We start from the raw sequence: 98,339 nt of genomic DNA on the forward strand, positions 1-98,339 counted from the left end.
CAACACCTGTGCATGATCTCGACCGGCGCGGTGCCGAGCATGGCTCGGCACTACCCGGCCGCGGGGAATGCACTTACCTGGCCTGGCCCGGTCATTTCCCCATCGACCACGTTTCATGCTGCGGCCGCATCGACGCATGGCCCTGTGATGCGGAGGCCCCCTACACAGGGCCATGCCCATCCTCGCCAGGCCATCGTCGGCGAGGACATCGCACCGGCGGTCCAGCATGATGCAACCCTGCTGCGCAGCCCGATAAATAAAAACGGCGCCCTCGCGGGCGCCGTTTGTCTTTCTGGCTGATGCGCCCGCCGCAACATCGGTGCATGGCGCGGGTCGCTGTCGAACGCTGGCTCAGACCTCCATGGCCTCCGCTTCACGCGCCAACGTCCTCGGTGGCTGCACGCGCTGCCCATGCCGGAACACCGCCACCGCTTCGGTCAACTCGGCCGCCTGCTCCTCGAGCAGGCGCGCGGCCGCGCTGGCTTCTTCCACCAAGGCGGCGTTCTGTTGGGTGGCGTCGTCCATCTGCGCAACGGTCTGGTTGACCTGGTCGATGCCGCTGGCCTGTTCCTGGGAGGCCGAGGAGATCTCGGCCATGATGCCGCTGACCCCGGCCACGCTGCCGACGATCTCGGCCATGGTCCTGCCGGCATCCTGCACCAGACGGGCGCCGTCGGCGACCTGCAGCACGGAGTCCTCGATCAGGCCCTTGATCTCCTTGGCGGCGTCGGCGGAGCGATGGGCCAGCGTACGTACTTCGCTGGCCACCACGGCGAAACCACGGCCCTGGTCGCCGGCACGCGCGGCTTCGACCGCCGCGTTCAGCGCGAGGATGTTGGTCTGGAAGGCGATGCCGTCGATTACCCCGGTGATGTCACCGATGCGTCTGGAGGCCACCTGGATGGCCTCCATGGTCGTGACCACGCGGCCCACCACTTGGCTGCCGCGGCCGGCGACATCCTGCGCGCCTTGGGCAAGCGCGCTGGCCTGGCGCGCGTGCTCGGCGTTCTGGCGCACGGTGGAGGTGAGCTCTTCCATCGACGCGGCCGTCTCCTCCAGATGTGCCGCCTGGCGCTCGGTGCGCTCGGAAAGATCGTTGTTGCCGGTGGCGATTTCGCTGGCCGCCAGCGAAATCGAGCCGGTGCACTGTTTGATGCGTTCGACCATGGCGGTCAGCTGCGCAGCGGTGGCGTTGGCGTCGCGCTGCATGGCGGCGAAGGCGCCGTCGAAGTCGCCCTGCATGCGTTGGTCCAGGTCGCCGCGGGCGAGTGCGGACAGCACCCGGCGGATCTCGCCCACGGTGCCGCCGACGCTTTCCAGCAACTGATTGATGCCGCCGGTCAGCCCATCGAGGAAGCTGGTGCCGGCATTACCGACGGGTAGCCGGCGATCAAGGTCGCCCTTGGCGGCGGCGGCGACGATGTCGGCCACGGCGTTCTCCAGCTGCAGTTCCTGGGTGCGGTCATGCCACTCCACCGCAAAGCCCAGGCGCTTGCCCTGTGCGTCGAATACGGGCGTCACCACCTGCGCGAAATGCACCGGGCCGATGCGGATACGGCCGTGGTGAACCTGCTGCAGCGTGTTGAGGATGGCGCGAATGCGATCCGGATTGACATGGAAGCGGTGGATGCTGCTGCCGACCAAGCCGTCGACATCGAAATCCGGGAACGCTTCGCGCAGGCTGTCCTGCTGGTTGCGCAGCAGGCGGATGACCGCGTGGTTGATGTAGCGGATCACGTGGTCGTTGTCGGCGATCATCATCGCGGTTCGCGAAACATCCAAGGCCTGGCGGATCTGCGCATCGTGCCGGTGCCCGGCGTCGTCGCGTTCACGGTCGCTGGCCAGCGCGAGCGCGGTGGCGTGGGACTGCTGTGTGTCGCGTTGGACGAGGTGCGCCTGCCGACGTACGCGCGCGGCCAGCACGAACAGCAACGTGGCGACCAGGGCCAGCGTGAGCAGCAGCCACCAGTGCCGCTGCCAGAGCGCGGTGCCCAGCGCGGCGGCGACAAGTACCGCGACCGACAGCAGGTAGAGGGTGTTGGTTCTGCCCGTCAGTGCGGACGGGTGGAGCGGATGAGTGCGGTCGGGCGGGCGGGACGGGGCGAGCGGATGGGCAGACATGGCAACTCCAGGATCAGAAGCAGGCGGGATGGCCCGACGCGCGCGGAGGCGGACAGGCGAAAGGCGCGCCGAACACCGTGGTTGCGGTGGGCGCTGCGAAAGAGGTGAGCGTCGGGGCGGACGGCAGGCGATGACAGGCAAGGCAACCGCGGCGACGGTGCGGGGCACCGCCGGCATGGCCCGGTCCTTGTGGGCGATGGCACAGCCAACACGGCATTGCGACGACGTTCCCTGAAGCCTTGGGGTGGTGCGCGGCTTCGCGACGGCGGAGCAAGCGACGGCGCAGGCCGAAGACATCGTCCTGCTTTATCGGTATCGGTCCAATTGCGTGGAAGTTGAGTGCGTCAGGTTGTCGCAGCCACCGGTGGGGCTGCGGTGCGCTGGCTGCGGCGGCGCTTGCCGCTGCACAGACGCGTCATCACCGGTCCGTGCGTCAATGAGATCGCAGTTGAGGTCGGTGCTCGTTCGGGAACCGACCCTACCCGGGCAGCATCACCGCATGCGTGCAGACGCCGTGCTGCATACGATTGTCCGACGCATGCGGAAACGGGGGCTGCATGCGATTGCCCTATCCATACGGACATAGGTGCTGATTGCGATTGCCCTACCCATGCGGATACAGGTGCCGCACGCGATTACCGGGTGTGCGCCTCAGCCGGCCAGGAACCGGCGGACCACGTCACCGACTACCTGCGGGTGTTCCATATGCAGGTGATGGGTGCCGGGGAACACCGCCAGGCATCCGTTGCGCAACAGCTTGATGCGCTCGCTGCGGAGGGGTTCGGGATAGTACGACTGCGCCGGCGTGGCGTAGATCACCTGGGTAGGGCATTCGATCGCGGCGAGCAGGTCGTCGATCTGCGCTTCGCTCAGACGCATCGCGGTGGGCAGCATCAGGCGTGGATCGCTGCACCAGCTGTAGCCACCGTCGACCGGTTTGACGCCGCGTTCGACCAGCAGGCGTGCGCACGGCTCGCTGAGCTGGTTGGTCATCATGCGTGCGCGGATCGGGGCGGACAGGTCGGGGAATACGCGCAGGTTTTTCCCGGGCAGCGCACGTGCGGCGCGTACGTGGTCGCGCAGGCGCTGGGCGGTTTCATCCTCGGGGCCGCGCAGGCCGCCGAGGGCTTCGATCGCCACCAGCCGCTCCACGCGCTCGGGTGCGGCCGCTGCGGTCAGGCTGGCGATGCCGGCGCCCATCGAATGGCCGATCAGGGTGAAGCGATCCCAACCCAGTGCATCGGCGACATCGAGTACGTGGCAGATCGCGCCGGGCGTGTTGTATTGGGTGCCGGCCGGCAGGTGCGCGCTGTGGCCATGCCCGGGCAGGTCGAGGCAGACCATGTCCAGGTCGGGCAGCTGCGCGGCCAGTGGGACGAAACTGGCCGCGTTGTCGAGCCAGCCGTGCAGCGCCAGTACGCGCTGACCACCCGGCTGCGCCGCGCGCAGACCGGCGGCGATGAAGCCGCCGACGGCCAGGGAAAATGGCTGCAGGCTCATCCCAGGGCCGCGATGCTCAGCCGCGACAACGCCAGCGCGTGTTCGGGGGCATCGTTGAGGCAGGGGATATAGCACATCCGCGCGCCGCGCTCGGCCACGGTCTCGGTGAAGCCCAGGGCGACTTCTTCCAGGGTTTCCAGGCAGTCGGTGGCAAAGCCCGGGCAGACCACGTCGATGGTGCGGACGCCGCCTTCGGCCATCGCCCACAGGGTCGGTTCGGCGTAGGGCTGCAGCCATTTCTCGCGACCGAAGCGCGACTGGTAGGTGAGCCGCCAGGCGTCATCGGGAAGATCCAGCGCCTGCGCGATCGCCTTGGCACTGGCCTCGCAGCGCTGCGGATACGGATCGCCGGCATCGGCCAGGCGCTGCGGGATGCCATGGAAGGAAAACACCAGCTGCTCGCCGCGACCGTGCTCGGCCCACCACTGGCGGATGCGGGTGGCCACCGCCTCGACCCAGTCCGGATCGACCGCGTAATCGCGCACCAGGGTGACGGTGACGCCGGGATGCCGTGGCTGCCAGTCGCGCACCTGGTCCTCGATGGAGGCGGTGGTGGTGGTCGAATACTGCGGATACAGCGGCAGCACCACGATCCGGCGCATGCCCTCGGCCGCCAGCCGGTCCAGCTCGGCGGTCAGTGCCGGGGCGCCGTAGCGCATGGCGTGGCGCACCCGCACGTTGGGCATCAACGCCTGCATGGCCTCGGCCAGTCGCCGTGTGTAGACCATCAGCGGCGAGCCGTCCGGCAGCCACACCTGGGCATACTTTGCGGCCGAGCGGCCACTGCGCAGCGGCAGGATAAGCCCGTACAGCAAGGGTTTCCACAGCAGTGGCGGGATCGCGACCACGCGTGGATCGGTGAGGAATTCAGCCAGATAACGACGCACCGCCGGGGCAGTGGGCGTCTCGGGGGTGCCTAGATTGACCGCCAGCACGGCGGTGTCGGGTGCGTCGAGCATAGGGGGCATTCTCGCAGGTCTTCGCGATTGCGGGATGGAATCGATGAATCACGATGCGGGATGCGGCATATCAATAGACGGCATCACTCATTGCGGATTCATCGCCAGCCTTCTAAGTTCAGGATCTTGCTTTATCTTCGTCTGCATCGACTTCTGGAGCCCACCATGCGCCGCCTCAGCCTTGTACTGCTGATCTCCGCCAGCCTGCTGTTGTCCACCCAGGCGATGGCCGGGCCACAGGAAGACCAGCGCGCCCGCAATGCGGTGCGTGTATTGAACGAGATCCAGGAAATGCCCGAGCAGGGCATTCCGGACAAGTTGCTGGATGAAGGCCGCGCGATCGTGGTCATTCCTGACACGATCAAGGCGGGTCTGGTGATTGGCGGGCGGCGTGGCCACGGCCTGATGTCGGTCAAGAATGCCGACGGCAGCTGGTCCAACCCGGTCTTCGTCAAGCTGACCGGCGGCAGCATCGGCTTCCAGGCCGGCGTGCAGTCCTCGGACGTGGTGCTGGTGTTCCGCAATGACCGCAGCCTGGACAACCTGGTCAACGGCAAGTTCACGCTGGGCGCCGATGCAGGCGTGGCCGCCGGTCCGGTCGGGCGCAATGCCGCCGCCGCCACCGATGGCCAGCTGAAGGCCGAAATCTGGTCGTGGTCGCGTGCCCGTGGCCTGTTTGCCGGTGTCGCCCTGGACGGTGCCGTGCTGCAGATCGACGATGCCGCCAACCTGGACGCCTACGGCAGCAACACCACGCCGCGCATGGTGTTCGAGGGCCGCATGGGCGAGCCACCGTCGATCGACGTGGTGGCCTTCCGCGATCGCCTGGAAGAAGCCACCTATTCCGCTCGTGAGAAGCGCGGCACCGCCGGCAGCGCGCCGGCCCCGACCGCACGCCCGACCGCGCCGGTTGCCGCGCCATCGGCGGCGCCGGTAACTGAACAGGCACCGGCGGCAGGCGCGACCACCGCGCCACTGCAGCCCACCCCGGCCCAGCCGGCGCCCCAGCAGGGTTTCCAGTCCGTCGGTGAAGGGGAAGTCCGAACTGAATCGCTGGACGGCAACTGACTTTCGTCACGCGCGCCGGCCTGTGGCCGGTGCGCTATGCTCAACTGTCTGATCACTACGTAACGAGCAGCTCATGGGCAGTTTCAGCATCTGGCATTGGTTGGTCGTGCTGGTCATCGTTCTGCTGGTGTTCGGCACCAAGAAACTGACCAGCGGCGCCAAGGACCTTGGCAGCGCCGTCAAGGAATTCAAGAAGGGCATGCACGACGAGGACAAGCCGAACGCGCAGCTCAGCGACAACTCGCGTCCGCAGGACTCGACGACGACGTCGCAGACCGAGCACGACCGCGACCCGCGCTGATCGGGACGTTCGAGCGTGTTCGATATCGGTTTCAGTGAACTGCTGGTCATCGCGGTGGTGGCCCTGGTCGTGCTCGGTCCCGAGCGCCTGCCCAAGGCCGCCCGCTTTGCCGGGCTGTGGGTGCGCCGCGCGCGCAACCAGTGGGACTCGGTGAAGCAGGAGCTTGAGCGCGAGCTGCATGCCGACGAGATCAAGCGCCAGTTCCGCGATGTGCAGTCCTCGGTGCAGGACACCGAAGCGCAGCTGCGTGCCAGCGGTGAAGCCGTCCGCCGCGAAGCGGAGATGATGCGCCAGGACGTGGCACGCCATGGCGATGCGGTAGCGGCCGCGGCCGGCGATGAGCCGGTCATGACCGGTCCGGCACCGGGTTCGCCGGCCAGCGTCGCCCAGCACGTGGTGGCGCCGGATGCGGTTTCGGTCGAGGCGCCGCGCGATGCGATGGCCCCGCCGGGTATCGATGGCACCTCGCCGCGCGCGATGGCCACGGCCACGGCCCCGTCACCGGTAGCCCCAGACCCTGCCCCGCTGCCGCACGTCGAGGGCGCACCAGGCACGGCCCCACTGCCGGGCAACGAGGCGCCGCGATGAGCGAACACGAGTATCCGGAAAGCTCGCTGGTGGAGCATCTGATCGAGCTGCGCGCGCGTCTGGTGCGCGCGATCATCGGCCTGCTCGCGGTGCTGCTGCTGTTGCTGCCTTTCTCGCGCACGATCTACACCTGGCTGGCCGAGCCGCTGATTTCGCAGCTGCCCAACGGGCAGACGATGATTGCGACCAATCCGGCTGGCGCGTTTTTCGCACCGCTCAAGCTGACCTTCTTCGTGGCCGTGTTCGTGGCGGTGCCCTGGCTGCTGTACCAGCTGTGGGCGTTCGTGGCGCCGGGGCTGTACGCGCGCGAAAAGCGCCTGGCCGTGCCGCTGCTGGCCTCGTCGGTGTTGCTGTTTTATCTGGGCTGCGCGTTTGCCTACTTCCTGGTGCTGCCGGCGGTATTCCACTTCCTGACCACCTTCCGCCCGGAAGTGATTGCGATCACTCCCGACGCGAATGCCTACCTGGACTTCGTGCTGGCGATCTTCTTCGCCTTCGGCACCAGTTTCGAGTTGCCGGTGGCGATGGTGATCCTGGTGCTGCTGGGCTGGGTGTCGCCGCAGCAGTTCAAGGAAAGCCGCGGCTATGCGGTGGTGGGCATTTTCATCGTGGCCGCGGTGCTGACCCCGCCGGACGTGGTGTCGCAGCTGCTGCTGGCCATTCCCATGTGCGTGCTTTACGAGCTGGGGATACATGCGGCCAAGTGGCTGGTGCCCTCGTCGGTGGTGAAGCCGGCCGGGTGATGGGTAATGGGGCGTCGGGTTACGGCAGCTGATCGTCGCTGTGGCCGATTGAAGGCAGTCGATCAAAGGCAGCCGACCAACGGTCGGCTCTACGGCGAGGGCGCAAATAAAAACCCCGGCATCTGCCGGGGTTTTTGTTTGTCGATCAGGCCGCGAACACGTTGCTTGGGCCGGGAACCGGCGGCGGCGGGGTACGGCCACGGTGGGCGAACATCTGCTTCCAGGCCGCATACACCGCGCCGACATACAGCGGCATGATCACCGTGCTCATCGACAACTGCACCACGAATGCCGCCGCGCCCATGCCGCCGAACAACAGCGCCAGCTGCATCAGGATAAACACCAGGAAATAAATGCACAGCGCCGCGATCAGGCCGAGCACCATGAACACTGCCATCGCGCCGAAGTTCTCCAGGCAACCCTGCAGGCTCATGCGCAGCGCATGCATGCCGCTTTGGCGGTCGAACACCACCAGCGCCGGCTGGGTGAACATGGCCATGCTCAGCGCCACGAAGGTGGCGAAGGTGATCAGGATCCACAGCAGGATGCGCTTGACCGGCGCGTCGGCCATCAGCGCCAGGATCTGCTCGTTGCTGGGCTGGGTGCCGGACTGCTGCAGCTGCTGCATCTTGTGCAGCATGTCGCTGGAGGCGGTCAGGCCGTCGCTACCGATCAGGGCGAACAGCAGGGTGCCCAGTGCGATCACCGCGATGAGCTGGATGGCCAGCGGCACCAGCAGGTGGGTGACGCGACGGTCGCGGATGGGTTGCAGCAGGTGGGTGGGCAGCGCCCGGTGGCCCTGGTCGATCTCGCTGACCGCCCACAGCATGCCGCCGAACACCAGCGGGCCCACCGCCAGCGACAACAGCTGCACCAGCAGCCCGAGCCAGCCGGGCAACAGCTGCGCCAGCACCAGGATCAGCGAGCTGACGATCATGCCGATCACGCCCAGCACCGCCAGTTGCAGCGGCGCGCGGCCATACAGGGAGAAAGCGTCCAGCAGCCATTGGGCGCCCGCCGAGGCGGGCAGCTTGCGAATCTCGCTCATACCATTCCGGAACAGGGGAGGGGCATGCGCGCCCCGAATCCGATCGATTATCCCTGTTTTCCGTGCGCGTCACCTGAAGGCCGGACGCGTTGCCCGGGACACTGCATCGCGCGGCCCGGCGGGGCGCTCAGGCGTTGCGTGCCTGGCGTACGAAACGGCGCAGCAGCTGGCGTGCCAGCGGCGCGGCACTGACCCCGCGGGCGACGCTGCGCGCGCAGCCGCCATGGCTGCGGATGCACTCGGCGCGGGCGCGGACGTAGCCGCGCATGTGGTGGGTGGCGAACTCGGGATGGAACTGCACGCCCCAGGCCTGGCGGCCGAAGCGGAAGGCATGGCAGTTGTCCTGTGCCGAACGCGCCAGGATCGCCGCACCGTCGGGGGCGCGCAGCACCGTCTGCAGGTGCGTGGCGTGGGCCGGGAAGCGCTCGGGCAGCCCGGCGAACAACGGGTCTGTGCTGGCCGACGGATCCAGCGCCAGTTCGATGGTGCCCGACTCACGCCCGGCCGGGTTGTAGGCCACCTCGCCACCGAGGGCATGCGCCAGCAACTGGTGGCCGTAGCAGATGCCGAACACCGGCCGGTCGTCGTGGACGGCGCCGCGCAGCCACTGCGCGCTGCGTTCGCTCCAGTCGGCGCGGTCGGTAACGTAGGCGGCCGAGCCGGTGACGATCACCCCGGCGAAGTTGCGGTGGTCGGGCAGGGCCCCGCCGTGTTCGACATCGACCACAACCGTTTCGTCGGCATCCAGGCCGGCGGCGACGCGGATCCAATGCGGAAACCGCCCGTAGCGACGCAGCGAGGCGACGGGTTGGCCGGTTTCAAGAATCAGGAACGGGGCGGAATTCATCCGGGGGCGGTAGCACTGACAGGACTTCCTCGATTGTAGTCAGCCCTGCGGCCACCTTTTCAAGTCCCGCGCGGCGCAGGGTTCGCACCCCTTCAGCACGTGCGGCGCGGTTGAAGGCGGCCAGATCCATGTCCGCGCGGATCAGGGCGCGCAGCCGCGAACCCAATGGCAGCAGCTCATACAGCCCGACCCGGCCGAGGAAACCGGTGCGCCGGCAGTCGATGCAGCCGGCCGGCGCATATGGCGTGGGCGCCTGAGGTAATGCCTCTTCGCCATCAGCCAGCACCGCCCATTGGGCCGCACTGAGCGGGCGCGGCACCTTGCAGTTCGGGCACAGGGTGCGGACCAGGCGCTGGGCCAGGATGCCGTTGAGGGTGGAGGCCAGCAGGTAGTGCGGCACGCCCAGGTCGAGCAGGCGGGTGATCGCCGAGGGCGCGTCGTTGGTGTGCAGGGTGGACAACACCAGGTGCCCGGTGAGCGAGGCCTGCACCGCCATCTGCGCGGTTTCCAGGTCGCGGATTTCGCCGATCATGATGATGTCCGGGTCCTGCCGCAGCAGGGTGCGCACGCCGCTGGCGAAGTCCAGGTCGATGTTGGTCTGCACCTGCATCTGGTTGAATTCCGGGGCGATCATCTCGATCGGGTCTTCCACGGTGCAGACATTGACGTCCGGGGTGGCCAGCCGTTTCAGCGTGGAATACAGGGTGGTGGTCTTGCCCGAGCCGGTCGGGCCGGTGACCAGCACGATGCCGTGCGGACGTTCGACCAGGGCGGTCCAGCCGGCCGCTTCCTGCGGGCTGAAACCGAGCTGGTCGATGCTCTTGAAGGCCGCATCCGGGTCGAAGATGCGCATCACGCACTTCTCGCCGAACGCGGTGGGCATGGTCGACAGGCGCATTTCCACCTCACGCCCGCCCGGCGACCGGGTCTTGATGCGGCCGTCCTGCGGGCGCCGGCGCTCGGCCAAGTCCATGCGCCCGAGCACCTTGATGCGGCTGACCACGGCGGTCATCACCGCCGGCGGCACTTCGAACACCTTGTGCAGCACCCCATCAATGCGGAAGCGCATGCGGCCCATGTCGCGGCGCGGCTCCAGGTGGATGTCCGAGGCGCGCTGCTCGTAGGCGTACTGCAGCAGCCAGTCGACGATGTGCACGATGTGCTGGTCGTCGGCGTTGACGTCGCCGGCGCGGCCCAGTTCGACCAGCTGCTCGAAGCTGGGCAGGGTGGCGTTGGCCTCGCCGCGCACGTCGCCGCGCGCACCGCGCACCGAGCGGGTGACCCCGAAGAACTCCATGGTGTAGCGGTGCAGGTCCAGCGGGTTGACCATCGCCAGTTCGATCCGGCGCCGGGTCAGGTGCTGCAGGTCGCGCAGCCATTCCTGTACCAGTGGCTCGCTGGTGGCCACCAGCAGCCGTTCACCATCCACCGCCAGTGGCAGGAAGCGGTGGCGGCGCGCATAGGCGTGGGAGACCACGGCGGTGACCGAGGCCACGTCGACCCGGGTCGGGTCGATGCGCAGGTAGCGGGTGCCGGTGCGCGCGGCCAGCCATTCGGTCAGCCGTTCCAGACCGAGTTCGCCGCCACCGGTGGCGGCCAGCTTCAGGTTGGCCAGCAGCACCAGCGGATGCACTTCGCTGGCGTTGCGCGCGCCTTGGGCGGAGAAGCGGATGCGCTCCAGGTCGGAGGCGGCGACCTGGCCATCGGCGACCAGCGCGGCGACCACCTGTTCGAAGCCGAGCCGGCCCGGCGGCAACGGCACCGCCATCCCGGCACCGGGATCGGCGGGGGCGGCGAAAACTACGGGAGGGCGCTGTTCCATCCGCCAATTTCCTCGAAGCGCGCCAGGCGCGCGGTAATGGGGTGGGCCGTCCAGAAGGCGGCAACGCGGTCGCTCGCTATACTAGCGCACCCCTTCTGCAGGCAAGAATCCGCCGCATGTCCGTCACCAAGAGCGTTCCGATCACTTTCCAGGGCCTGATCCAGACCCTCAACCAGTATTGGGCGCAGCAGGGCTGCGTGCTGATCCAGCCGCTGGACCTGGAGGTGGGTGCCGGTACCTTCCACCCGGCCACGTTCCTGCGCTCGATCGGTCCGGAAAGCTGGAATGCCGCGTACGTGCAGCCTTCGCGCCGCCCCACCGATGGCCGCTACGGCGAAAACCCCAACCGCCTGCAGCGCTACTACCAGTACCAGGTGGCGATGAAGCCGAGCCCGGACAATATCCAGCAGCTGTACCTGGATTCGCTCAAGGCGCTGGGCATCGATCCGCTGGTGCACGACCTGCGCTTTGTCGAGGACAACTGGGAATCGCCGACCCTTGGTGCTTGGGGCCTGGGCTGGGAAGTGTGGTTGAACGGGATGGAAGTCACCCAGTTCACCTATTTCCAGCAGGCCGGCGGCCTGGAGTGCAAGCCGGTGCTCGGCGAGATCACCTATGGTCTGGAGCGCCTGTGCATGTACCTGCAGAACTGCGACAACGTCTATGACCTGGTCTGGACCTATGGTCCGGACGGCACCCCGGTCACCTATGGCGATGTGTACCTGCAGAACGAGATCGAGCAGAGCACCTACAACTTCGAATATGCCGACGTGGACGAGATGTTCCACCGCTTCGATGCCTGCGAAAAGGAAGCACAGAAGCTGGTCGATGTCGGCCTGCCGCTGCCGGCGTATGAGCAGGTCTGCAAGGCCAGCCATGCGTTCAACCTGCTGGATGCGCGCCGTGCGATCAGCGTGACCGAGCGCCAGCGCTACATCCTGCGCGTGCGCGCGCTGGCCCAGGCGGTGGCCAAGCTGTACGAGGCCAAGCGCCTCGAAGCCGTCGCCGCCAAGGAGGTGCAGGCATGAGCACGATGCTGCCGCTGCTGATCGAACTGGGCACCGAAGAATTGCCGGTGAAGGCGCTGCCGGGCCTTGCCCAGGCCTTCTTCGATGGCGTCGTGGATGGCCTGAGCAAGCGCGGCGTGACCATCGATCGTGGCCATGCCAAGCCGTTGTCGACCCCGCGCCGTCTGGCCGTGCTGCTGCCCGGCGTGGCCGTGGAACAGCCCGAACAGCACAGCGAAGTGCTCGGTCCGTACCTGAACATCGCACTGGATGCCGACGGCCAGCCGACCAAGGCGCTGCAGGGTTTCGCGGCCAAGGCCGGGATCGACTGGACCGCGCTGGAGCGCACCAGCGATGCCAAGGGCGAACGCTTCGTGCACCGCTCCACCACGCCGGGCGCGCGCACCGCGTCACTGCTGCCTGAGATCCTGCGCGAGGCGATCGCGGCGATGCCGATCCCCAAGCCGATGCGCTGGGGCAGCCACGCCTATGGCTTCGCCCGCCCGGTGCATTGGCTGGTGCTGCTGCACGGCACCGAGATCATCGAGGCCGAGCTGCTGGGCCTGAAAGCCGACCGCATGAGCCGCGGCCATCGCTTCATGCACGACAAGACCGTGTGGCTGTCTTCGCCGGAGGACTACGTCAGCTCGCTGCAGGCCGCCTTCGTGCTGGTGGATGCCGACGTGCGCCGCGCGCGCATCGTCGAGCAGGTCAATGCCGAGGCCGCCCGGGCCGGTGGCCAGGCGCGGATCACCGATGACAACCTGGAGCAGGTGGTCAACCTGGTGGAATGGCCGGCGCCAGTGCTGTGCAGTTTCGAACGCGAGTTCCTGGCCGTGCCGCAGGAAGCGCTGATCGAGACGATGGAGATCAACCAGAAGTTCTTCCCGGTGCTGGATGCCGGCGGCAAGCTGACCGAGAAGTTCATCGGCATTGCCAACATCGAATCCAAGGACGTGGCCGAGGTGGCCAAGGGCTACGAGCGGGTGATCCGTCCGCGTTTCTCCGATGCCAAGTTCTTCTTCGACGAAGACCTCAAGCAGGGTCTGGACGCGATGGGCGACGGCCTCAAGACCGTCACCTACCAGGCCAAGCTGGGCTCGGTGGCCGACAAGGTCGCCCGCGTGGTCGCGCTGGCCGAGGTGATCGCGCCGCAGGTGGGCGCCGATCCGGTGCTGGCCAGGCGCGCCGCGGTGCTGGCCAAGAACGACCTGCAGTCGCGCATGGTCAACGAGTTCCCGGAGCTGCAGGGCATCGCCGGCCGTCATTACGCGCTGACCGGTGGCGAATCGCCGGAGGTGGCGCTGGCCATCGACGAGGCTTACCAGCCGCGCTTCGGCGGCGATGACATCGCGCTCTCGCCGCTGGGCAAGGTACTGGCCATCGCCGAGCGCCTGGATACGCTGGTCGGTGGCTTTGCCGCCGGCCTCAAGCCGACCGGCAACAAGGACCCGTTCGCGCTGCGCCGCAATGCGTTGGGGCTGGCGCGCACGATCATCGAGAGCGGGTTCGACCTGGACCTGCGCGCGCTGATCGGCACGGCCATCGCCGGCCTGCCGGCGGGCGTGCAGCCCAGCGCCGAGCGCAAGACCGAGGCGTTGCCGCAGGAACTGTACGACTTCATCCTCGACCGCCTGCGTGGCTATTACGCCGACAAGGGCGTGCCCGCCACGCACTTCAACGCGGTGGCCGAGCTGAAGCCGGCCTCGTTGTATGACTTCGACCGCCGTGTCGATGCGATCGGCATCTTCGCCGCGCTGCCCGAAGCGGAGGCGCTGGCTGCGGCCAACAAGCGCATCCGCAACATCCTGCGCAAGGCCGAGGGCGACATCCCGGGCATGGTCGATCCGGCGCTGTTGGCCGAGCCGGCGGAAAGCGAGCTGGCCGAAGCGGTGGAAGCGGCCATCGACGATAGCAATGCCAGCCTGCACCAGAAGGATTACGTCAGCGTGCTGGCGCGTCTGGCGCGGCTGCGTCCGCAGGTGGATGCGTTCTTCGACGGGGTGATGGTCAACGCCGAGGATCCGGCGCTGCGCGGCAACCGCCTGGCCCTGCTCAAGCGCCTGGGCGACCGCCTGGGCAGCGTGGCGGCGATCGAGCACCTGTCCAACTGAGGTGGCGGGGGCCGCGTGGCCCCGCTGACAACACCGAAGGCGCGAACGGTCACTGCCGTCGCGCCTTCTGCATTTCCAGCCTCGCGTGGCGCGCGCGCTGTGATGTGCCGCGGCCGGGTTGCGGACGGTTCTGTCCGACAACCTGCTGCCATCGATGAGGCAGTTAACGTCAGAAGCCACCTGCTGCCCGATTTTAACGGGTCCTTCACTACCGTTCTGAAACAGCCACGCCGATTTCGCATGCTCGCGATGGCCCGTTATGCTGTGTCCATGCAGCCAAAGAATTACGCCCTTCCCCTGATGTTCCTGTCGCTGGTCACCGCTTCGGTGGCACACGCCCGCGGAACGATCGACAAGGTGGAAATCAAAGGACTGGACAAGGGCGACGACGCCGAGATGATCGAGAACATCGAGGTCTCGCTGTCGCTGTACGACACCATCGGCAAGCCGCAGGGCGAGTCGCGGCTGGAGTATCTGTTGTCCCAGGCCGAACGCCAGACCCGCGAGGCGCTGGAGCCGTTCGGTTACTACAATCCGGTGATCAAGGTCGAGAGCCCGCGCGAGGGCGAAAACCTGCGCGTGGTGATCCATGTCGACAAGGGCCCGCCGACGCTGGTGCGCCGCGAGCACATCGACATCACCGGGCCGGCGCAGCTGGACCAGTACCTGCAGGAAGACCTGGAGAAGTTCAAGCCGCGCAAGGGCCAGCGTTTCGAGCACACCACCTACGAAGCCAGCAAAATCACCGTGACCCGGCGGCTGGCCGAGCGCGGTTACTTCGATGCCGACTACACCCAGCGCCAGGTGCAGATCACCCGTGCCGAGAACGCCGCCGACATCGACCTGACCTGGGACAGCGGCCGCCGTTACAACATGGGCGACATCCGCTTCCACCAGGATTACTTCGTCGACACGCTGTTCGACCCGCTGGTGTACTGGGACAAGGGCAGCTACTTCCACGAAGGCAAGCTGGACCGCCTGCGTGAATCGCTGACCAAGCTGGACTACTTCAGCGTGATCGACATCCAGCCGCGTCCGGACCAGGCCGATGCGAACGGCGACGTGCCGGTGGACGTCAACCTGACCCGCGCCAAGCGCTCGATCTACACCGCCGGCCTGAGCTACGGCAGCGAGAGCGGCGCCGGTGTGCGCGGCGGGCTGGAGCGGCGGTTCCTCAACAGCCGCGGCCACAAGATGAACACCCAGCTGGACTACGCGCAGAAGCGCAAGAGTCTGGTCACCAGCTACCGCATCCCGGCCTTCGCCTGGCTCGATGGCTGGTATGCGTTCACCGCCAGCGCCTACGACGAGCAGACCGATTACATCGACCTGCGCAACTTCAAGCTGTCGGCCAGCCGCAGTGGCGAGATCAACGAACACTGGACCGCGATCGCCTCGATCAACGCGCTGCGTGAGCGCTGGCGCTACGCCTCGGGCACCGAGTTCACCGATGCGGTCTACAACACGTCCACGCTGGTGTACCCGCAGCTGGTGGCCGACTACGTCAATGTCGACGATGACCTGTTCCCGCGCAAAGGCATCAGCGGCAGCGCGACGCTGCGCGGCGGCGTGGAAGGGGTGGGCTCGGACACCAGCTTCGTGCAGGCCAACATGGTGTTGCGCTGGTACGTGCCCATCGGCGATACCGACCGCCTGATCCTGCGCGGTGAAGGCGGCACCACCTGGACCAGCGACCTGGTGGCGATGCCGCCAAGCCTGCGCTTCTTCGCCGGTGGCGATCGCAGCATCCGCGGTTATGCCTACCGTGAAGTGGGCCCACGCACACCGGCACCGGACAAGTACGCGCTGGGCGCGAAGAACCTGGTGATCGGCTCGGCCGAATACGAGCATTACTTCAAGGGCGGGCCGTGGGGCGCGGCGGTGTTCGTCGACACCGGCAGCGCGTTCGACAACACCATCGACCTGCATACCGGCGTGGGCTTCGGCGTGCGCTGGAAATCGCCGGTGGGTCCGGTCCGCGTGGATATCGCGCACGGCTTGAACGACCCCGATTCGCAGTTCCAGCTGTACCTGAACATCGGAGCGGACCTGTGAGCACGCCGACGCCAACGCCGCCTGCCGCCCCCCCGCCGCATCGCGTGCGCTTCTACCGCAAACGGCGCTTCTGGGCGTGGTCCGGGTTCACCGTGCTTGGCCTGGTGCTGCTGGCCCTGCTGTTGCTGTACTGGCTGCTGCAGACGGTGGCCGGTCGCGATGTGCTGCTGGCCCAGGTCGTGGCGCGGTTGCCGGTGGGCGCCACGTTGACCTGGAGCAAGGTCGAGGGCCCCGTCGCCGGTCCGCTGGTGCTGCACGACGTGGATTTCCGCTACGACGATATCCACTTCACCGCCGAGCGCGCCTACCTCGATCCGGACATCCGTCCGCTGCTCGGGCGCAAGCTGCAACTGGATGCGTTGCAGCTCAAGAACGCCACGTTGAACCTGGCCAAGAGCGATGAGCCGTTCGAGCTGCCGTCCTGGCCCGATTCGCTGCCGCAGATCGAGATGCCGCTGGCGATCCAGGCCGACACGATCACGATCGACGGGTTCCGCATTACCCAGGCGCAGCAGCCGCTGATCGACATCACCAAGGTGCGTGGTGGCGTGGAAATCGCCAACGGCGAATTCCGCGCGACCCAGCTGAAGATCGACAGTGACATGGGCGATTTCCGCGTGGACGGGCGTTACCTGCCGCGCAGCGATTACGACACCGACATCACCATCGGCGCGCTGCTGCCGGCCCCGCGCGGGCGCACCCCGGCGCGGTTGGGGCTGGTGGCGCGCGGCGACCTGGGGCATATGGAAGTCGCGCTGGCCGGCAATGCGCCGGCACCGCTGCAGGCCAGCCTGGTGTTCGATGGCCGCACCGATCCGGTGTGGAAGGCCAGTGCCCGCAGCAAGGAGCTGGACCTGGCGCTGCTGGTGCCGGGCATGGACGCGACCACCAGCACGCCAATGGCGCTGGACGTGCAGGCCGATGGCAAGGGCGGTCAGGCCAACCTGCAGGGCAGCTTCAAGCAGGGCGACATCGCGGTGGAACTGGCGCCCTCCAAGGTTGGCCTGGCCGACCAGGTGCTGACCGTGGCGCCGCTGCAGATCAAGGCCTTTGGTGGTCAGGCGCGGCTGCAGGGCAAGGCGGATTTCACCGACAAGGAAAACGCCAGCCTGCGCTTCTCCATCGTCGCCAACGACCTGACCTTCGTGCCTGCGGCCGACACCACCACCGCCGGTGCGGCCGCGCCGGTACCGGTGACGTTGAAGGAAGCACGGCTGGGCCTGGCCGGGACGCTGAAGAACTGGGCGGCCGTGGGCAATGCGTCGGTGGAGCGCGAGAAGCAGACCGCCGACCTGCAGTTCGATGTGCGCGGCAACGACCAGGCCGCCTCGATCAAACAGTTGCAGGCCAGTACCCCGGGCGGGTCGCTGGATGTGACCGGCCAGGTGGCCTGGGCGCCGCAGCTGGACTGGGACGTGGCGATCAAGCTGGCCGGATTCGATCCGGGCTATTTCGCCCCGGGTTGGGACGGCAAGCTGTCCGGCGCGCTGGCCTCCAAGGGCCGCCAGCTGCCGCCGCCGACGGGCAGCCCGGCCGGCACCGCCGGCAGCTATGAAGCCACCGTCGACGTGCCCGGGATCAAGGGCATGCTGCGCAAGCGCACGCTGGATGCGCAGGGCAAGTTCGCGCTGCGCGGCGAACAGGGCGAGGGCAACCTCAGCCTGGCACTGGGCAACAGCCGCCTGACCGCGAAGGGGTCGGTCGGCGACCGCCTGGATATCGACGCACAGCTGCAACCGGTGCAGCTGGACGACCTGCTGCCCGGCAGCAGCGGCAGCCTGCGTGGCCACGTGCTGGTGAAGGGACCGCGCAGCGCGCCGGACATCACCGCCGACCTGGTCGGCAGCGGGTTGCGCTGGGATGACTGGAGCGCCGAGGCGATCAGCATCAAGGGCCGCCTGCCATGGCAGGGTGACAGCGGCACGCTGGCGGTGCAGGGCAGCAAGGTGCAGGTCGGGATGCTGCTGGACACGCTCAACGTGGACGCGCGCGGCAGCGTGTCCAACCTGCGCCTGGATGCGCAGACCCGGAACGAACTGGGCGCGGTCGCGCTCAGCGGCAGCGTGCGCCAGCAGGGCCAGGCATGGCGTGGCGAGCTGGGCGCGCTGCGCATCGCACCGGTCAAGGGCGATGCGTGGAGCCTGCGCACGCCGGCCACCTTCAGCGTGCAGGGCAGCACCTTCACCCTCAGCGATGCCTGCCTGGGCGCGGCCACCGGCGGTGCGCTGTGCGCCAGTGCGAACTGGCCGCGCGACGGCGTGGTGGTGCGCGGCGATGCGTTGCCGCTGGCACTGGTGCAGCCGTGGCTGCCGCCGCAATCCGGTCGCCGCATGTACCTGCGTGGCGAGCTCACCCTGGATGGTCGCATCCGTCCGCGTGGCAACGCGTGGGAAGGCAGCGCCAAGATCGCCTCGGCCGAAGGCGGCATCCGCCTGGGCGACAACGCACGCGGCGAACTGGTGCGTTACGACCACTTCTCGGTGGACGTGGAAATGACCCAGGCGCAGATCAACGGCAAGCTCGGCGTCGGTTTCCAGGGCGATGGCTTCGTCGATGCCAAGGTGCAGACCGGTTGGGATGCCAGCGCGCCGCTCAATGGCGAGCTGTACATGAACATCGCGCGGCTGTACTGGCTGGAACTGTTCTCGCCGGACATCGTGCGCCCCACCGGGCTGATCGAAGGCCACGTGAGCCTGCGGGGCACGCGGGGCACGCCGTCGCTGGGCGGCGAGGCCACGTTGAGCAAGTTCAAGGGTGAGTTCCCGGCGCTGGGCCTGACCTTCGATGAAGGCAAGGGCAGCTTCACCGCACAGCCTGATGGCTCGGCCAAGATCAGCGCGCAGGCCAATTCGGGCAAGGGCACGCTGTATGTGGATGGCGGGCTGTCGTGGTTTGGCGATGCGCAGCCGCTCAAGCTGCACATCCATGGCGAAAACGTGCTGCTGGCCAACACCAGCGAACTGCGTGTGATCGCCAATCCGGACCTGGACTTCGGCCTGGCCGGCAAGACCATGGAGCTGCGCGGCACCGTGCACGTGCCCGAGGCCGACCTCGACCTGGAGCGCCTGGATCGCGGCACGTCGGTGTCCGAGGACGTGATGGTGCTCGATCCGGTCGATCCGGAAGAAACCCCGACCTCGCCGCTGGATATGGACCTGACCGTGAGCCTGGGCGACAAGGTCAAGATGAGCGGCTTCGGCCTGAAGGGTGCGCTCGGCGGCAAGATGCAGGTGTGGGCGCGGCCGGGCCGCGAGATGACCGCCAATGGCGGGCTGGAAGTCAGTGGCCGCTACAAGGCCTACGGGCAGGACCTGACCATCACCCGCGGCAACCTCAACTGGAACTACAACGCGGTCTCCGACCCGCGCATCAACATCCGCGCCGAGCGCAAGATCGGCGATGTCACCGCCGGTATCGACGTCACCGGCCGCGCGCAGTCGCCGCGCGTGGATGTGTGGTCGGACCCGGCGATGTCGCAGTCCGAAGCGCTGGCCTTCCTCGTGCTGGGACGCAGCCTGACCGGTGCCAGCAGCGACCAGGCCCAGCAGGTCAACGCCGCCTCGGCGGCGCTGTCGGCCGGCAGCGGCCTGCTGGCCGCGCAGCTGGGCGCCAAGCTTGGCCTGGACGATGCAGGGGTGAGCCAGTCGCGCGCGCTGGGCGGGTCGGTGATCGGCGTGGGCAAGTACATCTCGCCCAAGCTGTACGTCGGCTACGGCGTGTCGCTGGTGGGCAGCGGCTCGGTGCTGACGCTGAAGTACCTGCTGCGTCGCGGCTTCGATCTGGAAGTGGAATCGAGCACGGTGGAAAACCGTGGGTCGTTGAACTGGCGGCGGGAGAAGTAACGCGACCTGGGTGGTGGCCGATGGCCGCCCCCTGATGCCACGGTCGAGGCGCCGGCCGGCGGCCGGCGCTATCTGTGGTGCGTTTCCCGGTTGGACCAGCGCAGATAACCTTGATGCCGCTGCAGATCTTCTGCACATTGATCGGCGTGCTGTCGTCCAGGCCCAGCCACGTCACGCCCCAGCGCATGCGCCCTGAGTCATCGACGGACCGCCGCGTATCCGCCGCTACTGAACACTTGCGACGAGAACGCGGCTGGGCCGGTAGCATGACCCATCGTGTCCAGGTCAAACGCCATGGCCACCAGCGCCGCAACGGCCAGCACGGTCAGTGCGGACAGCAGACCGCGCAGCATTGCCAGATGAATCCGCGGCCGGTTCACGTGGCGGCGATCGGTCAATGCCCGCCACAGGGAAATCTGCGCCGGGTCAAGCGGCGGTAATCGACTGAGGGCTGAAGTGAGCTCAAGCATGTGCAGGGTGTCGCGCATGTCGGCTACGCGTCGGGGGAGCAGCGCATCCCACAGCGACCGCAATGGCCGCGAGGGGCCGGTCAGCCGCCTAATGCGCGCGCGCGCTTCAGGCAGCGTCACCGGCGCCTCCTGGCGATGCAGGAAATGGGTCAGTGCCACCTCGTTGTGGGGTTGCACCAGCCACAGCCTATGGAAATCTCGGCGATAGGCATCCCTGTCGTAGGCCTCGCGGATGTTGTCCATGTCGAACCAGGCGAAGTGGTCGGCAAGCAGCTCGAAGTTCTCTCCGCGGAACGGTGTATACGGTGTCATCAGGTGCGCCCATACCGCCACGCCGATCGTGCATGTGTCGTGCATCGAGCGCAGTTCCGGACATTGCTGCAGCCACCGCTCGAAGCAGTCCGGTTCAGCCCGGCTGCCTTCGTCGACGATCCATTGCGCGACGGCAGCGGAATCCTTCTGCATGTCCGACATCATCGACCCTCCCAGGGCCGGCCCTGGTTCAGCGCGCGCGCGGCGCCCGGACGCGCCGGCCCGGGGCGAGCTGCGCGGCGCCTCATCGATGCACGACCTTGGTCATCGCATCCACCGTCCAGGCCAGCAGTGCGCCGGCCACGGCGATCTCGCCGAACATCAGCGCCAGTCCACCCAGTTTCAGGAACGGCCAGATCCCGAGCAGCAGCCAGCCGTTGAACTGGAAGACGTAGCCGGCGCGATGCCACCAGCGCCGGATCGACAGGCCCAGCGTCAGCCACGCCAGCGCACTGCCGGCAACGCGGGCGTCGGCGACGTGGATCACCAGCAGCGCCGTAATCGCCAGCAGCGGGATCAGCCACAGCTTCAGGTGCGGCCAGCGCACGGCGGGGTCCTCGTCGGCAATCTGCCACTGCGCGATGGCGCGCAGCGCCGGCAACACCGCACCCAACGCCAGCACCGCGGCCGCGGCGACCAAGCCGATCTGCACGAACTCGGCCATGCCCAACGGCGGGATGAAGCCGCCGCTGCGACGGGTAGGGGTCAGGTTGACGAGCATGCCCAGCAGCGGCACGACGGCCATGACGATCACGGCCAACAGGGCACTGCGCAGGAGTGCGACCTGCATGCGGACCCACCCCAGCGTGCTGCGATCGGCAAGGGCCAGCCAGAAGGCGACCTGCTCGCGCCTTAGCGGCGGCGGCGCGTCGCTGGCATCGTGGATGTCCAGGCGGGCGAGGGTGTCACGCATTGCGCTCACCCGTTCCGGCCAGCAGGCGCTCCACAGCGACTGCCACCGCGCCCACGGACGCGTCAGGCGATCCAGGCGGATGCGGGCTTTTTCCGGGTCCAGCGGTACGCCATCGCGATGCAGGAACCGCCCCAGCGCAGCGTGGTTGCGCGGCTGCAATACCCACAGACGATGCAGGCGCAGCCGACACGCGTCTGCATCGTAGGGGTCCAGTCCGCTGCCCACCTCGTTCCAGCAGAAACACTGCGAGAGCAGCTCGAAATTGCCGATGTGGATCGGCACTTCCCTGGACAGCAGCGCGGCCAGCACGGCGTCGCCGATCAGCGGCTTGTCGCGCAGCGACCACAGTTCCGGACGCAGCTGCAGCCAGCGCTCGAACGCGGGTGGCTCGGACTGTTGGGCCTCGTTGATGATCCGCCGCGCGACGACGTCGGGATTAACCGGCGGGGCCGCTGGCTGTGGGAGCGGAACCGGTACCCGCTCCGGTGCGGAAGGATCCGCATGGGCGGCAGGAAGGTAGGTGGTGTCACCATCGTCCAGGGTGAGCACCGGGTCGTGTGCTCCCGGTGCGTCAGCCGCGGCCATGACTTCCTCGACCGGCGCCGGCGTGGTCTCGGGTTCGGCGGCGCTCGCCATCGCCTGGTCCCGCTGCAGCCCCTGCGCGATGTCGGCGACCGGCACCGGCGACAGGTCGTGCCCGCCTTCGTCGTCTTCCTGATCCTGCCACTGCGCACGGTACTGCGCCCAGCTCAGCGCGGCCTGGTAGGCCTCGTGCAACTGCTGGAAGCCCACCGGGTCGTCATCCGGCCGCGTGGTGCGCAGACGCTTGGCGTAGGCGCGTTTCACCGCGCGCTCGTCGGCGTCCTCGGCCAGGTCGAGGGCCGCGTGGCCCCAGCTCATGCGTCGCGTTCCAGTGCGTCCATGGCCGCAGACAGCTCACCGCGGTGCTGGTCGATGCGCTTGATGTCCTGGCTGTCCAGCGCATGCCGGAACTGCTCCAGCCACGACTGCAGCAGGTCGCGCTGGTCGAGGTATTCCTCGTACAGGCGCTCGGCGCGCGCCACGGTTGCCAGGTTCTGCTGCTGGTCGCGCGGATGGATCTTCAGGTCCTGCAGGGCCAGCAGGCGGTCACGGATGTCCTGCGCGGAGAGCAGACCCGGGTTCTGTTCCAGGATCAGCTCGTGGCGGGTGCCGGTCGCGTCCTGGGTGACTTCCACCTGCAGCAGGCCATTGACGTCGTAGGTGAAGCGGGTGGTGACGGCTTTTTCGGCGGCCGTGCCCAGCCGCGGCAACGGCACCCGCAACTCACCCAGTTTGATGTTCTTGTCCACCGTGGGGCTCTCGCCCTGGTAGATGTCGATCACCACTTCGCGCTGGTCGTCGCGGACCGGGAAGAAGCGGTCCTCGCGGCTGACCGGCACCACGCTGTTGCGCTGGATGATCGGGTGGAAATAGCCGCTGCGTTCGCTGCCATCGGGCCCACGTCGCGAGACCTGGGTGCCCAGCGTGTACGGGCACACATCGGTGAGCACGATCTCCTGCAGGCTCTGGTCGCGACTCTTGAGGCCGGCGGCCACCGTGGCGCCCAGCGCGATGGCCTGGTCGGGGTGGATGTGGCGCAACGGCAGGCGGCCGAACATGCGCGTGACCAGGCGGCTGATCATCGGCATGCGCACCGCGCCACCGACCAGCACGATGTCATCCAGCGCTTCAGGCTTGAGCCGGGCGTCGCGGATGGCGCGCTCGATCGGCGCACGCATGCGTTGCAGCAGCGGCTCGCACAGTTGGGCGTAGCGGGCTTCGTCGAGCTGCCAGGACAGCTGCCGGCTGCCCAGCGCGATCTCCAGGCGACCGTCGCCCTGCTGGCTCAGTTCGCGCTTGAACAGCTCCAGCCGGCGCAGCAGCTGCGCCTGCTCGGCGCTGGACAGGCTGGCCGGATCCAGACCGTTCTCGGCGTGGAAGGCCTGGGCCAGCACCTGCAGGAAATCCTCGCCGCCGAGGAAGTTGTCGCCGGCGCTGGCGTGGACCTCGATCACCCCGTCGAACAGCTCCAGGATCGATACGTCGAAGGTGCCGCCGCCCAGGTCCAACACCAGCACCCGGCCTTCCTCGTCACGCTGCTGCAGGCCGTAGGCCAGCGCTGCGGCAGTGGGCTCGTTGATCAGCCGTTCCACGCGGATGCCGGCCAGCTCGCCGGCCGCGCGCGTGGCCTTGCGCTGGGCATCGGAGAAGTAGGCCGGCACGCTGATCACCGCCTCTTCCACCGGGTGCCCGAGCGCGGCCTCGGCATCGGCCAGCAGCGAGCGCAGCACCAGCGCGGACAGTTCTTCGGGACGGAACGTGCGGCTGCCGAGGCGCACTTCGCGATCGCTGCCCATCCAGCGCTTGAAGTTGGCCACGCTGTGCTGCGGGTGGCTGACCAGGCGGTCGCGGGCCGGCTGCCCGACCAGCACCGCGTCGTCGGCCAGGCTGACCACCGAAGGGGTGAGCAGTTCGCCATGCGCGTTGGGGAACAGCCGGGGGCCTTCCGTGGAATGGACACCGATGAGGGAATGGGTGGTGCCCAGGTCGATACCGACGATCATCTGCGGACGTCCGTTGTGCAGAAAAACGCGATTGTAGGAGCGTCGCGCACCCCTGACCATCGGGCGTTGCCCCACAGCGTCCCCGAGGCTAAGGTTCCCGACTGTTCTGACGTACCGGATGTGCCCATGTCGCCACGTAAAGCCCTGCCCACCGCCCTGGCCCTCGGCCTCACCCTCGCCGCCGGCGCCCACGCCGATGAAGGCATGTGGATGCCGACCCAGCTGCCGGAACTGGCCAAACCGCTCAAGGCGGCCGGCTTCAAGGGCGACCCGGCCGACCTGGCCAACGTCACCGCGCCGCCGCTGAGCGCGGTGGTACGGGCTGGTGGCGGTACCGGCTCGTTCGTGTCCGGCGACGGGCTGCTGCTGACCAACCACCATGTCGCGATGGGTGTGATCCAGTACAACAGCTCGCCCGAGCACGACCTGATCAACGACGGCTTCATCGCCCAGGGCCGCAGCGATGAGCGCGCGGCCAACCCGGACTTCCGCGTGCTGGTCACCACCGGCTTTGACAAGGTCACCGATCAAGTGCTGGCCGGTGCGCGCGGCAAGACCGGCCGTGCCTATTTCGATGCGGTCGACCGCGCCAGCAAGCAGCTGGTGGCCGAGTGCGAGAAGGAGGGCAACGTGCGCTGCAGCGTGGCCGACATGTACTACGGCACCGATTTCTACCGCATCCGCCAGCTGGAACTGAGCGATGTGCGGCTGGTGTACGCGCCGCCGCGCGCGATCGGCAACTACGGCGATGAGATCGACAACTTCATGTGGCCGCGCCACACCGGCGATTTCACCCTGCTGCGCGCGTATGTCGGCAAGGACGGCAAGCCGGCGCCGTACAGCCCGGACAACGTGCCGTACCAGCCGCCGGCACACCTGAAGATGGCCATCGATGGGCCCAGGACCGGTGACTACGCGATGCTGGCCGGCTACCCCGGCATCACCTACCGCCATCGCACCGCCGCCGAATTCGCCGGGCAGATCGATGCGGTGCTGCCGCGGCGGGTGGCGGTGTTCCAGCAGATGATCGACACCATCGAGGCGGCCAGCGCCAAGGATGCACAGGCGCGCACGCGTTATGCCTCGCAACTGCAGTCACTGAAGAACAACCGCAAGCGTGCCGCCGGCGAGCTGGAGGGCCTGCTGCGCAGCGAAGCCAAGGCCCAGCGCGACAGCGACGAAGCGGCGATGCTCAAGGCCACCGATGCCAGGTACCAAGGCGACATCCAGGCCCTGCTGGGGTCGTTGTCGCAGGGCGCATCGGTGGGCGAACGCGACCTGCTGCTGGACCTGCTGTCGGCGCAGAGCCAGCTGCTGCGTTCGGCGCTCATGCTTGAGCGGCTGCGCATCGAGTCGGCCAAGCCCGACGCCGAGCGCGAGAGCGGCTACCAGCAGCGCGATCTGGCGCTGATTGAAGGCACCTTGAAGCAGGTCCAGCGCCGCTACGCGCCGGCAGTGGAGAAGGCGTTGCTGACCACCCTGCTGACCCGCTACCAGCAGCTGCCCGACGCGCAGCGCGTGCCCGAGTACGACGCCGCCTTTGGCCGTACCCCGGCCACGCTGGCCAAGGCGCTGGACAGCCTGTACGCCGGCACCCGCCTGGGCGATGAGTCCGAGCGTCTGTCGCGCCTGGCCGCGGCACGGGACGGCAAGCCGTTGGCCCGCGATCCGCTGATCGACCTGGCCGGGCCGCTGGTGGCCGCGCAGTTGCGCCTGGACGATGAGAGCAAGACCCGCGCCGGCGAGCAGCTGCGCCTGCGCCCGGCCTACATGCAGGCGCTGTTCGCGTGGCGGGCCAAGCAGGGCCGCGCGGTGTACCCCGATGCCAACCGCACCCTGCGCATCAGCTACGGCAAGGTCGAGGCGCTGTCGCCGCGCGATGCGGTGCATTTCGACCCGGTCACCACCGTGGCCGGGATCGTCGAGAAGAACACCAACGCCTACCCGTTCGATGCCCCCAAGCCGCTGCTGGCGGCTATCGCCAAGGGCGATTTCGGCTCCACCGCCGACCCGGTGCTGAAGACCCAGACGGTCAACTTCCTGACCAACCTGGACACCACCGGCGGCAACTCCGGCTCGCCGGTGCTCAATGCCAAGGGCGAGCTGATCGGGCTGAACTTCGACAGCAACTGGGAGTCGGTCAGCGCCAGCTGGTGGTTCGACCCGCGCTACAAGCGTGCCGTGCACGTGGACATGCGCTATCTGCGCTGGCTGCTGGCCAAGGTCTACCCGGCGCCCGACCTGCTGAAGGAAATGGGCGTTCCGGCCGAATGAGCCGCAGGTAGGCCACGACCGCTGGTCGTGGCCTACACTGGGTGCTGGCGCTGGGGAGCGGACACACACGTGGTGGCAATGCAGGACGAGGACGACGGCACGACGCCGGCGGCGACACGGGGAGATCTGCACGGGCTCCGGGTCTGGGTGGTCGAGGATGATCCGGAGCTGCTGGCGCTCAGCGTGGACGACCTGCGCTGGCGTGGCGCCGAGGTGACGGGACTGGACAGTGCCGAGGCGCTGTACCGGGCCTTGGCGGTGAGCCGCTGCGACATCGTGGTGCTCGACGTCGGCCTGCCCGGCGAAGACGGCTATGCGGTGGCCCGGCATCTGCGCCGGATCGCCGATATCGGCATCGTGATGCTCACCGGGCGTGGCAGCACCCATGAGATGGCGCACGGCCTCTCGCTCGGTGCCGATGTCTACCTGGTCAAACCGCTGGATGGCGACCTGCTGGCCGCCGCACTCACCAGCCTGCGTCGCCGCTTGCCCACGGCGGCACCGATCGCCCATGCCGCACCTGCCGCCGGTAGCTGGCGAATGCAGGCCGACGGCTGGGACCTGCGGGCGCCCAACGGCGCGGTATTGGCCATCACCCGGGCCGAGCGTGGCTTCCTGCGCGCACTGATGGCCGAGCCGGGTCGCCCGATCGAACGCGAAGCCCTGATCGCAGCGGTCACCGATGAGCCTTGGGACTTCGATCCACATCGGCTTGAGGTGCTGGTGCATCGACTGCGTGCGCGGGTGCGCGGCGGCATCGGCCTGACCCTGCCGGTGCGCGCGTTGCGCGGGGCCGGCTACCTGTGGACCGACGAGGTGTCCTGAGCCCGACGCATGGGTGCGTGTGAGCAAGTGAGAGCAACCGTGAGGTGCTGGCACTGCTTTTGCACGCCGTCCTCACCAGAATCCCTGCCGCCTCCGGCCAACCGGCCGAGGCCGCGCGTCCGTCGTCGACGGCGCGCCATGAATGCCAGGGAGGCCGGTCTGCAATCGCGGCTGCGGCCCTGGCTTTGTCGCCAGCAGGGGAACAGTCGTGCACAAGCAGCAGGTTCGGACGGATGCCGTCGCAGGCATCGCATCGTCGTGGGGTTCGTCGTGGCGCGTACGTGGCTGGCAGCTGCTGTGCGCATGCCTGCTGGGCGGACTGCTGGTACCGGCCGCGTGGGCGGCCAACCTCAGCGTGTCGCAGCTGTCGGACTCGACCAGCGGCTGGCTGCGCGGCGACGGTACCGCGTCGGGCACGGCGAGCAGCGATCCGGCCCCGGTCGGGGCGATCGTGGTGTACGACGTCACCCTGTCCAACAGCGATACCGCCGCCGCCAGCGGCGTGGCGGCGATCTTCGATCTGCCGGCCGATACCCGCGCCTACCAGTTGCCTGCCGCCTGTACTGCGCAGACCGATACCCGCATCGTCTGCCGCTACGCCAGTTTCCCCGGCCAGGCCGCCGGTGGCATCAGTTTCCAGCTCAAGGTCGATACCCAGAACGCGCAGCCGGGCACCACCAAGGTGGTGGCGGCGATCGGCAACGCGTCCGCCCTGCCGGCCCCGACCACGCCGGTCGCCAGCCTGACCAACGCCGATCCGTTCTTCGCCGGTGACAGCAACCCGGCCAACAACCGCCTCGAACAGAACACCACGCTGACCGCCGGCGCCGACCTGGCGCTGACCAAAAGCGGCAGCCCGGCTTCGGTGATCGCCGGTGGCGAGGTGACCTACACCCTCACCGTGCGCAACGCCGGCCCCAGCCCGTCCACCAACTTCCAGGTGATCGACACGCTGCCGGCCGGCTTCGCGGTGGTCCCGGGCAGCTTCAGCGGCACCGGCTGGACCTTCAATTACGGCACCACCACGGCCACCCACGCCGGCAGCCTCGCCAACGGGATGACCCGGACGTTCACCTTCCGCGCCAAGGCCAACGTGTCCAGCGGTGCGGTCACCAATTCCGCGCGCGTGGCCGCCATCGGCACCCCGGACCCGCGTCCGGACAACGACGTGGCCACTGCCAACACCGTGGTGACCACCGGTGCCGACGTGACCGTGGCAATGGTCGCCTCACCGGCTCCGGCCGCCACCGACGGGCCGGTGGTGTTCACCGTTACCGCAGAGAACCTTGGCCCGGAAGCCTCCAGCGGCGTGAGCGTGACGGGCCAGCTGCCGGCCGGCTTCAGCTTCACCGGCACCGGTTCACTGCCGTCCAACTGGACCTGCACCAGCCCGACCCCGACCACCTTCTCCTGTTCGCGCACGGGTGCGATGCCGGCCGGCAGCAAGGACATCCTGCAGATCCAGGCGACGGCCCCGGCCACGCCCGGCAATGTCACCGCCACCGTGCAGATCCAGTCGGCGCTCACTCCTGACCCGAACGATGCCACCCACGGCACCAATAACAACATCGCCACCACCGCGCTGACCGTGCTCGCCGATGGCGCCGACCTGCGCCTGGCCAAGAGCAAGCTGGGCAGCAACGAAAACGGCGAAGTGGTGCCGGTCGGTACCACCTCGGCCAGCAACATGACCTCCACCCTGCGCCTGTGGAACAACGGTCCGGCCCGTATCACCGCCGGTGCGCAGATCGTGGACGTGCTGGCCGATGGCGAGGAATTCATCGCCACCACCGGGCCGTTCACCTGTTCGGCGGTGCCGGCCGCGTACACCCCGGGCACGCGTCAGGTGGTGACCTGCGATTTCACCGGCCCCTATCCGGTGGCCGTCGCTACCGGTACCGGCAACGGCAATGCATTTGCCACGCTGGTGATGACCACCCGTGCGCGCGCGGCTGGTCTGTTGACCAACAATGCCTGCACCGGCGGTTCGGCACCCGGCGGTGGCCCGGCCGCGCTGGAGCCGACCACCGACAGCGGCGTCAACCTGGACAAGATCACCAGCAACGACTGCGCCGGCAGCGGCATCCGCGCCACCGACGATGCGGCCAACCTGTCGATCACCAAGGTCGCCAGCACCGAAGCCGGCGGCGACAAGGTGGTGGGCGTCACCGAAACCTGGGCCGAGTACCTGCTGACCGTGCGCAACAGCGGTGCCGATACCGCCGGCGTGGTGGTCAACGACCCGCTGCCGGGCTTCCTGGACAACAACCGCACCGTGGTGGACATCACCGCGCCGGCCGGTTGGCCGGCGGCCAACTGCCGCATCAACAACGGCAGCCTGATCTGCGAATCGGGCAACGCGGTGCTGGCACGCAACGCCACTGCGGTGATCCGCCTGCGTCTGCGCACGGCCGGCAACACCCCGGGCATCCTCTTCGACAGCGTGGGCAAGACCACCGCCAGCGGTGCCAACGCTGCCTGCGTGGCGGCCGGCACGGTGCCGGCGTCGGGCCACTTCCATTGCAATCGCGCCGGCGTCGGCGTGGATGGCCGCATCACCGGCTCGGTGGGCGAATCGGACTGGAGCGACAACGACGCCACCGACTGGCTGCGCGTGGAGCGCGTGGCCAACATGCAGACTGTCGAGAAGGTGATCACCAGCGGCGACAACAGCGGCCGCGCCGGCGTGGTCGCCGACTATCGCATCCAGTACCGCAACCAGGGCCCGTCGGCGATTCCGCGGGTCGCCTTCACCGATACCTTCACCCTGCCGGCCGGCGACAGCGGCTTCGTGCTGGTCAACGCGCGTCTTGCCTCCAACAACCAGGCCTGCACCATCACCGCGATGGAGACGGGCATTACCGCCAGCAACACCGCCGGCGGCATTTCCTACCGCAATACCGATACCGCGAGCCCGCGCACGCTGACCCTGACCTGCCCGGCCGTGGCGCTGGCCAATGGCGCAGTGGACACGGTCAATCTGGGCATCCGCCCGAACGTCAACGCCAGCAACACCGGGCGTGTGTTCGACAACGTCGCCGGTTTCAGCTTCCCCGATGGCGCCACCGGCAGCGATGCCAACGGCAGCTGGAACTACAACCTGGTCAGCACCGCGGCCGATGACACCAAGCAAGCGCGGCTGACGTTCGGCGAAGGCCGGGTCGACCTGCTGGTGCAGAAGAACGACCAGGGCTTTGCCGGTGGCATCGATCCGCTGGGCTTCGACCCCCAGGTGCCGGCCAACAACTACCTCACCTACCGGGTGACGGTGGGCAACCAGGGCCCGTCGCTGGCCAGCGATACCCGCATCCGCGACAGTCTGGTGCCGCCGGATGGCCGCACGGTGACCTTCATCGGTGCATCGACGACGGCCGGTGGCAGCTTCAACGTTGCCGGCTGCAGCGTGGTGGAAGGCAGCAACCCGTTCACCGGCAACGGCAGCAGCGCGATGGTGCTGGACTGCCTGATGCCGGGCGCCGGCTTTGCCGGCAGCAATGAAGAGGGCACCGTGGCCGCCGGCGCGGAGAGCGCGCTGTACCTGCGCTACCGCTACGACAGCGCCCCGGGCGGCGGCGGCGATACCTTGAGCAACACCGCGCTGACACACTCGGCTGAAACCCGACAGGGCGCCGACCTGACCGCCGGCGATGCCAACCGCGCCGACAACAGCACCACCGAAACCACCAGCGTGTTCATGCGCTCGGACATGACCGTGCGCAAGACCATGGTGACCGTATCGCCGGGGGCCGCCCCGAGCGTGGCACTGCCGGCCAGCGTGGCCGGCGTCACCGTGCGCCAGCCGTTCTGGTACGTCATCACCGGCGTCAACAATGGCCCAGGCCAGAGCCTCTCGCGTGACCGCAGCGCCACCGCGCAGCTGCGCGGCACCGGCACGGTGGTGACCGATACGCTGCCGGCCGGTGTGCAGGTGACCGGGCCGGTCACCTGGCAGAAGCAGGGTCCGGCCTACGCCGGGTCCACCCCCGATGGCAGCGGCACCTGCAGCGTGCTCGACCGGGTGGTGACCTGCGAAGTGGGCGACACCACCTTCGCCACCGGCAACCCCGGCCAGGTCCGCATCCTGGTGCCGGCCATGTGGCCGCAGCTGCCGGCCGGCAGCACCGCACCGCGTGGCAGTTCCAGCAACCATGCGCAGATCAGCACCGAGCAGGTCGACGAGAACCCGGCCAACGACAGCGTCGATGTGCCGCTGGACGTGGTCAACCTGTCGCTGGCCGGCAAGGTGTTCGTGGACAGCGACCAGGCCGCCGGCAACGGCGGCACCGTGCAACCCGGTGAAGCCGGCATCGCCGGTGTGTCGATCCGCCTGAGCGGCACCGATGCCTACGGCCAGGCGGTCAACCTGACCGTCACCACCGACGCCAATGGCCAGTACCGCTTCGACAACCTGGCCCCGTCCGACGCGGCCGGTTACACCGTGCTGGAAGTGCAGCCGACCGGCTATGCCAATGGCCGCATCGACCCGCCCACCAGTGGCGCGCAGGCGGCGACCTTCAACCCGGACAGCTACCAGGCCGGCAGCCCGGACAGCCGCTACGTGGTGCTGCTGGGCGCCGACGTGGCCGTGCCCGGTGGCACGATCGGCAGCGTCGGCGCGGTGGCGGTGCACTACAACTTCCCCGAAGTGCGTCGCCCGAGCCTGTCCGGCTACGTCTATGTGGACCTGGACTTCAACAACCAGCGCACGGTGGGCACCGACAGCGCCATCGTCGGTGCCAGCGTGGAGCTGCTGGACGCCAGCACCGGCGCGGTGCTGGCCACCGTGCAGACCGACGCCAATGGCCATTACCGTTTCGACGACCTGGACCCGCACGTGCTGTACAGCGCGCGCGAGCCGTTGCCCAACGGCCCCTACACCAACCGTCCCAGCGCCGTGAACGCCGGCACCATCGGTGGCGCGACCTGCGCCATGGGTACCTGCGTGGCGGGCACCGGCGTGGCCAGTCCGGGCGGACCGGACGCGGCCAACACCGACCGCATCGCCGGGATCGACCTGGGCCGCGGGGCCGATGGCGAGAATTTCAACTTCGGCGAGAACCCCAACGGCAGCTCGATCGCCGGGCGGGTCTGGCTGGACGTGGACAACGACGGCGTCATCGACCCGACCGAAACCGGCCTGGGGGGCGTGGAGATCGTGCTCACCGGCACCGACCGCAACGGCCAGCCGGTGCAGTTGACCACCACCACCGCCGCCGATGGCAGTTACGCCTTCGTCGGCCTGCTGCCCGGCACCTACGTGGTGACTGAACCGACCCAGCCGACCAACACCCTCAACGGCATCACCGTGCCCGGCGACAAGGGCGGCACCGCGACCTCGCCGGACACCGTGCCGTCGGCGATCAACGCGATCGCGCTGGGCAGCAACGAGGCGGCCGCGGCCTACAACTTCGGCGAGATTCCGATCGCCTCGATCGCCGGCCGCGTGTACTACGACAACAACGACAACGGCAGCATCGACGCCGACGAAACCGGCATCGCCGACGTGCGGATCGTGCTGACCGGCACCGATGACGCCGGGCAGCCGGTCAACCTCACCACCCGCACCGATGCGCAGGGCAATTACAGCTTCCCCAACCTGCGCCCGGGCAGCTACGTGCTGACCGAACCGGACCAGCCGGCCTACACCACCAACGGCATCACCAGCCCGGGCACCGTGCAGGGCAGCGTGGTCGGCGTGGCCACCGACCGCACGACGGTACCGTCGGCGATCAACCAGGTCGTGCTGGGCGCGGGCATGCAGTCGGTGCAGAACAACTTCGGCGAAGTGGCCGACACCCCGGACCTGGTGGTCAGCAAGCACGCCACCACGGCGGTGTTCACCGTCAACCATGCCGCCGAGTACCAGATCCAGGTGCGCAACATCGGCCCACGCCAGACCCTGGCCGGCTACGAAGTGCATGACCGCCTGCCGGTCGGCCTGACCCTGCTCGACACGCCGACCGGCAACGGCTGGCTGTGCGAGGGCGCGGTCGGTGCACAGCGCTTCGTGTGCCGCAGCAGCACGCTGATCGCTGCCGGTGCGACCCTGCCCGATGCGATCACGGTCAAGGTGAAGGTCGGCGCCGACGCGGCCAATGGCAGCACCGTGCACAACGCGGTGCTGGTCCAGGGCGGTGGCGAAGATGCACCGCATGGCCCCAGCCCGGCCGAGCGCGCCGCGTTCGAGGGCGATGTCACCGCGTTGCCCGAGTGCGATCCGGCGATCACCCAGAACGTCTGCCGCGTGCCCAACAAGGTGCAGCTCAGCGCCTCGGTGGGCGGCACGGTGTGGTACGACGTGGGCGGCGATGACCAGCTGCTCGATGGCGGCGACCAGCGCCTGCCGGCCTGGATCGTCGAACTGGTCGACCCGGCCACGGGGGAGGTGGTGGCCAGCCAGGTCACCGCGGCCGACGGCAGCTATCGGTTCAACGATGTGCTGCCGGGGGTGAAGTGGAACATCCGCTTCCGCGACCCGCGCTCGAACATCGTCTGGCCGCACCCGGTCACCCGCGAGACCGTGGCCGGCGTGCAGGCCACCTGCGACGCCGCCGGCGCCATCGCGCGTGCCGGTACCAGCGCCTGCCAGGTCAACGACAACGCCAGCAGCGTGCTCGAGGTGGTGTTGGCACCCGGCCAGTACCTGCCGCAGCAGAGCCTGCCGGTGGATCCGTCCGGCGTGGTCTACGACGCCGTGTCGCGTGATCCGGTCCCGGGTTCGATCGTGACCCTGTCGCCGGTCGGCCTGTGCAGCGGTTACGACCCGCGCACCGCCGTGCTCAACGCGGCCCAGGGTGGCTATCGCATCGAAGGCAACGCGATCTCGATGACCGTGGGCAGCGAGGGCTTCTACCAGTTCGCGTTCGGCCCCGCTGCGCCGGCACGCTGCGAGTTCCAGCTCAGCGTGACCCCGCCGGGCGGCTATGCGTTCGTATCCAGCCTGATCCCGCCGCAGGACGGCACGCTGTCGCCGCTGGGCGGCGGCGGCGCCAACCACGTGGTCCAGCCCAACACCGCAGCGCCTACCGGCGCGGTAGGCACGGCTACCCAGTACTACCTGGGCCTGTTCGGCGGCTCGGCCACCGCTGCGATCGTGCATAACCACCTGCCGCTGGACACGGCGGTGGCCACCGGGCTGGCGATCAGCAAGAGCGGCGACCGCCAGACCGCGGAGATCGGCGACACCGTGCAGTACACCATCACCGTGCGCCAGACCGCCGGCAGCGCGCTGCGCACCGTCAACGTGGTCGACCGGCTGCCGCGTGGCTTCACCTACATCGACGGCACGGCGCGTGCCGATGGCCGCGCCGTGGTCGACCCGAACGGCAAGCCAGGCCCGCTGCTGGGCTTCCGCCTGGGGCCGATCAGCGTCGGTGGCCAGATCGTGTTGACCTACCGCGTGCGGGTCGGCGTGGGTGCACAGCAGGGCGATGGCATCAACCGCGCGCAGGCATTCGGCTGCGCCTTCGACGGCGGCTGCATCAACACCGACAGCCTCACCCCGCTGCCGGGCGCGCTGCCCTCCAACCGCGCCGAATACCGCGTGCGGGTCACCGGCGGCGTGTTCACCGACCAGACCTGCGTGCTCGGCAAGGTGTTCGTGGACTGCAACAACAACCACGTGCAGGACCGCGAGGAACTGGGCATCCCGGGGGTGCGCCTGTACTTCTCCGACGGCACCTGGGTGATCAGCGATTCGGAAGGCAAGTACAGCTACTGCGGCCTGCCGCCGCAGAGCCACACCCTCAAAGTGGACGCTGCCACGCTGCCGCTGGGTGCGCGCCTGACCACCAGCAGCAACCGCAACCTGGGCGATGCCGACAGCCTGTTCCTGGACCTCAAGAACGGTGAGCTGCACCGCGCCGATTTCATCGAGGGCAGCTGCGCCAACCCGGTGCTCGAGCAGGTCAAGGCACGCCGCACCCAGGGCGAGGTGCGCGCGCCGGAAACCGAAACCGGGCAGCCGCCGCTGCGCTTCGACAGCAAACCCGCGCGGGCGCCGCAGCAGGCGACCGACTCGGCCAACCAGAGACCGATCGTGCATCCCAGAACCTCCCCGCCTGCCGCAGGCGCCGCCGCGGAGGCCACGCCATGAGCCGGCTGCATCCGCTGACCCGCCTGCCGCGGCTGAGCCTGCTGGCCTGTGCGCTGGCTGCCGTGCCGGCCATGGCGCAGAGCGTGGGCACGCCGGGCCGCTTCACCCCGGTGCTGGGCGAGGCCTCCAGCCTGTACCCGCGCAGTGCCACCAGCACCGACGCCGCGCCGCGCGCGCTGGACGTTGCCGCGGCGGGCACGTTGGACCGCATCGTGGTCGAGCTGGACCGCGACGGTGTGCCGGCCGACGGCCAGAGCGCCGTGCACGTGCGCGTGCAGCTGCTGGATGCACAGGGTCGCGCGCTGACCGGCAGCACCTACGCGACGATCGAAAACAGCGGCGGTCGCATCCGCCTGCCGGGCTCGCGCACCGATGAGCTGGGCCCCGGCGCGCTGGATGCCGACAGGATCACCCCCGGCGTGCAGCTGCAGGTGGTTGATGGCCTGGCCGAGTTCGACCTGCTGGCCCCGCATGACCCGCAGGACGTGCTGCTGCGGATCACCGCCGGTGCCGAGACCGCGCAGGGCAGCATCGCCTTCCTGCCGGAAATGCGCGAGATGCTGGCCACCGGCCTGATCGAGGGCGTGGTCAACTTCCGTCGCCGCAACACGGCCGGGCTGGTCGCGGCGGTGGACCATGACGACGCGTTCGACCGCGATATCCGCCGCTGGGAGCGCCAGTTCAACAACGGCAAGGCCAATGCCGCCGCGCGCACCGCGTTCTTCGTCAAAGGCCGGATCAAGGGCGAGTACCTGCTCACCGCCGCCTACGACTCGGACAAGGACACCCGCGGCCGGCTGCTGCGTGACATCCAGCCGGAGGAGTTCTATCCGGTCTACGGCGACGCATCGCTGCGCGGCTTCGATGCGCGCTCGGCCGAGCGCCTGTATGTGCGCGTGGACAACCGCCGCAGCTACCTGCTGTACGGCGATTTCCAGACCGGCGACGGGCTGGCCACGGCCACCGGCATCGGCGGCAGCGGGGTGCTGCCGCAGCGCAGCCTGGGCACCTATAACCGCACCGCCACCGGACTGGGTTGGCATTTCGAAAGCGAGCGCGTGCGCAGCAACGTATTTGCGATGCAGGACTCGCTGCGCCAGGTGATCGAGGAGTTCCGCAGCCAGGGCAGCGGCCCGTACGCGCTGCGCAACAACGCCGTGCTCGAAGGCAGCGAGCGGGTGGAAGTGATCGTGCGCGACCGCAACCAGCCCACCCGCATCGTCTCGGTGCGCGCGCTGGCGCGGCTGGTCGACTACAGCTTCGAGCCGTTCTCCGGGCGCATCCTGCTCAACCAGTTCCTGCCGGCGTTCGACAGCGACCTCAACACGGTTTCGCTACGCATCACCTACGAGCTGGACCAGGACACCGAGAAGTTCTGGGTGGTCGGCGCCGATGCCCAGGTGAAACTAAGCGAGCGCATGGAAGTGGGCGCGGCGGTGGTCGATGATCGCAACCCGTACGCCGAGTTCAGCATGGGCAGCGCCAATGCCAGCTACCGCTTCGGCGACAGCACGCTGCTGGTGGCCGAGTTCGCGCGGACCCGCAGCGAGGTCAACACCAACACCATCAACCAGGTCACCTCGCAGGGGCTCAAGGACGTCACCGGCGAGGTCGAGGGCGATGCGTGGCGGGTCGAGTTCGCGCATGACGGGGCGCGCTTCGACGCGCGTCTGTTCGCCGCCCGCACCGATCCGGCCTTCAACAATCCGGCGGCGCCGTTGTACGGCGGCCGTGGCGAATACAATGCAAGGCTCGGCTACCGGGTCGGTCCGCGGCTGGAACTCTACGCCGAAGGCCTGCGCAGCGAAGACCGCAATCCGGACGGCGGCAAGCGCGATGCCGGCGGTGCCGGCGTGCGCATCGGCGCCAGCGAGCGGCTTACCGTGGACCTGGGCGTGCGCAGCATCCGCGAGACCATCGGCGTGACCTCGCCGTGGTCGTCGGGCGTCCCCTTCGGCGACGCGGGCGGGCTCACCGGTGGGTTTGCCACCGGCAGCGGCGGCGGCGCACTCGGCTACGGCCAGCAGGCGCTCGATCCGCTCACCGGGCTGATGGTCATCAACGGCAACAGCAGCGGCAGCCCGATCACCAGTGATCTGCCAGTAGGCACCGAGCTGGAATCGGACAGTGCCCGCATTGGCCTGGGGTATCGCATCAGCGATCGCCTCAGCGCCGGCGCCGAGGTGGAGCAGAGCGTCAGCGGCGAAGACCGCAAGCGCCTGGCGGCTGGCCTGGATTACCAGGTATTCGAACGCAGCCGCGTCTACGGGCGATATGAAAAGCAGACCGGACTGACCAGCGCCTACGGCATCACCACCACCGACCGCGAGGCCGACGCGCTGGTGTTCGGCATCGACAGCAGCTACCTGCGCGATACCCAGACCTTCAGCGAGTACCGCTTGCGGGATTCGATCAGTGGCCGTGACGTCCAGGCCGCATCGGGCATCCGCAATACGTGGGATATCGCCGAAGGCCTGCGCCTGGGCAGCTCGGCCGAACACGTCAAGGTGATCGACGGAAGCGCGGGCGACACCACCGGCCTGGCGCTGGCGCTGGACTACAGCGCCAACCCGCTGTGGCGCGGTGCGATCCGCGCCGAGCACCGGATCTCCGAAGACGTGCCGGACACGGCGACCAACGAGGCGTTCAACACCACGCTGCTGCAGGCCATGCTGGCCCGCAAGCTCAGTCGCGACTGGACGCTGTTGGCCCGCAACTACCTGCTCAGCACCCGCTACGACGCCCGTGGTGACGTGCTGCAGGATCGCTTCCAGCTCGGCCTGGCCTACCGCGATACCGATCGCAACCGGATCAACGCGCTGGCCCGCTATGAGTACAAGCTCGAGCGCGACGAGAGCGGGCTGACCCTGTCCGATGGCGCGGCCGTGGATGGCAGCAGCCAGGACGTGCGCACGCGAGCACACATCGTCTCCACCCACGCCGACTGGCATCCGTCGCGGCCGTGGTGGCTGACCGGTCGCGTCGCCGGCAAGTGGCAGCAGGACCAGTTCGCCTACAGCGATGGCGTGCGCGTCGACAGCCGCTTCCACGCGGTGCTGCTGTCCGGGCGGGTGGTGTATGACATCACCGAGAACTGGGACGTCGGCGTGCTCGGCGCCACCTTCCGCGGCCAGACCGGTGCCAACCAGTACGCCTGGGGCATGGAAGTGGGGCGCCTGCTGCGCCAGAACCTGTGGCTGTCGGCCGGTTACAACTGGAGCGGTTTTACCGGCGACCGCGATCTCAACGGCTACGAGTACACCCAGCAGGGCGTGTTCGTGCGCCTTCGCTTCAAGTTCGATGAAGACCTTTTCCGGCCGGACCCTGTCCGCTACCGCGACCCGGCACGCTGAGGATGCCCCGATGACCACGCTTTCCCCGATTTCCCGAGTTGTCCCCGCGCTGCTGGTGGCGGCCATCGCCACCGCGCTGGCCGGTACCGCCGATGCCCAGCAGACCCGGCTGCTGCCTGAGCAGCAGCGCATCACCGACGCGGCCATCCATGCCGATCACCAGGCCTACGAGGCTACCCAGGGCCGCATCCAGGCGCTCAACGACGGCGGCCGCCCAATCCGCGACTACCACCTGTCCAAGGCGCAGTGCTGGTTGGACGTGTCCTTCCACGAGTACAGCCGCAATGACCGCAGCGATTTCCCGCAGCAGGCGCTGACCGAGTCGGAAAAGCTGATCGTGGGCATGGAGCAGGGCGCCGCGCCGTTGCCCACCGACACCCCGCTGGTCAATGGCGCCAAGTACCTGCGCGATGACCTGTGGCAGCGCCTGCGCGTGCTGCATGGCGCGCCGGGGTTCAGTTGCGCGCAGCAACAGGTGGCCTGTGGCGAGGTCGAGCTGGTGCATGCCGGCAACGAGTTCAACCAGCAGCAGTGGCGTCATTCCAAGCCGTACATCCAGATCGCCGAGGAGCTGGTCAACGATGCCGAAGCGGCGGCACGCCAATGCAACGCGGGCACGGCGCCTGCGTCGGCGCCGATTCCGCTGGTGGCCAACGTGCTGTTCGAGTTCGACCGCGACGGCTACCGCGACATCCGCACCTACTCGCTGGAAAGCGTGGACCGCGCGCTGGCCAGCATACGCAGTGAAGCGCTGCAGCTGCGCGGCATCGCGCTGGTCGGGCACGCTGACCGCATGCAGGGCCGTGGCTTCGATGCCAACCAGGCGTTGTCCGAGCGGCGGGCCCGCACCGTGCGCGATCTGCTGGTTGGCCGCGGCATCGATCCGGCGTTGATCCACTACGAGTACCGCGGCGATACCCAGCAGGTGCAGCAGTGCGATGGCGTGCGCCCGCGCGCGGCGCTACTGGAATGCCTGTTGCCCAATCGCCGGGTGGAAGTGCGTCTGGACGTGACGCGCTGACGCCACAGGGCCTCAGCCGCGCTGCCCGGTCGTCGCCTCGGTGGCGGCCGCGCTGGGCCGCACGGGCTCGGGTCGTGGCGGCATCCACGGCATCGGCCGGCTGCCTGCCAGCGTCACCCAGCCCAGCACCTGCGCTTCGGTCGGGTCGTGCAGCAGGTTGTGTAGATCGACCTCCATGCCGATGGCCGCGCCCCAGAGGCTGGCCCAAGCATTGTGGCCGCTGCGGTGCGCGGTCTGCAGGGCGCGGTCGGCCGCGCGCAGGCTGTCGTCCAGTTGCCCGGATTGATCGGCGAACAGCGGCAGCGGGGCCACGCCAAGGCTGGCGCTGAGGGTGATCGGCTGCCCGGGCCGGATCTCCACCAGCAGGCGCTCGATGCGGGTACGCAGGTGGTTGGCCAGCGCCTGCGCGGCGGCGTCGGAGGTATCGTGGCGTGCCACCAGGAACCGGGCGCCGCCCCAGCGGGCCACCAGGTCGCCGCGGTCCACGGCGCTGTGCAGGCAGCGCGCCACCGCACGCAGCAGGGCATCGCCACCGGCCTGGCCGTGGCGGTCGTTGAGTGCCTTGAAGTCGTCGATTTCCAGCAGCAGCAGCGCGCTGCGCCGCTGGCCCGACGCGCGGGCATCGCCCAGCAGGCGTTCGGCTTCGTGCCGGTTGGGCAGGTCGGTGACCGCATCGGTCCGGCTCAGCGCCGCCAGTTCGCGTCGCTGCCGGCGCAGGCGCAGGATCAGGAACGCGGCGATCGCCAGCACGGCCAGCAGCGCGGCGACCGCGCTGTTGCGGACCACCCGTACCCGGCCCAGGTCCTGTTCGGCATTGACCTCGGCCGGTGCGATCCGGCGCTCCGCGCTGGCCTGCAGCTTGGCCAGGCGGTTGAGGGTGTCGCCCTTGCTGCGCGCCTGATCCAGTTCGCGCGCCTGGCGGGCCACCTGCAATGCCTGCTGACGCTGGCCAAGCAGGGTATGGGCATCGCCGAGCACGTCCAGGCCATGGCGGATCTCATCCGTGAAGTTGCCGCTGTCGGCCAGCGTCTGCGCCTGTTCGGCGAGGGCCAGGCCCTTGGCTGCCTGGTCGCGGTCGAGCGCCAACCGGGCCAGGCGCTGCAGGGTGATGATCCGACCCTGTGCATCCTGCGTGGTCTGCCAGGCCAGGGCCTGGTCCAGGCCCTTCTGGGCTTGGTCCAGCTCACCGCGCACGCGCCGGATCTCGGCCCGGTGGCTGGTGATGCGGTGCATCAGCAGGTCCTGGCCACTGAGGCGCGCGCCGATCGCGGCAGCACGATCGAAGGCCGTCTGCGCCTCCTCGTAGCGCTGCATCGACAGCAGCGCATAGCCGACGTTGTAGTGGATCAGCATGTCGCCCGGGTTCGGCGGTCGGCGCAGGTGCTCGCTCAGCGCGGCGGCCTTCTGCAGGTAGGTCAACGCGCCCTGCGCATCGCCCATGGCATCGCCGCGGATCATGGCGATCTGCATCAGCGCACTGATCTGTCCGTGCACATCGCGGGTGCGCACTGACTCGTCAAGGAAGGTGCGGGTCAGCTCCAGCGCCTGGGCCTGGTCGCCGCGCCACAACAGCAGGTGCGCGGCCATCGAACGCGCACGCAGGGTGTCCTCGGCGGTGGCATCGCTGTGTTTTACGGCGGCCAGCAGGCGCTCGGGCAGGCCCGCAGTCTCCTCCAGGCGGCCCTGCGAACGCAGCCCCATCCCCAGGCACGCGATCGCGCCGATCTCCACCGAGGTGGGCAGTGTCGGTCGTGCCAGCAACGCCTTGGCGATCTGCAGCGATGTCTCCGGGGTGCTGGCCAGCAGCGCGTTGCACTGCTCCACCTGGGCGACCAACGGCATGCCAGCGCCGGCGCGCTGTGCCTGCGCAGGCGGGGTGGAAAGGGCAACGGCAACGCACAGCAGCGCAGGCAGACTGCGCCGGACAAGCGACAAGCAGTTCATGGTCCACAACATCCTGGCGGTGATCCGGCGGGGGCGGGCGTGGCTGCGAGGACGCTGCAGCGAATCGGGGTGCCGGATCGTAGAAGGCTAATATACCGGCGTTGTCGACAAAAATTGACGCCTTTGCCCCGTTCGGACCCGTCGTACATGCCGCTTCCCCCCGTATCTGACCGCCCCGTCATGGCTCCCGACGCCGTCGCCGCCGGCTTGGGCGCACGCACCGATGCCATGTTGCGCGGCCTGTGGCTGCTCGTGGCCGCCTTCCACCTGCTGATCGCCAGCTGGTTGCTGCTGCGCCTGGGCGACGGGGTGGACACGCTGGTGCTGGCCCTGGCCAGCGCACACCTGGTGGTATGCGTGGCCTGCCTGGTCGAGCAGCGGCGCGGGCATGGGGTACGTGCGGCGACGCTGTTCGTGGCGGGGCAGTTGCTGTTGCTGGCGGTCACCGAAGGGTATTGGGGCCTGGCCGCGTTGTCGCGGGTGCAACTGGTGCAACTGGTGCCCGTGCTGCTCGTAGCGGCGCTGCTGGGCGCAGCGGCGTTGCGCTGGGCCACGCTGTGGGCGTGCCTGGCGATGTTGCTGGGCGCCTGGATCGACCTGGCGGGCATCCTGTTCCGCGCCGACCGCGTCGCCCACGTGGTCACCGACCTGGGCGTCTGCGTGTTCGGCTGCGTGCTGGTGGCCTGGCTGCTGCACCACAGCGTCACCGGCCTGCGCGAAAGCCTGCAGGTGGCGCGGCAGCACGGCGTGGCGCTGGCGCGCAAGCGCGATGAGCTGCAGCTGGAAATGCAGGAGAAGGAACGCTCGCGCGACCAGCTGGTGCATGCCATGAAAATGGACAACGTGGGCCGACTGGCCAGCGGCATCGCCCACGACTTCAATCACCTGCTGGCGCTGGTGCACGGCTATGTAGGCAAGGCCCGCCGCGGGCAGGATCCGGCGGCGGTGGCCGAGGCATTGCAGGGTATCGACTCGGCCGCCCGACGCGCGAGCGCAGTCAGCCGGCGGCTGCTGGATTTCAGCCGGCTGGAGGCGAGCCGGCCACAGCTGCTCGATGTTGCTGCGACCCTGGAGGCGATGGCGCCGACGCTGCGGCAAGTCTTCGGCGCGGGCATCCACTGCGACGTCGATACCGGGCAGGGGCAATGCTGCATCCATTTCGATCCAGCGCAGCTGGAATCGATCCTGCTCAGCCTGGCGGTCAACGCCGGGCAGGCCATGCCCGACGGCGGTCGATTCGCGTTGGTGCTGGCGTGGGTGCCCAGCGCCGGCGAGGTGTCGATACAGGCAAGCGACACCGGCCTGGGCATGAGCGATGAGGTCCGTGCGCGTTGCCTGGAACCGTTCTTCACCACCAAGCCGGTCGGGCAGGGCACCGGGCTGGGGCTGGCCGTCAGTGCCAGCCTGGTGGCCGCCGCCGGTGGCCGCATCCACGTGCAAAGCCGCCTGGGCCACGGCACCTGCGTGGACATCCGCCTGCCGGCGCGCGCTGCCCCGACGGTGCAACGGTCGTGAGCAACCCGTGTAGCCGGCGGCACCTGCGCCACCGGCTACACTGGCCCCTGCCCTGACGGAATCACCCCGTGGTCTCCAGTTGGATCCTGCTGTTGGTATCGGTGGCCTATGCCGCGCTGTTGTTCGGCGTGGCGTGGTGGGGCGACCGTCGCCCGATGTACCCGGACCGGCCGTGGCTGCGCCCGGTGGTCTACAGCCTGGCACTGGCGGTGTACTGCTCGTCGTGGACGTTCTACGGGGCGGTCGGCACGGCGGTGCGCAACGGCATCGGCTACCTGCCGATCTACCTGGGCCCGCTGCTGCTGTGGTTGTTCGGCTGGCGCATCATCGAGCGGCTGGCGCTGATCGCCCGCAGCCAGAACGTGGTGTCCATCGCCGACTTCATCTCTTCCCGCTTCGGCCGGTCGCGGCGGCTGGCCGCGCTGGTGGCGGTGATCGCGCTGATCGGCATCGTGCCGTACCTGGCGCTGCAGTACAAAGCGGTGGCGATGAGCCTGCAGGTGCTGACCGGTAACGTCGGGCCGACCGGCTTCTTCACCGATCCGGCGCTGTACGTGGCGTTGCTGATGGCGCTGTTCGCCACCCTGTTCGGCACCCGCCAGGTGGATGCCACCGAACACCACCACGGCATGATGCTGGCCATCGCGCTGGAGTCGCTGATCAAGCTGATCGCGATGGTCGCACTGGGGCTGTTCGCCTATCTGTGGCTCAACGACCGCACCGATGCGGTACTGCAGTCGGCGCATACGCTGTTCGCCGGACTGCCGCCGGTCGGCTTCATCTCGCAGACGCTGCTCAGCTTCCTGGCGATCATCTGCCTGCCGCGCCAGTTCCACGTGGCGGTGGTCGAGTGCGGCGACGTGCGCGACATCCGCCGCGCGCGCTGGATGTTTGGCGCCTATTTGATCGTGATTTCGGCGATGGTGATCCCCATCGCCACGGCCGGGGTGACCCTGTTCGGCACCGGCGGCAGCGTTGCCGACGACAGCATGGTGCTGGCCCTGCCGCTGGCCGAAGGACGCAAGTTCCTGGCGCTGGTGGCCTATGTCGGCGGCTTCTCGGCCGCCACCGGCATGGTCATCGTGGCCTCGATCGCGCTGGCCACGATGGTCAGCAACGACCTGGTGATGCCGGTGCTGCTGCGTCGCAGCGGCGATCACCAGGAAGCGGCCGACGTCGCCTCGCGCGTGCTGTGGATCCGCCGCACCGCGATCCTGCTGCTGGCGCTGGTGGCCTACAGCTACTACCGCGGCAGCAGCAATGACAGCACGCTGGCCTCGTACGGGCTGATGGCGTTCGCGGCGGTGGCGCAGTTCGCGCCGGGCCTGATCGGCGGCCTGTACTGGCGCGGGGCCAGCCGTCGCGGCGTGGAAGTGGGCATGCTGCTGGGCTTTGGTACGTGGGTCTACACGCTGCTGCTGCCCGCGCTCACCCATGCCGGCTGGATGGAAGCGGCCTGGCTGGTGCGCGGTCCGTTCGGCCTGGGCTGGCTGCAGCCGCAGCATCTGTTCGGCATGAGCGGCTGGGACCCGCTGACCCACGGCACGTTCTGGTCGTTGCTGGTCAACGTGGCGGCGATGGTGCTGGTCTCGGTGCGCTGGCGCCCGGGCGTGGACGAGCGGCTGCGCGCGGCACCGTTCCTGGATCCGTATGCGCAACGGCCGTCGGTGGCCGGTGCGTGGCCCGGCAACGTGCATGTCGGCGATCTGCTCGCGCTGGCCTCGCGCGTGGTGGGTGACCGCCATGCGCGGCGCTCGTTCTTCGAGCAGGCCCAGTCGATGGGCCGGGAGCTGCAGGCCTCCGCACCGGCCGACCGCGCCTGGGTGCAGTTCACCGAACGCCTGCTGGCCGCCTCCATCGGCGCAGCGTCGGCGCGCCTGCTGCTGACCAGCCTGCTGCGGGGCTCGGGCATGGACCTGGGCGAAGTGGTGGCGGTGCTGGATGAGGCCGGGCAGGAGCTGCGCTTCAACCGCGAGATCCTGTCCACCACGCTGGAGAACATCAGCGCCGGGGTGAGTGTGGTCGACCCGGACATGCGCCTGACCGCCTGGAACCGTCGCTACCAGCAGATGTTCGGCTACCCCGACGGGATGCTGTACGTGGGACGCCCGGTGGCGGATCTGATCCGCTACAACGCCGAACGTGGCGAGCTGGGCGAGGGTGACATCGAGGTGCAGATCAACCGCCGCATCGGCTACATGCGCGCCGGCTCACCGCACATCTTCGAGCGCACCCGCAGCGACGGCAAAGTGATCGAAATGCGCGGCCAGGCCTTGCCCGGCGGCGGCTACGTGACCAGCTACAACGACATCACCGACTACAAGCACGCCGAACGCGCACTTCTGGAGGCCAACGAAACCCTGGAGCAGCGCGTGGCCGAGCGCTCGCACGAGGCCGAGGTGGCGCAGCAGTCCAAGACCCGCTTCCTGGCTGCGATCAGCCATGACGTGCTGCAGCCGTTGAACGCGGCGCGGCTGTTCGCCTCGGCGCTGCGCGAGAGCCACCACCACAACGAAGAGCAACGGCACCTGGCCGAGCGCGTGGATGCCTCGCTGCGTGCGGCCGAAGAGCTGCTGGACGGCCTGCTCGATGTATCGCGACTGGACGCCGGTGGGTTGCATCCGGTCATCGGCGATTTCGACGTGAGCGTGCTCATGCGCGAACTCGCCGCGCAGTACTCGCCGGTCGCGGCCGGACGCGGGCTGCGCATGGATCTGTTCGCGCGGCCGGCGTGGATCCGCAGCGACCGCCGGCTGCTGCGCCGGGTGCTGCAGAACTTCCTGGCCAACGCATTGCGCTATACCCGGCAAGGTCGCATCGTGCTGGCGGTACGCCATCGTGGCGATGAAGTGGAACTGCAGGTCTGGGATACCGGGCCGGGCATCCCCGAACACCACATGCAGCAGATCTTCGACGAGTTCCACCGCTACCAGCAGCCGTTCGACTGGGGCGAGCAGGGGCTGGGGCTTGGCCTGTCGATCTGCCAGCGCATCTCGCGCCTGCTCGACCACCGCCTCAACGCGCGCAGCCGGGTGGGCAGCGGCAGCATGTTTTCGATCATGCTGCCGCGGGTGGAGGCCCTGGTGCTGCCGTTCGCCGCCGCCAGCGCCCCCACGGCGCCGCCGGCCCGCACCGATTCGCTGGCGGGCATGCGCGTGCTGTGCGTGGACAACGACCAGGAAATCCTGGACGGCATGCGCGCGCTGCTGGGACGTTGGGGGGTGGAGGTGATCACCGCCAGCACCGTGGACCAGGCGCTGGAGAAGGTGGACCTGCAGCCGGACGTGATGCTGGTGGATTACCACCTGCACGATCGCCTGGATGGACTGGATACGCTGGTGGCGCTGCGCGACAAGGCCGGGCGGGCGATTCCCGGTGCGCTGTTGACTGCCGACGGGCGCGACGAGTTGAAGCGGATGGCGCGCGAGCGCGGCTACCGGTTGTTGACCAAGCCGATCAAGCCGGCGTCGTTGCGTGCGTTCCTGGCTGCGTTCCACGCACCGCGCAGCGATATGTAGCGGCGCGGTGCGTGGCGTCCTGCCTCAGGCCATGGCGCCGCTGAGGTGTTCGTACAGGATGGTGGCGCCGATGATGATCAGGATCACGCCACCGACGATTTCCGCGCGCTTGCCGACCAGGTTGCCCAGCACGCGGCCAAGCATGATGCCGGCGGTGACCATGGTCAGGGTGCACAGGCCGATGACCAGTGCCATGACGCCGATGTTGACGTCGATGAAGGCCAGGCCGATGCCGACGGCCATCGCATCGATGCTGGTGGCAAAGCCGGTGACGGCCAGCCGCCAGAAGCCGTGGTGCTTGCGGGTGTCCTCGTCGTCGCCCTCGCCACCCTCATCGGGGCGGATGCCGTTGATGATCATGTGCACGCCCAGCGCGCCCAGCAAGCCGAAGGCGATCCAGTGGTCGAAGGCTTCCACGTACTGCAGGGCCGCGCGGCCGAGCAGCCAGCCGATCACCGGGGTGATGCCTTCGATGACGCCGAAGATGAGGCCGGCGCGCAGCGCATCGGGGAAGCGGGGCTTGCGCATGGCCGCGCCTTTGCCGATCGCCGCAGCGAAGGCATCGGTGGACATGGCAAAGCCGATCAGCAGGATCGAAAGGGGCGACATTGAGGGTCACAGCAGGTTGGGCGATGTCAGGCAACGGACCGCGCTCGCGCCCAACCTGACGTTGCGCACGCGGACCGCTGGTCTCGCCAACCATCATGGTTGCCCGCACCACGGCGCACTGGCCGAGTATGTTGATACGGGCGTTTCCTCATCGCAGGAAACCGGCTACTCCCCAAGGGGACGCGAAGCTTAGCACCGGGCCTGCGGATTGGAGCGTTCACCGGCAATTGCGCAGGTAACGCTGGATTTCATAGCCCCGGCTATAAGCCGGGGCGGGTAGAGCCGAGCCATGCTCGGCTGCTCCAACGCCGCAGATGTCATGGCCGGGCCGGGGTAGAGCCGAGCCATGCTCGGCTGCTCCAACGCCGCAGATGTCATAGCCGGGCCGGGGTAGAGCCGAGCCATGCTCGGCTGCTCTTCGTTCCGGCACCACGCCCTCCACGCACGTCGTGGCTCTATTCCTCTTCCGGCGGCAACACGATCTGTTCTTCATCGATGGCCAGCTTGCCGGCCATCAGCACCGCCTGGGTGCGGTTGGTGACGCCGAGCTTGCGCAGGATCGCGGTGACATGCGCCTTGATCGTCGCCTCGGACACGTTGAGGTCGTAGGCGATCTGCTTGTTGAGGCGGCCGGCGCCGAGCATCTGCAGCACCCGGAACTGCTGCGGGGTGAGCTCGCGCAGGCGCTGGCCGATCTCGCGCTCCTCGCGCCCGGTCTGCGGCACGTTGTGCGCTTCCGGCGGGGCCCAGGTTTCCCCGTCCAGGATCGTGCCCAGCGCGTGGCCGATGGTGTCCGAGTCGGCGGATTTGGGGATGAACCCGAACGCGCCGTGGTCAAGCGCGCGGCGCATCACCGTCGGCTCTTCGCGTGCGGACACCACCACCACCGGCAGCTGCGGGTGCAGTGCCCGCATGTGCACCAGCGCGTTGAATCCCTGCGCACCGGGCATGTTGAGGTCCATCAGGACCAGGTCGGCGTCGGTGTGCTGGTCGGCCAGCTGGTACAGCGCTTCCACGCTGTCAGCCTCGAACAGCTGCACGCCAGGGATGACGCGTTGCACGGCACCGCGAAGGGCTTCGCGGAACAGCGGGTGGTCATCGGCAATCAGGAGCGTTGTCATGGTGGGGGCCATGTTGCGGAGGCGTGCAGCGACGCAACGAAAAGTGTATCGAGATGACAGCCCCCCTGAGTCAGGGGGCGGCCGCGAAGCGGCGGGGCGTGGGTGCTGGGGAGACCAGGCCCACGATCCGTTTGCGGATCGTGGGAGCGGCAGCGCACACGCGATGCCGCGGTCCCATCCTGCGCCTGGTGCCGCGGAACTACCTCACCTTGCGTTCTTCCACCAGCGAGGCCACGACCGACGGATCGGCCAGGGTCGAGGTGTCGCCAAGCTGGTCCGGTGCGTTCTCGGCGATCTTGCGCAGAATGCGGCGCATGATCTTGCCCGAACGCGTCTTGGGCAGGCCCGGCGCCCACTGCAGGTGGTCGGGCGCGGCGATGGGACCGATCTCCTTGCGTACCCAGGCGATCAGTTCCTTGTGCAGTTCATCGCTGGGCGTCTCGTCGGCGATCAGGGTCACATAGGCGTAGATGCCCTGGCCCTTGATGTCGTGCGGGAAGCCGACCACGGCCGCTTCGGCCACCTTCGGATGCGACACCAGCGCGCTTTCCACCTCGGCGGTGCCGATACGGTGGCCGGACACGTTGATCACATCATCCACGCGGCCGGTGATCCAGTAGTAGCCGTCCTCGTCGCGACGGCAGCCATCGCCGGTGAAATAGCTGCCCGGGTAGGTGCGGAAGTAGGTGTCGATGAAACGCTGGTGGTCGCCGTAGACGCTGCGCATCTGGCCCGGCCACGAATCACGGATGATCAAGTTGCCCTCGGTGGGGCCGTCCTGGATCTCGCCCTCGGCATTGACCAGCGCCGGCTGCACGCCGAAGAAGGGCAGCGTGGCCGAGCCCGGCTTGAGGTCGACCGCACCGGGCAGCGGCGAAATCAGGATGCCGCCGGTCTCGGTCTGCCACCAGGTATCCACGATCGGGCAGCGGCTGTCGCCGACGACCTCGTAGTACCAGCGCCAGGCCTCGGGATTGATCGGCTCACCGACGCTGCCGAGCAGGCGCAGCGAAGCGCGCGACGTACGCTTGACCGGTGCATCGCCCTCGCGCATCAACGCGCGGATGGCGGTCGGGGCGGTGTAGAAGATGCTCACCTTGTGCTTGTCGATCACCTCCCAGAACCGCGAGGTGGTCGGGAAGTTGGGCACGCCTTCGAACATCAGCGAGGTTGCGCCGTTGGCCAGCGGACCGTACACGATGTAGCTGTGGCCGGTGACCCAGCCGACGTCGGCGGTGCACCAGTAGATGTCATCCTCACGCAGGTCGAACACCGCTTCATGGGTGTAGGCGGCGTACAGCAGATAGCCGCCGGTGGTATGCAGCACGCCCTTGGGCTTGCCGGTGGAACCGGAGGTGTAGAGGATGAACAGCGGGTCCTCGGCGTTCATCCGTTCCGGCTCGCACTGCGCCGGCTGCGGATCGACCACGTCGTGGAACCAACGGTCGCGCGGGGCCTGCATGTCCACCGCGCCGCCGGTGTGGCGCACCACCAGCACGGTTTCCACGGTGGTGGTGCCCGGCAACTTCAGCGCGGCGTCGACGTTGGCCTTGAGCGGGATCCGACGGCCGCCACGCAGGCCTTCGTCGGCGGTGATGATCAGCTTGCTGGCGCAGTCGATCACCCGGTCGGCGATCGAGTTGGGCGCGAAGCCGCCGAACACCACCGAGTGCACCGCGCCGATGCGCGCGCAGGCGAGCATGGCCACGGCCGCATCGACGATCATCGGCAGGTAGATGGTGACCCGGTCGCCCTTCTTGACGCCCAGGTTGCGCAGCGCATTGCCGAGCCGGCACACGCGCTCATACAGTTCGCGATAGGTGACGCCCTGCGCAGGTGCATCGGGGCTGTCCGGTTCGAACAGCAGGGCGACCTTGTCGCCACGCTGATCGAGCTGGCGGTCCAGGCAGTTGACGCTGGCGTTGAGCTCGCCATCTTCGAACCACCGGATGCGGAAATCGTCGAGATCGTAGCTGACGTTCTTGATCGTGGTCGGTTTCTTGAACCACTGCAGGCGCTCGGCGGCCTTGCCCCAGAACGCATCGGGGTTTTCCAACGACTCCCGATAGAGCTGTTCGTAAGTGTTCTTGTCAATGCGCGCCTTGGCGGAAAAATCCGCCTTGACGGGGTAAAGATCAGCCATGGCACCCTCACTTGCAACAGGACTTGGGTTGTGCGGTCGCAACATAAGGTGCGACCTCTCCCCCTCAGTTTGCCGCATCCACCCTGCTTCGCGGTGGCTGGGTGGTTAGACCATGGTCGAACGCGGCAGGAACGCCGGGAACGGGTCAGGTTGGAGCGTGCGGTGTGGGCAGCAGGCGGCTGTCGGTGGGTGCCGGGTGCGTTTGGGCCCGTGGCAACGGGGCGTGGCGCTATCTGTGAGGAGTAGCGTACCGACCAACGGTCGGTACCTACCCAGGTGCCTGTGGCACCTGCCGTCCGCCGTTGGCGTCCGGGTCGTGCCCGCCCGGCGGGCGAGTACGACTAATGGCCAATAGCCGTTGCGGGCGGGGCGGCCCCACTGTCGGCTGGACCGTGCACAGCGCGGCGTTCGCATTGCCACCCGGGAGAGAGGGCAACATGAGCCACCGTTTATTGAAGACGACACGCCGGCCGTTGGCGGCCGCCCTGTTCGTCGCATTGATCGCACCAGGCGTCGCATTCGCCGATACCGCCAAAGAGAAGGCGCTGGAAGCACGCATCGCCGAACTGGAGCGCCAGGTGCAGATGCTGGTCAACACCAGCCAGCAGCAACAGAGCCAGATCAGCCAGACCCAGACCGAGGTCACCGCGGTGAAGACCGTGCAGGCCCAGCAGCCGCTGGCCGCGCAGGTGCCCGCCGGCAAGCAGCCGATCCAGGTCACCACCATCACCCCGGGCGCGGCGCCGGGCACCACGGTCAAGATCGGTGGCTTCATCAAGGCCGACTTCCTGGCCACCCAGACCAGCGACGGCCAGCTTGCCGACGATGCCACCGGGCGCGCGCTGTACCTGCCCGGTCAGACCCCGGTCGCCGGTGCCGGCGGCAGCGGCAAGCGCTCGGACGTGGACTACAACGCCCACGCCAAGTTCTCGCGCTTCAACCTGGGCATCGACAACGTCAGTGACGCCGGCAACAAGGCCGGTGCATTCTTCGAAATGGACTTCTTCGGCAATTCACTGGGCAACCAGACCGCCACCAACACCTATGGCGTCACCCTGCGGCATGCCTACATGTACTGGAACAACTGGCTGGCCGGCCAGACCTGGTCCAACTTCATGGATGCGGCCTCGCTGCCGGAAGCGGCCGATTTCGTCGGTCCCACCGATGGCGTGCTGTTCGTGCGCCAGGCGCAGATCCGCTACACCCAGGGCGGTTTCAGCGTCGCGCTGGAAAACCCGGAAACCACCGTGCTCACCGGCACCCGCAACCCGATTACCGGCGCGTGGACCAACGTGGCCAGCAACTCCGATCGCGGCGCCCTGCCGGATCTGACCCTGCGCTATGGCTGGAAGGGCGACTGGGGCACCTTTGGCGTGGGCGCGGTCGTGCGCCAGCTCAAGGTGGACAACCAGACCACCAATGCCGATGCGGACAAGATCGGCGGCGGCCTGACCCTGGGCGGCAAGTGGGTGATGGGCAGCACCGACACCCTGCATTACCAGATCAGTGGCGGCGAGGGCATCGCCCGTTACGTCGGCCTTGGCGTCACCGCCGATACCGCCTACGACATCGCCCGCGACGAACTCAACCCGACCGGCGTGCTGGCCGGCTACGTCGGCTGGCGCCACGCCTTCACCCCCAAACTGCGTACCAACCTGATCTACGCGCGCAGCGACTACGACAACGATGGCAGCCTTGGCCCGCTGGTCACCAAGAGCGTGCAGAGCATCCGCGGCAACATCTTCTACACGCCGATGCCCAAGGTCGATATCGGCGCGGAATACATGTACGGCGTGCGTGAGATCGAGGACGGTCGCAAGGGCGATATCAACCGCCTGCAGTTCACCACCAAATACAGTTTTTGAATGCGTGCCGGCCCACGGTCGGCACTCCAAAACTAGAAACCACCTGACCAACACTGCGATTGCCGACCTACGGTCGGCACTACCGAGGGGAAGCATCCCATGTCATCCACACCCGTACCCGCAAAACCGCAACTTACCCAGGGACACAAGAAGGTCATCTTCGCGTCCAGCCTGGGCACTGTCTTCGAGTGGTACGACTTCTTCCTGTACGGCTCGCTGGCGGCGATCATCGCCAAGCAGTTCTTCAGCGGCGTCAACGAAACCACGGGCATGATCTTCGCCCTGCTGGCCTTCGCCGCCGGCTTCTTCGTGCGTCCGTTCGGCGCGGCGTTCTTCGGCAGCCTCGGCGACCGCATCGGCCGCAAGTACACCTTCCTGGTCACCATCCTGATCATGGGCATCTCGACCTTCCTGGTCGGCGTGCTGCCCAACTATGCGTCGATCGGCTTCGCCGCCCCGGTGATCCTGATCATCCTGCGCCTGGCCCAGGGCCTGGCGATGGGCGGTGAGTATGGTGGCGCGGCCACGTATGTCGCCGAGCATGCGCCGGCCGACAAGCGTGGCCTGTACACCAGCTTCATCCAGTGCACCGCGACGCTGGGCCTGTTCATGTCGCTGCTGATCATCCTGGCCTGCCGCTACTTCCTCGGCAACGAGGCCTTCGAAGCCTGGGGCTGGCGCATCCCGTTCCTGGTCTCCATCGTGCTGCTGGGCGTGTCGGTGTGGATCCGCCTGCAGTTGAGCGAATCGCCGCTGTTCCAGCAGATGAAGGCCGAAGGCAAGGGCTCCAAGACCCCGTTCCGTGACAGCCTCAAGGACGGCAATCTCAAGCTGATGCTGCTGGTGCTGCTGGGTGCCGCCGCTGGCCAGGCCGTGGTCTGGTACGGCGGTCAGTTCTACGCGCTGTTCTTCCTGAGCAGCATGCTCAAGGTCGATGCCACCACCTCCTACCTGCTGATCGCCGGTGCGCTCGCGCTGGGCGTGCCGTTCTTCATCTTCTTCGGCTGGCTGTCCGATCGCATCGGCCGCAAGAAGATCATCCTGGCCGGCTGCCTGTTGGCCGCCATCACCTACATCCCGATCTTCAAGGGCCTGACCCACTTCGCCAACCCGGCCATCGAAGAAGCGCGCACCAATTCGCCGGCCCTGGTCGTGGCCGATCCGAACACCTGCTCGTTCCAGTTCGATCCGGTCGGCATGCGCAAGTTCACCAGCTCCTGCGACGTGGCCACCGCGGCACTGACCAAGGCCGGCGTGCCGTATGAGGTCAAGCCGGCCGCCGCCGGTACCCTGGCGATCGTCAACGTGGGCAGCGCCAGCGTCGCCTCCTACGAGTCGGCCGGGCTGACCAAGGAGGACGGCAAGGCCAAGGCCGATGCGTTCGGTGCCGAGTTGAAGACCGCGCTGGCCGCCGCCGGCTATCCGGCCAAGGCCGACAACGCGCGCATCAACATCCCCGGCACGATCTTCATGCTGTGGCTGCTGGTGCTGTACGTGACCATGGTCTACGGCCCGATCGCCGCCTATCTGGTCGAGCTGTTCCCGACCCGCATCCGCTACACCTCGATGTCGCTGCCGTACCACATCGGCAACGGCTGGTTCGGTGGCTTCCTGCCGGCGATCTCCTTCGCGCTGGTGGCCGGCACCGGCAACCTCTACTACGGCCTGTGGTACCCGATCATCATCGCGTTGATGACGGTCGTGGTCGGTGGCTTGTTCCTGAAGGAAACCCGCGGGGTGGACATCACCAAATAGCGGTGAGCCGCACAGAATGAAGACGGGGCCGCGATGCAGATCGCGGCCCCTTCTCGTTCCCGGTAGTGCCGGCCGCTGGCCGGCAACCACGCACACCCATCCGAAGGCGACCACCGCCGGCCGCTGGCCGGCAACCACGCATACCCTTCCGAAGGCGACGTACTGCCGGCCGCTGGCCGGCTCTCCATGCGCTTTCGGAGGCGCATGTGAGGCTGCCGGCCAGCGGCCGGCACTACCCTTGCGCTTTCGGAGGCGCATGTGAGGCTGCCGGCCAGCGGCCGGCACTACCCCGTGACACGCGCTCACGCAGCGTCTCGCTATAGTCGCCCCATGAGCGATGCCCACACCGATCCCACCGCACTGCCGGCGATCCTGCAGACCCTGCGTAGCGCCTGGCAGGCCAACCGCCCCTCGCTGGACCAGCGCCGCGACGACCTGCAGCGACTGCGCGCCGCGTTGAAGGCGCAGTTGCCGCAGATGGCCGAGGCCATCTCGGCCGACTTCGGCCACCGCTCCCCCCACGAATCGCTGATCGCCGACGGCATGACCGTGCTGGGCGAGATCGATCACCTGCTCAAGCACCTGCGGCGCTGGGCGCGCCCGCGTCGGGTCGCCGTGGGGGTACGGTTCTGGCCGGCGCGCGCGCAGACCCGCGCGGTGCCGTTGGGCGTGGTCGGGGTGATCTCGCCGTGGAACTACCCGGTCAACCTGGCCCTGATACCGCTGGCCACCGCGATCGCCGCGGGCAACCACGTCATCCTCAAGCCCTCCGAACATACCCCGCGCACCAGCGCGTTCCTGCAGGCCCTGCTGGCCGAGGTGTTCCCCGCCGACCGTGTGGCGGTGGTGCAGGGCGACGGCGCGCTGGCCGGTGCGCTGGCCGGCTCACGCCTGGACCATCTGGTATTCACCGGCTCCACCGCGATCGGGCGCAAGGTCATGGCCGCCGCCGCGCCGCACCTCACCCCGTTGACCCTGGAGCTGGGCGGCAAATCGCCGGCGATCGTCTGCAGCGACTATCCGCTGGACAAGGCCGCCGCGCGCCTGGCCACCGGCAAGTGGTTCAACGCGGGCCAGACCTGCATCGCACCGGATTACGTGCTGATCGATGGCGCCCGCCAACGCGAGCTGGTGCAGCAGCTGCAGACCCAGGTGCGCGCGCGGTACGGCGATTTCAGTGATGCGTCGGACTACACCCGGATCATCCATGAAGGCCAGTACCAGCGGCTGCGTGGCTACCTCGACCAGGCCCGCGAACGCGGCGTGCCGGTGATCGAACTGGCCACTGTCGATCCCGAACGCGCCGCGCGCGAACGCCTGATCGTGCCGACCATCGTGCTCGACCCGCCTGCCGACCTGGACCTGATGCAGGAGGAGATCTTCGGCCCGATCCTGCCGGTGTGCGCCTATCCGGACCTGGACGCGGCGCTGGCCGAGGTGCAGGGCCGCGACCGGCCGCTGGCGCTGTACGTCTTCAGCCACCAACGCGCCACCGTCGAGCGCGTGCTCGGCCAGGTGGTGGCCGGTGGCATCACCGTCAACGACACCCTGCTGCATTTCGCCATCAACGACCTGCCGTTCGGTGGCGTCGGCCCGAGCGGCATGGGCGCGTATCACGGCCGCGCCGGCTTCGACGGGCTCAGCAAGCAGCTGCCGATCCTGTGGCAGTCGCGCTGGGCCGCCAGCGACCTGCTCAAGCCGCCGTATTCGAAGATCGCCGGGATGTTGAAGGCGCTGGTGCGCTGAGGGCCGCCGATGATCGGTCGGCGGCCACGCGGCTGCGGTAGGTACCGACCGTTGGTCGGTACGCTGTAACACTGAGGCAACGAGAAATCCGTAGTCAGCCGTCGGCGGTGGCCACGCTCGCTGCCTGCTTGCCCATCGCACTTTCAATCAGCCGCAGCAGGGCCTGCTGGCGTTGATCCCAGAACGAATCGAAATCATCAGCACGCAGTGCAGCGACGGGAATCCGGTGACTCGCGAGCAGCGTATCCATTCCGGCGGTATCAAGCTGCACCTGCTTATGCGCCTGCAACGCCGACAGGTAGGCGGACGGGGCCGATCCGCCGATCATACGATTAGCCTTGTAGGAGATCGGTGTCTTGTTGATGATCGAATCATAGCGGCGGCGTGGGATGTCCTGCTTCTCGCACCAGTCCCGCGGGAAAATATGATGGATATCCAGTGCGATTTCGTCCGCTTCCAGATCGCGGATACGACCCTTCCAGTACAGGTCCTGGGCGCCTTCGCGCAGCACCAGGACGTTGATGCCTTTGTAGGCTGCGCTCAATCGTGAGGCAAGCGAACCCAGACGATCGATCTGGAACGCGGCGTCAGAGATGGTCCGAGGTTGCGTGCCGTCCTCGTCGATCCAGCCGAGCAATTCTTCCACGTCATTGGCCATGCGCGTCTCGACCGCACCGCCGTACAGCTCGCCGAGCACACCACACCAATACCATTGTGCCAGCTTCTGGTGGGTCTTCGGCTCGCGCCAACGTTCGTCGGCACCGATCAATGCCAGCACCGCGGCGAGCGGCGCCAACTGCGTGCGATAAGGCAGGTCGCGGGGCGAGGTGAAACACTCGTGTCGCAGAAACTTCGCTGCGCGGATGAAGCCCTGTTCCGCGCGGTCGGCCCAGTGCTGATACGCCTCCAGCGGCAGCTCCAGCACCGAGGCGCGCTTGGCGCTCACGGGTGCAACCTGCTTGCCGCTCTTTCCAGCATCTAGATCGGCGCGGCGCTTCTCGAGTGTGTGGAGCATGGTCACGGCCTGCAGGAAGTCCGTATTTTCCACGTTCTTCAGCAACGGCTCTTTCGCCAACCGCTTGTGGCGTGATACGACTTGGCGCTGTGGACTGCCGTACCAGTCATCGCGCAGGTTGTAACCGTCAGCTGCATAGGTGGCGGTGACCAGTTCGAACACGGACAGCGGCACGCCGCCAGTGTTTACTTTCTCGAATACCAGGCACACGGCCTCCTTGCTGGTCTCCTTCTTCAGCACGATCAGCGGGATCTGGTACTCGTTGTAAGCATCCAGCACCTGCTTCTTGAACTCGAAGAACTGCGGTACCGCAGCAGCGTTGTGCTGGTAGAGGTCCTGCAGCCATCCCATGCCTTCCAGGATCTCCGAGCACGGGAAGAATTCCTGCTGGCACTCCAGTTCACGCGTGGAGAGATCCAGTTCCAGCTTGCGACCAAAATCACTGCGCCGCTGACGGCTGCCATCGGTGGCGATGATCGCGTCGTCCAGCCGATCCGGACCGGCCAGCGCGGTGGGGATGTGGATGTAGTAATGGCGGTCGACCGGCTTGCCCTTGTCGGTGGTGGTCTTGACCGGGCCGGAGAGTTTGAGCACCTGGGTCAGCGTGGTCAGGCGTTGCTGCCCGTCGAGGATGAGCTTCTCGGGCGACGATAGACCTTCGAGCGGTACGTTCTCCACCGGTCGCACCTGGAAGCGCACCGCCCCGCCGGTCTCCAGCAGCATCACTGCTCCAACGGGGAACGAACGGCCCAAGCTGACCAGCAGGCTGCGGACGTGCTCATCATCCCAGACCCAGCCACGCTGGAAGTCCGGCAGCTGGATCTTGCCGTCGACGATGTCCTTGAGTAGGTCTTTGAGCGGCAGCTTGGTGCTGTCGAAGGTGGTCATCCGGTGCGTCCTTTCGGTGGTCGTTGATCAGTTGGATGCGGCCTTGCGGCCACGCTTGGGTTTGGGGACAGCGGCACGCTGGGCGCGGATGCGCTCCAGCAGCACGCTGGCCGGCTCGTCGCTTGGATCCTGCGGGACCAGCTCGCCGCGGAAGGCTTTGGCGAGCAGGCTTTGGGTCAGCGCATCGATGCGCTCTTTGGCGGTGGCCACCTTGGCTTCCAAATGGTCGGCGACCGCGAAGAGCTGTTCAACGCGGAGAACAACCTCATTTTGGACTTCGATTGGTGGAACCGTAAATATGAAATTTCTGCATTGGGAGAGCGATATGTTCACTTGACCGGCTGATCCCTTGGTCTGATGTGAGACGTCACGAATATTGGTCCCTTCGAGTAAGGAAAGATGGATCCAACCCGAGGTTATGAGTCGGCCAGGGCGAAAAAGAGTGATTGCTTGATTGATGTTCCATTCCGGGTGGTCGGAAGTGACAACGGCAATTTTTCCCAATGGCGGACCAACAATATTCATCAAGACGTCACCAGGCCGAGTGATCGACTTCCGGCAAGACCCGTGGTGAACGTCATCCGCGATATGTTGTGGCCTGTAGTCAAAATTAATAACTCCGTTAACGATGTTATAAACCTTGAGAAACGGAACTCCACTCTCGGTGAAACCTTCCTTGGGCGTACCGCCGCTTTGTACTTTGTCGCAAACATCTTCGGCACGGAGACGCAACCACGTTGACCCGTCTTGGACGTCCTGAGATGTGGTAATCAGTTTTCCTGCAAGCGCATCATGAACCAGTGCTCGGCGGAGCCGCTTGAGCAGTGCAGGTATAGCATCGATACGGGCCTTGAGGGTATCAATCTGCGCCAGCAGGGTATTCAGCTCGCGCGCGATGCGCTTCTGCTCCTGCTCCGGGGGTAACAGAACACGAAATCTCTCAACGAACGCGCGTGGCACGCGACGAAGGCCGACTGCCCCGGTCATGCTCTCTTCACCCCCTTGAAGAAAAGGGGCGCTCCTAATGACGGCGAGTAGATATTCTGCCGAGATGCCAGCGTCAAGTGGGCGAAGAACATAGAACTCTGAGCTCCCTGCACCTGCACCATTTGGCAAGCCGGAAACTAGCGCAGCCTTGCCGTTTTCAAAACATGGCGTCACCTTTGCAAAGATGACGTCACCATTCTCAAAGTGCGTATAGGCCTTCTTGACCACATGCCATGGCCGTATTTCGTAACGTACAGCGTTGCGGAAAGTCGTAGGTGCATGGGACATGGGTACGAAACCCACCTCAATGCTGTCCTCCCAGTCAGACTTTGGTCCCATTGCGCATATTTCGGAAAGCGTAGTTCCCGCCCACCCCGCAGGCAGCTTACTCACTACCGACCTCGTCGTTATCAATTTCCAGCCCCATTACCTCAGCCAGCAGTCGCTTTTGCTCCAAGGCTTCATCACCTGCTCCTAGCGCCATCATCAGAGCATTCAACTCACGCAGTGCTTCGCTAAGCTCAGCCATGGCCTCTGCAGCCAGTACCTCTGACGCGGGTAAGTTGCTGGGACCCTCACTTTCTGAGTCCTTCAGCCAGCTGATGTCCAGTGAATCGCCGCGCTCGGTGATCTGCTTACGGGTAAAGCAGCGGAGTCGCCCCTCTTCGCCTTCATCCACTCGCGGACTGCGCCCATTGACATCCGCTCCATAGGCATCTTCGAAAGGCTTGAGGTGCGCCGGTCCAAACGGCGTACGCTTACCAAAGCTGGGCATGTTGCTGCGCAGGTCATACACCCATGTCGCCTTGGTGCAACCTGTCTCCTGTCGCGGGTTCTCTGCCGTGCCCTTCTGGAAGAAAAGCACATTGGTTTTGACCCCCTGCGCGTAGAAGATGCCTGTGGGCAGACGCAGCAGCGTATGCAGATTGCACTTGTCCATCAGGTCGCGACGGATCTCGGTGCCTATGCCGGCTTCAAACAGCACGTTGTCCGGCAGTACCACTGCGGCACGACCACCAGGCTTGAGGCCGCGGTAGATATGTTGCAGGAATGCCAGTTGCTTGTTGCTGGTTCGATAGGTCAGATCATCACGCGTAGGCCCGCCACCGCCTTTGGCGGTGCCAAACGGCGGATTCGACAGGATGATGTCAACCTTCGGCAACGCTGCTCCAGGGTTGCCCAGGCTGTTGCCCAGCTGCACGACGCCTGCACCTTCGCCGTCGATGCCGTGCAGCAGGCAGTTCATCAGCGCCAGCCGGCGCGTGCCGGGGACGAGTTCCATGCCGACATAGGCCTTGCGGCGTTGGAAGCGGCGTGCCTTGTCATCCAACGTATACAGATCATCGGTATGTGCCTTGATGTAGGCATCGGCCGCGATGAGGAAGCCCGCCGTGCCTGCCGCCGGGTCCTGGATGGTCTCGCCCGGCTGCGGCTTCAGGCAGCGGATGATGGAATCGATCAGCGCACGCGGGGTGAAGTACTGGCCAGCCCCCGACTTGGTTTCGTTCGCGTTCTTCTGCAACAGGCCTTCATACAGATCGCCCAAGCCGTCCTCGCGGGCGCTGAACCAGTCCAGCCCGTCCAGCGCCTTCACCAGCGTTTCCAGATGGCGCGGCTCCTTCAGCCGGGTCTGTGCATCGGCGTAGATGGCTGCGATCATCGGATCGCTGCTCTTGCCCAGATCCAGCAGCATCTGCCGGTAGTGGTTGAGCAGGTTGAGTCCGGATTTACTGTTGATGTCCGGCCACCGGCAGCCCTTCGGCAGCTTGTGCTCGAAGGCCTCGTTGTTTTGTACCTGCTCGTACTCCATTTTGACGAACAGTAGCAACACCAGCTCGGTCACATAGTCGCTGTAGTTGATGCCGTCGTCGCGCAGGACGTCGCAGAGGTTCCAGAGTTTCTGGACGATATCGTTGTGGTTCATGAGGTGCTGTCTTCCATCGGTGTAGCGCGAACCGGCAGCGGGAGGTCACAGGCCGGCGTATTGATTGTGTAGCGGGTGCTGCGACCGCCGCCGGGGAGACGGCGCAGGCAACCTTTTTCAAGAAGATCGGCCAAGTGGCGGGTGGCTGTCGCCTTGGAGACCTTGGCGGTGGCCTGGTACTGGCCGGCGCTGATGCCCTGCGCGAAGCCGCGTTCACCGCCATCGAGCAGGCGATTGAGCACTTTGATTTGCTCGGCCGAAAGCGCGTGATCGCGGTGGACCTGCCAGAAGCGCGCCTTCGCCAGCACCCGGTCGATGCGGTGCAGGGCCTGCAACAGACTGTCGTGCAAGGTATGCAGGAACCACTGCAGCCAGGCGGTGACATCCAGGTCCCCGCGTTGGCTGGCCTCCAAGCTGCGGTAGTAGCCGGTGCGATCGGCCAGGATGCTGGCCGACAGCGCGTGGAAGCGGATTGCTTGCGGCTGTGCCTGGGCCAGTGCCAAATCTGTCAGGGCGCGTGTCAGGCGGCCATTGCCGTCGTCGAACGGATGCAGGGTGACAAACCAGAAGTGCGCCAGACCGGCGCGGAGCAAGGGGTCCAGCGCGGTGTCTTCGCGCGAGCTGGCAAACCAGGCAAGAAAGGCGTCAAGTTGGCTTTCCAGCCCTTCGCGCGGCGGTGCCTCGAAATGGACGGTGGGGCGGTCGATGCGGCCGGAAACGACCTGCATGGGCTCATCCCCGCGCAACGCGCCGATGCGGATGCGCGTAGGCAGCAGCGCGTCCTGGGCGGCGAACAGCCAGTGGTGCCACTGCAACAGGCGCGTCAGGTCCAGCACTGCATCCGCATGGCCACTGGCATCAAGCATCAACTCGGCCAGACCTTCGCTGCGCAGCGAAGGGTGGCGCGGATTCGCCTCGGCCAGACCCAGGTGCCGGGCCAGAGAGGAGCGCACCGAACCGACGTCCAGCCGCTCGCCCTCGATGGCCGAGGAGGTGACAATATTGGAGAGGAGGGTGTCCAGGGCTTCTTCGGCCTGGACATCACCAGCCACTGCGCCAACCATGCCAACCAGTTGGCCATAGGCCTGCTGGCAGTCGCGCAGCAGCGGGGCAAGCGCCTCACGCTGCCAGCGGAAGCTGGGCCAGTCGGGCTGTTGCCAAATCCAGACGGGGGCGGTCATAGGCTACCTGTGGGTGTTGAGCCGATTATTTGGATTATTCGGCTCACATATTGAGCCGATTATCCCCGTTATTCGGCTCATGCGCCAGTATCAGCTGGCTTGGCTCCACACCCGCTCGCCCAGATCGCCCAGAATCTGGTCCAGACGCCCGCCGAGCATGCGATCCAGTTGCGGCGCACCGCCGTCACCGCCGAAGACCCGTTGGACGGCATCGCGGTCCATGACGACTTCATGCACCAACTGTTGAGCAAGCCGTTTCAGCCAGCGCCGCTGCACCGGCGTCCACGCCTGCTGGGCGTAAATGGCCTGCATGGCGTTGTCCACGCGCCGATCAAACGGCACCAGTGCTTCGCCCAAGGCTGCGCGGCGGATGTGGCCGATGATGCTGGCGGCGATCTCCTGCTGGGTGCTTTCCCGCCAGGCGCCATGCAGGTTCGCCTCGCTGTAGCCATGTTGATCCAGCAGCAGGCGAACCTCGCGAAGGTGGGCGCGGGTGAGGTCACGGGGACGGTTGACCATGACGCTCAGTGCAGCGGATTGGTTGATCTGGTGTCGGATGAAGTCGTTGAAGCTGTCCAGGTAGTCGGCCGGCGCCTCATTGACGCCGTAGCTCTGTTCCCGCTTCAGGAATTCGTCCGAGTGCTCCGAGAGGATGGGATAACGATCCGATCCAAGCAGCTGGCCTACTTCCGCCAGCTGTTGTACCAGCAGCGGGTGTTGCTGGAGAAATTCGGCAGCGCCTCGCGCGCCGAGAGAATGCAGGTGGGTATGCAGTTTCGCCGGTGGCACGCCCCATGCCGATTCAAGTGCATCCAGTTTGCTGCGCACATCCCGCCGTTGCCCGGCCCTATGCTCAGCCTTGCGTAGAACACGCATGATGCGCTGGCCAAGCTGGTCAAGAGTGTCGTCGGCGTGGCTGCCACCGCTGCCCCCCGGCGCCTGGAAGCTGCGCTCCTGGCCGAGCTCTTCGATCAGTTGTTCCACACTGATGTTGGGATCCTTCACCAGTGGCTTCATGGTGTCGACCTCTTCGAGCGCAGCGTAAAGATCCACTGGGTCGAAAATATGGAACACCGTTTTGCCAATCTCGTCGCAGCGGCGTGTGGCACGGCCTTTCATCTGCTCGTAGAGGATGCGCGAGCGGACCCGCCGCATGAACACCAGGTTGCTGATGGGGGGAACGTCGATACCGGTGCTCAGCAGATCGACCGTGATCGCAATGTTGGGATGGCGCTCGTTCTTGTAGCGCCGGATCAGCTGGTCGACCTTGTCGGTGCGTCCGGTGATGATCGCCACACTCGTTTGATTGTACTGATTGCCATGAACGTCCTTGAACGCATCGTCCAGAAGGTTCTTGACACGCTCGGCATGGGTCTGGCTTACGCAGAAAATCAACGTCTTTGCCTCATCCTCGGGGTCCAGGTCGATGGCCAGCTGTTCGCAGATGACACGGTCGAACGCCGGTGTGATGACGCGGCGATTGAAGGACTCGATGTTGAAATCAAGCTCGTCCTCCAGTTCTGCGGTGTCGATCTCGCCGGTCTGCGCATTGACCACGCTGACCTGCTCGCCGCGATCAAAATGGATGCCGCTGCGACTGAGCAGCGTTTCGTAGCGGATGGGCGGCTCGTGGTCGATCAGCCAGTCGTCGGCGACTGCCTCGCGGTAGCTGTAGGTGTAAACCGGTTTGCCGAAGATCTCGGTGGTGTGTTTGGCCGGGGTGGCCGTCAGGCCGATGCGGCATGCATCGAAGTAGTCCAGTACGCGGCGGTACTGCGACAGGTACTGGGTATGGTCGCGTACGACCAGTTCCCCCTCGGTCATCTCCTGGTCCAGCGTGTAGCCCCGGTGGGCCTCGTCCACCACGATGCAGTCGAAGGCATCGATAGGCGGCGGCGAGTCGGATTGGAAAATGCGGCGGACCATGGCTTGCACCGTCGCCACCTGTACGCGGGTTTCGTCCGCGGTGCGGGTATCGTCCAGGCCGTCCAGGTTGTAGATCTGCGCCAAGGTCTGGTTCTGCTCCAGCGTCATCTCACCCATGGCTTCGCTGGCCTGGGTACCCAGCGCCGAGCGATCTACCAGAAACAGGATGCGACGGAAACGTTCGGTCTTCAGCAGCCGGTAGATCAGACCGATCATGGTGCGGGTCTTGCCGGTACCGGTGGCCATGGCCAACAGGCAGTTGCGGTGCCCCGCTGCCAGCGCATCCTCGACGGCGTGGATGGCGTGCTGCTGGTAGTCACGCAACCGCAGGTAGCTCATCCCTTCCTGCTCCAGCTCAGCCTCGGCCGCGGCCCGGTCACGGGTGAGCAGGTCACTGATGCCGTCAGGGGTATGGAACCGCTGGAGTGGCCGGCGCAGATTGGATGATGCGCGCAGATCCCGGAACCAGATCCCGGACTGTTCGGCGAGTTGCCTGACGAAAGGGCGGCCGTTGCAGGCAAAGGCCAGTGGAACGCGGAACGTGCCACCTTCACCATCTTCCCAGCCTGCGTGCCGACCGGCAGCTTCCCAAGCATCAACCACGCCTTCCGTCGTGTGCAGATCGCGCGCGTATCGCTCGGCCTGCGGGATACGGTCGGCAATATTGATGCGCTTGCGTTTGGCCTCCACGATCGCGACGGGTGTGAGTCCTATGAACAGCACGTAGTCCGCATTGGCGCGCGGTACTGAAGTGGGCCATTCGGCGATGGCGATGTTGCGGCCCTTTTCCGGGCGGATGCCCTTGGCGTAGGTCAAGTCGAGCGAGTCTGCGTCCCAGCCCGCGTCGCGCAGCTGCTGGTCGATCAGGATGCGGGTGAGGTCTTCACTGAGGTCGAATGCGGTGCTCGCCCGTTGCGTGGTCACTGCCACCTGTTGGGAGAGCTGATCACTGGCCTGCGCCGACTGCTGAAGCTGGGCAATGCGTCCCTCGAAGTCGCTGCGCAGGCGCTGCAGCTCGTGTTCGCGCTCCCCGACCAACGCGGCCTGCTCACGGGCTTCAACATCCATCGCCTCGGCAAGCTGTGCATTGAGCCGGGCTTCCTGCTCCTTGAGCGCCACGAGTGCCTGGCTCTGATCGTGCTGTTGCCGTGCGGAATCCAGTTCAGCCTTGAGCCGGTTGACCTCGGCCTGCACCTCACGCAGGGGCGTGGCAGGATCCTTGGGGGCGATGAATGGCCCGGATTTGAACTCCGCAGCATGGCGACCGAATGCACGGTGGTACCAGATGGCCAGATCACGGGCGACCCTCAAACCATCCATGGCCTCGCGGTACTGGGTGGTAAAGCCATGGGTCGCCCTGTTTCCCTCGACCCGGAGAACGCGGAACAACTCCTGGACCCGTTGATCCAGACCAAGCTCCCTGGCCAGCTGAGCGAGCAGGCCAACTTGCGTAGTCATCGGGTCATGCTTGATTCCCGCGCGCCCTGCAAGATCCTGAGCCAGGGCTTCCCCCAACTGCCGGAGTTTGATCAGCGTGGTATTGGGGTCGCTGGCAAAAACCTGCTCGGCCATCGACGCCAGCTTGAAAAAGACCGGATCGTGCTCCTGCAGGAAAGAGAAGTTGCTGTCGACAGTCACATGCGTGTCCATACAGGGCGCCCGGCGGCAAATGGAATCCTTGAAAGCAATAGTAGCTGACAGTAGTGCCGCGTTCATTTTCCAGGCGGAGCGTTGTCCCAAGATGAGTTCAGCTGTTGGATCCCCGGGTTGCCAGCCAGCGGCCGGCATTGCCGCGCCCACCGGCCAACGGCCGGCACTACCCGGTAGAATGGCGCCCATGAAAATCGCCTCCTGGAACGTCAATTCGCTCAACGTGCGCCTGCCGCACCTGGAACAGTGGCTCACCGCGTTCGCGCCGGACGTGGTCGGCATCCAGGAAACCAAGATGGAGGACCACAAGTTCCCCGACGCGGTCCTGGCCGGGCTGGGTTACCGCAGCGTGTTTGCCGGGCAGAAGACCTACAACGGGGTCGCGCTGCTCTCGCGCGAACCGGCGCAGGATGTGCAGATCGGCATTCCCGGCTTTGAGGACGAGCAGAAGCGCGCCATCGCCGGCACCGTCAACGGCGTGCGCATCATCAATCTGTACGTGGTCAACGGTCAGGATGTGGGCACCGACAAGTACGAATACAAACTGCGCTGGCTGGACGCGGTGCACGCCTGGGTGGCTGCCGAACTGCAGCAGTACCCCGAGTTGGTGGTGATGGGCGATTTCAACATCGCCCCGGACGCGCGCGACGTGAACGACCCGCTGGTGTGGAACGAAAACCACATCCTCACCTCCACCGCCGAGCGCGGCGCACTCAACAAGCTACTGCAGCTCGGCCTGCATGACGCGTTCCGACTGCACAGCGAGGAAGAAGGGGTGTTCAGCTGGTGGGATTACCGCGCCGCCGGTTTCCGCCGCAACCTGGGCCTGCGCATCGACCTGACGTTGGTCTCCGACGCGCTCAAGACGCGCGCCATCGCCTCGGGCATCGACCGCGAGCCCCGCACCTGGGACCGTCCCAGCGACCACGCCCCGGCCTGGGTGCAGCTGGGCTGACAGAAACGACAAGGCCCGGCGATGCCGGGCCTTGTCTGGATCCATCGCGCGTTGGTCAGCGGATGCTTTTGCGCGTGAACAGATTGACCAGGGCGAGCAGGATCACCGCACCAATCAGCGAGAACAGGAACGTACGGATCGTGATCGCTTCGTTGATGCCACCGCCGAACAGGAAACCGGCGATGAGCGCGCCGACGATGCCGACCACGATGTTGAGGATGATGCCCTGCTGTGCGTCGCGTCGCATGATGATGCTGGCAAGCCAGCCCACGATGCCACCAACGATCAACCAGATGATGATGCCCATAGTCTTGACTCCCAGGTTGTGTGAACGACCGGGCCAGTTGACGTCAGCCGCCGTGAAATCACCGTGCAGCCGTCCTCACCGGGTGCAGGCATGAGGGTGGCTACCGCCCTTGGCGGCCCGTGGCGGTTCGGTCCGGTCACGGTCTGGTGCCTGCCGCACGTCAACGGTACGCGCGGCGAGCCGCAGGCTCGGGTGTTGCTGGCCGACCAGCTCGGCGCCGACCCGCAGACCCTGCCACTGCAGCGCGACCTGCGTGGCCGCCCGGAGCTGCACGACGCGTTCTCGCACCTGGGCACCGGCTGGAGCCATAGCCATGGCCTGCTGCTGGTTGCGCTGGGCGAGGGCGTCCGCCTGGGCGTGGACCTGGAACCACTGCGGCCGCGGCCGCGCATGCGCGAGATCATCGAACGCTTCTTCCACCCGGCCGAAATCGACTGGCTGCTCGGCCTGGACGAACCCACCCGCAACCCGTGGTTCTTCCGGGTGTGGTGCGCCAAGGAAGCCATCCTCAAGGCGCAGGGGCAGGGCATCTCCTTCGGCCTGCACCGCCTGCAGCTGGCCCCCACACCTGACGGCGCCCTGCACCTGGCCTGGTGCGACCCCGAGCTGGGCGACGCCGGCCGCTGGCACCTGCACGAATGGCAGGCCGCCGCCGACTTCCGCGCCGCGTTGGCCTGGCACGCGGTCTGAGCTGAGCCGGGGTTGCGGCGGTTGGCTGGGGAAGGCGCCGATCATTGCCGCGCTGCGCGCGGCCAGCCGAGCATGGCTCGGCTCTACGTATGGCCTGGCGGGCAGGGCTCGGCGCCACCCGCGGACCGACGCATACCCGTCCTCCGTGGCGGAATCCGTGTGCCGCCCTTGCCCTTGCCCCGCTGTCGACCTGCGATAATCGCCCCATGACCGAACACACCCTCCCGGCCGGCGTGGCCGAAGCGCTCGAGCGTGGCCTGGCCGCGATGGACCTGGACGCCGCCCTGGCGCCGCCGCTGCTCACCTACCTCACCCTGCTCGACCGCTGGAACCGCACCTACAACCTCACCGCCATCCGCGACCCGCTGGAGATGGTCACCCGCCACCTGCTCGACTCGCTGGCCATGCAGCCCTACCTGGAGGCCGGCACCCTGGCCGACCTCGGTACCGGCCCCGGCCTGCCCGGCATCCCGCTGGCCATCGCCCGCCCGCAGCTGCAGGTCACCCTGGTCGAAAGCAATGGCAAGAAAGCCCGCTTCATGCGCGAAGCCGTCCGCCAGCTCGGCCTGGGCAACGCCCGCGTGGCCGAATCGCGCGCAGAGGCACTCGCCGAGCCGGGCGCCTACGACCACCTCACCGCGCGCGCCATGGACACCTTGGCCGGCATCATCGACGTCGGCGGCCATCTGCTGCGCCCCGGCGGCCGCCTGCTGGCCATGAAGGGCGTCTACCCGCACGACGAAATCGCCCAGCTGCCGGCCGGCTGGCAGGTCGAACAAGTGCTGCCCCTGCATGTCCCCGGCCTCACAGGTGAGCGCCATCTGGTCGTGGTGGCCGGTCCCTGAGCACATCGGCGTGCGCCCGTCGTCGTGACCGGCGCGCGTTCCCATAAGCGCCGCAGCGCCCGCCGTTGCTGCCGCTGCGGTGTCCACCGGGCGCATCCGGGGCCGCCGCGCGAGGTCGTGGGCGCCCACCGGCGCGCATCTCACAGTGCATGACACGCCCCATATACGCATAATGACCAGTCCCACTCCCTGCCGATGAGGCTCACCCGCATGGCCCGCATCATCGCCATCGCCAACCAGAAAGGTGGCGTCGGCAAGACCACGACCGCTGTCAATCTGGCCGCCTCCCTGGCTGCTGCACCCAGGCGCGTGCTCCTTGTCGACCTGGATTCGCAGGGCAACGCGACCATGGGCAGTGGCGTGGACAAGCGTGAAGTGGCCGCGTCCACCTGCGACCTGCTGCTCGGCGAAGCCACCGCGGTCGAAGTCCGGGTCACCACCCCGGAGGGTTTCGACCTGCTGCCGGGCAACATCGACCTGACCGCCGCCGAGATCCAGCTGATGGACCAGGGCGAACGGGAGCAGCGCCTCAAGCGCGCCTTGGCCCCGATCCGCGACGAATACGACTTCATCCTCATCGACTGCCCGCCGGCGCTGTCGCTGCTGACCCTCAATGCGTTGGCCGCCGCCGATTCGGTGATCGTGCCGATGCAGTGCGAGTACTACGCGCTGGAAGGCCTGAGCGCGCTGGTGGAAACCATCGAAGCGCTGCGCGCCAACCTCAATCCCAGCCTGGAGATCGAGGGCGTGCTGCGCACCATGTTCGATGTGCGCAACAACCTGGCCAATGCGGTCTCGGCCGAATTGACCGACCACTTCGGCGACCGCGTGTTCCGCACCATCGTGCCGCGCAACGTCCGCCTGGCCGAAGCGCCCAGCCATGGGCAGAGCATCGTCGGTTACGACCGCGCCTCGCGCGGTGGCGTCGCCTACCTCGGCCTGGCCGGGGAAATCATCCGCCGCCACCAACAACGCAATAAGGCCGACAAGGCCCTGGAGACCGCCTGATGAGCACCAAGCCCGCCCTCGGCAAGAAACGCGGCCTCGGCCGCGGCCTCGATGCGCTGCTGGGGCCCAAGGGCGCGGTGACTCAGGTGCAGGCCGCGGCGGTGATCGAACCGCTGCCCGGTGAAGTGCTGCGCAAGCTGCCGGTCGGCCAGCTGCAGCCGGGCAAGTACCAGCCGCGCCGCGACATGGATGAGACCAAGCTCGCCGAGCTGGCCGAATCGATCAAGGCGCAGGGCGTGATCCAGCCGATCCTGGTCCGCCAGCTTGGCCCGGACAGCTTCGAGATCGTCGCCGGCGAACGGCGCTGGCGCGCCTCGCAGCTGGCCGGCCTGGACGACGTGCCGGTGGTGGTGCGCGAGCTGGAAGACCGCACCGTCATCGCGATGGCGCTGATCGAGAACATCCAGCGCGAAGACCTCAACCCGCTTGAAGAAGCCGAGGCGCTGCAGCGCCTGATCAGCGAATTCGCACTCACCCACGCCGAGGCCGCCCAGGCCGTCGGCCGCTCGCGCGCGGCGGTGTCCAACCTGCTGCGCCTGCTCGAGCTGCCGATCGCCATCCGCCTGCTGCTGGAAACCCGCCGGCTGGAAATGGGTCATGCCCGCGCGCTGCTGACGCTGGCGCCGGAATTGGCCAGCAAGCTGGCCCAGGAAGCGGCCGACCAGGGCTGGTCGGTACGCGAAGTGGAACACCGCGCGCAGCAGTTCGCCGCCGGCAAGGTGCCGGGCGCGATGCGCAAGAAGCCGACCGCCAGCGCCCCGCAGGCTGACATCGCCTCGCTGGAGACCGAGCTGTCCGAATCGCTGGGTGCGCGCGTGGCCATCAACCACGGCCGCGGCGGCAAGGGCAAGCTGATCATCCATTACACCGACCTGGACACGCTGGATGGCGTGCTCGAACGACTCCGCGTACAGAAGGGCTGAGTCCCCCGCCTGCGCAAGAGGATCACCCCACCGTAATGAACCCCACCAAGGTCGACCGCAACCATCTGTTGCGTCTGACCGACCTGCCGAATGTCGGGCCGGCCTGTGAGAAAGATCTGCGTCTGATCGGCATCCGCGTGCCCGCGCACCTGCGCGGCCGCGATGCCTATGACATGTATGCGCAACTGTGCCTGCGCACCGGCGTTATGCACGATCCCTGCGTGATCGACGTGTTCCTGTCGGTCCTGCGCTTCATGCAGGGCGAGGCGCCGCGCCCCTGGTGGGATTTCAGCAAGGAACGCAAGGCCACGCTGGCCAGGGATGCCCCGCTCACCTTGTGGTGAGCCAGCACCTGGGCCACGGTGGTCATCACCAGGAGCCACTGATGAGCAATGAACACGACGAACTGAGCCCGGGCGGCAGCCCGATCCTGCTGCACACGCAGGAGAAAGACTTCGCGCCGGCCCACGGCGAGGAATGCATCGAGCAGATCAGCGCGCATATCGAGCAGCACCTGGGGCCGATCTCGGGCGTCTTCCACGAGATCATTTCCGATGCGGTGCACATCGACGTACACGTGGTCCCGGCCACCGACGCGTTCCCGCACCTGCGGCTGGTGACGTCGGGCATGAGCGACCTGCCGATGACCCTGCCCGAGGGCGTGGAGGCACCGCAGCACATGGAGCTGATGGTCACCCTGCCGGCCGACTGGCCGATCCAGCACGCCGATTTCGAGGACGAGCGGTACTACTGGCCGATCCGCCTGCTCAAGGGCCTGGCGCGGCTGCCGCACAAGTTCGATACCTGGCTGGGCTTTGGCCACACCGTGCCCAACGGCCATCCGGCCGAGCCCTATGCGCCGGGCGTGGGCTTCGACGGCGCGATCGTGCTGCCGCCGGTGAGCGCTCCGGAAGACTTCGGCCACCTGGTGATCGATGCACACAAGACCATCGTCTTCATGACGCTGGTCCCGCTGTATCCGGAAGAGATGGCGCTGAAGTTGAAGAAGGGCAGCGATGCACTGCTGGACCGTTTCGACGCCAAGGGCATCAAGGATCTCATCGACCCGGCGCGCGTCAACGTGGCCAGGAAGCGCTTCGGGTTGTTCTGAGCCCGGCGCATCGGCGATATCCTGTCCACAGCAATTTCCAGGACCCTGCCATGACCGTTCTTGTCACCGGCGCCGCCGGCTTCATCGGCGCCAACACCCTGCGTGCCCTGCTGGATGCCGGTGAAACGGTGGTCGGGCTGGACAACTACAACGACTACTACGACCCGCAGATCAAGCGCGACCGCGTGGCCGCGCTGTGCCCGGATGCCGATATCCGCGTGCTCGACCTCACCGACCGGGACGGCCTGGCCGCGCTGTTCGATGAGGTCAAGCCGACCCGCGTGATCCACCTGGCCGCGCAGGCCGGCGTGCGCTATTCGCTGGAAAATCCGTACGCCTACGTCGACAGCAACCTGGTCGGCTTCGTCAACATGCTCGAGCTGTGCCGGCATCGCGGCGTGGCGCACCTGGTGTATGCCTCCAGCAGCTCGGTCTACGGCGACTCGGCCACGCCGCCGTTCTCCGAAGACCAGCGCATCGACAAGCCACGTTCGCTGTATGCCGCCACCAAGGCAGCCAACGAACTGATGGCCTACACCTACGCGCAGTTGTATGGCCTGCATGCCACCGGCCTGCGCTTCTTCACCGTGTACGGTCCGTGGGGCCGTCCGGACATGGCGCCGCTGCTGTTTTCGCGCGCAGTGCTGGCCGGACGCCCCATCGATGTGTTCAACGACGGAAGAATGCAGCGCGATTTCACACATGTTTCCGACATCGTGGCCGGTATCCTCGGCGCGCTGGCGCATCCGTCCGGCGAGGACGTGCCGCACCGTGTATTCAACCTCGGCAACCACACGCCGATCGAGCTGGAGCATTTCATCGGGATCATCGAGGCGGCCGCAGGACGCCCGGCGCACAAGGTCTACAAGCCGATGCAGCCCGGCGACATGGTCCGCACCATGGCCGACACCCGTCGCGCCCATGACGCATTCGGCTATGAACCGGCCACGCCGATCGAGCAGGGCCTGCCGCCCGTGGTGGCCTGGTGCCGCGACTATTTCGGCGATCACGCCTGACACACATCTCCCAATTCATCTTCGGATAACCTCGGGAGCGGAAAATGCGCGCTCTTTTTCGATCCCGGCCCTTCGCAGAGCCCGACCATGAGCCAACCCCAGTTGTCGGTCGTCGTCCCGGTCTTCAATGAACGCGACAACGTCACCCCCCTGATCGAGGAGATCACCGCCGCCCTGCGCGGACGGATCGACTTCGAGATCGTCTACATCGACGACCATTCGCGCGATGACACCCTGGCCGTGCTGCAGGGGCTCAAGGCCGCCAACCCGGGATTGCGGGTGCTGCACCACATCAACCAGAGCGGGCAGAGCACCGCCGTGCGCACCGGGGTGAAGCATGCACGCGCGCCGTGGATCGCCACCTTGGACGGCGACGGGCAGAACGATCCGGCCGACATCCCCAAGCTGCTGGCCGCACGTGCGGCCGCCGCCCCGGAGGTCAAGCTGTTCGCCGGTTGGCGGGTCAACCGCCAGGACTCGGGCAGCAAGCGCTGGGCCAGCAAGTGGGCCAACGCGATCCGCGCGCGCATGCTGCGCGATGACACCCCCGACACCGGCTGCGGCATCAAGCTGTTCGAACGCGCCGCGTTCCTGGACCTGCCGTACTTCGACCACATGCACCGCTACCTGCCCGCGCTGATGCAGCGTGCCGGCTGGAAGACCGTCAGCGTGCCGGTCAACCACCGCCACCGCACCGCCGGGGTGTCCAAGTACAACAACCTGGGCCGGGCGCTGGTCGGCATCCGCGACCTGCGTGGGGTGGCCTGGCTGATCACGCGCAGCAAGCGCACCGCCGTGGAAGAACGCTGATGGAGCTGCACTGGCTCGACCAACCGTTGACCTGGCTGTACTGGACCGGCCTGCACGTGACCGGCTGGAAGCTGATCGGCTATACCGGCGCGCTGATGTTCGGCGGCCGCTGGCTGGTGCAGTTCGTGGCCTCCAAACGCGCCGGCAAGCCGGTGATCCCGCGCCTGTTCTGGTACATGAGCGTGGTCGGTAGCCTGATGACCCTGAGCTACTTCCTGTTCTCGGCCAAGCAGGACTCGGTGGGTGTATTGCAGAACCTGTTCCCGGCGTTCACCGCGCTGTACAGCCTGAAGCTGGATATCGCCCACCGTGGGTGGAAGCGGGACAAGGCGGCGCATTAGGGCGGGGCGACGGAACGCGTTCCGTCAATGCCACCCCAGGTTCATGGGGCCCGGCAGGACCTTTGAACCATGCGCAGGGCCGCCGCCGGGTGCCATCATCGGGGTTTGCCGTCTCCCGGGAACCCCTGATCGTGAAATCACCGCTCGTCACCGCGTTGCTGCTCGCCCTGGCCCTTCCTGCCGGCGCCGCCCTGGCCGCTGCGCCGGCCGCACCGACCACCGCCCCGGCCAGCCTGGCTGCTGAAAGCCCCGCCGATGCGCAGTTCCGCGCCATCTACGAGAAGGAATGGAAGTGGCGCCAGGACGGCGGTGGTGCGGCCAGCGAGGATGAAGACGGCCCGGCCAACGCCACCCGCATGCCCGACGTGGGCGAGGCCGCCCAGCAGGCGCGGCTGAAGGTCTGGGACGACGTGCTGGCCCAGCTGGACAAGGTCGACCGCAAGGCGCTGTCGCCGGACAACCAGATCAACTACGCCATCTACCGCGACCAGGTGTTCAACCTGGCCGCCGAGGTGCGGCTGGGCGGCTATGAAATGCCGTTCAACGCCGACTCCTCGTTCTGGTCGAGCCTGTCGTTCATGGCCCGCCGCGAGATGAAGACCGCGACGGATTACCGCAACTACATCGCGCGCCTCAACGATGTGCCGCGTTACTTCGACCAGCAGACCGAGAACATGCGCGCCGGGCTCAAGCGCGGCTTCAGCGTGCCGCGCGCGGTGCTGGACGGCCGCGAGGTCTCCATCGCCACCGTGTCCGAACTCAAGGACCCGACCGCCTCACCGCTGTATGCACCGTTCAAGAAGCTGCCGGCCAGCATTCCCGCCGCCGAGCAGGCGCAGCTGCAGGCGCAGGCGCGCCAGGCCATCAGCGACAGCGTGGTGCCGGCGTTCGGCAAGCTGCGCACGTTCTTCGTCAGCGAGTACGTGCCGCAGGCGCGCACCACGCTGGCGGCCGAGGCGATGCCCGGTGGCGAGGCGTATTACAAGCAGCAGATCCACCAATACACCACGCTGGACCTGACCCCGCAGCAGATCCACGAGATCGGCCTGAAGGAAGTGGCGCGCATCCAGGAGGAAATGAACGCGATCATCAAGCAGGTCCAGTTCAAGGGCAGCTTCGCGCAGTTCCTCACCTTCCTGCGCACCGACCCGCAGTTCTACGCCAAGACCCCGGACGAGCTGCTGTATCGCGCCGCGTGGATCTCCAAGCGCGTGGACGGGGTGATCGGCAAGTACATGACCCTGCCGCGCGCGCGCTTCACCATCGTGCCGGTGCCGCCGGACATCGCCCCGTTCTGGACTGCCGGGCGCGGTGGCATGGGCACCTACTGGCTCAACACCTACAACCTGCCGGCGCGACCGCTGTACAACCTGCCGGCGCTGACCCTGCACGAGTCCGACCCGGGCCATGCGCTGCAGGGTGCGCTGGCCGCCGAGCACGGCGACCAGCCCGAGTTCCGCCGCACCGCCTACATTTCCGCCTACGGCGAGGGCTGGGGCCTGTACTGCGAGAAGCTCGGCGTGGAGATGGGCATCTACGAAACCCCGTACGAGGATTTCGGCCGCCTGACCTACGAAATGTGGCGCGCCGCGCGCCTGGTGATCGACACCGGCGTGCACCACAAGGGCTGGACCCGCGAGCAGGCCATCGCCTACCTGCGCGACCACACCGCGCTGAGCGAGCATGAAGTGACCACCGAAGTGGACCGCTACATCTCCTGGCCGGGCCAGGCGCTGAGCTACAAGCTGGGCGAGATCGCGATCGTGCGCCTGCGCGCCCAGGCCGAAAAGGAACTGGGCGACCGCTTCGACGTGAAGGGCTTCCACGATGCCGTGCTGCAGCAGGGCTCGGTGCCGCTGCCGGTGCTGGAGCAGCAGATCCAGGCGTACATCGCCCAGCGCAAGGCCGCTGGCTGAGTACAACGGGGTCGGCCGCGCCACGGCAGACCCCGCCAAGGTGAACCCATGCCGGCGGCTGCGATTGTGTAACGCGCAAGCCGCCGGCTACCCTGCCGGCATGTTCCGTTCTGCCCGCCCGCATTCGTCCCTGCTGCTGCGCCTGCTGATGCTGGTCGCGGTCGGCCTGGGCGTGTTCGGCACGGCGACGGCCTCGGCACTGGCCGACATCCACATCAGCCTGCATACCGATGCTGCGCCCACCGATGCGGCCACTCCGGACAGCAATGATCCCGATGCGAGTGACGGTGACCTGTTGCACGCGTTGGTCCATTGCGGGCATTGCCATGGTCATGGCGGCGTCCTGCCGATGGCCTCGCTGCCGTGGCTGCTGCCCACCGCGCCCGCGCACAGCGTGCCGGTCGGGTTGACCGCGCAGTTGCGCACCCAGCCGCCCGAGAGCCTGCTGCGCCCCCCGATAGCGTCCTGATGCCTTGCGGCCACGCCCCGCCGTTGTCCATCTGAACCGCTATCTGGAGAGTCCCCCATGTGGATGCGCATGGCAGCCTTGGCTGTCGTTGCGTTCGTGCCGTGCGTGTATGCGCAGGGTACGGATACGCCTGACCCGTTGACCCTCGACGCCGCCATCGCGCGCGTCGCCCACTATCACCCCGACCTGCGCCTGGCCGACGCGCAGCGCCCGATCTGGGAAGCCCGCCGCGATGCGGCGGCGCTGACGCCGCCGCTCACCGTCGGCGTCGAGCTTGAGAACGCGCTCGGCACCGGCGATGCCAGCGGCTTCCGTACTGCCGAGCTGACCGTCACCCTGGCCGGCGTGCTGGAACGTGGCGGCAAGCTGGACGCGCGGCGTGCAGTGGCCCAGGCCAACATCGACAGCCTGGCGCCGCAGCGCGAGACCGCACGCCTGGACCTGCTGGCCGAGGTCGCCCGCCGCTACCTCGCCATCACCGAGGCGCGCCAGCGACTGGGCATCGCCACCACCGACATCGAGCAGCGCAAGCGCGCGGTCGCCGCCGCGCGGTTGCGCCTGCAGGCCGGCGCCTCGCCCGAATCGGTGCTGCTGACCGCACAGGCCATGCTGGCCCAGGCCGAACTGGACCGCGATCGGGCCCGCCAGGCCGACCAGTCCGCACGTGCCGCCCTGTCCGCGCTCTGGCGGCAACGCGATCCCGGCTTCGACGTGGTCACCGGCGACCCCATGCAGCTGCCGGCCCTGCAGGACTTTGCGGTGTTGGCCGAGGAACTGCAGCGCACCCCGGAACTGGCGGTACTGGCCGGTGAACGGCGCATCCGCGAGGCGCAGGTCCAGTTGGCGCGCACCGCCGCGCGGCCGGATCTCAGCTGGCAGGTCGGGGTCCGCAACAACCGCGACAGCCGCGACAGCGCCTTCGTGGCCGGTTTCAGCCTGCCGCTGGGCAGCGTCGCGCGTGCCGCGCCGGAGATCCGCGCCGCCGAGGCCGAGCTGGCGCTCAACAGCGTCGAACGCGACGCACGCGCCCTGCAGCTGTACGCCACGCTGGCCGAGGCGCACGGGCGCTACCTGACCGCGCAGCTGGAAGTCACGCGCATGGCGCGCGATGTGCTGCCGCAGCTCAAGCGCGCCGAAAACGCCGCCGAGAAGGCCTGGCGCGCCGGCGCCATCAGCTACATGGAATGGGCGCAGCTGCAGGCCATGCGCATCGACGCGCGCCAACGCCAGCTCGATGCGGCCATCGCCGCCCAGACCGCGTTGATCGAAATCCAGCGCCTGACCGGCCAAAGCATGGTCGCCGCCAGCGACACCCCCACGCCCCACGCGTCCACGGAGGACCGCCGATGAACCGTTCCGCACACCGCATCGCGCTGGCCGCCACGTTCCTGCTCGCTGCACTGGCCCTGACCGGCTGCGGCAAGGACGCCCCTGCAGCCGGCCCCGCCGACATCGACCCAGGGCACGCCGAAGCGGGCCACAGCGATGGCGAAGACGACCATGACGCGCCGGAGCGCACCACCATCGCCGCGGCCATGGCCGAACAGGCGGGTATCCGCGTGGCCCCGGTCGCCGCCGGCACCATCGCCGACGAACACGACGTGCAGGGTCTGCTGACGCCCGTCGATGGCCGCGTGGCGCAGGTGATGGCGCGCTTCCCCGGCCCGATCCGTTCGCTGCGCGCCAACGTCGGCGACAGCGTCCGCGCCGGCCAGGTCCTGGCCAGCATCGAGAGCAACCTCAGCCTGACCACCTACACCGTCAGCGCGCCGATTGCCGGCGTGGTGCTGGCGCGGCAAGCGCAGGTTGGCGGCGTGGCGGGCGAGGGCACGGCGTTGTTCGAAATCGGCGACCTGTCCACGCTGTGGGTGGACCTGCATATCTTCGGCAACGATACCCAGCACATCACCGCCGGCGTCCCGGTCACCGTGTCGCGCATGACCGACGGTGTCAGCCAGACCACCACGCTGGAACGCGTGCTGCCCGGCACCGCCACCGCCAGCCAGAGCACCGTCGCCCGCGCCACGCTGCGCAACGACGATGGCCTGTGGCGGCCCGGTGCGGCGGTCAAGGCACGCATCGTGGTGGCGACCAAGCCGGCCGCACTGGTGGTGCCGCTCGGTGCGGTGCAGAGCATGGACGGCAAGGACGTGGTGTTCGTGCGCGCCGGCGATACCTACACCGCGCGTGCGGTCAGCCTCGGCGCGCGCGATGCCGGCCAGGTCGAAGTGACCGGGGGGCTGAAGGCGGGCGAAGACGTCGTGGTCGAACAGAGCTACGTGGTCAAGGCCGACATCGGCAAGGCGGGGGCATCGCATGAGCATTGATCGCGTGCCGCGCGCGTCGCACCGCGGAGGACGCTCCCATGCTTGAACGCATCATCGGCGCCTCCATCGCCCATCGCTGGTTGATGATGACCCTCACCGCCGTGCTGGTCGCGGTCGGCATCTGGAGCTTCACCACGCTGCCCATCGACGCCACCCCGGACATCACCAACGTCCAGGTGCAGATCAACACCGCCGCGCCCGGCTACTCGCCGCTGGAGACCGAACAACGCATCACCTACCCGGTGGAAACGGTCATGGCCGGGCTGCCGCGCATGGAGCAGGCGCGGTCGCTGTCGCGTTACGGGCTGTCGCAGGTCACCGTGGTGTTCGAGGACGGTACCGACATCTACTTCGCCCGCCAGCAGGTGGCCGAACGCCTGCAGCAGGTGAAATCGCAGATTCCCGACGGCCTGGACCCGCAGCTCGGCCCGATCTCCACCGGCCTGGGCGAGATCTTCATGTACACCATCGACGCCGATCCCAAGGCACGCAAGCCCGATGGCACGCCCTACACCGCCACCGACCTGCGCACCCTGCAGGACTGGGTGATCCGGCCGCAGCTGCGCAATGTGCCCGGTGTTACCGAGGTCAACACGATTGGCGGCTTCCAGCGCCAGGTGCATATCACCCCGGACCCGGCGCGGCTGCGTGCGCTCGGCTTCACCCTGGAAGACGTCGCGCAGGCGGTGGAAGCCAACAACCAGAACGTCGGCGCCGGCTACATCGAGCGCAACGGCCAGCAGTTCCTGGTGCGCATTCCCGGCCAGGTGGCCAACCTGGAGGAGATCGGCAACATCGTGCTGGCCCGTCGCGAAGGCGTGCCGATCCACGTGCATGACGTGGCCGAGGTCAAGGATGGGCCGGAGCTGCGCAGCGGTGCGGCCACCCAGAACGGCCACGAGGTGGTGATGGGCACGGTGGTGATGCTGATCGGCGCCAACAGCCGCGATGTCGCCCAGGCCGCGGCGGCGCGGCTGCAGCAGGCGCAGGCGAGCCTGCCCGCGGGCGTCACCGTCACCGCCAGCTACGACCGTACCGCGCTGGTGGACCGCACCATCGAGACCGTGGCCAGGAACCTGGTCGAAGGTGCGCTGCTGGTGATCGTGGTGCTGTTCCTGCTGCTCGGCAATTTCCGCGCCGCGCTGATCACCGCGGCGGTGATTCCGCTGGCGATGCTGTTCACGCTGACCGGCATGGCCCGCGGCGGCGTGTCGGCCAACCTGATGAGCCTGGGCGCGCTCGACTTCGGCCTGATCGTCGATGGCGCGGTGATCATCATCGAGAACTGCCTGCGTCGCTTCGGCGAACGCCAGCACGCCCTCGGCCGTGACATGACCCGCGCCGAACGTTTCGCCGAAACCGCCAGCGCCACTGCCGAGGTGATCCGTCCCAGTCTGTTCGGCCTGGGCATCATCACCGCGGTGTACCTGCCGATCTTCGCGCTGTCCGGCGTGGAAGGAAAAATGTTCCATCCCATGGCGATCACCGTGGTGCTGGCACTGACCGGTGCGATGGTGCTGGCGCTGACCTTCGTCCCGGCGGCGATCGCGCTGTTCCTCGGCGGGCACGTGCAGGAGAAGGAAAACCGCCTGATGGCCTGGGTGCGCCGGCGCTATGAACCGCTGCTGGCGTTCTCGCTGCGTCGCGGCCGCTGGATGGTGGCCGGTGCACTGGTGCTGGTGGTGGGCTGCGGCCTGCTGGCCACCCGGCTGGGCAGCGAATTCGTGCCCAACCTGGATGAGGGCGATGTCGCCATGCACGCCATGCGCATCCCCGGCACCAGCCTGACCCAGTCGATCCAGATGCAGAAGCAGATCGAAAACCGGCTGGTGCAGTTCGCCGAAGTGGACAAGGTGTTCTCCAAGATCGGCACGCCCGAGGTAGCCTCCGACCCGATGCCGCCGTCGGTGGCCGATACCTTCATCATGATGAAACCGCGCAAGGACTGGCCGGACCCGCGCAAGTCGCGCGCGGCATTGCTGGGCGAACTGGAAGAAGCCGTGGAGCAGTTGCCGGGCAACAACTACGAGTTCACCCAGCCCATCCAGATGCGTACCAACGAGCTGATCTCCGGTGTGCGGGCGGACGTGGCGGTGATGCTGTTCGGCGATGACCTGGACACGCTGCTGGCGGTGGGCCAGCGCATTGCGGCGGTGGCGGGCAAGGTGCCCGGTGCGGCCGATGTGCGGCTGGAGGAAACCAGCGGCCTGCCGCTGCTCACCGTCACCCCCAACCGGGCCGCGCTGGCCGGCTACGGGCTCAACCCGGGCCAGGTGCAGTCGACCGTGGCCACTGCCGTCGGTGGCCAAGTGGCGGGACAGTTGTTCGAAGGCGACCGTCGCTTCGACATCGTCGTGCGCCTGCCCGAAGCGTTACGCCAGGACCCGGCCGCGCTGGCCGACCTGCCGGTATCGCTGGAGACCGCGCTGGCCGGCGACGCCGACGAATCCAGCCGCAGCGGCAGCTGGAGCAGCGGCAGTGCGCGTACCGTCCCGTTGCGCGAGCTGGCCACGCTGGGCAACAGCGAAGGGCCGAACCAGATCAACCGCGAGAACGGCAAGCGTCGCATCGTGGTCACCGCCAACGTGCGCGACCGAGACCTGGGCGGTTTCGTCACCGAGCTGCAGCAGACCATCGGCCGCGACGTGCAGGTGCCCAACGGCTACTGGATCGAATACGGCGGCAGTTTCGAGCAGCTGATCTCGGCCAGCCAGCGCCTGGCGATCGTGGTGCCGCTGACCCTGATCATCATCTTCGCGCTGCTGTTCTGGGCCTTTGGTTCGGTCAAGGATGCCGCGATCGTGTTCAGCGGCGTACCGCTGGCACTGACCGGCGGCGTGCTTGCACTGGCCGCACGCGGGATCCCGCTGTCGATCTCCGCGGGCGTCGGTTTCATCGCGCTCTCCGGCGTGGCGGTGCTCAATGGCCTGGTGATGATCAGCTTCGTGCGCAGCCTGCGCGATAGCGGATTGCCGCTGGCCGACGCGGTGCGCGACGGCGCGCTCGGCCGCCTGCGTCCGGTGCTGATGACCGCACTGGTGGCCTCGCTGGGCTTCGTGCCGATGGCCTTCAACGTCGGCGCCGGCTCGGAGGTGCAGCGTCCGTTGGCCACGGTGGTGATCGGCGGCATCGTGTCGTCCACGTTGCTGACGTTGCTGGTGCTGCCGGTGTTGTACCGGTGGTTGCATCGGAAGGAAGAGGCTGGACCGGCCTGAATCGAACGGCGGCACGCCTTGCCGCGTGCCGCCATGCCGACGCCAAAGGCGGCGTCACCAATGCGACGGCTTGTCGATGGGCTTTTTCCCGGTCCGGATGCGATCTGGCAGCTGGCATGCTGCCAGTTCCTCGTCGCGAATGTGGTTCCGCGCCCAGTGCGCATTCGCCGATAGCGATGACATCATGTTCCGGTGGGAGACTGCGCCGTCCTCTGGAGGACGTCTTGGCGTAGTCACTCCGAGCCGGATGTGGGGAAAATCTGCTTTGATCGCACGCAGCACGGGTTCCACGTCGCTGTCGTTGGAGCACACGACCAACTGCGAGAACGCTCCGGAAGCCGCATCCCGATACATTGCCAGTGCAATGTTCACATCGGTCTGCTTTTCCTCGAGCTTCCATACTTTCACGCGGTCGTTGCGATCGAACGCTACGCCATCGACATAACGCGGCATCTTTGTTCCGCTGCGATCATGCGTGTGTGTCCCCATCGTTTTCTGGAAGCGGGCGCCATGTCGGGCCTCGTGCCCGCGCAGGAAGCAGTCCTGGGCGATGGTCGATGCATTGCCATGCGTCGAGAACCGGGCCAGGCAGAACGCGCTGAACTACCTGACCAACGTCACCTGGGACTCAGGATCCTGTTCGTGGAGCAAGCGGTGGAACAGCGCCACCCTGTCGATCCACTTATAGCGCGTTCCCCGGATACGGCCGTAGTAGAAGTTGTAGCCATCCATGTAGACGGCGGTTGCGTTGATCATGCACACGTTCCTTCGGGCATGAAAAAACCGCCTTACGGCGGTTTTTTCGTCCCAAGCCGTTTAGCCAACTGAATGACGACGGCGAGGGCGGGGTCGTGCGTCCATTACGGCAGCCCCTGCCGGGGAGGTCAAATGACCGGGTCACACTCTTTCATGGCGGTTCAACCTTGTTGTCGAGTAGGTATTCCCACCAACTGCCGGTCGATCAGATCGACTGCGTTGGCCACGCCGTTTTCGCTTTCCATCCCCCTGCCAAGTGCAGCCGCCCGCTCACGGGTCCCGGCGCGTTCGACGAAACCAATCGCGTTTGCCAGGGTGTCGTGATCCAGCCGCTTCGGCGACAACGCTGCCGGTGCTACCCCCAACTGCTGCAACCGCGCCGCCCAGAAGGACTGGTCGGCGGCGAACGGCATCACCAGCGAGGGCACGCCGGCGCGGCAGGCCGAGTGCGTGGTGCCGCTGCCGCCGTGGTGGATCACCAGCGCACAGCGCGGGAACAGCGCCTCGTGCGGGGTGGGGCCGACCACGAACACCTGCGGCGGCAGAGTGCCGCTGGGCACTCCGGCCCAGCCGGGAAACAGCAGCACCCGGCGCGGTGCCAGCGCCTGCAGCAGGGCGGGCAGCACATGGTCGCGGTCGAAGCCGGTCATGCTGCCAAAGCCGAGGTACACCGGCGCCGGTCCGGCGTCGAGGAAGGCCTGCAGGTCCGCCGGCGGTTGCCACGCCAGGTCCGGGGCGCGCCATTGCCCGCAGATGCGGTGGTCGGCGGGCCAGTCCGTGGGCGGCGGTAGCAGGCTGGGTGAGATGCCGTACAGCATCGGCAGGTCGCGCCAGAGCGTGCGTCGCGGCGGCATGCCCAGCGCGTTTCGGGCGCGGTTGATCGGCCCGCGGAACGTCCGCCAGACCGCCTGGTTGACCAGCGTGTAGCTGAGCCGGTTGAGCGCGCCGGGCAGGCGTAGCCGTGGCAGGAACGGGGACAGGAACGCGCGCGTGGGGGTGAGCGGGATCATGCCGGTGCCGATCACCGGCAGGCCGTGGCGTTCGGCCACGGACATGCCCACGAACGCGGCGAGCCCGCCGGTCAGCACCGCATCGCAGCCGGCGGCCACCGCGTCGGCCTGGCGCATCCACGCCGGCACGTGCTGGCGGGCCATCCGTGCCAGCCCGCGCGAGGCGGCCAGGGTGTCGTTGCCGCGCGATACCAGCGCCACCACCTCGTCATGGATGTCCCCTTCCAACGCCGCGTGCGGCACCCCCAGGTCGCGCGCGCTGCCGAGGGTGTCGCCTTCGGCCAGCAGCAGCACTTCGTGGCCGGCGGCGATCAGGCCATGGCAGAGCATCACCAGGGGGCGGGTGTCGCCTTCGGTGCCATAGGTCAGGGCGAGCAGCCGCATGGGTGGGGTCCGGGTGGGGGAGGGCCAGTATTGCCGCCCCGGTGCAGCGGCGGCGCGAACAGGCGGGCCGGGCGCGCCCTGTGGACAACTTGCGCCGGCCCTTGGGCTGCGGCATAATGCGCGGCTCGCTGTGTCCAGAAACCTTTGGATCGGTGGCCGGGAACACGTCATCCGGCCCGCCCTCGACAGCGTAACCCTTTGATTCTCATGACGTGTGGCGGGAAACCGCCGAGGCCGCCGTCGCCCGGGCTATGGGCTGACAATTACTTTCATCGAGGTGCGCAATGTCCCGCGTATGCCAAGTTTCCGGCAAGCGAGTGCAGACGGGTAACAACGTCTCGCACGCCAACAACAAGACCCGTCGTCGTTTCCTGCCCAACCTGCACGAGCGCCGCTTCTGGGTTGCCAGCGAAAACCGCTGGGTCAAGCTTCGTGTTTCCGCGCATGCCCTGCGCACCATCGACAAGAACGGTATCGATTCCGTTCTGGCTGAGCTGCGTGCGCGCGGCGAAAAGGTCTGAGGAGTAAATAATCATGGCAGGCAAGCGCGACAAGATCCGTCTGATTTCGACGGCCAACACTGGCCACTTCTACACGACGGACAAGAACAAGAAGAACACCCCCGGGAAGATGGAATTCCTGAAGTACGATCCGGTCGTGCGCAAGCACGTCCTGTACAAGGAAGGCAAGATCAAGTAATCCGCAAGGATGCTTGAGCTTCCCCGAAAAAGACCCGCCCTCGTGGCGGGTTTTTTTTGGTTCTTTTTCCAACCGCGTAGCAAGGACGGCGCGCGTTGTTAACTTTTTCTGGCGCGGCGGTCGGTGGGTCGGGCGCTGGGCCCCCATGCCCTTTCCGGCGAATGTCCCCCGGCCGCGATGCGGCCTCCTCCTTTATTTCGCCTCCAAGGGCATGGGGGCCCAGCGCCCGACCCACCGACCAAGGCAAGAAAACCCTGGCTTCCCCCTGCGTACCGCAAGCCGAGCCCCTTCGCGGTCGGTAGGCTCCTGGGCAAAATAAAGGAGGAGGCCGCCAGGCCGGGGGACATTTGCACCAGGGGCCTACCGGCCGCGAAGGGGCCCTCACGCGCGCGGCAGACCCGATCGGAGACGCCAGCCGATCCAAACGCACCTGCAATCCCGGCCACGCGCATATCGCCGCGTGCCATCTGCGACGTCCTTTGGAACCAGATGCTCCCTTCCAATGGAAGAAGAACTTTTTTCATGGCAGGCGCGATGGGGCTCCGACCGAATTGACGAGCAACCGGCCAGCGGCCGGCACTACCGGGTGCATACACCGGGCATGTCAGAATGGATCGATACCTCCCGACGGGCGACGCGATGCTGTTCGAGTGGATGCTGGGCTCCTGGTTGTTGATGCTGGATTGGGTGATCCGGCTGGCCGCGCTGTTCTGGATACCCACCCGCACCACGCCCGGTGCGGCACGCAGCTGGTTGCTGCTGGTCGGCTTCGTGCCACTGCTCGGCTTGCCGCTGTACCTGCTGTTCGGCCACCCGTGGTTGTCGCGCCAGCGCGTGCAGCGCCAGGCCGAAGCCTCGCAGGTGATCCGCGAAGAGCAGGCGCTGCAGCCCCCGCTGCGCTGGACGCCCGTGCCCAACACCGCCACCGCCGAGATCGTGCCGCTGATCGAGCGGCAGGGCGACTTCATGCCCATCCACGGCAACGCCGTGGACCTGCACAGCGACTACCAGGCCTCGCTGCAGGCGTTGATCGAGGATATCGACCAGGCCCGCGAGCGCGTCCACCTGCTGTACTACCTGATGTTCGACGATGCGGTGGGCGAGGCGATCGTGCAGGCATTGCAGCGTGCCGCCGCGCGCGGCGTGCACTGCCGCCTGCTGCTGGACGCGGTGGGCGCCAAACGCGGCCTGCGCCATTATCGACGCCGCCTGCAGGCACTGGGCGTGGACGTGCGCGCGATGCTGCCCGGTGGCCTGCGCTGGCGCCGCAGCGGACGCATGGACCTGCGCAACCACCGCAAGATCGCGGTGATCGACAACCGCGTCGGCTACATCGGCTCGCAGAACCTGGCCCAGCCGGAGTTCGTCCCGGGCTTTCCCAACAAGGAACTGGTCGCGCGCGTGCGCGGCCCCGGCGTGGCGCACCTGGAGGCGGTGTTCGCCAGCGACTGGTACATGGAAACCGGCCAGCGCCTGGACGTGATGACCGCCGTGCCGGTGTGCTCGGCTGACGTCGCCACCCAGCTGTTGCCCAGCGGCCCGGCCTATCCCTTCAGCAATGCGCGCGATGCGGTCAACGCGCTGATCCATCTGGCGCGGCGGCGGATCGTGCTGGTCACCCCGTACTTCGTGCCCGATGAAGCCACGCTCAGCGCGTTGCGCATCGCCGCACTGTCCGGCGTGCAGGTGCAGCTGATCCTGTCGGCCAGCAGCAACCAGCGGCTCACCGCGTGGGCGCAGGAGGCCTATTACGATGAGTTGCTGCGCTGTGGCGTGCGCATCGCGCTGTACGAGCCCTGTTTCCTGCATGCCAAGCACCTCACCGTGGACGAGGACATCGCGCTGGTCGGCTCGATCAACCTGGACATCCGTTCGTTCGCGCTCAACGCCGAGATCGGCATGCTCTGTTACGACACCGGCATCGTCGCCCAGCTGCTGGAGATCGAAAGCGACTACCTGCTGCAATCGCGCCACCTCGAGCTGGACACCTGGCGCCAGCGTCCGGCGTGGCGGCGCAGTCGCGAAGGCATCGCGCGCCTGGCCGATGCGTTGATGTGAGCGTGTGGCCAGCGTGCGCGCAGGCATCGCCTACAATACCCGCATGAGCGCATCCGATTCCCACCGCCAGTGCGACCTGGCCATCGTCGGCGGCGGTGCGGCCGGCGCGCTGGTCGCGCTGCATGCCCTGCGCAGCGCCACCCGCGCGGTGCACATCGCCTTGTTCGAACCGGCCTCGGTGCTGGCCCAGGGCATCGCCTATGCCACGCCGTGGCCGGAGCACCTGCTCAACGTGCCGGCCGGCAAGATGAGTGGGCTGCCCGAGGCGTCCGAGGATTTCATCGATTACCTGCAGCAGGTCGATGCGTTCCCCGCGCTGTCGCGTGAGGCGCTTGCGGCCGAGTATGTGCCGCGACGCTTCTATGCGACGTACCTGCAGGCCCGGCTGGAACAGGCACAGGCGGCCAGCCCGGCACGCCTGAGCGTGGTGCACGAGGCGGTGATCGGTCTGCAGCCGGCGTCGAACACCCGGCATCTTTCGCTGGCCAATGGCGAGCAGTGGCAGGCACGCCAGGTGGTGCTGGCCTGCGGCAACAGCATGCGCCCGTTGCCGGTGCCCGGCGCCGAGGCGCTGCCGCCGGGCAAGGTCGTGGATGCCTGGGATTACGACGGCGTGCGCCTGCTGGCCGGCGATGGCGACCTGGCCATCATCGGCTCGGGCCTGAGCATGGCCGACAGCGTGGTGGCGTTGGCCAACGCCGGGCATCGTGGCCGCATCCACGTGCTGTCCCGTCACGCGCTGCTGCCGTTGGCGCACGCGCACGGCGGCGCGGCCACGTTCGATCCGCAGCCGTTGCTGGCCATGCCATTGCGGCAGAAGCTGCGCGCGCTGCGCGGTCACGCACGCGATGCGGTCGCACAGGGCCTGCCGTGGCAGAGCGTGATGGACCGGATCCGTGCGCTCGGACAGGCCCTGTGGTTGAGCCTGGAGGCGGCCGACCAGCGCCGTTTCCTGCGCCATGTGGTGCGCTACTGGGACGTGCATCGCCACCGCATCGCCGAACAGGTAGAGGCGCAGGTGGACGCGCTGGAACAGTCCGGACAGCTGCAACGGCATCGCGCGCGGCTGGACACGGTACTGGTGCTGGACGGCACCCTGCAGGTGCACGCGCATGGCGCAGATGGCGGCCTGGCGCCCCTGCAGGTGAGTGCGTTGATCAACGCTACCGGCGTGGAAACCCGCGCCATCGCGATGCGCAATCCCCTGGTCCAGCAACTGCTCGCCAATGGCCACGCGCGCCCGGGTCCGCACGGGCTTGGGCTGGATACCTCGGTGGCGCATGCTGAACTGCTCGGGGCCAACGGCCAGCCGCATCCCGACGTGCAGGTGGTGGGCAGCCTGCGCATCGGTACGCTGTGGGAAAGTCTGGCCATTCCGGAATTGCGGGTGCAGGCGCAGCAGGCCGCCGCGCGCGCGCTGGGCCGATGCCCTGCGTAGGTGGGCCAGCTGCGACACCTCGCGGTATCGGCTGACGCGAGGTATTGAAAGGGCTCATGCCTCTGTCTCGATCTTCGCATTGGTGACGGTGCGCATACCGATCTAGGCTGCTGCCTTTCAGACCGGGAGTACGCATGACGTCCACCTTCGACCTGAACGCCCCACGCGGTCTCCGTGCCCAGGCGGTGACGCGCCGTCTACTGGTCGTACTGGGTGCAGGCATGCTGCTGTCCGCCTGCCGGCCAGCAGACAGTGCCGATGCCGCCGTAACCGGCGCGCCGGCCAGCGCCGCGCCGCCCGTGGCCAGGGCAGTCGATGACATTCCGGCCTGCCCGGCCGGTGCCAGCGTCATGGACGGCTGGAACGATCGCGCCCCGCCACGGCGCATCTTCGGCAACACGTGGTATGTGGGCACCTGCGGGCTGTCGGCGGTGCTGGTGACGTCCGACCAGGGGCATGTGTTGATCGACGGGGGCACCGTGGCGGCCGGTCCCCTGATCGAGGCCAACATCCGTGCACTGGGCTTCGATCCGCACGCGGTGAAGTACCTGGTGAATTCGCACGAACACTCCGACCATGCCGCCGGCCTGGCCCACCTGCAGGCGGCCACCGGTGCCCCGCTGCTGGCGCGTGCACCGGCGGTTGCCACGCTGCGCAAGGGCAGGAGCGACCGCAGCGACCCGCAGTACCTCGAACCGGGTGGGACCTTTCCGCCCGTGGCCGACGTCGCGGTGATCGGCGACGGCGAGGTGGTCCGTGTTGGTCCGTTGGCGCTGACCGCGCATGCCACGCCGGGCCACACCCCCGGCGGCACCAGCTGGACATGGCGTTCCTGCGAGGGCGCACGCTGCCTGGACATCGCCTACACCGACAGCGTCAGTGCCATCTCCGATGCGCAGTACCGCTACCTGGATCATCCGAAGATGGTGGCCGCATTCGGCCGCGGCCTGGACACCCTTGCCGCGCTGCCCTGCGACATCCACGTGACGCCGCATCCGCTGGGCAGCGATCTGTTCGCCCGTCTGGCGGGCGATGGCACGCCGCCATTGATGGACGCGGGGGCCTGCCGGCGTTACGCGCAGAACGGACGCGCCCAGCTGGACGCGCGCCTGAAGGACGAGGCTGCCGGCCGCAAGCCCTGACGCAGGGAGGGCGCGGAGGGCGTAAAATAGCCCGATGGATGTCTCCCACTTGCTCGACGGGCTCAACCCCGCCCAGCGCGAAGCTGTGTCCGCCCCGCCCGGCCACCATCTGGTGCTTGCCGGTGCCGGTTCCGGCAAGACCCGCGTGCTTATCCACCGCATCGCCTGGCTGAATGAAGTCTGCGGCGTGCCCACCCATGGCATTTTCGCGGTGACCTTCACCAACAAGGCCGCCGGCGAGATGCGCCACCGCATCGACCTGCAGCTGCCCCAAGGCAGCCGCGGCGCGTGGATCGGCACCTTCCACGGGCTGGCCCACCGCCTGCTGCGCCTGCATTACCAGGACGCCAAGCTGCCCGACAGCTTCCAGGTGCTCGACTCGGATGACCAGCTGCGCCTGGTCAAACGCGTGGTGCAACAGCTGGAGATCGACGACAGCAAGCATCCGCCCAAGCAGATCGCCTGGTGGATCAACGAGCAGAAGGACGAAGGTCGTCGCCCGCAGCACATCCAGCCCGAGCCGCACGATGCGTGGCTGGAAACCATGCGCCAGGCCTACATCGCCTACCAGGAGCGCTGCGACCGCGCCGGCCTGGTCGACTTCGCCGAACTGCTGCTGCGCGCGCATGAACTGCTGCGCGACAACCCGGCGCTGCTGGCGCACTATCGCTCGCGTTTCCGCGAGATCCTGGTGGACGAGTTCCAGGACACCAACGCCATCCAGTACGCCTTCGTGCGCGTGCTGGCCGGTGACAGCGGCCACGTGTTCGTGGTCGGCGACGATGACCAGGCCATCTACGGCTGGCGCGGCGCCAAGGTCGAGAACGTCCAGCGCTTCCTGAAGGATTTCCCCGGCGCGCAGACCGTGCGGCTGGAGCAGAACTACCGCTCCAGCGCCAACATCCTGGGCGCGGCCAACGCGGTGATCGCGCACAACCCGGACCGTATCGGCAAGGAACTGTGGACCGATAGCGGCGACGGCGATCCGATCGACCTGTACGCGGCCTACAACGAAATGGACGAGGCGCGTTACGTGGTCGAACGCGCGCGCCAGTGGGTGCGCGACGGCGGCAGCTACGGTGATGCCGCAGTGCTCTACCGCAGCAACGCGCAGTCGCGTGCCTTCGAAGAAGCCCTGATCTCCGAACAGGTCCCGTACCGCGTGTACGGCGGCATGCGCTTCTTCGAGCGTGCCGAAATCAAGGACGCGCTGGCCTACCTGCGCCTGATGACCAACCGCAACGATGACGCCGCCTTCGAGCGTGCGGTCAACACGCCCACCCGTGGCATCGGCGACCGCACCCTGGATGAAGTGCGCCGGTTGGCGCGCACCCACGCGATCTCGCTGTGGGAGGCCACCATGCTCACTACCCAGGGCAACGAACTGGCCGCACGCGCACGCAATGCGCTGGCCGGGTTCCTGACCCTGGTCAACCAACTGCACGGCGAAGCCGGCGAGATGACCCTGGCCGAACGCATCGACCATGTACTGGTGCGCTCGGGCCTGCGCGAACATTGGTCCAAGGAAAGCCGCAACGCGCTGGATTCGGAATCGCGCGCGGACAACCTGGACGAACTGGTCTCGGTGGCCTCGCGGTTCGTGCGCCGCGAAGACGACATCGAAGAAACCGGCGAGACCATGAGCGAGCTGGTCGCGTTCCTGTCCTACGCCTCGCTGGAGGCTGGCGAAGGCCAGGCCCAGGCCGGCGAGGAGGGCGTGCAGCTGATGACGCTGCATTCGGCCAAGGGCCTGGAGTTCCCGATCGTGTTCCTGGCCGGCATGGAAGATGGCCTGTTCCCGAGCGCACGCTCGCTGGAAGAGAGTGGCCGGCTGGAAGAAGAGCGTCGCCTGGCCTACGTGGGCATCACCCGCGCGCGCCAGAAGCTGGTGCTCAGCTACGCCGAGTCGCGCCGCATCCACGGCCAGGAAAACTACAACGTGCCCTCGCGCTTCCTGCGCGAGATCCCGCGCGAGCTGCTCAATGAAGTACGGCCCAAGGTGCAGGTCTCGCGCACCGCCTCGCTGGGCGCCAACCGGGTAATGGGGCACGCCGCGCTGGAAGCGCCGCCGCTCAAGCTGGGTGCGATGGTCAACCATCCCAAGTTCGGCGAAGGCATGGTCACCGACTACGAAGGCAATGGGCAGCATGCCCGCGTGCAGGTCGAGTTCGCCGATGCCGGCAGCAAGTGGCTGGTGATGGCGTACGCCAACCTGACCGTGATTTGAGGGTGGCGCGCCACGGATGACGCGCCACGTCCTCTTCATCTGCAGCCAGAACCGCCTGCGCAGCCCGACGGCCGAGCAGGTGTTCGCCGATTGGCCGGGTGTGGAGACCGCATCGGCCGGGCTCAAGCCCGATGCCGACGTGCCGGTCAGCCCGGAGCTGCTGCAATGGGCCGACCTGATCATCGTCATGGAGCGTGCCCACCGCAGCCGCCTGTCCAGCCGTTTCCGGCCATGGTTGGGCGGCAAGCGCATCGTCTGCCTGGATATTCCCGACGACTACGATTTCATGCAGCCGGCGTTGGTGGCGTTGCTGGAACGCAAGGTACCGCCGCTGCTGCGGTAGAGCCGAGCCATGCTCGGCTGCTCTGCTCTGCTCTGCGCGGTGCCATCGTCCCGTCCAACCGGCGCTGCCTGTTACGTAGCCGGGCATGGCTCGGCTCTACAATGTTGGCCTTTCCTCCAGCCCAGGCCGCTTCATGACCGATTCGCCGATGCACATCACCGTCAAGTTGAACGCAAAGCTCCAGCCCGAGCATCGCCACGAGCTGTTCGAGGATCCGCTCGACGCGTTGCTGGAAAATGCCGGCCTGGGCCAGCTCACCGGCGGCGGCACGGCGTTGTCCGATGAGGGTGAAGTGGAGTACGGGGATATCGAGATCGCGCTCAACGATCCGGCTTCGCTGCCGGCGGTGATCGAACTGCTGGAACAGCTGGGCGCGCCGAAGGGCTCGCTGATCCAACGTGCCGGTGAGCCGGATCAGGCGTTCGGCGTCACCGAAGGCCTGGCCCTGTACTTGAACGGCACCGACCTGCCGGACGAGGTGTACGCGCAGTGCGATTCGAACTATGTGTTCGAGCAGATCGTCGAGCGCATCGAAGGCGTGGGCGAGATCTGCAGCTGGTGGCAGGGACCGACCGAAACCGCGCTGTACCTCTACGGCGTGTCGTTCGAGACGCTGCGCGAGCGCATCGCCGAACTGGTCGCGACCTATCCGCTGTGCCAGGGCGCACGCGTGGTGAAGATCGCCTGATCCCCGTGAAGCCATGGGTTTGCGGGTAGCCGACCAACGGTCGGCTCTACGGTGTGCCGGATCCACGTAGAGCCGACCGTTGGTCGGCTGCCGTTCGAAGCACCCCAACGCTCACTCCGTATCGGCCGCTCGCGCCGCCCCACGCACCTGCTCCCAGTCCAGGCCGAACAGCACCAGTCACAGACCGCTGCCGATCTCGCCCAGCGAGGCCGGCAGGGTGGCGTAGTCGGACAGCAGCGTGGTTGCATAGCCGCGGATCAGCAGCTCGCCGAACACGCTGAGCACAGCGCCCACGCCGCCGACCATCAGCAGCGCGCCGGGCACGCGCGGGATGGCACGCGTGCGCCACACCCGCCCGCCGAACGGCAGCAGCCACAGGCCCCAGAACAGGCTGGCCAGGAAGATGTGGCTGCTCCAGCTTTTCAGTGCACCCAGCGCCAGCGCCTGCCGCTGCGCGGCTGGAAGTGCCAGGGCGCGCGCACGGCGGGTCCGTGCGGCCTTCATCGACCGCGACTCGTCCGCCCGGGTCCGGCACTCATCCCGGATTTCACCGGATTCGTCGCCTGCCGCTTGTGGCGCACACGCACCGCGCCCAGAGTCTGGCGCTGTCCGCTGGGAGCGCGCAAATGAACAAGGGAATTCCGTACCTGCTGGCTGTTCTGGTCGCGCTGACACTGTCGGCCGGCTGGGCGGCGCCGGTGCTGGCCCTGTTCGAACACGCCTACACCTGCCTGCAGACGGGGGGCGGCCTGGACCTGGCGCGACTGCGGTGCGAAGCGCGCCCCAGCGGCCTGTGCGCGTTGCTGGCATCGTGGCCCTTCTGGACCACTGCCGGTGTGCTGGGGCTGACGGCGATTGCCGCCACGCGCCTGCCCCGCCGGCGCATGAGCCTGCGCTGACAGCCGCACCGCCGCGTCTACCCGGAACACGGCCGGCGGGGCATCATCAGCAGCCACACCAGGAATCAACCATGGCGCTGAGCGAAAAGGAAAAGATGCTGTCCGGCCAACCCTACCGGCCGGGCGACCCTGAACTGCAGGCCGAGATGGCCGCCGCCAAACACTGGATGGTCCGCTACAACGCCGCCCTGGCCGAATCGCCGGCGGTGCGCCGCACGTTGCTGCGGGAGCGGTTGGGTGCGGTGGGCGAGGGCGCCGTGATTCGCCCGCCCTTCCATTGCGACTACGGCAGCCACATCCAGCTCGGCGAGGGCGTGTTCCTCAACTACAACTGCGTGATCCTGGACGTGGCCGAGGTCAGCATCGGCGCCGGCACCCAGATCGGGCCGGCGGTGCAGATCTATGCCGCCGACCACCCACGCGATCCGCACGCACGTGCCGACGGGCTGGAGTTGGCCAGGCCGGTGCGGATCGGCCGCAACGTCTGGATCGGCGGTGGCGCGATCGTGCTGCCCGGGGTGAGCATCGGCGACGATGCGGTGGTCGGTGCCGGCAGCGTGGTCACCCGCGACGTGCCGGCCGGTGCCACCGTAGTCGGCAATCCGGCGCGGGTCGTGCCCCGGCGCGATTGATCTGGCGCAAGGCGCAGCCTCCACACCGGGTGTGCAATGGTGTCCACCCCATTGTCACCGTGGACGGAGCCCTGCCATGTACAAGCGAATCCTGATTGCCACCGACGGGTCGGAGCTGGCCGAAAAGGGGCTGCTCAAAGGCCTGGAGCTGGCCCGCGACCTCAATGCCGAGGTCGATATCGTGACCGTTTCCGAGCCGTGGGCGGTGGGCATGTACGACGCGATGGGCTGGAGCGTGGGGTACATGAACAGCCCCGAGTACAAGGCCGACCGCGATGAGGCCGCGCAGAAGGTGCTGGACCCGGCCAAGGCTACCGCTGAAGCACAGGGCCTGCGCGTCAACGTTGTGCACGTGCTGGACCGCTACGCCGCCGACGGCATCATCGACACCGCCACCGAACGCAGCAGCGACCTGATCGTGATGACCTCGCACGGCCGCCGCGGCGTCACCCGCGTGCTGCTCGGCAGCCAGACCGCCGAAGTGCTCGCGCGCAGCACCGTGCCGGTGCTGGTGATCCGCTGAGGAACCGACCGGGTAGTGCCGGCCGTTGGCCGGCTTCCGGTGACGTCAGATTTCCCGAGGAGCCGGCCAGCGGCCGGCAGTATCTGGCGAGGTCACGTTTTACCGAGGAGCCGGCCAGCGGCCGGCACTACCTGGCTCGGGTGCGGCGCGTCTGGATCAATCGCGCAGCTGCAACGTCTGCGATTCGTCCAGGCTGCCGTCCGGCTGCAGCACCACGTAGCGCTCGCCCGCGCGGTCGAACAGCACCGGGATCGGGTCACGGAACAGCGGGCGGCGCACGAACCGCAGCTGCCAGCCGAAATGCTCCAGCGTTTCCACGGCCTTGCGTTGCTCGGCGGTGAGGCCGGCGCGCAACTGGACTGGATCGGGCGACTGGCGGCGTTCGGGCGTATTCATGCGGGAAAATGAAACGGCGGGGGAGACTTCTGCGCCTGCAAGCGGTGTACCAGCACCGGGCGCGGCCGCAGCGCGGCGTATGCCATCACCAGCTGTAGAGCTTCCAGTACACCGGCGAGACGCCGTCCTTGTCGCTGTCCATGCGGCCATCGCCGTTGCGGTCGTACATGTAGTACGCCGCGCCACGCGACGGGCTCACCTTGACCATGCGCAACTGGCCGCCGACGCGGTATTCCTCGACGGTGTCACCGTTGTCCAGGGTGCGCTTGGAGACATCGGCACCGCTGACATCGACCGGGGGCGAACCCGCGCCGCCGGTGGTGGCGCACCCGGCCAGCAACAGCAGGCCAGCCAGCATCAGAGTCTTCATGGGCCGAGGATCCTTGTACGGGGAGGTCTGGATTATGCCCCATGGGTCGTGATGCCCGCGCAGGGACCGCGTGCGACCGGGCGGGTAGAATCGTCACATGAGCCGATTAGTCCTGATTGACGGGTCCAGTTACCTGTATCGCGCGTTCCACGCGCTTCCCCCGCTGACCAACGCCCACGGTGAACCCACCGGCGCGCTGTTCGGCGTGGTCAACATGCTGCGCGCCACGCTGAAGGAGCGCCCGGAATACGTGGCGTTCGTAGTCGATGCGCCCGGCAAGACCTTCCGCGATGACCTGTACGCCGACTACAAGGCCAACCGTCCGCCGATGCCCGACGAGCTGCGCCCGCAGATCGAGCCGATGTGCCGCATCGTCGAAGCGCTCGGCCTGAGCATCCTGCGCATCCCCGGCGTGGAAGCCGACGATGTGATCGGCACGCTGGCGCTGCAGGGCCACCAGGACGGCCTGCACGTAACCATCTCCACCGGCGACAAGGACTTCGCGCAGCTGGTGCGTCCGGGCATCGAACTGGTCAACACCATGACCGGCAGCCGCATGGATTCGGACGCGGCGGTGATGGAGAAGTTCGGCGTGCGCGCCGACCAGATCGTCGACCTGCTGGCGCTGATGGGCGACGCCGTGGACAACGTGCCGGGCGTGGAGAAGTGCGGTCCCAAGACCGCCGCCAAGTGGCTGGCCGAGTACCAGCACCTGGACGGGGTGATGGCGGCCGCGCCGGGGATGAAGGGCAAGATCGGCGAAAACCTGCGCGCCGCGCTGGAGCGCCTGCCGCTCAACCGCGAGCTGGTCACCATCCGCACCAGCGTGCCGTTGGATGCCAGCCCGCGCACGCTGGCCCTGCGCGATCCGGACGTGCCCACGCTGGGCGAGCTGTACCTGCGCTACGGCTTCACCCAGGCGCTCAAGGAGCTGGGTGGCCCGGCCGCGGCCGCAGTGGCCGCCAGCGACGCTGCGGTGAGCCTGCGTGGCACTGCGGCCGGCTACGCCCGCAGCGCCCCGGCCGACGCGGCAGCGCCGCTCGACCCGGCGCTGTCGGCCCCGGGTGACTACGAAACGGTGCTGACCACCGCCCAGCTCGATGCCTGGGTGCAGCGCATCGAGGCGGCCGAGCTGATCGCTTTCGATACCGAAACCGACGCGCTCGATGCGATGCGCGCCAACCTGGTCGGCATCAGCCTTGCGGTCGAGCCCGGCCATGCCGCGTACATCCCGGTGGGCCACAACTATCCCGGTGCGCCGGTGCAGCTGCCGATCGAGCTGGTGCTGGCCGCGCTGCGCCCGGTGCTGGAAAACCCGGACAAGAAGAAGCTCGGCCAGCACGGCAAGTACGACCTGCACGTGCTGCGCCGCCATGGCGTGAACCTGCAGGGCTACCACGACGACACCATGCTCGAGAGCTTCGTGCTCAACTCCACCGCCCCCCGCCACGACATGGATTCGCTGGCGATGCGCTACCTGGGCTACACCACGATCAAGTTCGAGGACGTGGCCGGCAAGGGCGCCAAGCAGATCCCGTTCTCGCAGGTGGGCCTGGACGAGGCCGGCCGCTACGCCGCCGAAGACGCCGACATCACCCTGCGCCTGCACCGGGCACTGCAGCCGCAGCTGCTGGAAGCGCCGTCGCTGCAGCGGGTGTACCGCGACATCGAAATGCCGCTGGTGCCGGTGCTGGCCCGGATCGAGGCCAACGGCGTGCACATCGACATGGCCGAGCTGCGTCGGCAGAGCCAGGATCTGGGCGTACGCATGCTGGCGGCCCAGCAGAAGGCCACCGAACTGGCCGGGCACACCTTCAACCTGGATTCGCCCAAGCAGCTGCAGGCCGTGCTGTTCGACGAACTGAAGCTGCCGGCGCTGGTGAAGACCCCCAAGGGCCAGCCCAGCACCAATGAAGAGGCGCTGGAGGCGATCGCCGAGCAGCACGAGCTGCCGCGGGTGATCCTGGAGTACCGCGGGCTGGCCAAGCTGCGCAGCACCTATACCGACAAGCTGCCGGAGATGGTCAATCCGGACACCGGCCGGGTGCACACCAGCTACCACCAGTCCGGTGCCGCCACCGGCCGGCTCTCCTCCTCCGACCCGAACCTGCAGAACATCCCGATCCGCACCGAGGACGGGCGCCGCATCCGCCGCGCCTTCGTCGCCCCGCCGGGGCGCAAGATCCTGGCCTGCGATTACTCGCAGATCGAGCTGCGGATCATGGCCCACCTGTCCGAGGACCCGGGGCTGGTACGCGCCTTCGAACAGGGTGTGGACGTGCACCGCGCCACCGCCGCCGAGGTCTTCGGGCGGGCACTGGACGAGGTCACCCCCAACGAACGCCGTGCCGCCAAGGCGATCAACTTCGGCCTGATGTACGGCATGAGTGCGTTCGGGCTGGCCCGCAACCTGGGCATCGACCGCGGCCAGGCCCAGGATTACGTGGCGCTGTACTTCAGCCGTTATCCCGGCGTGCGCGACTTCATGGAGCGCATGCGCCAGCAGGCCCGCGACCAGGGTTACGTGGAAACCCTGGAGGGCCGCCGGCTGTACCTGAACGACATCCACGCCCGCAACCAGGGCCTGCGCGCCGGGGCTGAACGCGCGGCGATCAACGCCCCGATGCAGGGCACCGCAGCGGACATCATCAAGCGCGCGATGGTGAAGGTGGACGACTGGCTGCAGGGACAGGGCGACCAGGCGCGGATGATCATGCAGGTGCACGATGAACTGGTGTTCGAAAGCGAAAGTAGTTTTCTGGAAACCTTGCGTTCCCAGGTGATCGAATTGATGTCGTCTTCGGCCAAGTTGCGGGTGCCGCTGGTGGTGGACGCCGGTGTGGGTGATAACTGGGATGAGGCCCACTGAGACGGGAATCACGGGAAAACAGCTGAATCGGTTCATTGCTGGCCGATTAACTGACTCTCGGATGAATGTTTCCCCTACACCCCTTTCATTAATTGGGCCCCTTCACGAACTATCAATGTTCGAGGTGCTTTTATAGACCTCGACAGGCGCAACGCCTGTTGTGGATCTCTCCCATCCCCTGGAGCAGATCTCGGAACGGGGGCTACTCCCCAAGCGCCCGTTCCCCGGCCCCGCTGACCTCCCCCTGGTCGGCGGGGCTTTTTATTTGGTTCTTCTCCCATCTGAGGGGAGAAGGCGCACGGCCGGCCAGCTAGATTGTGGT

At 67.5% G+C, this 98,339-nt stretch carries 70 protein-coding genes and 1 pseudogene; 46 read left to right on the forward strand and 25 right to left on the reverse strand.

The genetic code is table 11. The features are described 5' to 3' along the window. The coding region (locus tag NR101_RS14010) for a hypothetical protein (protein WP_256777746.1) at window positions 1-300 on the forward strand (300 nt) is incomplete at its 5' end. A gap of 51 nt (window positions 301-351) precedes the next feature. On the opposite strand, the gene NR101_RS14015 is transcribed toward NR101_RS14010, so the two are convergent. The 3 genes from NR101_RS14015 to hemH form a co-directional block, all read right to left on the reverse strand. After that, the gene (locus tag NR101_RS14015) at window positions 352-2,121 is read right to left on the reverse strand and encodes a methyl-accepting chemotaxis protein (RefSeq protein ID WP_306175547.1); all 1,770 of its coding nucleotides are present in this window, start codon (window positions 2,119-2,121) and stop codon (window positions 352-354) included. 651 nt (window positions 2,122-2,772) lie between these two features. Further along, a complete protein-coding gene (locus NR101_RS14020; RefSeq protein WP_256776346.1) occupies window positions 2,773-3,621 on the reverse strand; it encodes an alpha/beta hydrolase in 849 nt (282 codons plus the stop codon). After that, the gene (gene hemH / locus NR101_RS14025; protein ID WP_256776345.1) at window positions 3,618-4,580 is read right to left on the reverse strand and encodes a ferrochelatase; all 963 of its coding nucleotides are present in this window, start codon (window positions 4,578-4,580) and stop codon (window positions 3,618-3,620) included. The genes NR101_RS14020 and hemH overlap by 4 nt, the downstream gene beginning before the upstream one ends. Window positions 4,581-4,745: 165 nt before the next feature. Between hemH and NR101_RS14030 the strand changes: the two genes are divergently transcribed. The 4 genes from NR101_RS14030 (at window position 4,746) to tatC (ending at window position 7,280) form a co-directional block, all read left to right on the forward strand. Continuing rightward, a complete protein-coding gene (locus NR101_RS14030) occupies window positions 4,746-5,648 on the forward strand; it encodes a lipid-binding SYLF domain-containing protein (RefSeq protein WP_256776344.1) in 903 nt (300 codons plus the stop codon). A 73-nt stretch (window positions 5,649-5,721) separates the two neighbouring features. Then, on the forward strand, window positions 5,722-5,949 hold the full coding sequence (gene tatA / locus NR101_RS14035) for a Sec-independent protein translocase subunit TatA (RefSeq protein WP_256776343.1): 228 nt from the start codon (window positions 5,722-5,724) through the stop codon (window positions 5,947-5,949). Window positions 5,950-5,964: 15 nt separating this feature from the next. Next, complete coding sequence (gene tatB / locus NR101_RS14040) at window positions 5,965-6,537, forward strand: Sec-independent protein translocase protein TatB (RefSeq protein WP_256776342.1); 573 nt, start codon at window positions 5,965-5,967, stop codon at window positions 6,535-6,537. Continuing rightward, a complete protein-coding gene (gene tatC, locus NR101_RS14045; protein WP_256776341.1) occupies window positions 6,534-7,280 on the forward strand; it encodes a twin-arginine translocase subunit TatC in 747 nt (248 codons plus the stop codon). The genes tatB and tatC overlap by 4 nt, the downstream gene beginning before the upstream one ends. Before the next feature lie 145 nt (window positions 7,281-7,425). Here tatC and NR101_RS14050 read toward each other — a convergent pair whose 3' ends face one another. The 3 genes from NR101_RS14050 to NR101_RS14060 form a co-directional block, all read right to left on the reverse strand. Further along, on the reverse strand, window positions 7,426-8,328 hold the full coding sequence (locus NR101_RS14050; protein WP_256776340.1) for a BPSS1780 family membrane protein: 903 nt from the start codon (window positions 8,326-8,328) through the stop codon (window positions 7,426-7,428). A 127-nt stretch (window positions 8,329-8,455) separates the two neighbouring features. Further along, the gene (locus NR101_RS14055; RefSeq protein ID WP_256776339.1) at window positions 8,456-9,175 is read right to left on the reverse strand and encodes a glutamine amidotransferase; all 720 of its coding nucleotides are present in this window, start codon (window positions 9,173-9,175) and stop codon (window positions 8,456-8,458) included. Next, window positions 9,147-10,997, reverse strand: a complete 1,851-nt coding sequence (locus tag NR101_RS14060) for a GspE/PulE family protein (protein ID WP_256776338.1) — start codon at window positions 10,995-10,997, stop codon at window positions 9,147-9,149. The genes NR101_RS14055 and NR101_RS14060 overlap by 29 nt, the downstream gene beginning before the upstream one ends. 116 nt (window positions 10,998-11,113) lie before the next feature. On the opposite strand from NR101_RS14060, the gene glyQ reads away from it, so the two are divergent. The 4 genes from glyQ (at window position 11,114) to NR101_RS14080 (ending at window position 20,015) form a co-directional block, all read left to right on the forward strand. Then, window positions 11,114-12,025 (forward strand): glycine--tRNA ligase subunit alpha, encoded by a 912-nt coding sequence (gene glyQ, locus NR101_RS14065; protein ID WP_256776337.1) that lies wholly within the window; start codon window positions 11,114-11,116, stop codon window positions 12,023-12,025. Further along, window positions 12,022-14,118 carry a glycine--tRNA ligase subunit beta gene (gene glyS, locus NR101_RS14070; protein WP_256776336.1) on the forward strand — a complete coding sequence of 699 codons (2,097 nt, stop codon included), beginning with the start codon at window positions 12,022-12,024 and terminating at the stop codon, window positions 14,116-14,118. The genes glyQ and glyS overlap by 4 nt, the downstream gene beginning before the upstream one ends. A 249-nt stretch (window positions 14,119-14,367) precedes the next feature. After that, entirely contained in the window at window positions 14,368-16,173 is a 1,806-nt protein-coding gene (locus NR101_RS14075) for an autotransporter assembly complex family protein (RefSeq protein ID WP_256776335.1), read from the forward strand. Next, window positions 16,170-20,015 (forward strand): translocation/assembly module TamB domain-containing protein, encoded by a 3,846-nt coding sequence (locus NR101_RS14080; RefSeq protein WP_256776334.1) that lies wholly within the window; start codon window positions 16,170-16,172, stop codon window positions 20,013-20,015. The genes NR101_RS14075 and NR101_RS14080 overlap by 4 nt, the downstream gene beginning before the upstream one ends. A gap of 197 nt (window positions 20,016-20,212) precedes the next feature. Here the strand turns inward: NR101_RS14080 and NR101_RS14085 are convergent, their stop codons facing one another. The 3 genes from NR101_RS14085 to NR101_RS14095 form a co-directional block, all read right to left on the reverse strand. Then, window positions 20,213-20,950: a hypothetical protein gene (locus tag NR101_RS14085; RefSeq protein ID WP_256776333.1), complete on the reverse strand. Its 738-nt coding sequence runs from the start codon at window positions 20,948-20,950 to the stop codon at window positions 20,213-20,215. Between the two features lie 91 nt (window positions 20,951-21,041). After that, window positions 21,042-22,610, reverse strand: coding sequence for a hypothetical protein (locus NR101_RS14090; RefSeq protein ID WP_256776332.1), 1,569 nt, complete (start codon window positions 22,608-22,610; stop codon window positions 21,042-21,044). After that, window positions 22,607-24,295, reverse strand: a complete 1,689-nt coding sequence (locus NR101_RS14095) for a molecular chaperone HscC (RefSeq protein WP_256776331.1) — start codon at window positions 24,293-24,295, stop codon at window positions 22,607-22,609. Before NR101_RS14095 ends, NR101_RS14090 begins: the two co-directional genes overlap by 4 nt. A 126-nt stretch (window positions 24,296-24,421) precedes the next feature. Here NR101_RS14095 and NR101_RS14100 point away from each other — a divergent pair, with 126 nt between their 5' ends. The 5 genes from NR101_RS14100 (at window position 24,422) to NR101_RS14120 (ending at window position 39,863) form a co-directional block, all read left to right on the forward strand. Continuing rightward, on the forward strand, window positions 24,422-26,569 hold the full coding sequence (locus NR101_RS14100) for a S46 family peptidase (RefSeq protein ID WP_256776330.1): 2,148 nt from the start codon (window positions 24,422-24,424) through the stop codon (window positions 26,567-26,569). A gap of 78 nt (window positions 26,570-26,647) precedes the next feature. Beyond that, window positions 26,648-27,394: a response regulator transcription factor gene (locus tag NR101_RS14105; protein WP_256776329.1), complete on the forward strand. Its 747-nt coding sequence runs from the start codon at window positions 26,648-26,650 to the stop codon at window positions 27,392-27,394. A 208-nt stretch (window positions 27,395-27,602) separates the two neighbouring features. Next, the gene (locus NR101_RS14110; RefSeq protein WP_256776328.1) at window positions 27,603-35,489 is read left to right on the forward strand and encodes an SdrD B-like domain-containing protein; all 7,887 of its coding nucleotides are present in this window, start codon (window positions 27,603-27,605) and stop codon (window positions 35,487-35,489) included. Continuing rightward, the gene (locus NR101_RS14115) at window positions 35,486-38,842 is read left to right on the forward strand and encodes a hypothetical protein (RefSeq protein WP_256776327.1); all 3,357 of its coding nucleotides are present in this window, start codon (window positions 35,486-35,488) and stop codon (window positions 38,840-38,842) included. Before NR101_RS14110 ends, NR101_RS14115 begins: the two co-directional genes overlap by 4 nt. A 10-nt stretch (window positions 38,843-38,852) precedes the next feature. Further along, window positions 38,853-39,863, forward strand: coding sequence for an OmpA family protein (locus NR101_RS14120; RefSeq protein ID WP_256776326.1), 1,011 nt, complete (start codon window positions 38,853-38,855; stop codon window positions 39,861-39,863). Between the two features lie 12 nt (window positions 39,864-39,875). On the opposite strand, the gene NR101_RS14125 is transcribed toward NR101_RS14120, so the two are convergent. Next, window positions 39,876-41,807, reverse strand: coding sequence for a diguanylate cyclase (locus NR101_RS14125; RefSeq protein WP_256776325.1), 1,932 nt, complete (start codon window positions 41,805-41,807; stop codon window positions 39,876-39,878). Between the two features lie 180 nt (window positions 41,808-41,987). Here NR101_RS14125 and NR101_RS14130 point away from each other — a divergent pair, with 180 nt between their 5' ends. Beyond that, entirely contained in the window at window positions 41,988-43,322 is a 1,335-nt protein-coding gene (locus NR101_RS14130) for an ATP-binding protein (protein ID WP_256776323.1), read from the forward strand. 68 nt (window positions 43,323-43,390) lie between these two features. Continuing rightward, window positions 43,391-46,840, forward strand: coding sequence for a PAS domain-containing hybrid sensor histidine kinase/response regulator (locus NR101_RS14135; RefSeq protein WP_256777747.1), 3,450 nt, complete (start codon window positions 43,391-43,393; stop codon window positions 46,838-46,840). A gap of 24 nt (window positions 46,841-46,864) precedes the next feature. Here NR101_RS14135 and mntP read toward each other — a convergent pair whose 3' ends face one another. From mntP to acs, 3 genes are all read right to left on the reverse strand, one after another. Further along, the gene (gene mntP / locus NR101_RS14140; RefSeq protein ID WP_256776320.1) at window positions 46,865-47,449 is read right to left on the reverse strand and encodes a manganese efflux pump MntP; all 585 of its coding nucleotides are present in this window, start codon (window positions 47,447-47,449) and stop codon (window positions 46,865-46,867) included. Between the two features lie 455 nt (window positions 47,450-47,904). Continuing rightward, the gene (locus NR101_RS14145; RefSeq protein ID WP_256776319.1) at window positions 47,905-48,570 is read right to left on the reverse strand and encodes a response regulator transcription factor; all 666 of its coding nucleotides are present in this window, start codon (window positions 48,568-48,570) and stop codon (window positions 47,905-47,907) included. Between the two features lie 199 nt (window positions 48,571-48,769). After that, the gene (gene acs, locus NR101_RS14150) at window positions 48,770-50,713 is read right to left on the reverse strand and encodes an acetate--CoA ligase (protein ID WP_256776318.1); all 1,944 of its coding nucleotides are present in this window, start codon (window positions 50,711-50,713) and stop codon (window positions 48,770-48,772) included. Between the two features lie 437 nt (window positions 50,714-51,150). On the opposite strand from acs, the gene NR101_RS14155 reads away from it, so the two are divergent. The 3 genes from NR101_RS14155 to NR101_RS14165 all read left to right on the forward strand — a co-directional run bounded on the left by NR101_RS14155 (window position 51,151) and on the right by NR101_RS14165 (window position 56,079). After that, the gene (locus tag NR101_RS14155; protein ID WP_256776317.1) at window positions 51,151-52,578 is read left to right on the forward strand and encodes a DcaP family trimeric outer membrane transporter; all 1,428 of its coding nucleotides are present in this window, start codon (window positions 51,151-51,153) and stop codon (window positions 52,576-52,578) included. Between the two features lie 99 nt (window positions 52,579-52,677). Beyond that, a complete protein-coding gene (locus NR101_RS14160) occupies window positions 52,678-54,333 on the forward strand; it encodes an MFS transporter (protein WP_256776316.1) in 1,656 nt (551 codons plus the stop codon). A gap of 330 nt (window positions 54,334-54,663) precedes the next feature. Further along, complete coding sequence (locus NR101_RS14165) at window positions 54,664-56,079, forward strand: coniferyl aldehyde dehydrogenase (protein ID WP_256776314.1); 1,416 nt, start codon at window positions 54,664-54,666, stop codon at window positions 56,077-56,079. 94 nt (window positions 56,080-56,173) lie between these two features. Here the strand turns inward: NR101_RS14165 and NR101_RS14170 are convergent, their stop codons facing one another. The 5 genes from NR101_RS14170 to hsdR all read right to left on the reverse strand — a co-directional run bounded on the left by NR101_RS14170 (window position 56,174) and on the right by hsdR (window position 65,638). Further along, the gene (locus NR101_RS14170; protein WP_256776313.1) at window positions 56,174-57,982 is read right to left on the reverse strand and encodes a DUF262 domain-containing protein; all 1,809 of its coding nucleotides are present in this window, start codon (window positions 57,980-57,982) and stop codon (window positions 56,174-56,176) included. A gap of 27 nt (window positions 57,983-58,009) precedes the next feature. After that, a complete protein-coding gene (locus NR101_RS14175) occupies window positions 58,010-59,380 on the reverse strand; it encodes a restriction endonuclease subunit S (protein WP_256776348.1) in 1,371 nt (456 codons plus the stop codon). Then, a complete protein-coding gene (locus NR101_RS14180) occupies window positions 59,355-60,893 on the reverse strand; it encodes an N-6 DNA methylase (protein ID WP_256776312.1) in 1,539 nt (512 codons plus the stop codon). The genes NR101_RS14175 and NR101_RS14180 overlap by 26 nt, the downstream gene beginning before the upstream one ends. Beyond that, a complete protein-coding gene (locus tag NR101_RS14185) occupies window positions 60,890-62,074 on the reverse strand; it encodes a Fic family protein (protein WP_256776311.1) in 1,185 nt (394 codons plus the stop codon). Before NR101_RS14185 ends, NR101_RS14180 begins: the two co-directional genes overlap by 4 nt. 90 nt (window positions 62,075-62,164) lie before the next feature. After that, the gene (hsdR, locus tag NR101_RS14190) at window positions 62,165-65,638 is read right to left on the reverse strand and encodes a type I restriction-modification system endonuclease (protein ID WP_256776309.1); all 3,474 of its coding nucleotides are present in this window, start codon (window positions 65,636-65,638) and stop codon (window positions 62,165-62,167) included. Between the two features lie 199 nt (window positions 65,639-65,837). Here hsdR and xth point away from each other — a divergent pair, with 199 nt between their 5' ends. Then, a complete protein-coding gene (gene xth, locus NR101_RS14195) occupies window positions 65,838-66,605 on the forward strand; it encodes an exodeoxyribonuclease III (protein ID WP_256776308.1) in 768 nt (255 codons plus the stop codon). 55 nt (window positions 66,606-66,660) lie between these two features. Here xth and NR101_RS14200 read toward each other — a convergent pair whose 3' ends face one another. Beyond that, window positions 66,661-66,912, reverse strand: a complete 252-nt coding sequence (locus NR101_RS14200; RefSeq protein WP_256776306.1) for a GlsB/YeaQ/YmgE family stress response membrane protein — start codon at window positions 66,910-66,912, stop codon at window positions 66,661-66,663. Between the two features lie 90 nt (window positions 66,913-67,002). Between NR101_RS14200 and NR101_RS14205 the strand changes: the two genes are divergently transcribed. The 14 genes and pseudogenes from NR101_RS14205 to NR101_RS14270 form a co-directional block, all read left to right on the forward strand. Next, complete coding sequence (locus NR101_RS14205) at window positions 67,003-67,602, forward strand: 4'-phosphopantetheinyl transferase superfamily protein (protein ID WP_256776305.1); 600 nt, start codon at window positions 67,003-67,005, stop codon at window positions 67,600-67,602. 206 nt (window positions 67,603-67,808) lie between these two features. Further along, on the forward strand, window positions 67,809-68,447 hold the full coding sequence (rsmG, locus tag NR101_RS14210) for a 16S rRNA (guanine(527)-N(7))-methyltransferase RsmG (protein ID WP_256776304.1): 639 nt from the start codon (window positions 67,809-67,811) through the stop codon (window positions 68,445-68,447). A 210-nt stretch (window positions 68,448-68,657) separates the two neighbouring features. Then, window positions 68,658-69,455 carry a ParA family protein gene (locus tag NR101_RS14215; protein ID WP_256776303.1) on the forward strand — a complete coding sequence of 266 codons (798 nt, stop codon included), beginning with the start codon at window positions 68,658-68,660 and terminating at the stop codon, window positions 69,453-69,455. Then, the gene (locus tag NR101_RS14220; RefSeq protein ID WP_256776302.1) at window positions 69,455-70,378 is read left to right on the forward strand and encodes a ParB/RepB/Spo0J family partition protein; all 924 of its coding nucleotides are present in this window, start codon (window positions 69,455-69,457) and stop codon (window positions 70,376-70,378) included. Before NR101_RS14215 ends, NR101_RS14220 begins: the two co-directional genes overlap by 1 nt. 35 nt (window positions 70,379-70,413) lie before the next feature. Beyond that, window positions 70,414-70,722: a helix-hairpin-helix domain-containing protein gene (locus NR101_RS14225; RefSeq protein ID WP_256776301.1), complete on the forward strand. Its 309-nt coding sequence runs from the start codon at window positions 70,414-70,416 to the stop codon at window positions 70,720-70,722. A gap of 41 nt (window positions 70,723-70,763) precedes the next feature. Continuing rightward, window positions 70,764-71,489 carry a suppressor of fused domain protein gene (locus NR101_RS14230; protein ID WP_256776300.1) on the forward strand — a complete coding sequence of 242 codons (726 nt, stop codon included), beginning with the start codon at window positions 70,764-70,766 and terminating at the stop codon, window positions 71,487-71,489. A gap of 50 nt (window positions 71,490-71,539) precedes the next feature. After that, window positions 71,540-72,505: an NAD-dependent epimerase/dehydratase family protein gene (locus NR101_RS14235; RefSeq protein ID WP_256776299.1), complete on the forward strand. Its 966-nt coding sequence runs from the start codon at window positions 71,540-71,542 to the stop codon at window positions 72,503-72,505. An 87-nt stretch (window positions 72,506-72,592) separates the two neighbouring features. After that, window positions 72,593-73,315, forward strand: a complete 723-nt coding sequence (locus NR101_RS14240) for a glycosyltransferase family 2 protein (protein ID WP_256776298.1) — start codon at window positions 72,593-72,595, stop codon at window positions 73,313-73,315. Next, window positions 73,315-73,656: a lipid-A-disaccharide synthase N-terminal domain-containing protein gene (locus tag NR101_RS14245; protein WP_256776297.1), complete on the forward strand. Its 342-nt coding sequence runs from the start codon at window positions 73,315-73,317 to the stop codon at window positions 73,654-73,656. Before NR101_RS14240 ends, NR101_RS14245 begins: the two co-directional genes overlap by 1 nt. A gap of 131 nt (window positions 73,657-73,787) precedes the next feature. Continuing rightward, window positions 73,788-75,572 carry a DUF885 family protein gene (locus tag NR101_RS14250; protein WP_256776295.1) on the forward strand — a complete coding sequence of 595 codons (1,785 nt, stop codon included), beginning with the start codon at window positions 73,788-73,790 and terminating at the stop codon, window positions 75,570-75,572. 100 nt (window positions 75,573-75,672) lie between these two features. After that, complete coding sequence (locus NR101_RS14255; protein ID WP_256776294.1) at window positions 75,673-76,041, forward strand: DUF2946 family protein; 369 nt, start codon at window positions 75,673-75,675, stop codon at window positions 76,039-76,041. A gap of 57 nt (window positions 76,042-76,098) precedes the next feature. Further along, the gene (locus NR101_RS14260) at window positions 76,099-77,391 is read left to right on the forward strand and encodes a TolC family protein (RefSeq protein ID WP_256776293.1); all 1,293 of its coding nucleotides are present in this window, start codon (window positions 76,099-76,101) and stop codon (window positions 77,389-77,391) included. Continuing rightward, window positions 77,388-78,368 carry an efflux RND transporter periplasmic adaptor subunit gene (locus tag NR101_RS14265; protein WP_256776292.1) on the forward strand — a complete coding sequence of 327 codons (981 nt, stop codon included), beginning with the start codon at window positions 77,388-77,390 and terminating at the stop codon, window positions 78,366-78,368. The genes NR101_RS14260 and NR101_RS14265 overlap by 4 nt, the downstream gene beginning before the upstream one ends. A gap of 38 nt (window positions 78,369-78,406) precedes the next feature. Further along, a pseudogene (locus NR101_RS14270) lies at window positions 78,407-81,643 on the forward strand (CusA/CzcA family heavy metal efflux RND transporter); the annotation flags it as partial. Here the strand turns inward: NR101_RS14270 and NR101_RS14275 are convergent. The 3 genes from NR101_RS14275 to NR101_RS14285 all read right to left on the reverse strand — a co-directional run bounded on the left by NR101_RS14275 (window position 81,638) and on the right by NR101_RS14285 (window position 83,733). Beyond that, window positions 81,638-82,036 carry an NYN domain-containing protein gene (locus NR101_RS14275; RefSeq protein WP_256776290.1) on the reverse strand — a complete coding sequence of 133 codons (399 nt, stop codon included), beginning with the start codon at window positions 82,034-82,036 and terminating at the stop codon, window positions 81,638-81,640. The pseudogene NR101_RS14270 and the gene NR101_RS14275 sit on opposite strands and share 6 nt — an antisense overlap. Window positions 82,037-82,186: 150 nt before the next feature. Beyond that, on the reverse strand, window positions 82,187-82,339 hold the full coding sequence (locus tag NR101_RS14280; RefSeq protein ID WP_256776289.1) for a hypothetical protein: 153 nt from the start codon (window positions 82,337-82,339) through the stop codon (window positions 82,187-82,189). 161 nt (window positions 82,340-82,500) lie between these two features. Then, a complete protein-coding gene (locus tag NR101_RS14285) occupies window positions 82,501-83,733 on the reverse strand; it encodes a glycosyltransferase (protein WP_256776288.1) in 1,233 nt (410 codons plus the stop codon). Window positions 83,734-84,017: 284 nt separating this feature from the next. Between NR101_RS14285 and rpmB the strand changes: the two genes are divergently transcribed. From rpmB to NR101_RS14325, 8 genes are all read left to right on the forward strand, one after another. After that, window positions 84,018-84,254, forward strand: coding sequence for a 50S ribosomal protein L28 (rpmB, locus tag NR101_RS14290; protein ID WP_005411638.1), 237 nt, complete (start codon window positions 84,018-84,020; stop codon window positions 84,252-84,254). A gap of 10 nt (window positions 84,255-84,264) precedes the next feature. Beyond that, window positions 84,265-84,432: a 50S ribosomal protein L33 gene (gene rpmG, locus NR101_RS14295; RefSeq protein ID WP_172407465.1), complete on the forward strand. Its 168-nt coding sequence runs from the start codon at window positions 84,265-84,267 to the stop codon at window positions 84,430-84,432. Window positions 84,433-85,071: 639 nt separating this feature from the next. After that, window positions 85,072-86,490, forward strand: a complete 1,419-nt coding sequence (gene cls / locus NR101_RS14300; RefSeq protein WP_256777553.1) for a cardiolipin synthase — start codon at window positions 85,072-85,074, stop codon at window positions 86,488-86,490. 25 nt (window positions 86,491-86,515) lie between these two features. Further along, entirely contained in the window at window positions 86,516-87,928 is a 1,413-nt protein-coding gene (locus tag NR101_RS14305; protein WP_256777554.1) for an FAD/NAD(P)-binding protein, read from the forward strand. A 134-nt stretch (window positions 87,929-88,062) separates the two neighbouring features. Then, on the forward strand, window positions 88,063-89,070 hold the full coding sequence (bla, locus tag NR101_RS14310; RefSeq protein WP_256777539.1) for a subclass B3 metallo-beta-lactamase: 1,008 nt from the start codon (window positions 88,063-88,065) through the stop codon (window positions 89,068-89,070). A gap of 34 nt (window positions 89,071-89,104) precedes the next feature. Further along, window positions 89,105-91,297 carry a DNA helicase II gene (uvrD, locus tag NR101_RS14315; RefSeq protein WP_256777540.1) on the forward strand — a complete coding sequence of 731 codons (2,193 nt, stop codon included), beginning with the start codon at window positions 89,105-89,107 and terminating at the stop codon, window positions 91,295-91,297. Between the two features lie 16 nt (window positions 91,298-91,313). Then, complete coding sequence (locus tag NR101_RS14320) at window positions 91,314-91,640, forward strand: low molecular weight protein tyrosine phosphatase family protein (RefSeq protein WP_256777541.1); 327 nt, start codon at window positions 91,314-91,316, stop codon at window positions 91,638-91,640. A 133-nt stretch (window positions 91,641-91,773) separates the two neighbouring features. Continuing rightward, complete coding sequence (locus NR101_RS14325; RefSeq protein ID WP_256777542.1) at window positions 91,774-92,328, forward strand: hypothetical protein; 555 nt, start codon at window positions 91,774-91,776, stop codon at window positions 92,326-92,328. A gap of 177 nt (window positions 92,329-92,505) precedes the next feature. Here the strand turns inward: NR101_RS14325 and NR101_RS14330 are convergent, their stop codons facing one another. After that, on the reverse strand, window positions 92,506-92,832 hold the full coding sequence (locus tag NR101_RS14330) for a DUF4386 family protein (RefSeq protein ID WP_256777543.1): 327 nt from the start codon (window positions 92,830-92,832) through the stop codon (window positions 92,506-92,508). Window positions 92,833-92,954: 122 nt separating this feature from the next. Between NR101_RS14330 and NR101_RS14335 the strand changes: the two genes are divergently transcribed. From NR101_RS14335 to NR101_RS14345, 3 genes are all read left to right on the forward strand, one after another. After that, on the forward strand, window positions 92,955-93,227 hold the full coding sequence (locus NR101_RS14335) for a hypothetical protein (RefSeq protein ID WP_256777544.1): 273 nt from the start codon (window positions 92,955-92,957) through the stop codon (window positions 93,225-93,227). A 71-nt stretch (window positions 93,228-93,298) separates the two neighbouring features. Further along, window positions 93,299-93,859 (forward strand): sugar O-acetyltransferase, encoded by a 561-nt coding sequence (locus NR101_RS14340; protein ID WP_256777545.1) that lies wholly within the window; start codon window positions 93,299-93,301, stop codon window positions 93,857-93,859. Between the two features lie 76 nt (window positions 93,860-93,935). Continuing rightward, complete coding sequence (locus NR101_RS14345) at window positions 93,936-94,382, forward strand: universal stress protein (RefSeq protein ID WP_256777546.1); 447 nt, start codon at window positions 93,936-93,938, stop codon at window positions 94,380-94,382. 156 nt (window positions 94,383-94,538) lie between these two features. Here NR101_RS14345 and NR101_RS14350 read toward each other — a convergent pair whose 3' ends face one another. After that, the gene (locus NR101_RS14350; protein WP_256777548.1) at window positions 94,539-94,778 is read right to left on the reverse strand and encodes a hypothetical protein; all 240 of its coding nucleotides are present in this window, start codon (window positions 94,776-94,778) and stop codon (window positions 94,539-94,541) included. An 85-nt stretch (window positions 94,779-94,863) separates the two neighbouring features. Continuing rightward, window positions 94,864-95,148: a DUF2782 domain-containing protein gene (locus tag NR101_RS14355; protein ID WP_256777550.1), complete on the reverse strand. Its 285-nt coding sequence runs from the start codon at window positions 95,146-95,148 to the stop codon at window positions 94,864-94,866. A 97-nt stretch (window positions 95,149-95,245) separates the two neighbouring features. Between NR101_RS14355 and polA the strand changes: the two genes are divergently transcribed. Beyond that, window positions 95,246-98,017 carry a DNA polymerase I gene (polA, locus tag NR101_RS14360; RefSeq protein ID WP_256777749.1) on the forward strand — a complete coding sequence of 924 codons (2,772 nt, stop codon included), beginning with the start codon at window positions 95,246-95,248 and terminating at the stop codon, window positions 98,015-98,017. The last annotated feature ends 322 nt before the right edge of the window (window positions 98,018-98,339 follow it).

It is taken from the genome of Stenotrophomonas sp. Ste86, from assembly GCF_024519465.1.
In the GTDB taxonomy this organism is placed as follows: Bacteria; Pseudomonadota; Gammaproteobacteria; order Xanthomonadales; family Xanthomonadaceae; genus Stenotrophomonas.

Bases quoted from the DNA above. Each gene is read 5' to 3' on its own strand.
- NR101_RS14015 (WP_306175547.1), bottom strand. From the start codon at position 2,121: ATGTCTGCCCATCCGCTCGCCCCGTCCCGCCCGCCCGACCGCACTCAT.
- NR101_RS14340 (WP_256777545.1), top strand. From the start codon at position 93,299: ATGGCGCTGAGCGAAAAGGAAAAGATGCTGTCCGGCCAACCCTACCGG.
- tatA (WP_256776343.1), top strand. From the start codon at position 5,722: ATGGGCAGTTTCAGCATCTGGCATTGGTTGGTCGTGCTGGTCATCGTT.
- NR101_RS14320 (WP_256777541.1), top strand. From the start codon at position 91,314: ATGACGCGCCACGTCCTCTTCATCTGCAGCCAGAACCGCCTGCGCAGC.
- NR101_RS14155 (WP_256776317.1), top strand. From the start codon at position 51,151: ATGAGCCACCGTTTATTGAAGACGACACGCCGGCCGTTGGCGGCCGCC.
- cls (WP_256777553.1), top strand. From the start codon at position 85,072: ATGCTGTTCGAGTGGATGCTGGGCTCCTGGTTGTTGATGCTGGATTGG.
- NR101_RS14020 (WP_256776346.1), bottom strand. From the start codon at position 3,621: ATGAGCCTGCAGCCATTTTCCCTGGCCGTCGGCGGCTTCATCGCCGCC.
- NR101_RS14050 (WP_256776340.1), bottom strand. From the start codon at position 8,328: ATGAGCGAGATTCGCAAGCTGCCCGCCTCGGCGGGCGCCCAATGGCTG.
- mntP (WP_256776320.1), bottom strand. From the start codon at position 47,449: ATGTCGCCCCTTTCGATCCTGCTGATCGGCTTTGCCATGTCCACCGAT.
- rpmB (WP_005411638.1), top strand. From the start codon at position 84,018: ATGTCCCGCGTATGCCAAGTTTCCGGCAAGCGAGTGCAGACGGGTAAC.
- hemH (WP_256776345.1), bottom strand. From the start codon at position 4,580: ATGCTCGACGCACCCGACACCGCCGTGCTGGCGGTCAATCTAGGCACC.
- NR101_RS14350 (WP_256777548.1), bottom strand. From the start codon at position 94,778: ATGAATACGCCCGAACGCCGCCAGTCGCCCGATCCAGTCCAGTTGCGC.
- NR101_RS14180 (WP_256776312.1), bottom strand. From the start codon at position 60,893: ATGAACCACAACGATATCGTCCAGAAACTCTGGAACCTCTGCGACGTC.
- uvrD (WP_256777540.1), top strand. From the start codon at position 89,105: ATGGATGTCTCCCACTTGCTCGACGGGCTCAACCCCGCCCAGCGCGAA.
- NR101_RS14330 (WP_256777543.1), bottom strand. From the start codon at position 92,832: ATGAAGGCCGCACGGACCCGCCGTGCGCGCGCCCTGGCACTTCCAGCC.
- NR101_RS14160 (WP_256776316.1), top strand. From the start codon at position 52,678: ATGTCATCCACACCCGTACCCGCAAAACCGCAACTTACCCAGGGACAC.
- NR101_RS14265 (WP_256776292.1), top strand. From the start codon at position 77,388: ATGAACCGTTCCGCACACCGCATCGCGCTGGCCGCCACGTTCCTGCTC.
- glyS (WP_256776336.1), top strand. From the start codon at position 12,022: ATGAGCACGATGCTGCCGCTGCTGATCGAACTGGGCACCGAAGAATTG.
- xth (WP_256776308.1), top strand. From the start codon at position 65,838: ATGAAAATCGCCTCCTGGAACGTCAATTCGCTCAACGTGCGCCTGCCG.
- NR101_RS14145 (WP_256776319.1), bottom strand. From the start codon at position 48,570: ATGACAACGCTCCTGATTGCCGATGACCACCCGCTGTTCCGCGAAGCC.
- NR101_RS14090 (WP_256776332.1), bottom strand. From the start codon at position 22,610: ATGAGCTGGGGCCACGCGGCCCTCGACCTGGCCGAGGACGCCGACGAG.
- NR101_RS14030 (WP_256776344.1), top strand. From the start codon at position 4,746: ATGCGCCGCCTCAGCCTTGTACTGCTGATCTCCGCCAGCCTGCTGTTG.
- NR101_RS14200 (WP_256776306.1), bottom strand. From the start codon at position 66,912: ATGGGCATCATCATCTGGTTGATCGTTGGTGGCATCGTGGGCTGGCTT.
- NR101_RS14240 (WP_256776298.1), top strand. From the start codon at position 72,593: ATGAGCCAACCCCAGTTGTCGGTCGTCGTCCCGGTCTTCAATGAACGC.
- NR101_RS14325 (WP_256777542.1), top strand. From the start codon at position 91,774: ATGACCGATTCGCCGATGCACATCACCGTCAAGTTGAACGCAAAGCTC.
- acs (WP_256776318.1), bottom strand. From the start codon at position 50,713: ATGGCTGATCTTTACCCCGTCAAGGCGGATTTTTCCGCCAAGGCGCGC.
- NR101_RS14205 (WP_256776305.1), top strand. From the start codon at position 67,003: ATGAGGGTGGCTACCGCCCTTGGCGGCCCGTGGCGGTTCGGTCCGGTC.
- bla (WP_256777539.1), top strand. From the start codon at position 88,063: ATGACGTCCACCTTCGACCTGAACGCCCCACGCGGTCTCCGTGCCCAG.
- NR101_RS14285 (WP_256776288.1), bottom strand. From the start codon at position 83,733: ATGCGGCTGCTCGCCCTGACCTATGGCACCGAAGGCGACACCCGCCCC.
- NR101_RS14075 (WP_256776335.1), top strand. From the start codon at position 14,368: ATGGCCCGTTATGCTGTGTCCATGCAGCCAAAGAATTACGCCCTTCCC.
- NR101_RS14125 (WP_256776325.1), bottom strand. From the start codon at position 41,807: ATGAACTGCTTGTCGCTTGTCCGGCGCAGTCTGCCTGCGCTGCTGTGC.
- NR101_RS14060 (WP_256776338.1), bottom strand. From the start codon at position 10,997: ATGGAACAGCGCCCTCCCGTAGTTTTCGCCGCCCCCGCCGATCCCGGT.
- NR101_RS14115 (WP_256776327.1), top strand. From the start codon at position 35,486: ATGAGCCGGCTGCATCCGCTGACCCGCCTGCCGCGGCTGAGCCTGCTG.
- NR101_RS14095 (WP_256776331.1), bottom strand. From the start codon at position 24,295: ATGATCGTCGGTATCGACCTGGGCACCACCCATTCCCTCATCGGTGTC.
- NR101_RS14170 (WP_256776313.1), bottom strand. From the start codon at position 57,982: ATGACCACCTTCGACAGCACCAAGCTGCCGCTCAAAGACCTACTCAAG.
- NR101_RS14220 (WP_256776302.1), top strand. From the start codon at position 69,455: ATGAGCACCAAGCCCGCCCTCGGCAAGAAACGCGGCCTCGGCCGCGGC.
- NR101_RS14130 (WP_256776323.1), top strand. From the start codon at position 41,988: ATGGCTCCCGACGCCGTCGCCGCCGGCTTGGGCGCACGCACCGATGCC.
- NR101_RS14235 (WP_256776299.1), top strand. From the start codon at position 71,540: ATGACCGTTCTTGTCACCGGCGCCGCCGGCTTCATCGGCGCCAACACC.
- NR101_RS14345 (WP_256777546.1), top strand. From the start codon at position 93,936: ATGTACAAGCGAATCCTGATTGCCACCGACGGGTCGGAGCTGGCCGAA.
- NR101_RS14245 (WP_256776297.1), top strand. From the start codon at position 73,315: ATGGAGCTGCACTGGCTCGACCAACCGTTGACCTGGCTGTACTGGACC.
- NR101_RS14215 (WP_256776303.1), top strand. From the start codon at position 68,658: ATGGCCCGCATCATCGCCATCGCCAACCAGAAAGGTGGCGTCGGCAAG.
- NR101_RS14260 (WP_256776293.1), top strand. From the start codon at position 76,099: ATGTGGATGCGCATGGCAGCCTTGGCTGTCGTTGCGTTCGTGCCGTGC.
- NR101_RS14085 (WP_256776333.1), bottom strand. From the start codon at position 20,950: ATGCAGAAGGATTCCGCTGCCGTCGCGCAATGGATCGTCGACGAAGGC.
- NR101_RS14230 (WP_256776300.1), top strand. From the start codon at position 70,764: ATGAGCAATGAACACGACGAACTGAGCCCGGGCGGCAGCCCGATCCTG.
- NR101_RS14100 (WP_256776330.1), top strand. From the start codon at position 24,422: ATGTCGCCACGTAAAGCCCTGCCCACCGCCCTGGCCCTCGGCCTCACC.
- NR101_RS14275 (WP_256776290.1), bottom strand. From the start codon at position 82,036: ATGCCGCGTTATGTCGATGGCGTAGCGTTCGATCGCAACGACCGCGTG.
- rsmG (WP_256776304.1), top strand. From the start codon at position 67,809: ATGACCGAACACACCCTCCCGGCCGGCGTGGCCGAAGCGCTCGAGCGT.
- NR101_RS14225 (WP_256776301.1), top strand. From the start codon at position 70,414: ATGAACCCCACCAAGGTCGACCGCAACCATCTGTTGCGTCTGACCGAC.
- polA (WP_256777749.1), top strand. From the start codon at position 95,246: ATGAGCCGATTAGTCCTGATTGACGGGTCCAGTTACCTGTATCGCGCG.
- glyQ (WP_256776337.1), top strand. From the start codon at position 11,114: ATGTCCGTCACCAAGAGCGTTCCGATCACTTTCCAGGGCCTGATCCAG.
- NR101_RS14105 (WP_256776329.1), top strand. From the start codon at position 26,648: ATGCAGGACGAGGACGACGGCACGACGCCGGCGGCGACACGGGGAGAT.
- NR101_RS14055 (WP_256776339.1), bottom strand. From the start codon at position 9,175: ATGAATTCCGCCCCGTTCCTGATTCTTGAAACCGGCCAACCCGTCGCC.
- tatC (WP_256776341.1), top strand. From the start codon at position 6,534: ATGAGCGAACACGAGTATCCGGAAAGCTCGCTGGTGGAGCATCTGATC.
- NR101_RS14120 (WP_256776326.1), top strand. From the start codon at position 38,853: ATGACCACGCTTTCCCCGATTTCCCGAGTTGTCCCCGCGCTGCTGGTG.
- NR101_RS14185 (WP_256776311.1), bottom strand. From the start codon at position 62,074: ATGACCGCCCCCGTCTGGATTTGGCAACAGCCCGACTGGCCCAGCTTC.
- NR101_RS14280 (WP_256776289.1), bottom strand. From the start codon at position 82,339: ATGATCAACGCAACCGCCGTCTACATGGATGGCTACAACTTCTACTAC.
- NR101_RS14355 (WP_256777550.1), bottom strand. From the start codon at position 95,148: ATGAAGACTCTGATGCTGGCTGGCCTGCTGTTGCTGGCCGGGTGCGCC.
- NR101_RS14335 (WP_256777544.1), top strand. From the start codon at position 92,955: ATGAACAAGGGAATTCCGTACCTGCTGGCTGTTCTGGTCGCGCTGACA.
- NR101_RS14165 (WP_256776314.1), top strand. From the start codon at position 54,664: ATGAGCGATGCCCACACCGATCCCACCGCACTGCCGGCGATCCTGCAG.
- NR101_RS14255 (WP_256776294.1), top strand. From the start codon at position 75,673: ATGTTCCGTTCTGCCCGCCCGCATTCGTCCCTGCTGCTGCGCCTGCTG.